Here is a 115,343-nt window from a genome sequence, read left to right on the forward strand (position 1 = left end):
GCGGCGGCTGCGGCCTCGAACCGCTCCAGGAACGGCAGGTCGGTAAACATCATCGATAAATTGGCAGCAAATTTAGGCATGATTCAGCTCCGTAGCTCGGCAATCTCATCATCGGTCAAATAACGAATTGGGCGCTCGCCGAGGGTGAAAATCAGCTTCGCCGCATCTTCCATCTCTTCAGTGTTGTCTGCCGCCGCTCGCAGATCCTTACCCGTGACGACCGGGCCGTGATTGGCCAGTAAGAAAGCGCGGTGGGTCGGTGCCAGTTTGGCCAGATCCTCCGCCAGCCGCAGGTCGCCGGGACGGTAGTAAGGCACTACCGGCACCTTGCCGACCCGCATCACCACATAAGGGGTGAAGGGTTTGATGGCGTTCTTCACATCCAGCCCTTGCAGGCAGGACAAGGCGGTAAGATAAGTACAATGCAGGTGCACCACGGCTTTGCACTCCGGGTTATTCAGATACAGCGCCCGGTGGAAGCTGATCTCTTTTGACGGTTTATCCCCGGACAACCATTCGCCGCTCAGGCTGACCTTCGACAGTCGATCGGCCTGCAGTTCACCCAGACAGGAACCGGTGGGGGTGGCCAGCAGCGTGCCGTCCGCCAACAACAGCGAAAGATTTCCTGCAGAACCGGTGGCGTAGCCGCGCTGGAAGAACGAGGCCCCCAGGCGCACCATTTCCTCACGTGCCTGCTGTTCTGTGGTCAGTGTCATAGGGGGAACTCCGTTTGTGCCCGGGCGAAAAAGTTCTCATCGCCAAAGTTGCCCGATTTGAGGGCCAGTGAAACCGGTTGATCGATGGCCCGCACCCAGGGCACGCCGGGAGAAATGCAGGGACCAATGTGGAAACCGCGAATGCCCAGTGCCTGAGTCACTACGCCAGAGGTCTCGCCGCCGGCAACGATAAAACGATTGAAACCTTGCTGCCGGAGCTGTTCAACCACCCCGGCGAACAGCGACTCTACCGCCTGGCTGGCAGCGGCCATACCGTATTGCTGTTGCGCCTGTCGCAATTTTTCCGGCTCGGCGGTGGCGTACAGCAATGGAGCCAGTGGGCCGTTAGCCTGCTGTTGCACCCAGTCGGTCAGTTCGGTGACGTAAGCCGCGCGGTCGCCATCGTTAAGGCAACGGGCCACGTCGATAGCTTTGGCAGCCGCCTGCTGACGGTATCGCGTCACCTGTTGATTGGTCATGATGGAGCAGGAGCCGGACAACACCACTGCCTTTTCGCCCTGTGGTGCCCCGGCCGCCTGTGGGCTGCCTTGCCCCGGTTGTGCCCATTGACGAGCCAGGCCGATCGCCAGACCGGAGCCCCCGGTCACCAGCTTCATATTTTTTAGTGCTGCACCCTGAGTCAGCAAATGCTGTTCATTCAGCGTATCCAGCACGGCGTACCTTATGCCTTGTTGCGCCAACTGCCGCAGCTTTTCGGCCACCGTTTCGACACCGCGATCCATTTCTGTTGCCGTCACCAGTCCGCAGCGTCCCTGAGCCTGCGCTTCCATCAGCCGCAGCAGGTTACTGTCGGTCATTGGTGTCACCGGGTGGTTGCGCATACCGGATTCTGACAACAACTGATCCAATACGAACAGATAGCCCTGATACACGGTGCGGCCGTTGACCGGCAGTGCCGGAGAGATCACCGTTTGGCTTTCGCCCAATGCATCAAGTAGCGCATCGGTCACCGGGCCGATATTGCCCTGCGCGGTGCTGTCGAAGGTAGAACAATACTTGAAGTAAAATTGCCGACAGCCCTGGCGTTGCAGCCAGGCCAGCGCCTGTAACGACTGTTCAATCGCCTGTGCCGCCGGGCAGGAGCGTGACTTCAGGCTGATGACCACCGCCTGCGCTTCGAGCGGTAGTTCATCCTGCGGCACGCCGTTCAACTGTACCGTCGACAGCCCGTTTTCCACCAAAAAGCTGGCAATGTCGGTGGCCCCGGTAAAATCATCTGCAATAACGCCGAGCAGCATTATGCTTTCTCCTTCTTTTGCGGCAGGTCGATACCGGCGAAGATCTTGATCACCGCGCTGTCGTCCTCTTTACCAAAACCGGCGTTGCTGGCGGCGGTAAACATATTGAAAGCGGTAGAAGCCAGCGGCAGCGGGAAATGCAGCGCTTTGGCGGTATCCGCTACCAGCCCCAGATCCTTCACGAAGATATCAACCGCCGATTTAGGCGCATAGTCCCCGTCGACCACGTGGCGCATGCGGTTCTCGAACATCCATGAGTTACCGGCGGCGTGGGTGACCACATCGTACATCACGTCCAGCGGGATACCGGCGCGGGCGGCCAGCGCCATGGCCTCGGCCCCGGCGGCGATATGCACCCCGGCCAGCAATTGGTGGATGATTTTCACCGTGGCCCCCAGGCCAATCTCTTCGCCAATGCGATAGACCTTGCCGGCAATGGCATCCAGTACCGGCTGCAACTGGCCGAAAGTAGACTCAGCGCCGGAGGCCATCACCGTCATCTGGCCTTCTGCGGCCTTGGCGGCGCCACCGGAAACCGGGGCGTCCAACATGTTCAACCCCAGCGCCAGTAACTGTTGTTCAATCTGTTTGGCATCGGCGGCGGAAATGGTGGAGGACACCATCACCGGCGTGTTTGGCTTCAGCTTCGCTGCCAGGCCGTTCTCACCAAACAGGATCTGTTTCACCTGTGCGGCGTTGACCACCAGCAGTAACAAGGCATCGAGTTCGGCAGCGAAGTCGTCTGCACGGGTGGCCGCTTGTTTTGCTCCGGCCTGTTGCAAGGTGGCCAGCGCCTGCGGATTAAGATCGACGCCGTAAGTGCTCAGTCCGGCATTAATGCACGACTTTGCCGCTCCCATGCCCATCGAACCTAGTCCTACGATGCAAACTGCAAAATCCCCTGGCTGTGTCATGCGGTACCTCGTGTTAATTTTAGTGATAATTTGTTTTGTTGTGTTAAATGTAAGCGCTTATTGGTCTGAAGTCAGCGATCAGTATCACAATTATTAACAGTTGTTGTTTCAGGTTTATATCAGATAAAAGAGCTAAAAATTGGCTTATCTCCCTGTTTTAAAACTATTTAAAATAATGTGTTGATACCATGACCCACCTCACGACCTGAATAAAGGGGACTGTTATCGAACGAAAATTGACGTAAAATCACAATTATTATCACTGCGGTAAAGAGAGGGAACCGTGATACCTGTAGAACGCCATCAGCAAATTTTAGCGCTGGTATCAGAACGTGGGGTGGTCAGCATTGCTGAATTGACCGAACGGCTGGGGGTGTCGCACATGACTATCCGCCGCGATCTGCAAAAGCTCGAAGAGCAGGGGGCGGTACTGGCGGTGTCGGGCGGCGTGCAGTCGGCAGAACGGGTGGCGATCGAGCCTTCTCATCAGGATAAGGAAGGGATGTACAGCCAGCAGAAAGCGGCCATTGGCCAGTTGGCGGCCCGGCAGATCCCTCCTGACAGCTGTGTCTATCTGGATGCGGGCACCACTACGCTGGCGCTGGCCAAGCACATCAGCGATCGCGACGATCTGACGGTGGTCACCAATGATTTCGTGATTGCCGGTTACCTGATTGAACACAGCCAGTGCAAAATCATTCACACCGGCGGTACCGTCTGCCGTGAGAATCGTTCATGCGTGGGTGAAGCCGCAGCGCAGGCGTTGCGTGGGTTGTTTATCGATCTGGCATTTATTTCCGCTTCGTCATGGGGCATGCGCGGGTTGTCGACGCCGAACGAAGACAAGGTGATGGTGAAGAAAGCCATTGTCGACGCCAGCCGCCGCTGCATCTTGCTCAGCGACACCTCTAAATACGGTAAAATCGCTACCTATCTGGCGCTGCCGATAACGGTATTTGACGCGATTATTACCGATGACAATCTGCCCGCCGCCGCGCGCGAGGCGATCTTGCAGGCAGATATCACGCTGATGACGACCGGGGAATGAGAGGCTAAAAACAGAAAACCCCCAGATGGGGGTTATGGCGTATCGTTGGAACGGTAGCGGCTGATGACCCGACCCGGCGTACCGAGGCAACCTCGTTCACGCCATTCCTGACACCTTTGTTCCCACCAGGCATCATGGAAAGCTTGTATGGCCTGCAGGCGCTGTTCTTTAATACTCAGAAAGTCCGAGCTCTGCTCCTGAGATTGATCTAAGACGTTAGATTTCGATGACATATAAACCGTCCTTTATGAATTCCATTTTGTACAAATACTGTACTCTCTGAGCATGTTTTTTCAAGAGTGAATCATAGATTTTGGCCAAGGCGGGTCTTAAAGGTACGCTAAAAACGAGCTTTGCCTGATATTGGGTAACGAAGTCGGTAATAGTTTTACCTATTCCCTCGACGAACAGGCGCTCACGTTCGGAAAATGTATACCCCATGGGGGTATAGGTATCGAATGCAGAGCGTCCTTGCCTGATGGCAAGATTCAGTGCTTTGACGTCATAAAACTCTATGGCATAAGCGTTATCTAAAAAGTCAGGGTCGGTATAAACACGCGTAAACCATGCCCGCATTTCTTGAGTGATATTTTTGAAATCAAGGTAATATTCAGCAGTTTTTTCGTCACTTTTGCTTACTGTTATCTGATATCTGAATTCACCCGCCCGTAGCGAATAACGTTCAGTAACATCAATCTCCATGATAAAATCCTTTTTATTATTACTTTTCCAATAGTTACCTTCCTTTTTAGTGATGAATTATTAACAGCGTCGGAATACATGTACTAGCCGTCAGCGGGAATTCTGCGCAGTGTTGCGCAAAAAACTAAATGCCGCTGAACCAGTTATAGCCCTGATCTTCCCAGTAGCCACCGGGGTTGGTGTCGCTGACAAAAATGGCGGCGATATGTTTGGCATTCTTGAACCCCAGCTTGGTCGGCACCCGTAGCCGCAGCGGGTAGCCGTAATCCGCCGGCAGCGCCTTGCCGCCGAAATCCAGCGCCAGAATCGTCTGTGGATGCAGCGCGGTGGCCATATCGATGCTGGAGTAATAGCGGTCCGCACATTTGAAACCGACATAGCGGGCGTTCAGATCTGCCCCGACATGCTGCAGGAAGTTGCGCAGCGGCACGCCGCCCCACTGGCCGATGGCGCTCCAGCCTTCGATACAGATCAAGCGGGTTATCTGGCTTTCCTGCGGCAGGCGTTGCAGCTGTTCCAGCGTCCAGGGTGCCTTTTTTTCAACTTTGCCAGAGACTTCCAACCGATAGCTGGCGAGATCCACTTCCGGCACGTTGTACTCGGGATAAAACGCATTGAACGGGAACGGATGGGTGATCTGCTCCGGGCGATAGGTCTGTGCCAGCTTTTGACCGTTGAACAGCCAGGCTTGCACCCGATCGTTCCAGCGCGACATGGCCCACAGTACTTTATCCACCTGATCCCCGTCCTGCAGGTTACAGCCGCTCAGCATGGCGATACCGCCCAGCGTCAGGCCGGATCGCAGCATCAGGCGGCGTTGTAAATTGACCAGCTGTTTCTTTTGCGCCGGTTCCAGCGTCGGTGCCGCAGGGCGCTGTTTTTTGTCATTCATGTTTGCCTCCCGCAATCATTGCCCATAGCGTGCGCGGCACGATAATCACCATCAGCAGGTGGATCACCACAAACAAGCCAATGCCGGACATAGCGAAAAAGTGAACGTAACGCGCGGTGTCAAAGCCGCCGAACAGGCTCACCAGCCCTTGCAGTTGCACCGGCTTCCAGATCGCCAGCCCAGAGAGCACCAACAGCAGGCCCAGAGCCAGTACGCCGAGATACATCAGTTTTTGAATGGCGTTATAGCGGCCGTGCTGATGTTTTAGCCGCAGCGTGAGCGCCTGCCAGATATCTCGCCCTAAGCTGCCTGCAGTAAGCGGCAGCAGGTCGCGTCGGAAATGGCCGCTGAACAGGCTCCACAGCAGATAGCACAGTGCATTGCCTGCCAGCAGCCACATTACTGCCAGATGCCAACCAATCGCGCCGCCCAACCAACCGCCGAGCGTAACCTGCGGCGGAAAGCGAAAGCCGAACAGCGGTGAGGCGTTATAGATTTCCCAGCCGCTCATAAACATACAAACCATGGCGAACAGGTTAATCCAATGGGTGATACGGACCGGCCAGCGATGCACCGGCCGTGGCGCGTTGGTTTTCATCACGAACTCCCGAATTACATTGGTGGAACGGTGCCGTTTTTACCGGCAGAAATGCGGGTGGCTACGCGTTCGCCCTTGTCGTCAGTCGCGGAGAACAACACGATGTGCACGCCAGGTTTCAGCAGGCTGCGATCGCCGGGATCGAGCGTGACGATCGGCACATCTTCCGGCACGTTGACGGTTTTCTGCTGGTTACCGTAGGTCACGGTCAGAGTACGGCCGTTGGATTTAACCAGTTTGCCGACGGTGCCGTTGGTCATGGTATCCACCTTGCCGTCGGCAGATTCCCAGGCCGAATGGCCTTCACCGGTGCCGCGCAGGCTGGCGGCAAACACGTGGACTTCCAGCGCCTTCAGGCTGCCGTCCGCTTGCGGTACCGCGGCGGTGCCGATAAAGCTGTCCGGTTTGATGTCATCCAGCGTGCCTTTTGAAACGCTCAGCACCTTGGTCTGGTCGTTGAGTTTTACGCTGATCTTTTCCCCTTTGCGGTCAGTGACCTGCAGGCTGCTGTCGGTCACCTGATCGATAGTGCCGCGCAGGGGAGCAATCACTTTTCCTGGCGTTTGAGCCGCAGCGGCGGCTCCGCTGCACAGCATCAGGGTGGACAGCAGTAAACCGGCAAAACGATGACGGGTAATCATAATGTTCTCCTTTGTTTAGGTTGCCGGTTAAGCATGGTTGAACAATAGGGACAGCACCATGTCCGTTTAATGACATTAATGTCATCAAGCATGTCCGCCGAAACTGCTAGTATTTCCGCAGGTGTAATGAGGTGGCGACAATGCGGATATTGGTAGTTGAAGACGACATCAGCACGGGTGATTACCTGAAGAAAGGGCTGGGGGAAGCCGGGTACAGCGTCGATTTGGCGCGTAACGGCACCGACGGCCTGTTCCTGGCGCTGGAGCAGGGCTACGATGCCATCGTGCTCGACGTGATGCTGCCGGGGTTGGATGGTTGGCAGATCATTGAGGTACTGCGCAAGAAAAGCGACGTGCCTATTTTGTTTCTGACCGCCCGCGACGGGGTACAGGATCGTATTCATGGGCTGGAGCTCGGGGCCGATGATTATCTGATTAAACCGTTTTCCTTCACCGAACTGGTGTTGCGACTGCGCACGCTGCTGCGGCGTGGCACGGTGCGTGAGGCCGACCACTATGCGATTGCCGATCTGCAACTTGACGTCCTGCGCCGCAAAGCGGTACGGCAGGAACAGGTGATCTCGCTGACCAACAAAGAATTCATGTTGTTACATCTGTTGGTGCGCCGGGAAGGGGAGGTATTGTCTCGCACCATGATCGCCTCGCAGGTCTGGGACATGAACTTTGACAGCGATACCAACGTGGTGGATGTGGCGATCAAGCGGCTACGCGCCAAGATTGACCGACCCTTTGACGTCAAGCTGATCCACAGCGTGCGCGGTATCGGCTACGTTTGCGAGCCGCGTTCATGAAGGCCCTGGCTCAACGCTGGCGTGCGCTGTCGTTGACACTGCGCAGTGCCATGCTGTTTGCGCTGGTGGCGGCACTGGTGGTCAGCGGTGCGGGAGGATACCTGTACGGAGCCATGCGTCAGGAGATGACCATCCGCAGCGATTTGCAGGTCACCGGCCGCGTGGAGTATTTCCGCCATTTATTGAGCCAGCGTTTTCCGCTCGACCGGCTGACGGCGAACACCGGCCTGTTCGAAAATATGCTGGGCAATGAACAGGATGTCCTTATTTTTCAGCAACTGGGTCAAAAGCCGTTAATCAACGTTAACCCGTCCCGATTGACCCTGCCGCCAATGACCCCGACGCCGGTGGGCACACCGCAGCGGTTGACTGCGGTACAGGGTGGGCTGACAGAGCAAGGCGTGCCCTTGCGTGCCGTCTCGGCGTTGGTCAGGCTACAGGACGGCAACCTGCTGCAGATCTCGGCGGCCCATGTGATGGTCAATGAACAGAAGATGTTGGCGCGTTATCTTTGGCGAATTGTGGCCGCGGTGGTGGTGGCGTTTGTCCTGATCGCCTTGCTGGGGTATTGGGTGATGCGTCGTGGGCTGCAGCCATTATGGCGTATGGCGGCGCAGGCGGCGGTGATCACGCCGAATACGCTGTCGACTCGCCTGAGTGAGCAGGGCGCGCCGAAGGAGCTACAGCAACTGACTCGTTCATTTAATGCCATGCTCGATCGTCTGAACGATGGCTACCAGCGTCTGACACAGTTTTCCGCCGATTTGGCGCATGAGATCCGCACTCCGGTGGGCGCGCTAATGGGGCAATGCCAGGTGGCTCTCTATCAGTCGCGCAGCGTGGAGGAGTATGAAACCCTGCTGTCGAACAATATGGAGGAGCTGGAGCGCATTTCACGCATGGTGGAAAACATTCTGTTCCTGGCGCGTGCGGGAGAAGGGCAAGCCGTGCTGAACGCCAGCCGGCTTGATGTGGCGCAAGAGCTGCAGCGAGTGGCGGACTATTTCGAAGGTCTGGCAGAAGAGCGCGGTATGACACTGGTTTGCCAGGGGGAAGGGCAACTGTTGGCGGATGCGATGCTGTTCCAGCGTGCATTGAGCAATTTGGTTGCTAATGCGGTGCGTTATGCCGATGAAAATAGCCAGATACAGTTGCAGGTGCTTAGCCAGCCGACGGGGGAGACGGTGATACAGGTGGTTAATCAGGGACCGCCGATTGCCTCGGCGCATCTGGACAAGTTGTTCGACCGTTTTTACCGGGTCGACGCTGCCCGCAGTGCCGGCAGCCATGCCAGCGGTCTGGGGTTGGCGATCGTCCGTGCGATTATGACGCTGCATGGTGGTGTGAGTCGTGCTCACTGTTCCGCAGGGAATCATGCTGTCCGGATCACCTTCAGCCTGACCTTTCCCGCTGCGGATTAATTTAATTACGCTGTTTAAGGCTATTTTTTACGTCAATAATATAGTGACATAGGGTATTATTGACGTAAATGTTATTCGTAACATTTTACTTTCATTTCCTTCCTTATTGCCTCTATAACCCCCGTATCAAGTGATTAACTCTGCTGATGATTACGTCAATTTTGCGCTTTACCCTTTGATTTCTGGTTAAAAACAACACTGTTAAAATTTATGCAATATTATTTATTCATTAAAAATGCTTGCAATAAATGAACGGAAAGGATTTTTAGCTTAAAGGCGGTAATTTACAAAACAAAAAACTAACTTTAAGAACCTTTACATATAAATATATCAATGGTTGTGATGTTTGTATAATCTTTGGTTATGGTTTATGAGAAAAATCTTATATCTAAAATAGTAAGGAAAGAGACATCCATTCTGTGGCGTTAATTGATTTTCATTTCGATTGCTAGCTGAGATTGACCAATTAACCTGATTAAATATTGCTTAATATCCCATTAACATTTAACGCCGGCGATAAATAATCACTAGAGTGACCTTTAAAAAATGAAATATAGATTAAACGACCACATTATTTTTGATGTGGATACGGGTACCCTGAGCCAGACGGAGTTCTCTGATGACCCCATCTCTATTTCCAATCCTTCAAAACGATTACTGCTGCTATTGATTACCCATCATGGTGAGGCCGTTTGCAGGGAAGTGATATTCAAGAAGGTTTGGGATGATTATGGCATGGTTTCAGGCAACAATAATCTTAACCAGTGTGTGAGCAAACTGCGTCGGGTAATTAAAAATCTGGGCATTGAGGAAGAGGTAATCGCTACCGTTCCCAAAGTCGGTTTTATGCTGCGCTATGAAATAGAGGTGGAATCCTGTGACGGTTCGCAGGACAGCTTCACGGACGAAGACATACCCGTGGTTCCGCGAGCCTCAGATCAACCTGAAATAGCCTCATCGCCCGCAGAGCCGCCAGTCACCGGGATGGTCTACGCCGGCTATTCCCGGCGTTGGTGGGCGATAGCCAGCGTAGTCGCGCTGGGGGTGATTATGTTGGTGGTGGCCATTAGCAGCTATCTCACCGGATCGGTTTCCCGGCAGGAAATTTATCTGGGTAAGGCCAACAGCTGCAAGGTTTTCATGTCGATGCCCGGCGCTGCGGCCGCCGCCAGTGCCGGTCTGAGCCGTGACATTCTGGCCTATGCCGCTCCGCAGACAGCAGAGTGCAGCGGTGATGAGTTTTTGTTGGTGGTACGCAGCAACCAGGTGCGCTCGTACATTTCCGGCATTTCCCGGCTATTTTTCCTGCGTTGTCGCATTTTGCGTGAGCACAGGGTCGAAATTTGTTCTGGTCTTGAAAGCGACAAAGCAGCAATTATCAATTAATCGGTGTCAGGATGAACACCACCCCGGGGGAAAGGAATATGCCGCCAATATTATCACCTTGATATTAACCACTTAACTTTCACTGCCTGGCTATTAATGCAGCATTTTTATGGCGCAACATTTATACTTTGCCAACCTGTGATGCTCGACATTTCCGCCTTGATCGCTATTTTTATACCTACTTTTCGGTAATAGATTATGACGAATACCCCTATCAGGGAGACTATTCTTTTTTATGAACCCAATCCCTGGGTGAGAAAAGGATTACGGGCGCTTATTGACCCTGAGCCCACACACTATCAATTTGCCCACAGTATCAGGGAAATAGACGCTGTGCTGAAGGAGAATGAGAAACAAATCCTCATTATGGAGTTATATAATGAAAGTGAGAGTTTGTATGATGTATTACGCTTCATTCTGACCATTAACGATTTCTGGCCGAAGACGCCGCTGATCATATTTACTGAAATCACCAACGCCAGCATATTGGCGATGCTGGCGGCGGAGGCGCATTTATCCCTGGTGGCAAAAGAAGATCCGCTGGATTGTTTGTTCGAGGCCTTTGCCGCTGCCGATACGGGGGTGGGGTATCGCAGTCCGGGTATTCAGACGGCATTGACTCAACCCGTAGAGCCTCTTTCCCGCAGTGAATGGCGCATATTGGCGATGATGATTACCGATACCAATCCGCAACGCATTGCCCGTGTCACGCATCGCAGTTATAAAACGGTGAGTACCCATAAGTTGAATATCATGCGCAAACTTGGCCTTAATCAGGTGGGGTTTATGCGTTTGATTCTGGCTTTTCGCCTCCAGCACCCAGTCTGAAAGTAAGTCGTCGGTCTGTCTTGGCTCCGGGGCAGTCGGCGACGTATTCCCCTTCTCCTCAGATCTTTTATTTATGCCGGGCGCCTCATTCCGGCAGAATTGATTTAAATCAAATTAAACATCCTACAAAAACAATCAGGAAGGTCGTATTTTGATTTGGCGTAACTGAGTGTTTTATATACAGTTACGGCCGCTTTATTTGTCCGTAAAATAATAAGTTTTTTGTCCTTAGAGACGATGCTGTTTGGGATTTTAACCTTAAAATTGGTTTTATAAATATTAATATCAGAATTTAAAACTAAATATTTATCAATTGACAGTTAATGATTCTTTTTTGATCTAATGCGGTTACTCTTCATCTCGTCAAGCAGACTGGCTAAAGCAGGTCACGCTAATGGACGCACAATCATATTCAAAGTTGAAGGGAGTTTTACCATGAAGAAAATTACACTGGCTCTGGCAATCATTTCAGCCTTCGCTGCGGTCAGCACTGCACAAGCCGCCGACGTCACCGCTCAGGCGTTGGCCACCTGGTCTGCTACTGCGAAGAAAGACACCACCAGCAAGCTGGTTGTTACCCCTATTGGCAGCCTGTCCTTCAACTATGCGGAAGGCATCAAGGGTTTTAACAGCCAGAAAGGTCTGTTTGACGTGACCGTGGAAGGGGATGCTACCGCGACCGCATTCAAACTGACTTCCAAACTGGTTTCCAACACCCTGACTCAGCTCGATACCTCAGGTTCCACCCTGAACGTAGGTGTGAACTACAACGGTGAAGCCGTAGAGAAAACCGCTGAAACCACCATGATCGATACCTCTGCCGGTATTCTGGGCGGCAACCTGAGCGCGCTGTCCAACGCTTATAACCAGGCTGTTCGCACCAGCGCACAAGATCAGTTCACCTTCACCATCATTGGTGCCACCTCTGACGGCACTACCGCCGTGACGGATTTCAGCACCTTGCCTGAAGGGATCTGGAGCGGCGATGTGAGCGTTGAATTCAACGCCACCTGGACCGCGTAACTTCCCAGGTTCACCGCTATAAAACAGGGGGGCAACTCCCTGTTGTTTATCGCCACAGAAGCTCGTCATTGGAATGCCACCATGAAACACATCTCTCTCGCCGCTCTCCTGCTGTTATCGCTGTCTCACCCTGTTTTCGCGCTGGATGTCGGTGAGATCAGTTCATTCATGCACAGCGATAGCGCGCGTCTGAGTAAAGAGATCAAGAACACCACCGACAGTGGCCGCCTGGTGAACATCAAAATCGAGCGTATCTCCAGCCCACTGGAATCCGGAGCCGTGGTGCCGATGGGCAGCAAGGACGAAATGTTGCTGTCACCGGCCAGCCTGATATTGCCAGCCAACGCCAGCGATGTGATCCGCTTTTATTACAAAGGTCCCGCTGACGGCCAGGAGCGCTATTACCGCATCGTCTGGTTCGATCAGGCGCTGAGCGACGTAGGGCAAAACTCGGCCAGGCGCAATGCTGTTGCGACCACCTCTGCGCGTATTGGCACCATTTTGGTGGTGGCGCCAAGGCAGGACCAATTCAATTACCAGTTTGCCGACGGACAGATCAAAAACACCGGCAACGCCACTTTCAAGGTGGTGGCCTACGGCAACTGCCGCAGCAAGAAAGACGGCAATGACTGCAAGGAAAACTATTTCGTAATGCCGGGCAAGGCACGTGGTTTCAGCAAAGTGGACGTCAACGACAAGAAAGGTCGCGTGGCGCTATGGCATGGCGACCAGTTTATCCCGGTGAAATAGAGCAGGTTGTCTGCGATGAAACGGAATGCACCACATTAAAGCAAGGAGTGGCATGTGAAGGCTGTGCTGTTGAGAACGCTGCTGGCCAGCGGGGTGATGGCGATCCCTGCGGTGTTGCTACCGGGCCAGACGGTGAACGCTGCCGGGCTGACCCAGATTGACGGTGTGTTAATCCCACAGACCTTCAGCCTGGCGCTGCGCGAAGGCATGAGTATTCCATTACTGCTGCACTTTGAAAAAAATAGCGGCGTAAAAGATGACCGCCGTATTGGTCACGCCTTTTTATACCTGGATAACAATCAGCTGAAAATCCGCCAGATTACGCTGGAAGACGGTGACGATGGTACGCCGCTGACTGCAGAGACCATCAGGCAATTGCAGGCGCTGCAGGAAGCCGGCTTTGACCCGCAGCAGCGCATTGAACTGACGGATGACGCCTGGCTGGCGCTGGATTTCCGCCAGCTTAATTTGCAACTGGTGGTGAAAGAGGCGGCGATGGGAACCCTGTTGCGTGCTCGCTCCAGTGACATCGGCGTTTCCAGCGTGGACGCCATCAGCAGCACGCTGGATTATAACCTCGGGGTTTACGATAACCGCACCCGGGCCAGCGAGGGCAATACCTCCAGCTATTTGTCGCTCAACAGCGTGACAGCCCTGCGTGAGCATCATGTGGAAGTTAACGGTTCCGTCTATGGTATCGGCAGCGGCGATGAGAATGCCACGCTGTATAAGGTGATGTACGAACGTGATTTTGCCGGCCGTCGCTTTGCCGCCGGCATGCTGGACAGTTGGAATCTGCAGTCGCTGGGGCCGGTCACCACCATCAACTCCAGCAAAATTTATGGCCTGTCTTACGGCAACCGCGCCAACTCCACCGTATTTGATAACAGCCAATCGCTGACGCCGATCGTGGCGTTCTTCCCCTCGGCGGGGGAAGTACATTTGTCGCGCGAGGGACGATTGCTGAGTGTGCAGAACTTCGCCATGGGTAACCATGAAGTGGATACCGGCAACTTGCCCTACGGCATTTATGACGTTGAGGTTGAGGTGGTGGTCAACGGTCGGGTGGTGGATAAACGCATGCAGCGGGTAAACAAGTTGTTTAGCCCCAACCGCGGTGCTAATGCACCGCTGGCCTGGCAATTTTGGGGCGGGATGATCCGCATGGACGACTGGCGTGGTGATGATCAACGCCAACGGCAGGCCAAGGATTCTTACCTGATCGGCGCTTCGGCCACCGGTAACCTGCAGACGCTGAACTGGGCGCTTTCCGGTTACTCGTTTGACAGCAACGCGGTGGGCGAAAGCCGTATCAGCGTGCCACTGACCCAATCCATTCAGTTCAACGTGCAGAACATGGCGGCGTCTGACCATTCCTGGAGCCTGGTCAACAGCGTCAGTGCTGCGCTGCCCGGCGGTTTCAGCAGCCTGTGGGTCAACCAGGAAAAAACGGTGATTGGCGACAAGCTGCTGCAAAACGATGCGCACAACCGCGCCATCGGCGGCACGATGAATTTTGGCGCGCTTTGGTCGCCGTTGGGCAGCCTAAGCCTCAGTTACAACGACGATAAAAAGAACAGCAGCCACTATTACAACGCTGATTATTATCAAAATATTTTCACCGGTCGTTTTGGCACGCTTGGCGTGCGTGCCGGCGTTCAGCGTTACAACAACGGTGGCTACAGTTCGAATACCGGTAAATACATCGCACTCGATTTTTCACTGCCGATGGGCAACTGGCTCAGCGCCGGGGTTTCAAACCAGAACGGCTATACCACCGCTAACCTGGCCGCGCGTAAAGATATTCAAGACGGGCCAATCCGTACCCTTGGCGCCAACCTGTCACGGGCGATCTCAGGTGACACCAACGGCGACAACAGTATGAATGGTGGTGCCTACGCGCGCTTTGACACCAAGTATTCCGCCGGTACGGTCAACGTCAGCAGCTCTGCCGACGGTTACGTTAACACCAGCCTGACCGCCAGCGGCAGCGTGGGCTGGCAAGGGCGTGATATTGCGGCCAGCGGCAGAAATGAGGGCAATGCGGGCATCATCTTTAACACCGGCATCGAAAATGACGGCATGCTGACCGCCCGGGTTGATGGCCGGACAGTGCAGCTGACCGGCAATAAAAACTATGTGCCGTTGTCGCCTTACGGCCAGTACGAAGTTGAATTAATGAACAATAAAAACTCGGCGGAAAGCTTCGACATCGTCACCAGGCGCAAGAGCAAGCTGACGCTGTATCCAGGCAACGTGGCGGTGATCACGCCGGAAATTAAACAGATGGTGACGGTGTTTGGCCGCATCAAGGCGGAAGACGGCACGTTGCTGGCTAATGCCTATATCAAAAACCATATCGGCCGCACCCGCACCGATGAGAAAGGTGAATTCATTATGGATGTCGATAAGAAATTCCCGGTGATCGACTTTACCTACAGCGGTAACCAGAGCTGCGAAGTGGGCCTGGATCTGAGCAAAGCGCAGGGGGCGATATGGGTTGGCGACGTGATTTGTACCGGACTGAAAACCTATGCAGGTAACCAGCAGGCAGGAGAAATGGCGAATGAAGGCTAAGTTTACGCTGTTGCTGTTGCTGTTGCTGTTGGCTGCCTTGCCGTTGCGGGCAGCGATAAACGTGACTAACCGGCCGGATGCCGCGATGGTGAAGTTCGTGTTTGTCGAGAATAACGCCGATGACAACTTTTTTGTCACCCCGTCCGGGGCATTGGATCCGCGCATGACCGGCGCCAATAAATGGACCGGGCTGAAATACGGCGGCTCCGGCACCATTTACCAGCAGAGCCTGGGCTATGTGGATAACGGTTACAACACCGGCCTGTCGGCCAACAACCGTTTTGACATGTGGCTGGAAAATGCCCCGATCAAGAACCCGTTCCTCGGGCTGCGCTGCATTAACTGGTATGGCGGCTGTAATATGGATACCAGCCTGATTTTGCCGCAGGCCACCGATGAAAAAGGGTTTTATGGTGCAGTGGTGACCTCGGGTGGTGCTAAATGGATGCACGGCATGATGTCGCCGAGTTTCTATCAGTATTTGAAGCAGATGGCGCCCGGTGACGCGTTCAGCATGCAGATTAATGGTTGCCAGACCGCAGACGTCTACGATGCCAGTAACGGGGGGCGTTGCCAGGATCAGAGCAGGGGTAGCTGGTATAAACGCAACGTGACCCACAGCAAGGCGGCGCATCTGCGCTTTATCAACACCAACGCGGTGTCGGAAGTGTTTGTTAACAGTGACGGCGTGCCGATCATCGGTGAAGGCAATGCCGACTGCAAAAACCAGACTATCGGTTCGCGTTCCGGCATTACCTGCAAAATGGTCAGTTACGATCTGCAGACCGACGGCAGCGTCAGTAACACCTCGATTCATGTGTTCCCGGCGATCAACAATGCGGCGTTAACCTCGGCGACCAACGCCGCCGATTTGCAGTTCAGCCTGGACGGAAACAGCTGGAAAAATACCTCGGGTACCGGCAGTTACTACACTTTTAACCAACTGAAGAGCAGCAATGTGATCTATGTGTTCTTCGCCAGCAACTTTTTCAAACAGATGGTGAAGCTGGGCATCTCCGACAGCGGTACTCGTGACCTGATTAACTTCCGCTTTCAGAACACCACTTCGCCAGAGTCCGGTTGGTATGAGTTTTCCACCTCCAACCAGCTGATTATCAAACCGCGTGATTTCAGTATCAGCATCATTTCTGACGACTACGACAACCAGCCGCACCGTGAGGGCTACGTCGGCCCGGCAGAGCCGTCGCTGGAATTTGGCTATATCGTCACCACCAGCGGCAAGACCGCCGCCGATCAGGTGCGGGTGATGGCTACCGGCCCGACGCAGGCCATCAACGGGATTAATTACTGTATTTTTTCCTCGGCGGATAACCACAGTCAGGTGCCGTTCCCGGCCACGCTCAGTATCACCACCAGCACCAATGGTCAGCAGAGCTATGACGCCGGCTGCGACGGGCAGTGGCATGACATGACTAACGCGTTATGGAGCAGCACGCCGTGGAACGATATTTCCGGCGAGGTCGGGGTGCTGAACAAAACCCGGGTGAAGTTCAGCATTCCGATGAATAACCCGATCTCGCTTAAAACGGTGGACGGTAACGGCTGGTATGGCGACGTCAGTGCCGCCGGGGAGATCCACGTTGAAGCCACCTGGCGCAATATTAACTAGAGGAAACGCCGTGAGAAGCTGGCTGTTGTGGCTACTGTGTCTGCCATTGAGCGCGACGGCGATTAATGTCGGCACTCTGACGTTTGCGATGGATCAGGACCAATCGTTCACCGCCAAGCGGGTGCTGAACAATAACCGCAGCGCACGTATTTATCAGGTGACTTTGCGGGCCATTGACCGGCCGGGGGAGAATGAGGCTCGCAGCCGCCCGGCGGACGGCGAACTGCTGTTTGCCCCACGTCAGCTACAACTGCAGGCCGGGCAGGGCGAATATTACAAGTTCTTCTACCGTGGCCCGCAGGATAACCGTGAGCGTTATTACCGGGTGTCATTTCGCGAAATTCCCACCCGCCTTTTCGACCCGGCGCAGCGTCAAACTACCGGCGTCAATCTGGAGCCGATAGTGGTGATGGACACCATTTTGGTGGTGCGCCCGCGCCAGAGCAATTTCGCCTATCGGCTGGATCCGCAGCGCGGTACCCTCACCAATACCGGCAACACCTACTTTAAATTCCTGCTCAAACCCGGTTGCGACAGCACCGATGAAGAGGGGATCACCGAGTACCTGCGCCCCGGTGATACGCTGACCCATGCCGGTATTCGACTGAAAGGGCAGAAATTTATTATCTATAACGACAAATTTATCAGCGTCGATAAAAGCTGTATTAATTAGCCATAAACCACTAGCGCAGCGGGATCGAAAAGCGGAAACAGGCACCGGTTTGCGGCCGCTCGACCAATTGGATATCGCTGTCGTGCAGCAGCAAGATGCGCCGAACGATCATCAGCCCCAAACCGCTGGCATGACGGCGCGCGCTGCTCAGAATGGAAGGGCGCATGAACAGATCGGCACGCAGCTCCTGTGGAATACCCGGGCCGCTGTCATTGACCTGCACCAGCACCTTGCCTGCCTGTTGCCACAGGCGCACCTCGATCTCGCCGCCCTGCGGTGTGTGGCGGATGGCGTTATCCAGCAGGTTGGTCAGCACCCGTTCAATCATGCTGACGTCGGCAAACACCAGGGGAATACCCGGGGTGATATCCGCCAGCAACCGCTGCTGACGTGCCTCCGCCGCCAATTCAAACTTCTGGAAGACATCCTGCACCAGTTCGCTGAGTGAGAACGGCTCTTTCTGCGGTTTCACCACGCCATATTCCAGCCGCGCCAATTCGAACAGTTCCTGCGCCAATCGACCTACTTTGCGGCTCTGCGCCAAGGCGATCTCCAGATAGCGTTGACGATCGTTTTCGCTCAGGTTGGCGGACTTGACCGACAGCGTTTCCAGATAGCCGTGCAGTGACGTCAGTGGGGTACGCAGGTCGTGCGAGATGTTGGCGATAAATTCGCGGCGTTGCTGATCCTGCTGCGAAAGCGTCTGCCACTGCTCGGCAATACGCTGTGCCATGCTGCGGAATGCCTGCTGCAGTCGACTGACTTCATCGCGACCGCCGCTGTCGGCCGGCAGTGCCGCATAGGCTTGTACCGCCGCGATGCCACCGCTGTCCAGCTCACTGACCTGGCGTGTCAAACGGCGGATAGGTCGGGTCACCCAATAAAATGCAAAACCGCCGGCCACCAGGCTGAACAGCACCATCAGGCCGGATGTCCACAGCGCCATGGAGACCGCGGAGTTATGCAAAGCATGGCTGGTTAATGCGTCGTAATCCTCGCCCAGCAGCACCACATACAGATAGCCTTCAACCTGGCCATTGACCTTCAGCGGCGCGGCGCTGAACACTTTTTTGGCGTCCGGATTCCGTGGATCATCGCCGTAAACCGGCATATTTGCACCGTTGAACAGCGCCTGCAGCGGCTGCAGATCCACTTTCTGGCGTTTCAGATGGCCGGCCGGGGCGGCGTTACCAATGATGTCGCCCTGTTTATCGAGCAGGTACACCTCAACGCTGGGATTCACCGCCATCAGTTGATTAAACAGACTATTGACTGACTCCGCGTTCAGCCCATTTTGCCCTAACAGTGGGTTGCTGTCGGCAATGTGCTGCGCCAGATTACCGGACAGCCGTTGGATCACCCCCTGGCTGTACTGGGTGCTGCTGCGGACCTGCATCCAGCCGGAAATGGCGCAGCTGATTACCATCAACAGGGCGAAGATTAGGGTCAGGCGTTGCGTTAGCGTAAGGTTTTTCATGATTCACTCTTGCGGCGTTGCCGCGAATTTATAGCCCATGCCCCATACGGTGAGGATGCGCTCGGGTTCCGCCGGGTTGATTTCGATCTTGATGCGCAGCCGGTTGATATGAGTATTCACGGTGTGCTCGTAGCCTTCATGCTGATAACCCCACACCTGATTGAGCAGGCTGAGGCGGGAAAACACCTTGCCAGGGTGTTTGGCAAAAAAATACAGCAGGTCGAATTCACGCGGCGTCAGATCGACCGTCTGCTGGTTCAAATGCACTTCACGGGCAATCGGATCTATGGTCAAGCCGTCAAAACTGAGCGTGCCGGCGTCCATCCGCAGGTTACGGCTCATCGCCTCCTGGCGGCGGAACAGCGCCTTGACCCTGGCAACCAGCTCCAGCATTGAAAAAGGCTTGGCGAGGTAGTCGTCAGCGCCCAGCTCCAATCCCAGCACGCGATGTACTTCGCTGGAACGTGCACTGGTGATGATGATCGGCGTGTAGCGCGTCATATTGCGTGCCCGACGGCAGATCTCCAGCCCGTCGATCCCCGGCAACATCAGATCGAGGATCAGCGCGTCCCAGCCGCCCTGTTCCAGCATCGCCATACCCAGATTGCCATCGGCGGCATGGCTGATGTCATAGCCTTCATCGCGCAGATGTAATTGCAGCAGCTCTGCGATATTGCCGTCATCCTCGACGATTAAAATTTTCTTTGGCTTATCCATTCTTCTCACCGCTGATTGCCAGACCTGATTGAAGTCTACACAAGCGACGCAGCCGGAGTTATCACATTTTATTTAACTTTGCGTGAGGTCTTGGGGAACAAATCAGACGGATACTCAACACATCGAAACCGCCACCCTCAGGAGAGTCCCATGGCCATGTCTATTACGCCGGAGAAACCGGTGCTGATCCATCCGCTGTGGCTGCGCCTGACGCATTGGCTGAATGCGCTGGCGATGTTGATCATGGTGGCCAGCGGCTGGCGTATCTATAACGCCTCGCCGTTATTTAACTTCAGCTTTATCAATGAGCTGACATTGGGTGGTTGGTTGGGTGGTGCGCTGCAGTGGCACTTTGCCGGTATGTGGCTGTTTGGCATTAACGGTCTGTGTTATCTGCTGATTAACCTGTTTAGTGGCCGTCTGAAACGCAAGTTCTGGCCGCTCAGCCCGAAAGCCTTGTTGAGTGACCTGCTGGCGGCACTGCGGGGCAAGCTCGGTCACAACGATTTACGCCATTACAACATGGTGCAGCGGGTGGCCTACCTGTTTGTGATGGTGGCTGGGGTGGTGATGGTGCTGTCCGGCCTGGTGCTGTGGAAGTCGGTGCAATTTCCGCTGCTGCGTGAGCTGCTCGGCGGCTATGACGCGGCACGCTATATCCACTTTTTTGCCATGTCGGCGCTGGTGGGGTTTGTGGTGGTGCATCTGGTGATGGTAGCGCTGGTGCCACGCACGCTGTTGGCCATGCTGCGTGGACGTTAAGGAGAGCCCGATGAAAACAGATAAACAGCCGATCAGCCTAAGTGAAGGGCGGGAAATAGTCAGGGAGGCGCAGCAATTGCTGGCACGCCAACTGGAGTCCTCTTCACGCCGTCGTTTCCTGCGCAATGGGCTGACGCTGGGGGGGATTGCGATGCTCACCGGTTGTGACATCAGCGACAACGCCAATGTGGAACAGGCGTTGAACCGCATCTCGCGGTTTAACGATCGGGTACAGGGCTGGCTGTTCAATGCCGACCATCTGGCACCGGTGTACCCCGAATCGATGATCACCCGCCCGTTCCCGTTCAATGCGTTTTATGCCGAGGAACAGGCACCGGATATTAATGGTGACGACTATCGGCTGGAAGTCAGCGGACTGGTGCTGAATAAACACACCTGGACGCTGCCGCAATTGCACAAGATGTCGCAGATCAGCCAGGTGACGCGCCATATCTGCGTTGAAGGCTGGAGTGCGATCGGCAAATGGGGCGGAGTGCCGTTCGCGGAGTTTCTCCAGGCGATCGGCGCGGACCTGAGCGCCAAATATGTCAGCTTCAAATGTGCCGACGATTATTACACCAGTATCGACATGGCCACGGCGCTGCATCCGCAAACCATTCTGGCGCTGACCTACGACGGCCAGATCCTGCCGCGTAAATACGGCTACCCGATGAAGCTGCGCATGCCAACCAAGCTCGGCTACAAGAATCCGAAACACATTCAGGTGATTGAAGTCACCAACCGTTTTCCCGGCGGTTACTGGGAAGATCAAGGTTACAACTGGTTTGGCGGCAGTTAACGACGGCCGCAACTATCCCCCGGCACACAGGTGCTTTTTAAATGAGAGAAGGAAATACCATGAAAAAGTTATTCGCAGTGATGATGTGTAGCGCGTTGATGTTGGGTTCTGTCGCTGCCAATGCGGCAGACAGCATGAGCAAAGACGCGATGAAAAAGGACAACATGGGCCAGATGTCTCATGACGGCATGGCTAAAGATGGCATGAAAAAAGACGCCATGAAGAAAGACTGCATGAGCAAGGATTGCATGAAAAAAGATTCCATGAGTAAAGATGCGATGAAACACGACGGCATGAAGAAAGACAGCATGGCCAAAGACGGCATGAAAAAAGATGAGATGAAAAAAGACAGCATGGGGAAATAAGTGCTGCAGACTCAGGATAGCCTGAAAACCAAAGGCCACGTGATGTGGCCTTTGGTGTTTATTGCACTGATTAACGCTTACATATCCGGGAAGGTCAGGGTATTCCCCGGCGCCTCACGGTGGATGTGCACAAAGTTCAGGTGTTTTTCATACTGATCGAGGATATCGCCGATCACCTGTTCCTTGCTGTAGTCCATCAGGTCATTGCCCTGGGTACCTTCCATCAGGAAGGTTTCCAACCGGTAGTAGTGCGATTTACCGGAGCGGGCGCGATAGGTAAAGCCCGGCACGGAGTAACGCTGTGGCCAGATTTGGTAGGTAAAGTTCTGCTCTTCACCCAAATGCACCAGCAACTCCAGATGGTTTAAACGTTCATCTTCGGTTGGTGGCACCTCACTGAACTCCACTTTGGCACCGCGCAACTCCAGCTCACGCGCCACTTCCTGCATCGCCGGTCGGCAACGGGTATCCATCATTTTCTGCGTGTATTGGGTACCCGGATAATTCATCACCCGTGACAGGCGCTGTTTCCAGTTCAACACGTCATTGCTGGACACCGGCATCGGTGCGGTGGTGTTCAGGGCGCTGGCCTTGCGGTAATCCTCCACCCGCAGCGATTTATACAGCCCGGCCATCACGAAGAAGATCACAAAGCTGAACGGCAGGCCCATGATCACCGTGGTTTTTTGCAGCGCGGGCACGCCGTCGGTCATCAACATACCTATGGTCAGCAGGCCAATCGCTACCGACCAGAAAATACGCAGCCAGTTGGGGGCATCATTATTGATGTCGCTCAGGCGCGAGGTGAAGTTACCCAGCACCAGCGAACCGGAGTCCGCCGAGGTGACGTAAAACAGCAGGCCAGTGATAGTCGCCACCGAAGCGCTGAAGGTAAAGCCCGGGTACTGCGCCAGCAGGCTGTAGAAACCGCGTTCCGGGTACTGCATCACTTCCTGCGCAAAGGCGGCGTTGCCGTGAATAATCTGGTACAGCGCGCTGTTACCGAAGATAGACAGCCACAGCAGGGTAAACACGAAAGGAATAATCAGCGTGCCGACCACAAACTGGCGGATGGTACGCCCGCGTGAAATTCGCGCCAGGAACAGGCCGACAAAGGGTGCCCAGGCTACCCACCAGGCCCAGAAGAACAGGGTCCAGTTGTTCATCCACTCTACCGGACGATCGAAGGCGAAACTGTTAAGTGTCATACCCATAAAGCGGTTGACGTAATCGCCGACGTTGAGCACCAGTGCATTAAGCAGGAACTCGGTATCGCCGAAGAACAGTACGAACAGGATCAGCCCCAGCGCCAGCAGCACGTTGAGCTCGGAAAGAATACGGATGCCCTTGTTGACGCCGGAGGTCACCGAAATGGTGGCCATGATCACCGACAGCAGGATCAGCGCGGCCTGAACCGTCAGGTTTTCCGGTATGTGGAACAGGACTTTCAGCCCGTAGTTCAACTGCACCACGCCAATGCCGAGCGTGGTGGCGATACCGAAGATGGTGCCCAGTACCGCAGCAATATCAACGCTGTGGCCGATCGGGCCGTTGATGCGCTTGCCGAAGATCGGGTACAGCGCCGAACGGATGGTCAGCGGCAGGTTATAGCGGTAGCTGAAGTAGCCAAGAGCGATACCCATCAGCGCATACATCGACCAGCCGGTCAGCCCGTAGTGGAACAGCGTCCAGACCATCGCCTGGCGCGCGGCCTCCAGCGTCTGGCCCTGGCCTTCCGGTGGCATCATATATTGTGTTACCGGTTCGGCGACCGAGAAGAACATCAGATCGATGCCGATACCGGCGGCAAACAGCATCGCTGCCCAGCTCATCAGGCTGAATTCGGGTTTTGACTGCTCGGGCCCGAGCTTGATTGAACCAAAGCGTGAAGCGGCGATAAACACCACAAATACGATGTAAAGGGTGGCGGCCAGCAGGTAGTACCAGCCGAAGGTAGTAGAAACCCAATTCAGGGTGCGGGTGATCCATCGCCCGGAGAAATCGGTAAAAAAGATGGTCATCAGCGAGAAGGCCAGGATCAGCCCCGCCGAGGTGAAGAAAACCACAGGATTAAGGCCATCCTTTTGTGGTTTTGAGGAGGTTTCGCGTGTTGTCATCGTCTTCCTCTGTTTTTTAACAACTGAGTAAAATCGTGCCCACACACCAGCCTGAACGACACGCAGGTGTCGCCCGGAAACAGTGCGGATAAAAACGCCGCGGCAATTGCTGTTCTGCTTGCCAAAAGTTGCCGCTTTGTTTGTTAACGAAACGGGAAATCGTTTCGTGGTGGGAACCGCTTACAGACACTGATTTTGGTCAGATTCGTTAAATACCTCACGAAAATCAGCCAGTTCCACAACCGAAAAGTACATATTTGTAACCAAGCGGTAATAAAATATATGCAATTTTTATTGAACGTTCAATCAAAAAAAAGTTTAATAGTTGTCATGAAGACCAAGTTCAGCAGGCGGAAAGACGGTGAAACCCCGCCGCTGAGACGAGGCCGAAGTCGGTTTTGTGAGAGTCGAATTATGCCAAAGGTAGGAATGCAGCCGATCAGAAGGCAGCAGTTGATAGATGCCACGCTGGCCGCAGTCAATGAAGTTGGAATGCATGACGCCACCATTGCGCAGATAGCGCGACGGGCGGGCGTTTCCAACGGCATTATCAGCCACTATTTCAAGGACAAGAACGGCCTGCTGGAAGCCACAATGCGCTATTTGATTAGCCATTTGGGCGAGGCGGTGAAGCTGCGGTTGCAGGCGTTGAGCGACCACAGCCCGGCATCACGGCTGCAGGCGATCGTCGCCGGTAATTTCGACGACAGTCAGATCAACAGCGCGGCGATGAAAACCTGGTTGGCTTTTTGGGCCAGCAGCCTGCACCAACCGCAGCTTAACCGGCTGCAACAGGTGAACGGTCGTCGTTTGTATTCCAACCTGTGCGCTGAATTTAGCCGCGAACTGCCGAAGGCGCAGGCACGGCTGGCGGCCAAAGGGCTGGCGGCATTGATCGACGGTCTATGGTTACGCAGTGCGTTGCGCGGTGCGGCGTTTAATCAGGCACAGGCGATTGCGCTCACTACCGATTACATTACGTTTCAACTCCGGGGGCACACGCCACCCTGAGGACAACCCAAGGAGAACCTATGTCCCGTTTTGGCTTACAGAAGCTCTATATTAATGGTGCCTATGTAGACAGTACCGATGGAAAAACCTTCAACGCAGTGAACCCGGCGAATGGCGAAGTGCTTGCCGAGATCCAGTCCGCCAGCGCTGAAGACGTCAACCGTGCGGTTGCCAGCGCAGCCAGTGGACAGAAGGTATGGGCGGCGATGACGGCGATGGCACGTTCTCGTATCCTGCGTCGTGCGGTGGATATTCTGCGTGAGCGCAACGACGAACTGGCCGCGCTGGAAACGCTGGATACCGGCAAGGCGATGTCGGAAACCACGGCGGTAGATATTGTCACCGGTGCCGACGTGCTGGAATATTACGCTGGCCTGATCCCGGCGATCGAGGGGCTGCAGATCCCGCTGCGCGATACTTCTTTTGTTTATACCCGCCGCGAGCCGCTGGGCGTGGTAGCCGGTATCGGTGCCTGGAACTACCCGATTCAAATTGCCTTATGGAAGTCTGCGCCAGCGTTGGCTGCGGGCAATGCCATGATCTTCAAACCGAGCGAAGTGACTTCTTTGACGGCGCTGAAGCTGGCCGAGATCTACACTGAAGCCGGCCTGCCGGACGGCGTGTTCAATGTGGTCACCGGCAGTGGTGCAGAAGTCGGTCAGTACCTGACCGATCATCCGGGCATCGCCAAGGTGTCGTTCACCGGCGGCGTGAAAACCGGCAAAAAAGTGATGGCTAACGCCTCCGGCTCGACGCTGAAAGAAGTCACCATGGAACTGGGCGGTAAATCGCCGCTGATCATCTTTGATGACGCCGACCTGGATCGCGCCGCCGATATTGCCATGATGGCCAATTTCTACAGCTCCGGCCAGGTGTGCACCAACGGTACCCGCGTGTTTGTACCGGCAGCGCTGCAGGCGCAATTCGAAGCCAAAATTCTCGAGCGGGTAAACCGCATTCGTCTGGGTGATCCTACCGATCCGCAAACCAATTTTGGCCCGCTGGTCAGCTTCGCGCACATGGAGTCGGTGCTGCGCTTTATCAAAAGCGGTAAGGACAGCGGCGCGCGTCTGCTGTGCGGCGGTGAGCGTGTGACGACCGGTGAATTTGCCAAGGGCGCTTATGTGGCCCCGACGGTATTTACCGATTGCCGTGACGAGATGGAAATCGTGCGTGAAGAGATCTTCGGGCCGGTCATGAGCATCCTCAGCTATCACAGCGAAGAAGAAGTGATACGTCGCGCCAACGATACTACCTTTGGCCTGGCTGCCGGGGTCGTCACTAACGATCTGACCCGCGCCCACCGGGTGATCCATCAGTTGGAAGCCGGCATCTGCTGGATTAACACCTGGGGCGAGTCGGCGGCGGAAATGCCGGTCGGCGGCTACAAACAGTCTGGCGTCGGTCGCGAGAATGGCCTGATGACGCTGGAGCACTACACCCAGATCAAATCAGTGCAGGTCGAGCTGGGCGAATACGCCTCCGTATTTTAACTATCCCCGCTTTTTCTTTCGCCTGGCGCGTTCGCGTCAGGCGCATTGCCTATTAGGAGATAATCGATGGAATACGATTACATCATTATCGGGGCCGGCTCTGCCGGTAACGTATTAGCCACCCGTTTGACCGAAGACGCTGACGTCAGCGTGCTGCTGCTGGAAGCTGGCGGCCCGGACTATCGGATGGATTTTCGCACTCAGATGCCCGCTGCGTTGGCATTCCCGCTGCAGGGGCGCCGTTACAACTGGGCCTATGAAACCGACCCTGAGCCGCACATGGACAACCGTCGCATGGAATGTGGTCGTGGTAAGGGGCTGGGCGGTTCATCGCTAATTAATGGCATGTGCTACATCCGCGGTAACGCGATGGATTTCGATAATTGGGCGAAGGCACCGGGTCTGGAAGACTGGAGCTACCTGGATTGTCTGCCGTATTTCCGCAAGGCGGAAACTCGCGACATCGGCCCGAATGATTTCCACGGCGGCGAGGGTCCGGTCAGCGTGACCACGCCGAAGGCCGGTAATAACGAGTTATTCCACGCGATGGTGGAGGCTGGCGTGCAGGCGGGTTATCCGCGTACCGATGATCTTAATGGTTACCAGCAGGAAGGCTTCGGCCCGATGGATCGCACCGTCACGCCGAAAGGTCGTCGTGCCAGCACCGCCCGTGGTTATCTGGATCAGGCGCGTTCCCGCCCTAATTTGAAAATTGTGACCCATGCGCTGACCGACCGCATCCGTTTCGACGGCAAGCGGGCGGTGGGTGTTGATTACTTGCAGGGTGAGGCCAAGGAGATCACCAGTGCGCGTGCGCGCCGGGAAGTGCTGCTGTGCGCCGGGGCGATCGCGTCACCTCAGATTTTGCAGCGCTCCGGCGTGGGTCCGGCCTCGCTGCTGAACCGTCTGGACATTGAGCTGGTGCACGATCTGCCGGGCGTGGGTGAGAACCTGCAGGACCACCTGGAAATGTACTTACAGTACGCCTGTAAAAAACCGGTTTCGTTATACCCGGCGCTGCAATGGTTTAACCAACCAAAAATTGGCGCGGAATGGCTGTTCAACGGCAGCGGCATTGGCGCCAGCAACCAGTTTGAAGCCGGTGGCTTTATCCGCAGCCGTGAAGAGTTCGCCTGGCCGAACATTCAGTATCATTTCCTGCCGGTGGCGATTAACTACAACGGCAGCAATGCGGTTAAAGAGCACGGTTTTCAGGCTCACGTCGGTTCGATGCGCTCGCCGAGCCGCGGCCGGGTGCAGGTTAAATCCAAAGATCCGCGCCAGCATCCGAGCATACTGTTCAACTACATGGCGACAGAGCAGGACTGGCAAGAGTTCCGCGATGCCATCCGTATCACGCGTGAAATCATGGCGCAGCCAGCGCTGGATGAGTACCGGGGGCGTGAAATCAGTCCTGGGCCGGAAGTCCAGACCGACGAACAGTTGGATGCCTTTGTGCGTGAGCATGCCGAAACCGCCTTCCATCCTTCCTGCTCATGCAAAATGGGCGAAGACGAGATGGCGGTGGTAGATGGGCAGGGCCGGGTGCACGGCATGGAAGGGCTGCGGGTGGTGGATGCTTCAATCATGCCGTTGATCATTACCGGTAATCTGAATGCCACCACCATCATGATCGCCGAGAAAATAGCCGATCGTATCCGCCAGCGTACGCCGCTGCCGCGCAGCACCGCCGAATATTACGTGGCCGGTGACGCCCCGGCGCGCAAGGCGTAACCCACATGTCCTCTCGCCGCTAAGGGGCAGGGCTGCCGTAGCAAGCAACCCCTCTCCAAAGTCCTTCCCTGAGGCGAGGGGACAATCTATCCCCGTCATCTTTCAAGCTGTAAATGTGTCATCCCACTTCAGTAGGGGACAATATATTTGTCCCGCTTAAGCCGGCAGGGCGATCGCCTGATCGAAACTGTTGGGTGTTGCCATGCGCCACATGCGCGCATAGAAATCGCTTTCGATCTCTTGTTTCAGTAGTGCGCCGGGTTCCAGATAGTAGTAGATGTCGGCGTAGACCTTGATTTCCGTTGAGGTAATGCGACGCAGCATATGGTGCGAGGTCAGCTGTTCTGGACGACTGACCCCGGCTGCCGCCAACATTTCCGCCAGCGCTTTTACCGTATTCTGGTGGAAATGATAAACGCGCTCCGCTTTGTTCGGTACCACCAGCGCTTTTTGTCGTAGCGGATCCTGGGTGGCAACACCGGTTGGGCAGTGATTGGTGTGGCAACTCTGTGACTGAATGCAGCCGACGGCGAACATAAAGCCGCGTGCGGAGTTCACCCAATCGGCACCCAGTACCAATACGCTGGCGATGTCGAAGGCGCTGATGATTTTGCCGCTGGCACCGACTTTGACCTTGTCACGCAACCCGCAGCCGACCAGGGTGTTATGCACAAACAGTAATCCTTCGCGTAGCGGCATGCCCATATAGTTGGACAGCTCAAGTGGCGCGGCACCGGTCCCACCTTCCTTACCGTCCACCACGATAAAGTCCGGCAATATTTGGGTTTGCAGCATGGCTTTGACGATGGCGACAAACTCCCATGGGTGGCCGATACACAGCTTGAAACCCACGGGTTTTCCGCCGGAGAGTTCGCGTAGCTGCTGAATGAAGTGCATCATTTCCACCGGGGTGCTGAAGGCACTGTGCGAGGCCGGAGAAATACAGTCGACCCCTTCTGGGACGCCGCGCGTCGCGGCAATTTCCGCATCCACTTTTTTAGCCGGCAGAATGCCGCCATGGCCCGGCTTGGCACCCTGACTGAGTTTGATTTCAATCATTTTGACCTGCGGGTTTTTAGCCTGTTCGGCAAAGCGCTGCGGATCAAAATGGCCGTCGGCGGTACGGCAGCCAAAATAACCACTGCCCAGTTCCCACACCAGGTCACCGCCGTTCTCTCGGTGATAGCGACTAATACTGCCTTCACCGGTGTCGTGGTAGAAATTACCTTTCGCTGCACCCAGGTTGAGAGCACGAATAGCGTTGGCCGACAGGGCGCCGAAACTCATGGCGGAGATGTTGAAAATAGAGGCGGAGTAGGGCTGGCTGCAGCCTGGGCCGCCGATCGCCACGCGAAAACTGGTCGGGTCGGACACCTCCACTGGGCGCATGGAATGGCCGATGCATTCATAGCCGGTTTGATAAACATCCAACTGGGTGCCGAACGGTTTGTCACCCATCTCGTTTTTGGCACGACGATAAACCAGCGTGCGTTGGGTGCGTGAGAACGGGATCTGCGCGTTATCTTCTTCCAATAAATACTGGCGTATTTCCGGGCGGATAAATTCGAAGAAAAAGCGCAGACGGCCGATGATCGGGTAGTTACGGCAGATAGCGTGGCGCTGTTGGGTCAGATCGTAAATACCCAGTGCGCTCAGACCACCAAAAATGATCGTTGGCAGCCAAAACCAGGGCTGGTGCGGCAATAGTGCCAATGACACCAGTGTCAGCAAGAGACTCAACACAAGACAGGTATAACGGCTGAATAAGGATGACTTCATAAAATCTCCTGATGTTTTTTTTGATCCAGACGACATGGCTCACGGGAAATTTCCGTGGCTGGATCCTAACCAACAGGCAGAAGTGTTATGTGGCTGTTACTGCTTTATCGTTCATTGTTACATTATTTTAACGTTGCCAAGGGGAAAGGCCGCCGGGCGGCGGCCTGAAGGTTTACTTGCTGGCGACGAAGATAGTGCTCATGCTGCGCAAACGCAGTTTTTTCATCGCACTGTATTTCTGAGAGAAAATGGTTTTGGGATGAGTGCCGCGCTTTTGGGCAATATGCAGCAGGCTGTCGCCACGCAACAAATTGAAAATAACGTCACTTTCCGCCGGGCTGAGTTCCCGGGTTTTCTGCATTTTTATCCCGCCGGGCTCTTTGCTTTCCAACAGGTTTTGTATTTTTTCCTGTAGCGAATAAAGTGGAATGCGCGTCGAGACCAATTCAACGGAAATCCCCAGGATCGATAATAACTTTACTACGCGCTCGTCGTCATAAAACACCAGCAGGCGTGTTTTTGAGTTGTATTGCTGATGTAAAGACACCAGGCTTTCAATGACGTTGACGCTTTGCTCCAGATTTTGTGAGGTGAAGATCAGGGCGATGTCGTGCTTAATTATTTTCTCCGCCTTGGCTCCGCCGTGCATGAAATCCGAGAACAGTCTGATATCGTACTTACCGTAATGTTTTTTCAGTAATACCGAAAGGCCGACATAGCTGTACTTACACTCACTAATCACAAGGACATTGTTTTTAGACATAATGGCAAACACCCATAATGAGTTAAAAGTATTCAGCTGTAAGAAGCGAGTTCAAATCCTTGATGTCGGATTCCTTCCACAGCTTTCCCTGCAGTGCGTAATATGGCATTTCGTCCAGCCATCTTTTATGTTCGGGAGTTTCTACCCCTTCGATAATCACCTTGTAATGATTAAGGTGAAAAAAACGCAATAAAGCGCGCATTAAACCGTCACCACCGGACTTTTTCATAAAGTCCCACAATAAAAAACGGTCGAGTTTAACGAAGCGGAACTGGCTGTTATACAACGCAGAAAAACCCGCGTAGCCAGAACCAAAATCATCGAGCCAAAATGAATAGCTCTTCAGTGAGGGATCGCCATGGACGCGATCTTTTACCAGTCGGGTTGAGTTCTCACTGATTTCGAAATGAATACAGCGAGTAGCACTGATTCTTTCTGCAAAATGGCTATTGGCCAAAGATCTCAGAGAATGGTCGTCCACATTTAATGTGGCTATCACCTGATTGTCGCGAAACCAGTGGTTATATTTCTCTATCAGACTGACTTGATCTAACAGAATCTCAATCCGAGTGGCGCTATCGGCAGTGCGAAAGAATTGTTCAGGAGAAAAATGCGCATATTCACTATTAAAAGTGAATCGTGACAGGCACTCAACGGCCAGCAATTGTCCAGATTTTGCGAACATAGGCTGGAAAACATAATTAATTCCGTTATTTTGCTCTCTAAAAGAACTGCGCATTCCTCAATCCCTTGATTGATATACAAACGTCTGTTTTATAACGAAAATAAAATAAAATCAGTCTGTTTATAGGTAAATATCTTATTTGATGTAGCCAAGATGAGCAATGCCGCTTACAGACCCTTAAATGCGCAATTTGTCGCGAAGTCTAAACCGCTCAAAATGTAATAAAATGTTAATAAACGGAATAATATGCTGTTAATCAAGCCTTAAGGCAAAATCTCCAACTGCATGCCTTTCTAAATCACAGATTATTCCTATTCGATTGAATCGTCAACATCGATCGATAGGTATTTGTTGATAGTTTATTTCTATCAAGAGGGGGGGTTATGAATGTTTTAAACGATTTAACAATAAGAATACGCTTAGTCTATATTTCGGCGGGTAATGGATTCATCGGGGCTTCATTCCTGACAAGGAGTTGCATCGTTGAATGTACTTAATGGTTGTATTAATTCATCGAGAGTCTAAATATGAAAATCTCTAAACTGTCTGCTGTATTAGCATTGGCTGTAAGCACCGTAGGTATTTCTTCTTTCTCTGCGCAAGCTGCGGACGGTACTATTACTTTTAACGGTAAAGTAACTGACCAAACTTGTACTATCAGCACCCCAGGCGGTAAAGATTTCACCGTAACTCTGCCTACAGTTTCTGCTTCTACTCTGGCAACTCAGAGTTCAACTGCCGGTCGTACGCCATTTGCGATCAACCTGACCCAATGTTCTAAAGGCCAGGTAGCTACTTATTTTGAGCCAGGCGCAACTGTTGATTTCAATACTGGTCGTCTGAATAACCAAGCACAAGCTGACGCTGCAACTAACGTGCAGATTCAACTGTTGGGTAGCAACAACCAGTTCCTGCCTATTCTGGCGGCTGGTGCTAACGGTGCACAGAATAACTCCCAGTGGGTTACTGTTGCTAACGAAGGCGACTCTGCTGACCTGAACTACTATGCAGAATATTATGCAACTAACGCAGCAGGCGCTGGTGATGTGACTTCTAGCGTTCAATACACCATCATTTACCAATAAGTAATATTCTTATTCGGGCGGGTGGTTTATCCCCCCGCCGTTTTTCCCTACCGCAGTGATAAAATAATGAAAAATTCATTTAAAAAATACAGTGTATTGTTGATCGCCATGCTATTCAGTAGCAGCGTTTTTTCCAGTGTCATCATTAACGGTACGCGTATTATTTATCCGGGAAAACAACGGGAAGTTACCGTCCAATTATCAAATAATGGCTCTTCACCGGCATTAATCCAATCCTGGATTGACGAAGGCGATGCGAAAACCACGCCTGAAAACAGCAAAGCGCCATTTATCGTATCTCCGCCAATCAGCCGTGTTGAACCGGCTACGGGTCAGGCACTGCGTGTGTCATTGACGACTACAGCATTGGCACAAGATAAAGAATCCCTGTTCTGGTTGAATGTATTGGAGATCCCTCCAGCACCTACCGGGGCAAGCAGTAATACGCCTGAGAACTTCTTACAGGTGGCTTTCCGCACCCGCGTCAAACTGCTGTATCGTCCGGCCGGTCTGACTGGCGAAGCGAACGATGCGCCTGAAAAATTGCAGTGGCGCTTTAGCAGCGCCGGCGTCAGCGTGAAAAACCCAACACCCTATTACGTGTCGTTTACCGAAATAGATGCCGTCGTCAACCAGAAGAAAGTGTCATTGGCACCGCATGGCGACATGTTAGCGCCAGGTCAGGAAAAAACCCTGTCGTTCTCTGGTGACAGCTCACGTATTGCCGACGTTGCATTTACCACTATTAACGATTTTGGCGGACGTGTGTCCCGTACTAAGAATAAGCAAAAGTAACTCTTGGAAGAGAGCCTCATACCCCAGAGCTTTGGCTATTGGTGGGGTGAGCTTAATTTGGTAAAGGAATGCTTTATATGAAAGAGTTACCTATCTCTGCAGCTATTAAATTGGCGTTATTTAACTGTAAATCAATTTTGTTGTTGTCTGGTAGCGCACTTTGTCTGGTTTCTTCTGGTTTCGTCTGGGCGGAAACCACTGCCGACAACAAGAAACCTGCCGCGCCTGTTGAAGCTTCCTTCAACAGTAATTTTTTAATAGGCGATGCGCAGGGCGTCGATCTCTCGCGTTTCCGTGATGGTAACCCTATTCTGGCGGGTAAATATTCACTAGATATTTATGTTAACGGTGAATGGAAAGGCAAAAAAAGTATCGATTTCAAAAATGTACCGGGAAAAAACAGTGCAGATACCTGTTTTAGCCTGTTGTCGTTGGATGAGTTTGGTGTGGATACCGCCGCGATGAGCAGCGATCCTTCGATTAACACCGAGACATGTAAAAGTCTGGCTCAGTGGGTACCGGAAGCTTATTACCGTTTTGACACCAGCTCATTGCGTATGGATATCAGTATCCCGCAGGCGGCGTTGCGCCGTAGTGCTCGTGGCTATGTCGATCCAAAATTCTGGGATCGTGGTATTACCGCCGGCAGCCTGTCGTATAATTTTAACGCCTTCAATACCCACAGCTCTGCCAACGGCAGCAATTCTGACTCTACCAATGCTTACCTGACGTTGAATGCAGGGCTGAATGTGGCTGGTTGGCAGTTACGCCATGACTCAAACGTTAATTGGCGTTCCAACGAAAGCACTCACTGGCAGAATACCGCGACCTATGCGCAACGAGCCATTCCGGGTGTGCGCGGCATGCTGACGTTGGGCGACAGCTACACCAGCGGCGATTTCTTTGACTCGATTGGTTTTCGCGGCGTGCAAATCGCTACGGATGATCGCATGTTGCCGGACTCTCTGAATGGATATGCGCCGGTTGTGCGCGGGGTGGCTCAAAGTAACGCCTTGGTGGAAATTCGTCAGAATAACCAGTTGATCTATCAGACTACCGTTGCCCCGGGTGAGTTCGTTATCAACGATCTGTATCCTACCGGTTACGGCGGTGATTTAAACGTCACCGTTAATGAGGCCGATGGAAGCAAGCGCCAATTTAGCGTTCCATACGCATCAGTGGCGCAGATGCTCCGCCCAGGTATTCAGCGTTATGCAATGACTGCTGGCCGAGTGCGCGATGATAATTTGAGCAAGGAACCCGACATGTTCCAGGCGACTTATCAGCGCGGGTTTACCAATATTATCACCGGTTACACCGGCGCGATCGCCAGTGATGGTTATGGCGCAGTGTTGTTGGGAAGTGCGGTCGCGACGCCGGTCGGCGCCTTTGCTCTGGACGTGACTCAGTCCAATACCCGTCTGAAGCAAGGTGACCAATCAGGTCAAAGTTATAAGCTCAGCTACAGCAAGTTGATGACGGAAACCAGCACCAACTTCACGATTGCTGCCTATCGCTATTCAACTTCAGGCTATCTCTCTCTGCGAGATGCCGTATTTTCGCGCGACAACGAACGTAAAGGTTTGAGTGCAGATGCGGTTAACCGTCAGCGCAGTGAATACCAACTGACTCTGAATCAGGGGTTGGGCGATAGCTTCGGCTCTTTATACATCACCGGTTCGGTACGTGATTACTGGAACCGTGGCGGCAGTACCAAGCAGTACCAAGTGGGTTATAACAACTATTATGGGCGCGTCACTTACGGCCTTTCCGCTATGCGAACCTCGGATATGTATAACCGTGATGAAACTCGTTATTACCTGACGATGTCGATTCCGTTCAGCGTGGGTTCACAGACCTTGAGCCTGAACAGCTCATTGGGCTATACCGATAATGGTTATGACAGCAGCCGCCTGGGTATTAACGGTTCTACCGGTGAAGACAACAACATTAGCTACAGCGCGACGTTGGCTAACGATCAAACCGGCGGTACCAATAGCAGCGTGAGCGGTGAGTATCGTAGCAGGTTCTCGACGCTTAATGGCTCTTACAGCTACGGCAAAGATTATCGCCAATCGTCGGTTGGAGCTTCGGGCAGCATAGTCGCCCACAGTGGCGGCGTTACCATGACGCCACAACGAGGTCAAACCATGGTGCTGGTAGAGGCACCGGACGCCGCCGGCGCTATTGTGACCAATTCGCCGGGAGTGCGTATTGACGACAACGGTTATGCGGTAGTTCCTTATGTAGCACCATACCGTATGACTAACGTAACGCTCGATCCGAGCGGTATGTCGCGCGACGTGGAGCTGGAGAGCAGCAGCCAGCAGATTGCTCCTTACGCCGGAGCTATTGCCCGACTGGAGTTTAAGACTACCAAAGGGCAGGCACTGATCATTCATGCCCTCGGTCCTGATGGCAGTGCGTTGCCGTTTGGTGCCGAAGTTCTGGATACCCGCAATCAGGTTGTCGGTATTGTCGGTCAGGGCAGTCGTATTTACTTGCGTACCGAAGCGCGCAAAGGTTTGTTGCAGGTTAAGTGGGGCACGCAGCCAACGCAGCAGTGTTCAGTCAGCTACAGTGCCAAAGCGCAGAACAATAATACTGACTACGAAATTATTGAAGCGAGTTGCAAATGATAAAATTAATGCGTGTTCCATCGCTGCATAAAAGGTCAGCGAAATACCTGATGCTGTTCGGGCTGATTATGGTTGGCAGCCAAAGCGCCTATGCCGCCTGTTACGTTAACTCTGGTTACAAGGCTCAGGTGATAAATATGAAGCTTGGGCGTGTGCTGGTAACACCCAGCAGTCAGGTCGGTGATACCTTGACCACCGGTCAGTTCCCGATCAATCAGGTTAGTAATATCGGCAGTTGTTCAAGAGGCGGTAGCTCGATTGGCCGGATTATGCAGGGCAGCCCTACCAATTTTACCAATGTGTGGAGCACCAATATTCCAGGGATCGGTATCCGTTTGTACCGTGAAGCAGGTTCGGTGAGTAACTTTTACCCGCATGATATTAGATTTTCTGGTAATACCAACGTTACCCTTAACGGCGGTTACTTCAAGATCGACATTGTTAAAACTGCCGCGCAGACTGGCACCGGCCAGCTGACCACCGGGCTTTATACCAATTATTATATGGATGGTAGCGGCCCTGGCTTGCCATTGCTGCAATCGATTGTCGACGCCAATAGCCTGACGATCGTGACTTCAACTTGTAATGTCGACAGCGGTTCTAAAAACAAGGTTGTTAACCTGGACTCCGTCACTGCAGCGTCTTTTGGTGGTGTTGGCTCAACTCAGGGCGAGAAGGCGTTTGATATCAACATCAACTGCGTGGGGGGCGTGGGTGAGAATCTGTTGCCTGGCACTGCGGGGCAAGGAATTGTGAATGTGCGTTTTGACTACACACAGGATCCTTCGAATGCACCGGGCGTGATCAAATCAGAAACCGGTGCTAACACAGCATCTGGCGTTGCCGTACAGCTGTTGGCCGGCAATACCACACAGCCGATTAAGAATGGTGATGCGGTCAATGCCGGACGCACTATCCCTAACCAAGCCAATACATTGACCTTGCCTCTGAAGGCTCGTTACTATCGTACTGGCTCAACGATTAAAGGCGGCAATATAAAATCGACTGCCGTTTTTACCATCGAATACAACTAAGTTTGTCGCTATTAAAAAAGCCAATGGGATTAGCCCATTGGCTTTTTGCTTTTCATTTTTCTATTGCTGACCAACCCAGTTGGTGCAAACCCCGTCCAGACATTTCCCCGCATACCACAGATGCACGCCCGGTGACTCGTGGCGATGCCCTTTCAATGGCTCGATCGCCTGCGGGCGCATTTCTGCCACATCCCAGCGCGTGGTGCGGCGATACACCGCCGGCGTTTTACCGAACTGTTTTTTAAACGCGCGTGAAAATGATGGCTGGGAATCAAAGTGGAACTGCAGAGCGATATCGAGAATAGGGCGTGGGCTCGAACGCAACGCCTGTGCCGCCTGCGACAGGCGACGCTCGCGGATATAGCTGCCCAGCGCATGACCAGTGGTACTGCGGAACATCCTTTGCAGATGCCATTTGGAGTAGCCTGACTTTGCCGCTACGTTGTCTAACAGCAACGGTTGATCCAGATGATTTTCAATCCAGTCCAGCAAATCGTGAATGATATTGACGCGATCCATTGTTTAAGTTCTCCCGCAGTACGACATTCAGGTCAGTGTAGGTAAGAGTAATTATCCAAGTTAGTTCTTTGATAATAGGCCGGGGCATCGGGTTACGCAAGTGTTAACTAGGGTGCTAAAGGTGGCTAAAAGTGCTGTTACCGTCGTGGAGAAATGAAAAAGGCCGCACGAGGCGGCCTTGAAGCGAGTGGGAAAAGGGCTATCAGTTGGTTTCCGGCTTCACTTCGATATAGTTCAACTGCAACACGCTGCTGGTATAGCCACGGATCTTGTTGGTCATTTCAATATCGCCGTTCAGCTTGTGGCCGTAGGACGGAATGATCTCTTTCAGTTTGCTCTGCCATTCCGGCGTCGCCACTTTATCTTTGAACACGGTTTCCATCAGGTGCAGCATGATCGGCGCGGCAGTAGATGCACCCGGTGATGCGCCCAGCAGGGCGGAAATGCTGCCATCTTTGGCGCTGACCACTTCGGTACCGAACTGCAGCACGCCGCCTTTGTCATCGTCTTTCTTGATGATCTGCACGCGTTGGCCGGCGGTCCACAGCTTCCAGTCTGCCTGTTTGGCTTCAGGGAAATACTCTTTCAGCGCGGCGAAACGGTCGTCGTCGTTCATCATCAACTGACCCACCAGGTATTTCACCAGGTCGAAGTTATCCAGCCCGACATGCGTCATTGGCATCAGGTTGGAGGTGCTCAGGGAATGCAGCAGATCGAACAGTGAACCGTTTTTCAGGAACTTGCCGGAGAAGGTGGCGAACGGTCCGAACAGCAAGACACGTTTGCCATCCAGCATACGGGTATCCAGGTGCGGAACCGACATCGGCGGTGAACCTACGCTGGCCAGGCCATAAACCTTGGCCAGGTGCTGGTTAGCGATTTCCGGGTTGGTGGTGACCAGGAACTGACCGCCGACCGGGAAGGCGCCATAGCCCTCGGCTTCAGGAATGCCGGATTTCTGCAGCAGTGTCAGAGAGGCACCGCCCGCGCCGATAAACACGAACTTGGCATTAACGCTGGTTTCTTTGCCGTCACGGTTCAGATCGGCCACGGTCACGCGCCAGGTGTTGTCGGCGTTACGTTTGATATCGCGTACTTCATGGCTCAGGTTCAGCTTGAAGTTTGGATTTTTGGTCAGGGTATCCACCAGTTGGTGGGTGATCACGCCAAAGTTCACGTCGGTGCCCAGCGGCATGCGGGTGGCGGCAATTTTTTGCGTTGGATCGCGACCGTCCATCACCAGCGGTGCCCACTGTTTAATCTGGTTGGCGTCTTCAGAGTACTCCATACCACGGAACAGGGTGCTGTGCTGCAGTGCCGCATAGCGTTTGCGCAGGAAGTTGACGTTATCGTCACCCCAGACAAAGCTCATGTGCGGTACGCTATTAATAAAGGATTTTGGATCTTTCAGGACGTTATTTTTAACCTGATAAGACCAGAATTGACGAGAGATTTCAAAAGACTCGTTCACCACCACGGCTTTACTGATATCGATGCTGCCGTCTTCTTTTTCTGGGGTGTAGTTCATTTCGGCGAAGGCTGAGTGACCGGTACCGGCGTTATTCCAGCCGTTGGAACTTTCTTCCGCTACGCCATTCATGCGTTCATACATGTCGATGGACCAGTTTGGCTCCAGCTCGTGCAGATAAGTCCCCAGCGTGGCGCTCATGATGCCACCCCCGATCAGAACCACATCAACGGTCTTATTCTCTTCTGCTGCGGCCTGTTGCGTGACGCCAAACAGGTTCAGACAGAAAATCAGGACGAGTAATTTTCTCATTAATTCAAATCTCTTGTGTGTAAATTCTACTCATTGCAGGTGAAAGAATTTATTGGGAGCTACCCTGGGAATAGGTGAAACTAACCCGCCCGGCAAAGCCGAATAGCAGTGATAATGTCTTTTTGTTAACCATTTTTTTAACGAAAAGTGGATTATTACAGGCTGCCTGGGGACAGATTGTTCAACTCTGGTTACTGAGGGGATATTATTGTTTGCAATATTGTTAAAAACTACTTTTGTAATTAAAAAAAGCGGATTAAAGGCAGGAATAATTCATTTTTATTTATATTCAAATATAACCGCTTTATTAACAGGGTTTAATTGCCGCTGATTTAAACGATATTCAGCTATCACACAATATTTATGGAACAATTGCAAATGACAGCCGGTAACAAAAAGAAAATGGCCGCCGGGCAGGGCAGCCATTAGCCGGTTAACGCGCTTGCCAAACTCCGCTGGGGAGGGTGTCGGCGATGTAAGTACTGAAATCTCGCGGGGCACGCCCGAGACTGCGTTGAACGTCCTCGGTCAGTGAGGCGTTGCGTCCGTCCAACACGGTGCTGAATAGATATTCCAGCAACGTGACCATTTCCGCCGGCAATTGTGCCTCGCGCAGGTATCCGACGTAATCTGCCACCGGCACCTGCTGATAGTGGATCTCACGCCCAGCGGCGGCGGCAATCTCGCCAATAGCCTGTTCAAAGGTCATCAGACGCGGGCCGGTCAATTCATAATGCGTATTGCTGTGGCCGGGTTGGGTGAGGGCGGCAACCGCAACATCGGCAATATCATTCGCATCAATAAAAGGCTCGGGGATCTCGCCCGGTGGCAAATAGACTGCGCCGTTTAGCAATTCATCAAGAATAAAACTCTCGCTGAAGTTTTGCATAAACCAACTGGCGCGCAATATCGTCCAGTCCGCACCACTGAGTTCAACCACTTCTTCCGCCTGACGGGCCTCGTCCTCACCGCGCCCGCTGAGCAGGACTATCTTTTGCACGCCGCCATTTACCGCTTGCCGGCAAAAACGTTCAACGATTTCGGTGGCACCCGGTACTGCCAGGTCGGGTTGAAAGCTGAGATAAAGTTTTTGCACATCCTGTAAGGCCGGTTGCCAGGTGTTGCTGTCTTGCCAGTCGAAGGGGATGGCGGCACCACGATGTCCGGCCCGCACCGCTATGCCAAGCTGTTGCAAACGTGCTGCCACACGGCTGCCGGTTTTTCCGGTAGCGCCTAAAACCAGAATTGGTGAACCCTGTTCGTTGTTGTTCATGATGCCGCTCCAAATGTGAGTATTACTCATGTTTTGTAAATATGATAAACCCTCGTATTATTGTCAAGGCGGTTTTTGTTCAAAGGACGAGACATGATGATTGATAAGCAAAAAAAAACGCCCGCCCTGCGGCGTAAACCCAGCCAGACACGAAGCCGCGAGAAGGTGAAGCTGATCCTGGATTGCGCAACGGCGCTGATAGCCCAGCAGGGCAGTGACGCGATGCGGATGAGTGAAGTGGCGCAAAATGCGGGTATTTCTATTGGGGCGCTGTACCAGTACTTTCCGGATAAAACCGCCATCGTGCGGGTGCTGGCGCAAGGTTATAACCAGGAAGCGCGTGAATGCATCGAACAAGGCTTAATTCAGGTGCAGACGTTACCGCAGTTGATCGAAGCATTTAACTGCCTGATCGACGAATATTACGCCTTGTTTATGGCTGAGCCGGTCATGCGGGATATCTGGGCGGCGACGCAGGCCAACAAAACGCTGCGCGAGGAAGAGGTGGCGGAAAGCCGGTTAAACGGCGCGTTACTGGCGGCGGCAATACGTCGGTTACGGCCGCAGTCAGATCCGGCGGTGGTGGAGAATGCGGCTTTCTTGCTGATGCATTTGGGGGAAGCGACCATGCGGCTGGCGGTCAGTACCGGCCCAGATGAAGGCCGGGAGCTGGTGGCGAGTTATAAGCAAATGGCGGCCAGGATGTTGGTGGATGCCTAGAGGCAGCCTGGTTCACTCTTTATTTTTGCTTGGATCCACAGGATTTATTCAACAGGCTGGGGAATAGTTTTTGCGCCGTTGGGCCATCGGTCATGATGCTAAGCGCGGTCACCTTCAGTTCACTGCGCAGCGTAGCGCTATTCACTGGGATGCCGTTGATCACAGTCACTAATGTTTTGCCGATATTGTTGCCGGTCGTGGTTGCTGACAGCCGTTGTGCCGCCTGCGGTTGCAGTTCGACGTCCAACTGTACGTTGTCGGGATTAACCGGGTCTTTGAGAATGATGTTTAGCTTGCTGAAATCACAGGCAGAATCAAAGCGCATCTGCACCGGGGAGGCGGCCAGGGTAGAGGTCGCAACCAACAGCGAGCCGGAAAGAATAATCAAACGGAGTAACGCCATGAGGAGTCCTTCTCGAAAGCGAAAGTAGTCCTTCAATATAGCAGTTACCCGCTGTTTATAAAGGGTAAAAACGCCATTCATTGCCCTGAGTGCCGGCAATGAATGGCGTTTGGATATTAGGCTGTTAACTTACTTAATCGCCATTGCATCACGCATGGTATAGAACAGATCCGTCTGATCGGTTAGCCCAACCACGTTGGCAGCACGTGGGCCGTAGGCGGCAACCCGCAGTTGAGTGCCGGTATGCCCCTGTGAATCCTCTTCCGAATTGCCGTAGCTGATGGTCATCGGTGCGCCATCTTTGGTGGTCAGCGTTTGTGTCAGGCCAGGGGCCTTGGCATCGGTGGCGATAATCTGGCTCGAGTGGGCGTGGTCTGCGGTAACAATCACCAGGGTGTTACCCTCGGCGCGGGCGAATGCCAACGCTTTCTGTACCGCTTCATCCAGGTCAACAGTTTCACCAAACTGGCCGCACGGGTTGGCCGCATGATCCTGTTTGTCGATCGACGCGCCCTCAATCTGCAGGAAGAAGCCGTTTTGGTTGGTTTTCAACAGGTCGATGGCTTTTTCGGTCATTACCGCCAGCGTCGGGATATCGGCCGTGCGTGCCGGGTTGTTTTCGCAGGTTACCGCCGGTTGGTCGATATTGCCGTGATAAGTGGCTTTCGGCCCCTGCCAACGCACCGGCATATTACCGGCGGCAAACAGCCCGAGCAGCGGTTTTTGCTGGTTTGCCACGCTGACGGCGTTCAGTGCATCGAGGTTTTCGACCCATTGATAACCGAGAGCCGTTGCCTGGTCTTTCAGCGATTTTCCCTGCCATTCGCCACTTTTTGCTAACTGATTAAAGGATTTTGCCCCGCCGCCCAAGGTGACGTCGGCGCGCGCCTTGAGCAACTGCTCGCTGATGGAGCCACGGCCGCCGTTTTCCAGCGCGTTGGTGGCGCATTTTTCACTGGTTTCTTCCGGGCCGTAACATTTACGTGAGGTGACGTGGGAAATCTGTGCTGCTGGCGTGGCGTCCTGTAGCTCGGCGGTAGAGACGTTACCGGTGGCTTTGCCTGCCGCCTTGGCGATTTCCAGCAGCGTCGGTTGGTCTTTACCGTTGACGTCCACACCCAGCGCACCGTTATAGGTTTTTACGCCGCTTGACCATGCGGTCGCCGAGGCGGCAGAGTCAGTCACGTAATTCGGTTTGTGGGTTTTCTTATCCAGTGAGTAATGGGTGTATTGGCCGGTCAGCGGCAGGGCATCGATACCTTTAAAATAGCCGCCCGCGCCTTCGGCGTAGTTGCGCGCCGAGGTGATTTCAGAATCGCCCATGCCGTCGCCGATCAGCAAAATCACGTTTTTGACAGTTTTGTCCGACAGCGAAGCTTGCAACGCGGCGGTCTGATCGCCACTCAGACGTCGTGCGCCACCGGGTTCAACGATGTTGCCACGTGCTGCACGCTCGTAAAGGCCTGCGGTATTGACCGGTGTTTCATCGGCGAAGGCGGCGGAACACAATAACGCGGATAAAACGGCGCCGGCGATCAGGGAAAGGGACTGTTGCATAGGGGGAAAGCTCCTTTTCGAAATGCAAAATTATAATTGGCATCAATTTGTTACGAAGGAGAGTAGTGCAGGGGTGTGACAGTTTTATGACGCTGCCGATGGTGAAAAAGGATAGCCGGGCGGCTATCCCAGGGGATCCATTATTCGCTGCGGGCGGGAATATTCAGGCCGCGTTGTACCGCCGGGCGCGCCAGACCGCGCTCCAGCCATTGCCCCACCAGTGGGAAGCTATCGAACTCTACCAGCTCACGCGCTTCGTAGAAGCCGATCAGATTACGGACCCAACCCAGCAGTGAAATATCGGCAATGGTGTAATCCTGACCCATGATCCAGTCACGGCCTTCAAGCCGGGTTTCCAGCACGCCGAGCAGGCGTTTGGATTCATTCTTATAGCGTTCCAGCGGACGTTTGTCCTCATATTCGCGACCGGCGAATCGGTGGAAGAAGCCGAGCTGGCCAAACATTGGGCCAACCGCCGCCATCTGGAAAAACACCCACTGGATGGTTTCATAACGTAGAGCGGGATCTTGCGGCAGGAACTTACCGCTTTTCTCCGCCAGATACAGCAAGATAGCGCCGGATTCAAACAGCGCCAGTGGTTTACCGCCGGGGCCATTAGGATCGATGATCGATGGGATCTTGCCGTTCGGGTTCAGCGACAGAAACTCCGGCGTCCAGGTTTCGTTCTTGCCGATATCGATCAGGTGCGGTTCATAAGCCAGGCCAATTTCTTCCAGCATAATGGATACTTTTACGCCGTTGGGCGTAGGCAGAGAGTAAAGCTGTAGCCTTTCCGGGTGCTGTGCGGGCCAGCGTTTGACGATCGGGAATTGGGTTTGGCTGAGCATGAAGAATCCTCGGGTTGACGGTTTGCCTATTGAGTATTGCAGCAAAACTAACGCGGCGCAGGGTTAAAGCGTGAGACCAAAATGTGCTGTCAGCGCTTTTTTACCGGTGGCGGTGAGCTGCAGTTCACGAGTTTCAAGCTGACGGCGGATCCAGCCGCGATCGATAAAAACGTTGAGCACCGCGGCACCCAGAGCGCCGCCAAGGTGAGCCTTGCGTTCGCTCCAGTCCAGACAGCCACAGGCGAAGCGCCGCCGTGAAAGCGCCGCCGAACAGTCGATGCCCAGCCGGGTTAAGGCAGTGCGGCCAGCGTCCGTTAACCGGTAGTCTTCATCCCCCTCCAGCCAGGCTACTTGATGCAACCTGTCATGCAATTTTACCGCGACTTCTCCGGCCATATGGTCATAACAGGTGCGGGCGAATTGCAATGAGGTTGGGGTAGTGCTTTTTACTACCGGCCTTTCGACGCCGGCCAGCGCCATCAATGTTTCCAGCGCGGCGGCCACCGCCGGCCCGGTCAGGCGGAAATAGCGATAGCGGCCCTGTTTGACGCAGACAATCAGCCGTTGTTCCTGCAGGCGTGCCAGGTGCCCGCTGGCGGTAGAGGCTGCGACGTCCACCGCCGCGCTCAGTTCGGTTGCGGTATAGGCACGGCCATCCATCAGCAGGCACAGCATGCGCGCCCGGCTGCAGTCGGCAATGGCGGCGGTCAGTGCCGCCAGACGATCTTCAATATCGATGTTATTCATACTTCGAGATTAGACGAAGTATGGCTGCCAGGCTAGCGCTAGGATGGGTTTTCACACTGGTTCGGTTCAACGGAGAACACTATGACAGTTTGTCCCTATTCCCGTGCGCTTGCTGCCGTGACTTCTGATGATCCGCTTGCTGACTATATGCCGATGGTGCCGATGGCATTTCAAGCGGACTTGCAGAGTTGGGTAGCCGTTTCTCCTGTGGTGGTGCGGGAGGTTTTGCACAATATTGACTTTGGGGTACGTCCTGCAACTGAACCTGTCCCCGCGGCCTTATTGAACACGCCAGCACAGCCCATTTTCGGTGCTCTGGTACGAATGCAGGAGGGTGAACAACAGCTCAGGCTCAAAGAGGCCATTCTGCAGACGTTAACTGCCTTTAACCCAAACCGGGTCCGGCAAACCGCATTAAGCGTGGCGCGAGAGTTAATGCCTTCCATGCAGGACGCAAAGCAGATCACCCGCTTTAACTATGCCCTGCCAGTGTGCGTTATTGCTGCACTGCTGGGTGTCCCTGCGGATGAGTGGTCGGAGTTAGTCGATGACATTCTGGCTTTTTCCCGCTGCATTGCTCCGGGGGGTAGTGAGCAACAGGTAGAGCGGGGGATCCAGGCTGTGGAGCGTTTAACGGCACGCCTGGAAGGTTGTCGTGGCCCGTTATGGCTGAGTTTGCAGCATTCATGTGCGATACAAGGCTTCGATCGTCAGGTGGTAATGGCCAATGCCATTGGCTTGATGTTTCAGGCTTGTGAAGGGACTGCCGGCCTGATCGGGCAGGCGTTGTTATTGATGCGCAACCACCAGGGAAGTGCGCAGGAACTGATTGAAACAGTCTTGTCCGACACACCCTCGATTCAGAACACCCGCCGCTTTGCTTTGCGGGATACGCAGGTTGCCGGCTACCCGGTGTTGGCTGGGCAGAGCGTCCTGGTGTTGTTGTGCACGGGGGATGAAAGTTTTGCTTTCGGTGAGGGGGCGCATCGCTGTCCGGGCGCGGACTGGGCGAAGATGATCGCGCGTTGTGGTATCGAGCATTTATCCGCCTTGGGTATTGATCTGCAACTGCTGAACAATGTGCGCTGGCGGGCTTCGCAAAACGCGCGCGTGCCTGAATTTACCGCTGACAGGAGCTTATTATGATCGCCGTTATTTTTGAACTGCAGGCCGCCGACGGCCAGCGCGAAACCTATCTTGATTTGGCGGCTGAGCTGAAGCCGTTGCTGGCGGAGATTGACGGGTTTATTTCCATTGAGCGCTTCCAAAGCCTGGCCGATCCACAGCGGTTGCTGTCGCTTTCTTTTTGGCGTGATGAAGCGGCGGTGCAGCAATGGCGCAATATCGAAAAGCACCGTGCTGCGCAGACGCGTGGCCGTCATGGCGTGCTGGCGCAGTATCGCCTGCGTGTGGCGGAAGTGGTACGCGACTACGGGCTGGATCAGCGGGAACAGGCACCGCAGGACAGCCGTGGTTATCACGTCGATTGACAACTCTTGGGGTTTATCTTATTGATATCTGATGAACAGAAATCGTTTTTCATTCGTGCAGATTATTATCACCATTCATAGAGTGGTGGGATAGCGCGTCTGTTTTAAGCGAAAACCCGCCAGTCAGGCGGGTTTAGCACTCCCTCCTGTTGGCAACATCCCCTGGAGGAACCCATGAAAAATCATCTCCCTACCGTGTTGCATTTGATGTGCGGTAAAGCCGGTTCAGGCAAATCGACGTTAGCGCACAGCCTTGCGCAGCAACCTCAAACGCTGTTGCTGGTTGAAGATAGCTGGCTGAAAACGCTGTATGGACAACAGATGGCGACTTTGCAGGATTATGTTCACTACTCAGCCCGGCTACGCGAGGCGTTGAGTGAGCATGTTGTGCAACTGCTGGGTCATGGCCTGTCTGTGGTGCTGGATTTTCCGATGAATACGCCGGACCGGCGGCTGTGGGCACGACAATTAGCCGAGTTGGCTGGCGTTGGCCACTGCCTGCATTTTATCGATGTCAGTGATGCATTATGTAAAAGCCGGATAAAACTCAGAAATGAGCAAGGCGACCATCCCTTTACGCTAAGCGAGGAGGCTTTCGATCTGCTCACTCAGTACTTTGTCGTCCCTACTGAAGAGGAGCGTTTGACCATTGTCCGGTATGCCTGAGTATCCGGAATAAGGCAGGCCCTGATTCGGGCGCTGCCTCATTATTTGTCATTTGTCGATTAGAAAGGCTTGGTTGGCAGGTATTTACCGTCGAGGGTGATCACCGCACGTTCGCCACCGTCTGGATCCGGCACTTTTTTGATATCCAGTTTGAAGTTAATCGCGCTGATGATGCCGTCGCCAAACTGCTCATGCACCAGGGCTTTCAGCGTGGAGCCGTAGATTTGCACCATTTCGTAGAAGCGATAAATGGTCGGGTCGGTCGGTACGCCGCCGGGAATGCTGCCGCGTAGCGGAATGGTTTGCAGCAGGCGAATGGCGTCTTCGTCCAGATCCAGTTTTGCTGCCACCACACGGGCGGCTTGCTCCGGCAGCGGATGCTGGCCCAGCAGGGCGGCGGTGACGAACGCCAGGCTTAGCCCGGTGCCCTGGTTAATCGCTTCGAAGGTCAGGTTTTTGCGGATCTTGGCCATCATAATGGTGTCGGTCAGGGTTTCGCGTGGGGATGAGTAGTGCAGTGACTGGGTCATATTGTTTCCTTAAGGAATGAAATTAAAAACGGGCTACGGCAGGGGTTGCCGTAACTTCAGGATTCGTGGCCAGCGGAATAAAACGACGGGTTTCGCCATCCAGCGCTTCAATGCCGCCGCTGGCGATGTCATAAACCCAACCGTGTAGTTTCAATCGCCCTTGTTCAAGCGCCACTGCTACGGAAGGGTGAGTTTTGATATTGGTTAACTGTGCGATGACGTTCTCGCGCACCATCGAACTGACCCGCCCGGCCTCGGTGGCATGCTGATAAGCCTGATTGACCGCCTTGGCTGAATCGGCATAGCGCAGCCAGTTAGCCACGGTGGGCATATGTTCCAGGCACTGGCAGGTGGCGATGGCGGTCATCGCGCCGCAGTCGGAATGCCCGCAAATCACGATATCTTCAACCCCGAGCGCGGCGACGGCATATTCCACCGACGCGGATACGCCACCGGGTTCCGGGCCGAACGAAGGCACGATATTGCCGGCATTGCGGATCACAAACAGATCGCCCGGTTCACGCTGGGTAATCAGTTCCGGGACCAGGCGGCTGTCGGAACAGGAGATAAACAGGGTTCGAGGGTTCTGCTGGGTAGCCAGCCGCTGGAACAAGGCCGTACGCTCGACAAACGCCTCGCGCTGGAACTTCAGAAAACCTTCGATAACTTCTTTCATACTGCCTCCATCTGGTTGCTGTTAAGCGATGGATGCATCATGCGCCGCTCTGGCTATAGGGTCTAAGACCCATTTATAATGGTAGCCATAGGAATTACCAATAATAGAGGCGTTATGCTGCTGCGACATATCCGTTATTTTCTGGCCGTTGCCGAACAGGGCAACTTCACCCGTGCTGCCGAAGCGCTGCACGTCTCGCAGCCAACGCTGTCGCAGCAAATCAAACAGCTGGAGGAAACGCTGGGCACACCGCTGTTTGATCGTAGTGGCCGAACGGTGCGGCTGACCGACGCCGGTGTTGCCTGGATGCGCTATGCCCAACTGGCACTGCAGGATCTGGATGCCGGTGCGCGGGCAATCCATGACGTGGCAACGCTGGAGCGTGGCAACCTGCGGTTGGCGATGACGCCGACCTTTACCGCCTATCTGGTGGGCCCGGTGATTGATGCCTTTTATCGGCGTTATCCGGGGGTAACCTTGAGTATTCACGAGATGACACAGGACAGGATTGAGGCGCTGTTGGCGGAGGATCGGTTGGATCTGGGTATTGCTTTCGGTCAGGCGCAGTTGACGGATATCGAGGCCGAGGATTTGTTTCGCGAGTCGCTGAATATGGTGGTGGGCAGCAATCACCCTTTGGCCCAACGGTTTGAACCCTTGACGGCGCAGGCGTTTGAGCAACAGCCGCTGGCGCTGTTGAGTGAGGATTTTGCCACTCGTCAGTTTATCGACGACTATTGCCGGCAGCAGGGGATCCGGCCACGGGTCGTGGTGGAGGCCAATGCGATTGGTGCCATCATTGAGATGGTACGCCGTGGCTCGCTTGCCACGGTGCTGCCGGCGGCGATTACCCAGGCAAATCCGCAGTTGCGAGTGGTGCCACTTGTCGCCGCCATGCCCGCGCGCCGGGCGGTATTGCTACAGCGTAAAGATGCCTATCGCAGCGCAGCGTCACGGGCGCTTGTAGAGGTTTTGCATCAGCAGGACTGGACATCGGCACATTCCAACCCGGTATAAAACCGGTTGAATAGGGAGACTTTTATGAAAATGATTTTTCGCGTTGTGACTTTGCTGGTTGTTTCTTTCTGTTCCCTCAACGCTTATGCCGCTGAACAAAGCAGTGAAGAGACAGAGAATGTTTTATCCAGGGTTAACAATTTCTCTTTGGGAATGAATGGGTTTGTTGGCATTGGCAGCGTTGGCGAAACCGAGTTAATAAAAATCCTAACCTACCAGGATGCGGGGGCCGTTTTCTTGCGTATTGCCAATAACCCGCAGGCAACGCCAGAAGCTAAACTTTATGCTGCCTGTGGTTTAAAAAAGCTAAATAACAACGATGGCGAACCCAGGTTTACCCAAGAGTGGGATAAAGAAGTTTCGGTATTGAAAGGGGATGTTTTAAGGAAAGAAAAGTTTAAAGATATCTATTTCAGTATCTTAAAACATGGGTGCTGGTGATTTCGTTATCGCAGAAAGCACATTGGCAGAGGATCCCCCGCAAGATGGATAATACCTGGTTGGTGGTATCCGGTTTTGTCACCTAATTGTGGCGCTTTGCAGGCAAGGCTCCTGCTGCCAGCGGTGGCTCAGAAATTCGACCAACGCCCGCGCCGCCGGCCCCACTGGCCCCGGTGGATAAACGGAATAAACCCCTGTCTCTCTGCCCGTCCATTGCGGCAACACCTGCACTAACTGTCCCAAACTGATGGCGTCGGCCATGGTAGCTGCGGAATGAAACGCGATACCTTGTCCATCGAGACAAAACTGTTTAATTGCATCACCGTTGTCTGCTTGCATCCTGCCCTTGGGGCGAAAAAGGGTTTCACCTTCAGGGCCAAACAGGCGCCAATTCTCACCGTCGTGGCTCGCGGTAGAAACCAGACACTCGTGCCGTTGCAACTCCTTCAGGGTTTCCGGTATACCCTGCTGCTGCAGGTAGTTCGGCGCGGCGACAAGAATACGGCGATTATTGAGCAACTTGCGTGCTACAAGGCTCGAATCTGGCAGGCGGCCGATACGGATTGCAACGGCTACGTGTTCCGCGACTATGTCGACATAACGGTCAGTCATCAGCAGGTCTATCCGTAATTTGGGATACTGCATTATAAAGGCTGACAGGTGTGGCGCGACGTGAAGGCGACCAAAGGACAGAGAAGTACTAACCCGCAGTGTTCCTCGAGGCTGGTTTTGCTCATCGCGCATACGTTCATAAGCTATGTGCAATTGATCAAGTGCGGCGCTGCAATCTGTGAAGTAACGCTGGCCGGCATCGGTCAGCGACATGGCCCGAGTGGTGCGATTGATCAACAGCATATCAACCTGCAGCTCAAGTTTTTTGACCAGGCGACTAATCGCCGAAGGGGTCATATTGAGCCTTTGTGCCGCCTTGGCGAAGCTTTGGTGTTCCGCCACGGTGACAAAGACTTTCACCAGATGCAGGGAAGGTTCTTCCATTCGTTCTCCTGAGGAATGAATATCTGAAATTAGCGGCTATTATCATCCAGATTGACGATGGTTAGAATGCGTTTTTCTCGGGAGAATTCTATGGACCTCAACAGTAAAGCCACCATTTTTGCCAATTTACACCGCCAGCCACATCCGTTGCGTCTACCCAATGCCTGGGATGCCGGCAGTGCATTGTTGATTGAAAGCCTCGGTGCGGCGGCGATCGCGACTACCAGCGCCGGTGTTGCCTGGTCACTTGGCTACCGCGACGGGGATCAGTTGCCGTTGGAACCCCACCTGGCGAGCATAGCGGCGATAGCCCGGGTGATTAAAGTGCCGCTCAGTGTCGACATTGAAGGCGGCTATGCCACGCATGAACATAGCTTCGAAAATGTAGTAGCCCGCTTTATTGATGTTGGTGCGGTTGGCATCAATATTCAGGATGGCGCAGGCTCTCCACAAATATTGTGCGAAAAAATTAATCAGGCGCGTAGTGTGGCGGAACGCTTGGGCGTCAAACTGTACATTAATGCCCGCACGGATGTTTATGCGCGTAATCTGACCTCTGCCGCCAAGCGGATGGATGAGACGCTGGTGCGAGCAAAACTTTATCGCGACGCCGGAGCCGACGGCCTGTTCGTACTGGGGGTGACAGATCCGGATGCGATCCGTCAGATTGCCGGCAATACCGATCTGTTACTCAACGTAATCACCTGGCCTGGTCTTCTGCCCGCCGACAGGCTGGCTGAACTTGGCGTGCGGCGAGTGAGTGTTGGTTCATGGATTCCGCAAACGCTGTGGGCAAGCACTATCAAATTAGCCGCGGGCTTTCTGGCTGACGGCAACTCAGAGCCGTTATTCACCGATGCGGCATCTTATGCGGATATCAACGGCCATTTTCCTGATTAACCCGCTTGTCTGTCGGGTGGGGCTACCGCATCCGACCGTTCTGGCAAACAATCTGCTTGCCTGGCATCCACCACCACCGCACCACTGCTCAAATTGTCACCAAAACTTCCCGCGATCTCTTATCCCCGTTATGGCATAATGCGCGCCAAATCACATTCCTAATGATATGAAGAGCGAGCGCTGTGTTAAGCACTAACAACATTACAGTGTTGTTCCATATGTAAAATTAAATAAAAAACTCATTATTTATATTTTAATTATTCTATCATTATTCAATTGGAAGGGGTTCTGTACATGTTGAATTCTTCCAGAATAGATGGTATTAAGAATACATGTAATAATTATTCAATAAACATTGAAGGGTTAAATGGAAAAGGAAAATATTGATTTTTTATTTAAAGAAAAATTGAGGGATTGTCAGATTTCAAGTATAGACATAGCATTAAAATACCTTAATACATATGAAAAAACAGATGAAGGTATTAGAAAAAAACCTTCAAAGGCTTGCTTGCTGAGTTTACCTACTGGGGCTGGGAAATCAGGTGTGATAACGATCGTTACTCACCGAGCAAAACAGAAAAGAATTCTTGTGCTTTGCCACAGAAGTGCAGTAAGAAACCAACTTTTTAATGATATTAATGGTGGTTTTTATGAAAAAATTGGTGTGGGTAAGGATCCTCGTTTAACTAATAAAAAAGCATATAAAAATATAAATAATATAAAAAGAGATGGGGTTTTTGTTACTACATTTCAAACCGTTCAAAGATTGAATGAAGAGCAATTAAAGGAGTTACAGAGCAATATTGACTTAGTCATTGTTGATGAGGGGCATTCTGAGCCATCTTTGGTATGGAGAGAGCTAGTTAGAGGTATATCAGCTCATCGAATTGTAGTCACGGCTACACCTTATAGAAATGATCTCTTTCAGTTTGATATAAATGAGAAGTACAGTTATATCTATACGTTTGGACAAGCAACTAGGAATGGGGTGATTTCTTGCCCTGAATTTAAAACTGAAAATAAAGATCAATTAAAAAATATAATAAATGGTTTTTTAAAAAAACACCCTGACACTGTATGTATAGTGAAGTGCAAATATCAAAGCGATGTTAGTTATTATTATGATTTTCTTAAAAACGACTTTGAAACATTAGCTTTACATGATGGGTTTAAGAAAAGCACAGAGGAAAATAAAAAAGAGTTTGTACCCTCAGATATTAAAAGCTCGAAATACAAAGTGATCATACATCAAAGGAAAATTGATGAAGGTGTTGATATCCCTCAAGCAAAGTTGTTGATTCTAACATATGAAGTAAGCAGCGGAAGAGAATTAGTTCAAACAGTAGGGAGGGTTGTTCGGGTTTATAATAATGTAGACCCAATCGTATATGAGTTAAACACATCATCAAATTCTAGGTTGTGGGATAATTATTTAAATTTTGACAGCACTCTGCAAGATAGAAATGGACAAGAGAGATTTCTTGGATCGTTGAATACAAGTTTGTTAATTGAGCGGTACTTATCCGAGTTCCCCGATGCAAGCTATTATGGTAATAGATTTATTAGAAAGTTCAACTTGACTGATTTCGACCCGAGTAAATCGTTAGTAATCCCATCTGCTTCAGTTTGCTTCTATAAAACGCATGAGGATTTTTCGTTATCAGATTTAGCCGATAATATTTATTGGTCATTACACCATGATGGAGAGCTTGTTAAAGAGGCTTATCAATACAACGATAGTTTATATGTTATCTGTTCAGTTGCATTTAATCGCTCACGTTTCTTAGTAGATGAGTTTTTCTTTGAACCTACCCTTGAAGTTGTGGTAATAAAAAAGCTAAATGGAAAGCTGGTTGCCATATTTGATAGTAGAAACAAGAAATATCAAAAAAATAATAATACGAAATTGGAAAGGCCTATACGACTTGAAGATCTCTTAAAGGTATCATCTGGAGCTATAAAAACTATTCCTAGGGAAGTTAGTAGTCGTTCAATAACGACAGCCAAGAGGAGACCAGAAGCAATATTGCTTAAAGGACGTAATCTTGATGAATTGTCAAATACACAAACAAACAGTAGTTATGCGCTAAGCACGTTGAGATTAGACAATTATGATGTGAATGATAAGAAGGTTGGTAGCTATTATCTAGGTATGGGAAATGGAAGGATATCAGACCAGCTTAGGTCTGATTTTACGTTAGAGAGTTTTGATGAGTGGTTATCAGAGATTGATGGTGTAATTGCAGGTAATAAATCAAATATTAAAGGGGTAATCAGTTCATTTGCAATGCCTATACAAGAGATCCCTGATGAGAATATATCATCAATAGTTTTCGATTTTAGCGATTTAGAAGCAGATGTGAAAGTCTTAATTGATGGCAAAGATTTTTTTATTGAAAAGACATTTTTATACTTTAAGTATGATGATGGATTTTTATTTGATCCTATGAGTGAAAAAATCAAAATAGAAAAAAGAAATGACAATCCATTTTACAGTTTTATTTGTGATTTTGATATCGAAGTTCTAAAAGGAGACAACAAAGTAGATGTGAACGATTTCCTTTATGAGCATACGTATAAGGTTTTGTATTCTGATGGGAAGTCTTTTAGTGATGGTGAGTTTTATAGTTTTAGATTACCTTCAGATGATGGCTTCACGCTTGAAGATGCAAATCTAAATAAAGTTATAATCTCAATTCCAGAATTATTAAAAGAAGGAATGACAGAAAAAGGGAAGGAGAAGTTCCAAGGATTTGACGGGAAAAGTTTCTCCAAGGACTCTATATTTTATTTAGTTGATAAGCTAAAAGGATATGCTGACCCTAGCTTGCCGTACATAGAATATGGACCATTCAGAGAGTATACAAATAATATTGACTTAATGATATGTACAGATATGGGAACAGAACCAGCTGATTTTATAATAAGCTCACCAAGTAAACTTATATTTGTCCATGCAAAATGTGGTAACAGTGCTAAAAGGCCTGAATCATCAGCAGGTGCTATTGCAGAGGTCGGTGGACAAGCTATTAAAAATATTGAAATGATGATATCTACAAATGCTGACCTGCTACCTGGTAATGTCACTGAACTACAGAAAGAATGGCCCAGTAAAGGTAAAGCTACTGTTAATGATCGCATACGAGTATATGAATCTAAGATATTTGATAGCAACGGAGATGCAGCTGTCAGGGAGAGCACACTGGCGAGTTTGTGGGATGTTGTTTCGGAAAGAAGGAAGTCACCATTAGTTGATAAAGAAATCTGGATGGTAATTGGGAATGCTTTTTGCAAAGAGCATTTTGTAAAAGAAATGGCAAAGGGAAATAATGCTGCTGATGAAAGTTTACAGGCATATCAATTATTACAAAGTTATGTATCTACCGCTTATTCTAATGATGTTGATATAAAGGTGTTTGTGTCTAAAAATAAAGAACAATAACATAACAATATTATGTTTCCATGTCTGCTTATTTACTTTGACATGATGATGTATAGTGTGCTAATTTCACTTCTAATAAGGTGGTTATTCATTAATAATAAAAATATTATTATTGATCTTGGTTGTTATGTGATCTGGGAATATTTAAGTAAGCTCAGGCTGGGCTGTTTGTAGAATAATAATTCTTAGAGAAATAAATAAATCAAAACTTTTTGTTTTTGTGTAAATTGCCAGCAGTAGCTGGCAATTTATCTTTGTGATTTTATTTCGTTAGTGCTTTCTCTCTAATCTTGGATGTGAACTCTCTGCTCCGAATAGCATCCTTATTGGAAATTCTATTTTCGCTTAGTACTTTTGATATTACTTTGCATGAGTCATCAAATAATGGCTTGTAAAGGTCTTTTGTATTAAAGGTATTTATTATCTCATCCGTGTTTTTTTTGTTTTTATTTAGCATTAAATATACCAAAAATGCAATGTGGTACTTGAAGTCTTTATATTTTTGCTGGACGGATTTCCTCTTAAAAAGAATCTCAAGTCTATTAACGATAAGGGAGGATATATAGTATAAGTTTAAATTTCCTGATGTCGTTATGAATAATTTATCTTTGTTGCTTTCTAATATCTCACCAAAATATCTGTGTGTGCTCTGTGGTTGTTCTAATACTAGTGATACATATGACTTTATTTGTGATGCCAGAGTTATGACCTGGTATGCTTTGACTTTTGGATTGCCAAGATACTCTTTAGATCTACGCTCATAATAAATGGGAGGGATTAGATTCGACGATTTGGCTTTATAAAATTCCTCCAAGTCCTTATGGAATGGTTTCAGTGATTCAAATGCTTCATCTTTAACTTCTGTCTGCCTATTAGTGGCTCTTATAATATTGTTAATTACATCCTGATGATTTGTTTCAATTATCTTTATAATGATATGTATGCTAGAGGATAGACTTTCTTTATTCTCAAATAATACATGGCTAGATTGGCATCCATTGACTATTTGGAAATCTGTTAGCTTTAGTTTTGGGCCGACTTTGTCAACTTTTTTTGCAATTATAGTAATCCCATTGTTTAGTAGTGGAAGCAAAAACTTGTTATTTTCTGATTTTAGCGTTTTTGCTATCTCTTGGTTTACTTTATTTTTTCCTTGATAGTCTCGAACATTATCGTAAAATAGACCTTTTTATAAATTCCCGTCATTATTAGTTATCAGTTTTATATAATCTACCACAGGAATACTACCAATAAATGATTGTCTAATATTCAAGTGTTCTGGTATTTCAGGTAAAGGTACATTATTGTTGAATGGAATCTCCTTTACCGACTTACGGCTTAACTCCCTATAGTTTGATTTTAATCTTTCGGCATCATAAAATTCTATATCAGCTGTATTTTTGAATAATCCTCTTTCATCTATCTCTTTTAGCTCCCTGTTGACTTTTCCAACTATTGCTTCTGGTTCGTTCCATTCACCTGTGGTTACGAAATATAGTTTAAGTGCAGGAGGTTCATCAAAGTCAATAGAGTGTTGATATATTATTTCTTTAAGTTTCCTTATTTTTTTTATTTGTTCATTCTCTGGAATAGAAGGGTTTTGATCGAATAAAATTTTCACTCCCGTTATAAAGTTTAATATTTGATCTCCTTTGAATTTTGGTGAGTTCTTAGATTGTATTAGAGCAAATGTTACATCTAGAGTACCATTTTTATTCCTTAAAAATTCAATCTCTTCTTCATTAGTTATTATTCTTCCATTTACAATAATGGCAGCTCCATCTATAGCCAAATCATTGGTACCTCCTGTTGCCAAATCCTCAACTTCCAAGTCTCGAGGATATAGCTTTGATACTATATTGAAATTAACGAATCTCTCAAATTGCTCGTCTTCTGGGAGTTCTTCGTAATTGTTTTGTGTGGAAAAGTCAGTTAAGAAACTTTTTAAAATATCATCTCTCATTATTTTATCTCCTTAGTATAAAACATTAAAATTAGGTATTGGTATTATATATCATCTATGCGTATCAATTTTCAATAAAAATATATACAACAAGTAGAAGGATTACCACAAGAGGAAACATAATACAGTAGTTCACAAAACTAGAAAGTAATAAGTAGTGCTGGAAATAATTAATTATAAGTCTGCTAGTTGTTTTCTTTTGTTATTTTAACGTTGAGAATTTATAGGGAAAATATTATATAAAATCATATGCATTGCGAAAATACGATGTTGTTGAGTAACATAACAATACTTAAAGATGATTACTTATTGGGTATTGAATAGCATTAACGTTGCCACCGGACTATCAAAGCCTGCTGCTATCAGACCAATCACCTCTAATGTGGGATTCCTAACCCCACGCTCAATCCCACTTATATAAGTGCGATCTATCTCACATTTATCAGCGAATTCTTCTTGCGACCAACCACGCTCTTTGCGCAGTTCTCGAACACGTTTGCCAAATTTGATTTGAAGTTCATTTTTCATCTAACAAGCATCATGTTTTGTTGCTTATCAGACCACGGACTATGAGTCACATTTTATTTGTGTTGATGTGACTCATAGTCATCAATAAATTGTACGAAAAACAGTCTTTTTGTTAATATTCATGATGTTAGTTATTTTAGGGGCGTATGATAATGAAGAAATGCATGTTGCCGCTTTTAATGGCACTCCCAGCTACAGTTTCGGCATGGGTTCCGGCAGACCCATTCAAGTACCCTGATGAGTATACAACCCCTTATCACCAGAATGAGCGGAACAAAGCTACTCCATACGAGATGGTTCTTTTCTATAACAACAGCGCGGATCGATTCTCAATAGCATTTCGCGGTTTGAGAAGTGATGAACTTATCCGGTTCTCGAGTGGAGCTGATCTGAGTCATGTTGAAATTTCCGAGTGCAAGAGAGGAATGGTGGGTTGCTTAGAGTACGGTTCAGGGTTGCCTGACCTGGTATTTAAAACTTAGGGTTGAAAATTTTTTATTTAGTATGTGTCAGAGCTTTCTCTTATGTGTTAGATGGTAATATACGTCAGTATTATGTGTTGGATGTCTGAGGAATAGTTCAGGTAATTAATCATATTGTTTTTAATTTATTGTTTTTTTATAAATAAATCCAATTCATATTGTTTTTTTGAATGGTTTTTTGCGAGTTTTTTATCTGAATTTATTTAATGGATATAAGATTTCCTTACCAGAAAATGGTTGTAACTATATGTAAAATATAAATTTACATCCATGCTTTAATTTTTTAAAATTAAAGTAACCAGTTCGTTTATAAAATAATTTCTTTACAATGAGCTAGTTGATATGGTTATGTTTTACATATTATAGATAGTTTTCGAACAGAGGATGAGCTGATGAAAAAAGTTTATGTCAGTTGTTGCTTTTTTTTTACTTTGCTATGCTCTCTTTATGGTTACACATCTGAAATGAATTATTCTTCTATAGCAAATGATTTATCCAAGGTAAGTTACTTTTCCGTAGGGATGAATGGGTTTATTGGTAAGTATAGTAAAGGAGAGAATGATGTAAGAGATATTCTTAAAAGCAAGAATGCAACAGAGATTTTTTTGACAATAGCTAATAACCCAGAGGCGACGTCAGAAAGCAAACTTTATGTGGCCTGTGGATTAAAACAACTAGGTAAAATAAATAATAAGGACGTCAAGTCCATTTTTGAAAAAGAGTTGGGTAACAATGTTTCGACATTGAAAGCTGACATTTTAAGAAGGGAAAAATTTAAAGATATATATTTTGGTATTTTAAAACATGGATGCTTGTGAGTATATTTATTTTCCTAATTTATTGATAAGTATATTAAAAGGATATGCTCATGAAAGAAATAAAATTTAACGAGTTACACTTGATTTCTGGGGGTATGAATCTCGATGGCCACAGAGAGTCAGGAAATATAATTGACCAGAGAGGGCGAGATATGGGGACGTACATAGATGCTAACGGAAGATGTTGGGCTCCAGGTACATCTTCAATTGATATGTATCCTAATGGCGGTGGGACATCTTGGGGAAGTGGCCCATGGCAACCTTCAAGCGGGGGTAGTTTCTCTCTGGAGGATATCTTGATTATTGGCTGGAATAGATTCCAAAGAGACGTTTGGGGCCACTGATGTAGGTGGGCGTTAGAATGATATATAAAGCTAACTATCTTCATAAGGTAGTTAGCTATACAAGTCTCACGCTCACTGATCAAATGACAGGTTTGCATCACGTTGAACCTTTGATTTAGAAATGTTGGCTAATAGCATGATCCACCACTAGCGCACCATTGCTCAAATTGTCACCGAAACTTCCCGCGATCTCTTATCCCCGTTATGGCATAATGCGCGCCAAATCACATTCCTAATGATATGAAGAGCGAGCGCTGTGTTAAGCACTAACAACATTACTATGCAGTTTGGCAGTAAGCCGCTGTTTGAAAACATCTCTGTTAAATTTGGTGGCGGTAACCGCTATGGTTTGATCGGGGCTAACGGCTGCGGCAAATCCACCTTTATGAAAATCCTGGGCGGCGACCTGGCATCGAGCGGCGGCAACGTGTTCCTCGATCCGAACGAGCGTCTGGGTAAACTGCGTCAGGATCAGTTCGCTTTTGAGCAATACAGCGTGCTGGACACCGTCATCATGGGCCACCATGAGCTGTGGGCAGTGAAGGAAGAGCGTGACCGTATTTACGCTATGGCCGAAATGAGCGAAGAAGACGGCTATAAAGTGGCCGATCTGGAAGTCGCTTACGGCGAGATGGACGGTTACACCGCCGAAGCACGTGCCGGCGAGCTGCTGCTCGGCGTAGGCATCCCGGTTGAACAGCATTATGGTCCGATGAGCGAAATCGCACCGGGCTTCAAACTGCGCGTGTTGCTGGCGCAGGCGCTGTTCTCCGATCCAGAAATCCTGTTGCTCGACGAACCAACCAACAACCTGGACATCGATACCATTCGCTGGCTGGAGCAGGTGCTGAACGAGCGTAACAGCACCATGGTTATCATTTCGCACGACCGTCACTTCCTGAACATGGTGTGTACACACATGGCGGATCTGGACTACGGCGAACTGCGCGTGTATCCCGGCAACTATGACGAATACATGACGGCGGCAACCCAGTCGCGTGAACGTCTGATGGCGGATAACGCCAAGAAAAAGGCACAGATTAACGAACTGCAGTCGTTCGTTAGCCGCTTTAGCGCCAACGCCTCCAAATCCAAACAGGCGACTTCACGTGCCCGCCAGATCGACAAGATCCAGCTGGAAGAAGTGAAGGCTTCAAGCCGTCAGAACCCGTTCATCCGTTTCGACCAGGACAAAAAACTGTTCCGTAACGCGCTGGAAGTGGAAGCACTGACCAAAGGCTTCGACAACGGCCCGTTGTTCAGCAAACTCAACCTGATGGTTGAAGTGGGCGAGAAAGTCGCGGTACTGGGCCCGAACGGTGTTGGTAAGTCGACCCTGCTGAAAGCGCTGGTTGGCGATGCTCAACCGGACAGCGGCAGCGTGAAATGGTCTGAAAACGCCAAAATCGGTTACTACGCTCAGGATCACGAATACGAATTCGATGACACCCTGACGGTATTCGACTGGATGAGCCAGTGGAAGCAGGAAAAAGACGACGAGCAGGCCGTTCGCAGCGTGCTGGGTCGTTTGCTGTTCAGCCAGGACGACATCAAGAAGAAAGTGAAGGTGTTGTCAGGGGGTGAGAAGGGCCGCATGTTATTCGGCAAGCTGATGATGCAGCGTCCTAACATCCTGATTATGGATGAACCAACCAACCACCTGGATATGGAATCCATCGAGTCGCTGAACATGGCGTTGGAAATGTATGAAGGCACCCTGATCTTCGTTTCCCACGACCGTGAGTTCGTTAGCTCGCTGGCGACCCGCGTACTGGAAATGACACCGACCAAGGTGATCGACTTTACCGGCAACTACGAAGACTATCTGCGTAGCCAGGGTATCGTCTAACTCTCTGGTAGGGGCGCGTTATACGCGCCCGCAAAAATAACCAGTGATAATCGAAGGCGGGAGCACTCCCGCCTTTTTTGTGTCTGTTATTCCCCGCCACACACCTCGCACTGCGGATTTTTCGGCAGCTTCATTTCACGAAATTGCATCGTCATGGCATCAAACATCAGCAGTTTACCGGTGAGTGGCTGGCCGTATTGCGTCAGCAGTTTGATGGCCTCCATGGCTTGCAAGGTGCCGATGGTGCCCACCAGCGGGGCCATTACACCGGCTTCGACACAGGTCAGGGCGTTATCGCCGAATAACCGACTCAGGCAACGGTAGCAAGGTTCATCAGGCTGGTAGGTGAAAACGCTCAGCTGCCCCTCCATACGGATCGCCGCGCCGGACACCAGCGGTTTACGCTGCGCATGGCACAGGCGATTCAGCAGGTCGCGCGTTGCTACGTTGTCGGTACAGTCCAGCACCAGATCGCAGGCGGCAATCTGTGCCGCCATCTGAGAGTCGTCCAACTGCCCGTCAACGGCGTCAATGTGGATATGCGGATTGATGGCGCTCAGTTCGATACGCGCCGATTCCACTTTCGCCATGCCAATACGCGCGTCGCGGTGCAGGATCTGGCGTTGCAGGTTGGAGAGCGAAACGGTGTCGAAATCAACCAGCGTCAGGTGACCGACGCCCGCCGCAGCCAAATAGGGCGCGGCGGCGCAACCCAATCCGCCGAGGCCGACAATCAGTACCCGTGCGGCCTTCAGCTTTTCCTGGCCGTCGAAGTCGAAGCCGCGCAGGATAATCTGGCGGTTGTAGCGCAGCGCTTCGGCATCGGTTAATTCCGGCAGCATGCTCAGCTCCTCAGCAGGGCGTTGAAGGGCTCAATGTCCACCATTTCGCCCGTCGCCACTGAGCCACGATCGCGCTCCAGCACGATAAAGCAGTTGCCCTGGCTGAACGAGCTGAAGACGTGCGAGCCCTGATGACCGGTGCTGCTCACTTCCAACTCACCCTGGGCGTTGCTGGTAAATACGCCGCGCTGGAAATCGAGACGGCCCGGCGCTTTCTTCAAGGGGGTTAATGCGCGTGCTTGCAGACGCGGTGGCAACTGCCAGTCGCTGTGACCGGCCAGCTTTGCCAACAGCGGTTGCACCAGTTGGTAGAAGGTCAGGGCGGCGGAAACCGGGTTGCCCGGCAGGCCGCAGAACCAGGCGTGTTTCAGCTTGCCGAAGGCAAAAGGCTTACCCGGTTTGATCGCCAGCTTCCAGAAGCTGACTTCGCCCAGTTCGTCCAGCATCTGCTTGGTGTAGTCGGCTTCACCGACCGAGACGCCACCGCTGCTGATTACCACGTCGGCCTGACTGTCCGCCTGTTCGAAGGCGGCACGCAGCGCTTCTTGATTGTCGCGGATAATGCCCAGATCGATCACCTCGCAGCCCAGCTGTTCCAGCATCAGGCGCACCGCAAAGCGGTTGGTATCGTAGATTTGACCTGCCTGCAGCGGTTGACCGACCGGTTGTAACTCGTCGCCGGTGGAGAACACCGCGACTTTCAGTTTGCGCATCACCTGGACTTCGGCGACGCCGAGCGAGGCCAGCAACGGCAACTGTGCCGCGCCAAACCTGACGCCAGCGGGTAACACCCCGGCACCCAGGCGAATATCTTCCCCCGCCAGACGGATATTTTGCCCGGCTTGCACTTCGGCCGTGAAGCGTACTCCGGCATCACTCACCTCGGCCTGTTCCTGCATGATCACCGCTTCGGCGCCGACAGGGATAGGGGCGCCGGTCATGATGCGCACGCAGGTGTTGGCTGGCCAGTCACCATTGAATGGCGCACCGGCAAAGGCTTTGCCCGCCACGGGCAGCGGGGCATTGGCCTGCAAGTCGGCGAGGCGCACGGCGTAACCGTCCATCGCCGAATTGGCAAACGGGGGCACGTCAATAGGGGAAATCACCGCTGCGGCTGTAATACGGCCGGCGGCGGCGGTCAGGGCAATGGATTCGGTCTGCTGCAGGGGAGAGAGCTGGCTGAGCATCTTCTCCAGCGCCTGCTCCAGGGAAATGAGATCGGAAGTATGGCAATGATCCATTGAGAGAACTCCGTAATCAGGGTGCGCGAAATTTTCGGCAAAGTGGGGGTATTATGAAGGATGCTATGCTGAAGTAAACAACAGGAGACCGTGATGCACAGACAGGTATTAGACTTCTGGTTCGACGAGATCGAACCGGCAATGTGGTTCAAAAAGGATGATGAATTTGATCGCCTGCTGCATACCCGCTTTGGCCAGATTTGGCAGGCCGCCGCTGCCGGTGAACTGGCGCACTGGCGAGAAACCATTGAGGGACGATTGGCGGAGGTGATTGTGCTCGATCAGTTCAGCCGCAATCTGTTCCGTGGCACGCCCGGTTCATTTGCCAGCGACTGTATGGCGCTGGTGTTGGCGCAGGAAGCGGTGCGCAGCGGGCAGTGTGAACAGCTCAGCCGGGAACAGCGGGGTTTTCTCTATCTGCCGTTTATGCACTCGGAGTCGGCGCTGATCCATCAGCAGGCGCTGGCGTTGTATACCGAACTGGATAATGGCGATCAGCTGGAGTTTGAATTGCGACATAAAGCCATTATTGACCGTTTTGGCCGTTACCCGCACCGTAATGCGATATTAGGCCGCATCTCAACCCCGGAAGAAGAAGCATTTCTGTTGCTGCCGGGCTCCGGGTTCTAAATATTATCATCTGCGTTCAGCCTGCTGAAAAACAGCAGGTTGAACCTGTGACAGCTTAATATACAGAGATATCGGTTATTTCTCCGGATAATAGTTGTCTATCCGCCCAGTGCTTTTACCAAAAATCCCAACCGTTATTTACGGTGTTTTCGCTCTATTCTAACTGACTGTTTTTATTCCATTAAGCTATTTCAATGTGCGAAATAATCTAAGCGAACTACGCTAAATGCTGAGTAGTGACTTAATGCTTTACATAGAATGTCGGGCTAAATATAGTCGGGAAAAGAAAAAATAATTAATTATCAGCCCGGGAACGGTGTGGGGTTGGCAGGTTTAACACAGGGTGTCAGGCAAATGAGCAAACCAGTGATTGCCATTCACGGCGGTGCGGGCGCAATTACCCGTACGGCGCTGAGTGCTGAAAAAGAACAAGAGTATATTCAGGCGTTATCCGGCATTGTCGCCGCAGGTCAGCAGATCCTCGCCCAGGGTGGCAGCGCATTGGATGCGGTGACTGAAGCGGTGCGGTTGCTGGAAGAGTGCCCGTTATTCAATGCCGGTAAAGGCTCGGTGTTCACTCATCAGGGTACCCATGAACTGGATGCCTGCGTGATGGACGGACGCACCTGTGATGCCGGTGCCGTTGCGGGTGTCAGCCGGATACGCAATCCGATACTGGCTGCGCGTGCGGTGTTGGAAAACAGCCAGCATGTGCTGTTCGCCGGCGAGGGCGCCGAAAGGTTTGCCACTGCCCACGGCCTGGAAATGGTCGCCCCTGACTTCTTCTTTACCCAATCACGTTTTGACCAACTGCACCGCGCTCAGGCGGAGCTGGGACGAGTGTTGCTCGATCACGACGGTGCTGAGCCGATCGACCCCGACAGTAAGTTTGGCACCGTGGGTGCGGTGGCGTTGGACGCCCTGGGCAATTTGGCGGCGGCGACCTCGACCGGTGGCATGACCAACAAACAGGCCGGTCGGGTCGGCGATACGCCGATAATCGGCGCCGGCTGTTACGCCAATAATGCCACGGTGGCGGTCTCCAGCACCGGCACCGGTGAAATATTCATGCGCGGCGTGGCGGCCTATGACGTTTCCGCGTTGATGGAATACGCCGGTCTCAGCCTGCAGCAGGCCAGCGACCGGGTAGTGATGGAAAAACTGCTGGCGATGGGCGGTAGCGGCGGGATGATCGCCATCGACAGCCAGGGTAACGTGGCGCTGCCTTTTAACAGTGAAGGGATGTACCGCGGGTTTGGTTATGTCGGCGATGCGCCGTCCGTAGGGATTTATCGCTAACCGATCACCAGGAGGGTGCATGACCGATACCTTGATGCCGCCCACGGCCGACGCTGGGCTATGGTTGCCGCCACAACGCGTACTTTCAGTACGCGATCTCAGTATTCAGTTTCATCAACAGGGTGACACCCTGGATGCGGTGCGCAACCTGTCATTCGATGTCGATCGCGGTGAAACGCTGGCGATCGTCGGCGAATCCGGCTCGGGCAAATCCGTCACCTCGCTGGCCTTGATGCGGCTGGTGGAACAGGGCGGTGGCAATATCGTCAGCGGTGCCATGCCCTTCCGTCGGCGCAACGGTGAGGTGCTTGATTTGGCCCGTGCCCGCCAGGGGACGCTGCGGACGGTACGCGGTGCCGATATGGCGATGATTTTTCAGGAGCCCATGACCTCACTGAATCCGGTATTCCCGGTGGGTGAGCAGATCGCCGAATCCCTGCGTCTGCATCAGGCGATGGATCATCGGGCTGCCAAACAAGCCGCCTTGCAGATGCTCGATCTGGTCCGCATTCCCGAAGCCAAAGACGTGCTTAACCGCTACCCGCATCAACTTTCTGGCGGCATGCGCCAGCGAGTGATGATCGCCATGGCGCTGTCTTGTAAACCGGCATTATTGATTGCCGACGAACCGACCACCGCGCTGGATGTCACTATTCAGGCGCAGATCCTGCAGCTCATCCGCGTGCTGCAGCAGGAAATGCAGATGGGGGTCATTTTCATCACCCACGACATGGGCGTGGTGGCGGAGATTGCCGACCGGGTCCTGGTGATGCGTCAGGGGGAACGGGTGGAGCAGGGACCGGTGCGCGAGCTGTTTGCCGCACCGCAACAGCCCTACACCCAGGCCTTGTTGGCAGCGGTACCGAAGCTGGGTTCGATGGCACAACAAGATTTTCCGGCCAAATTTCCGTTGCCGAACGGGGCGGACAATGGCGGCCCACAGGATACCGTGCCGCCCGGTGCGGCGCCGATCCTGCGGGTGGAGAATTTGGTGACGCGCTTTGATCTGCGCAGCGGCATTCTGAACCGGGTCACCCGCCGGGTACACGCGGTGGAAAACGTCAGTTTCGATCTCTACCCCGGTGAAACCCTGGGGCTGGTGGGGGAGTCCGGCTGCGGCAAGTCCACCACCGGCCGATCCTTGCTGAAGCTGGTGGACAGTCAGCGCGGCACCATTACCTTTGACGGTCGCCAGATCAATCAGTTGAAAGGCCCGGCGTTGCAGCATCTGCGGCGGGATATCCAGTTTATCTTCCAGGATCCTTATGCCTCGCTCGATCCGCGTCTGACCGTCGGCTTCTCGATTATGGAACCGCTGCTGGTGCATAACGTGGCACGCGGCAAGGCCGCACAAGAACGGGTCGATTGGCTGCTGGAGCGCGTCGGATTGAAACCTGAACACGCACGTCGCTACCCGCATGAGTTCTCTGGCGGGCAACGACAGCGAGTCTGCATTGCGCGCGCGCTGGCACTCAACCCAAAAGTGGTGATCGCCGATGAATCGGTATCGGCGCTCGATGTGTCGATTCAGGCGCAGATCGTCAACCTGTTGCTCGATTTACAGCGTGAGTTTGGCATTGCCTTTCTGTTTATCTCACATGATATGGCGGTGGTGGAGCGTATCAGCCATCGCGTTGCGGTGATGTACCTCGGGCAGATTGTCGAGATTGGCCCGCGCCGTGCGGTGTTTAATAACCCGCAGCACGCCTACACCCGCAAGCTGATGGCAGCAGTACCGGTGGCCGATCCGGCCCATGCTCACCAACGCCAGCCGCTGCTGGTCGATGAAATTCCCAGCCCGATCCGCGCGCTGGGCGATGAACCCGTTACCGCACCGCTGGTGCAGGTTGGCCCCGGGCACTTTGTTGCCCGTCATCCGATCGCCGGTGCCTTTTAATGACCTCAGGAGATGCAAGCACCATGAAGCACACATTCAAACGTAAGGCATTAGCGGCCGTCGTGCTGTTGGCGGCGGTGGGCGCAGGCCCGGCCTGGGCGGCGAAAGATGCGGTGATCGCCGTTGCGTCCAATTTCACCACGCTTGACCCGTATGACGCCAACGACACGCTGTCGCAGGCGGTGGCCAAATCCTTCTATCAGGGCCTGTTCGGCTTTGACAAGGACATGAAGCTGGTAAACGTGCTGGCGGACAGCTACGAGGTGAGCCCAGACGGCCTGACTTACACCGTCAAGCTGCATCCGGGAGTGAAATTCCATGACGGCAGCGAATTTAACGCCGAAGCGGTGAAGGTTAACCTGGATCGTGCCAGCAACCCGGACAACCACCTCAAGCGTTACAACCTGTTCAAGATGATCGACAAAACCGAAGTGGTGGATGCTACAACGGTCAAGATCGTGCTGAAAGCGCCATTCTCGGCGTTTATCAATAACCTGGCGCACCCGGCGGCGGTGATCATTTCCCCGGCGGCGCTGAAGCAGTATGGCAAAGAGATTGGTTTCCATCCGGTCGGTACCGGCCCTTACCAGTTCGTGACCTGGAACCAGACCGATTTCGTCAAGGTGAAGAAGTTTGACGGTTACTGGAAGCCGGGGCTGCCGAAACTCGACAGCATCACCTGGCGGCCGATCGTGGATAACAATACCCGCGCGGCGATGTTGCAGACCGGCGAAGCGACCTTTGCTTTCCCGATCCCTTATGAGCAGGCCAAGGTGCTGGAAGGCAATGCCAAACTCGATCTGGTGGCGGCCCCTTCGATCCTGCAACGCTACATCAGCCTGAACGTCACCCAGAAGCCGTTTGATAATCTGAAAGTGCGGCAGGCGCTGAACTATGCCATCAACAAAGATGCGCTGATCAAGGTGGCGTTCTCCGGCTACGCGGTACCGGCAGAAGGTCCGGTGCCGCCGGCGATAGACTTTGCTACCCGTTATAAGCCATGGCCATACGATCCGGCCAAGGCGCGCGAACTGCTGAAGGAAGCAGGCTACCCGAACGGCTTCACCACCACCCTGTGGTCGTCGCATAACCACAGCACCGCGCAGAAAGTCCTGCAGTTTGCCCAGCAGCAGTTGGCGCAGGTAGGGGTAAAAGTGACGGTGACGGCGATGGATGCCGGTCAACGTGCGGCACAGGTGGAAAGCGTTGGGGTGAAAGACACCGGCGTGCGGATGTTCTATACCGGCTGGTCTGCGTCAACCGGTGAGGCGGATTGGGCGCTGTCGCCGCTGTTCTCTACCCAGGCGGCACCACCCAAGCAGTTCAACACCGCGTTCTACAGTAACCCACAGGTGGACCAGGATCTGACCGGTGCGCTGGCGACCACCGATCGCGGCGAGAAGCAAAAACTGTACAAGGACGCGCAGGATCGCATCTGGGCTGATGCGCCGTGGATCTTCCTGGCGACCGAGCGTTTGCTGTCGGCCAACAACAAACAGTTGAGTGGTTTCTATGTAATGCCGGATACCTCGTTCAACTTTGATAATGCCGATCTTAAATAAGGCGCCAATCCCCGCTCTCATTGAGGGCGGGGTGAGGGGACTCACCCGAGATGCTTAATTATTTTCTGAAACGACTGCTGGGGTTGATCCCGACGCTGCTGATTGTCGCGGTGCTGGTGTTTCTGTTCGTCCATATGTTGCCCGGCGATCCGGCACGGCTGGCGGCAGGGCCGGAGGCCGACGAGGCGGTGGTGCAACTGGTTCGTAAGGATCTGGGGCTCGACAAGCCGCTGCCACAGCAGTTCGTGCACTTTTTTGTCAATGCGCTGCAGGGGGATTTTGGCACCTCAATGGTCTCCAAACGCCCGGTAAGCGAAGAGATTGGCTCGCGCTTTCTGCCGACCCTGTGGCTGACCCTGACCAGCATGCTGTGGGCGACGATCTTCGGTATGGGCATCGGTATGGTGTCTGCCGTCTGGCGTAACCGCTGGCCGGACCGCCTCGGCATGACGTTGGCGGTTTCCGGCATCTCATTCCCCGCTTTTGCGCTTGGCATGCTGTTGATGCAGGTGTTCTCCGTCAACCTTGGCTGGTTGCCTACGGTGGGGGCCGACAGCTGGCGGCACTATATTCTGCCCTCGATCACGCTGGGAGCGGCGGTGGCAGCGGTAATGGCGCGTTTTACCCGCGCTTCGTTCGTCGAAGTGTTGCAGGAAGACTACATGCGTACCGCGCGCGCCAAGGGCGTACGGGAAACCATGGTGGTGGTGAAACACGGCCTGCGTAACGCGATGATCCCGGTCGTCACCATGATGGGATTGCAGTTTGGCTTTTTGCTCGGCGGCTCGATCGTGGTGGAGAAGGTGTTCAATTGGCCAGGGCTAGGCAGGCTGCTGGTCGACTCGGTGGAGATGCGTGACTACCCGGTGATCCAGGCCGAAGTCTTGCTGTTCTCACTGGAGTTCATTCTGATTAACCTGTTGGTGGACCTGCTGTATGCGGCAATTAACCCGGCGATACGCTACAAATGAGGACGCTGGATGATTAAGTATTGGCGACGCAACGCCGCACTGAAGGCTATGCCGACGATCAACCCTAACGCGGTTCGCACGCCCTGGCATGAGTTCTGGCGGCGGTTCCGCCAACAACGCGTGGCCCTGGTCGCCGGGCTGTTGGTGCTGTTGCTGGTGGCCGCCGCGCTGTTGGCACCTTATCTGGTGCCGTTTGATGCGGAAAACTACTTTGATTATGACCGTCTGAACGAGGGGCCTTCGCTGGTGCACTGGCTGGGTGTGGATTCGCTTGGCCGGGATATTTTCAGCCGCATTCTTATGGGGACCCGCATTTCATTGGCCGCCGGGGTGTTCTCGGTGCTGGTCGGCGGGCTGATCGGCACGCTGTTGGGGCTGCTGGCCGGTTATTACGAAGGCTGGTGGGATCGTATCACCATGCGAATCTGTGACGTGCTGTTCGCCTTTCCCGGCATCTTGCTGGCGATTGGCGTGGTGGCGATTATGGGCAGCGGTATGTCCAACGTGATCATCGCGGTCGCGATTTTCAGCATCCCGGCTTTTGCCCGGCTGGTGCGCGGCAATACGCTGGTATTGAAGCACCTGACTTATATCGAGTCGGCGCGCAGCATCGGTGCGTCCGACTGGACCATCATCCTGCGGCATATTCTGCCGGGGACGATTTCGTCGATTGTGGTGTATTTTACCATGCGTATCGGCACCTCGATCATCACCGCCGCCAGCCTGTCATTCCTCGGTCTGGGCGCACAACCCCCGACGCCGGAGTGGGGCGCGATGCTCAATGAGGCGCGGGCAGATATGGTGATTGCACCGCACGTGGCGATCTTCCCCAGCCTGGCGATATTTATCACCGTACTGGCGTTCAACCTGCTGGGCGACGGGCTGCGTGACGCGCTGGATCCGAAATTAAAGGGATAGAATAAAGTTAAATTAATAGCGGTTAATATACGGGATATTAATCGCTTAATTAACCGTAACACTTTAACGTATTAGGTAATTCCACCGAATACGTTTACCTAATCATTGTGTTAGTCATATTATTATAATCAATGGTTATTTTTGTTTTATTTTCAATGGGGTGGTGTTACCTTGTTTTTCTTAGTGTTCTTATGATTTTTTTACATGGATGTGTAAATGAAATACTGCATTATTATAGCCCTGTGGATATTTATTTCATTCTCTTTAATCGAGTATTCATCACTGCTAATTATGAAGCCTTGTAATAGTTATGTGGATGTTGCAATCGCGGTGATTACAGTGATCGGCACCAAAGCCTTATTAACCTGGTTTGAAGATGTTTATTATTGGTTCACTGGCCGAGAGCGTTAACCGTGTGTGTTATAGGGAAGAATAACCACTTGCGATATTTACAATCGCAAGTGGTTACGGCTTATCAGCGGAACAGGTGTTCGGCGTGACGCGTGGAGCACATTTGAATGGGCTAACACCGCTCCCTGGTGTTACTATCCGTTCAATAAGCCGTGTTGCTTGCACGAAGGCTATTGTGGGAGGTACTGATGCCAGTAAAACAACGAACGACGCAAAGCGTTACCATGACGGTAGAACGCAGCTTGTTGAGCCGTGCACGTGAGGCGGGTATTAACCTCAGTGCTACGCTGAACGCTGCTTTGGATGCCGAATTGCGTCAGCATGAGATGAGAAAATGGAAGGAAGATAACCGAGAGGCTATTGAGGCTCTGAACCGTTTTCATGATGAACATGGCTGTTTCAGTGACGAATACAGGACGTTTTAGCGATGCAATTTACGGTATATGCAAATACAGGGAAAAGTACTGTTTACCCGCTGCTGCTTGATGTGACGAGCGATATCATCGGGCAATTAAATCGTCGAGTCGTGATCCCGTTATTGCCCATTGAAAAATACCCAGGTAGCACTCGCCCGGAACGTTTGGTCCCATTGGTCAGGCTGGTGGATGACAATGAGTACGCCGTTATGACTCATGAGATGGCCAGTATCCCCGTTCGTACCTTGGGCGCTGAATTTTGCGATGCTACCCAATACCGAACCGAGGTCAAAGCCGCAATAGATTTTCTTCTCGACGGTATTTGATTAAATCCGGGCGGGGTAACCGCCCAGATTTTTCGATCAGCGGAACAGATGTTCGGCGTGGAAGCGCAGGTGGTCTTCGATAAAGCTGGCGATGGTGAAGTAGCTGTGGTCATAACCCGGCTGAATGCGCAGGGTTAGCGGCCAGTCGCGCTGGCGGGCCAGTTCGGCCAGCTTCGCCGGTTGCAGTTGATCCGCCAGGAACTGATCGTCATCACCCTGATCCACCAGCACCGGCATTTTTTCCGCGCCGTTGGCCAGCAGGTGGCAACTGTCATATTGCAGCCATTGGCTTTCGTCGTTACCCAAATAGGCGGCGAAGGCTTTACGCCCCCATGGCACCTGACAGGGGTTAACGATGGGCGCGAACGCCGACACCGAACGGAAACGCTGCGGATTGCGGAATGCCATCACCAGTGCGCCGTGGCCGCCCATTGAGTGACCGAAGATCGACTGACGATCGCTGACACTGAAATGCTGATGGATCAACGCCGGTAACTCATCGCTGATGTAGTCGTACATGCGAAAGTGCTTGTCCCAGGGGGCCTGGGTGGCATTCAAGTAGAAGCCGGCCCCCTGACCCAGGTCGTAACCTTCATCATTGGGCACATCGTCGCCACGCGGGCTGGTGTCAGCCATCACCAGCACCAGCCCCAGCTCGGCGGCGATACGCTGCGCACCGGCCTTCAGCGTGAAGTTTTCATCATTGCAGGTCAGCCCCGACAGCCAGTACAGCACCGGCGGCGGGTTATCATCGCGCGGTGGCGGCAGATAGATGCTGAAAGTCATGTTGCAATTCAGGCTCTGCGCCGCGTGGCGATAACGCTGTTGCCAGCCGCCGAACATACGGTGCTCTTCGAGAAGTTCTAATGACAAGGTCATCTCTGCCTCCTGGCTTATTTTTTGTCGAAGTGAATAACGGAACGGATGGATTTGCCTTCGTGCATCAAATCGAACGCTTCGTTAATCTGCTCCAGCCCCATGGTGTGGGTAATAAAGTCATTCAGCGCAAACTCGCCGTCCATATAACGCTGGACGATGCCTGGCAGTTGCGAACGGCCCTTCACGCCGCCGAAAGCGGAACCACGCCACACACGGCCGGTCACCAGTTGGAACGGACGGGTAGAAATCTCCTGACCGGCACCGGCTACGCCGATAATCACCGATTCGCCCCAGCCTTTGTGACAGCACTCCAGCGCCGAACGCATCACGTTGACGTTGCCGATACATTCGAAGGAGAAATCAACGCCGCCGTCGGTCAGTTCGACGATCACGTCCTGAATCGGCTTATCGTAGTCTTTCGGGTTGATCAGGTCGGTTGCGCCCAGTTTGCGTGCCAGGTCGAACTTGCTGGTGTTGATATCGATGCCGATGATGCGGCCTGCGCCTGCCATCTGTGCGCCGATGATCGCCGACAGGCCGATGCCGCCGAGGCCGAAGATGGCCACGGTATCGCCTTTCTGCACTTTGGCGGTGTTGATTACCGCACCCATGCCGGTGGTAACGCCACAACCCAGCAGGCAGACTTCTTCCAGCGGCGCTTCTTTACTGATTTTCGCCAGTGAGATTTCCGGTACCACGGTGTATTCGGAGAAGGTGGAAGTGCCCATGTAGTGGAAAATAGGCTGGCCATCTTTGTAGAAGCGGGTGGTGCCGTCCGGCATAAGTCCCTTGCCCTGGGTCGCGCGGATTGCCTGACACAGGTTGGTTTTGCCGGATTTACAGAATTTGCATTCGCCACATTCCGGGGTGTACAGCGGGATCACGTGATCGCCGACTTCCACGCTGGTCACGCCTTCACCAATGGCTTCCACCACGCCACCGCCTTCATGGCCGAGGATCGCCGGGAACACGCCTTCCGGATCGGCACCGGATAGGGTGTAGGCATCGGTGTGGCAGACGCCGGTGGCGACGATCCGCACCAGCACTTCACCTTTTTGCGGTGGCATTAAATCGACTTCTTCAATTTTCAGCGGCTGGTTCGGGCCCCAGGCAACGGCGGCACGGGTTTTGATCATTTCCATCATAGTCTCCAGTGGTCTATTTTTTAATCAGGCTATGTCGATAGCATCTGGTAAATCACAGGCAGTATTTTCAACCGCGAGGGTTTCCGCCTGTTCAATAATCAATTCTTTCAGGGCACGCACGTTCGGGCCAAAGGCATCCCGCCGCCAAAGCAGCCAGGTGGCGGTTTGGGCGATGTCGTCCGGCAGGGTATGCACTTTCACGCGCTCATGGCCTGGCAGCAGGCTAAGCACCGAATGCGGGATCATCGCCAGCCCGGCACCGCTGGCGACACAGGCCAGCATGGCGTGGTAGGACTGAATTTCCATCACCTGACCCGGCAGCACGCCTTCGCGCTTGAACCAGGATTCCAGCCGCAGGCGATAAGAACAACTGGCGCGGAAGGCAAACAGCGTTTCGCCCTTGGCGTCTTTGGCGCTATGGATCGGCAGGTGATCGAGGCAGGAGATCACTACCATATGCTCGGGGAAGGCGATGCAGCCGTTGAGTTCGTCATATTGCACCGGCCCGTCGACCAGCGCCGCTGCCAGCGTACCGGCGCGCACCCGTTCGGTGATCTCGCCGGAGGTACCGGTGGTCAGCGACAGCGACACCTGTGAGAAGCGCTGGTGATAGGTTGCCAGTAAAGTGGGTAAGCGGGTGGCGGCGGTGCTTTCCATCGAGCCGATAGCGAAGTTGCCTGCCGGCTCACCGGCATGGGTGATGCTCATGGCTTCTTCGCTCAGCGCCAGAATACGGTTGGCATAGCAGAGAAAGTTATGGCCCATTGGCGAAAGGCGCAGGCGCTGTTTTTCGCGAATGAACAGATCGGTGCCCAGTTCCTGTTCAAGCTGACGCAGGCGGGTGGTCAGGTTAGAGGGTACGCGGTGCAGTTGCTCGGCAGCACGGGCAACGGAGCCGGTTTCGGCGACGCTACAGAACATGCGGAGCTGGGTCAGATCCATTATCTTCTCTTTTCGTGATGAACTTGGTGAGTATTATTCAGTTTTTGTGAGTGTAATACTGCGGCATGATACTGGCAACTTTCTTTTAACAGTCTGGAAACTCTACATGGCCTTAAGAATTGCCCTGAGCGGCTTTATTGCGTTGATCGTAGCCATGGGGATTGGCCGCTTCGCCTTTACCCCGCAGGTGCCGCTGATGATTGCTGAGCACCAGTTTACCCTGACCGGTGCCGGGCTGGTGGCGGCCATCAACTACCTGGGCTACCTGTGCGGTGCTTATGACGCGATGCGGGCCAGTCGGCATGTCGAGCGTCGGCTGTGGCTGGGCGTGTGGGGCGCGGTCATCTTGACGTTGCTTTCTGCCTGGGTGCAGGGCGAATGGTGGCACGGTGCCGTGCGTTTCCTGATTGGCTGGGCCAGCGGCTGGGCGATGGTGCTGGTGGCGGCCTGGACCAATGAGCGGCTGGCACATTATGGCCGTCCGGCTCTCAGTGCGGCGGTCTTCGCGGGGCCGGGGGCCGGGATTTTTATCAGCGGTATGCTGGCGGTTGGCATTCACAGCCTGGCGCTGACGGCGTCTCAGGCCTGGCTGGTGTACGGCGTGCTGGCGCTGGTATTGATTGGTGCAATCAGCATTAACCTGCCGAAGGCCGGTGAATTACATCGTCCGGATGTGGCTCCGGAGCCACTGCTGCTGACCCCGGCGCTGAAGCGGCTGGTGTGGAGCTACAGCCTGGCGGGCTTTGGCTATATTCTGCCGGCCACCTTTTTGTCGCAAATGGCCGCCGCACGTTTTCCCGGCAGCGTGTTCGCGCAATTTGTCTGGCCGATCTTCGGTGGGGCGGCGGTACTGGGGATTGTTATCGGTATCCTGACCCGCCACAAGCTGACCACCCAAACCCGTCTGGCCATTACCCTGTGGGTACAGGCGTTAGGAGTCTTGAGCGCGGAAATCGTGCCGGGGGTGGCCGGACTGGCGCTGGGAGCATTGTTGACCGGTGGTGGTTTCCTCAGCGTGGTGCAGTTGTCGATCCAGCACGGCAGGGAACTGGCACCCAAGCATGCGCGCTATATGGCGGGATTGTTGACTACGGGTTATGCCATAGGTCAGTTGGTTGGCCCTACGCTGTCGGCGCTGTCAACGGCCCTGACCCATAGGTTGGAACCGGCGTTATATGTTGCTGTGGCTGGCCTGATTGTCGCCGGACTGTTGGTGGTGAATACGCCAGCGCGTGAGTTGGCACGAAAACCGACGCCGTTGTGATTAAATTCCGTACAAAAAACGTGGAATAGCCGCAGCGGGCCTGATTGTGCTAAATGCGAATATTTCACCTGTTGATGAAGCACAATCACTGGATAATCCCCTCACTCTCATCTAGAGTGGGGTCAAAATCTTGACCGGGTTCACGTTATTAATGACGGAAACTTCTGTCGTCAGGAGAGTATGCAATTCGCCCGTCTGCTCGGTAAAGCAGCCGGAGGGGTGAGTTCCAGTCCGTTGGAGAGATGAAATGACATCATTAAGTAAAGAAGCTGTACTGGTTCACGCGGCGCTCGAAGAGCGTGGCCTGGAAACCCCGTTGCGTGGTGAAGTGCTGGATCGCGAGACGCGCAAGCGCCGTATTAAAGAGCACATGACGGAAATCATGCAACTGCTTAATCTCGATCTGTCCGACGATAGCCTGGCGGAAACCCCACACCGTATCGCCAAAATGTATGTTGATGAGATTTTCTCTGGTCTGGACTACGCCAACTTCCCAAAAATCACCGTCATCGAAAACAAGATGAAGGTGGATGAAATGGTGACGGTGCGCGACATTACCCTGACCAGTACCTGTGAGCACCACTTCGTCACCATCGATGGCAAGGCGACCGTGGCCTATATCCCGAAAGATGCGGTAATCGGCCTGTCGAAGATCAACCGTATCGTGCAGTTCTTCTCCCAGCGCCCACAGGTGCAGGAGCGTTTGACTCAGCAGATCCTGGTGGCATTACAAACTCTGCTGGGCACCAATAACGTGGCGGTATCTATCGATGCGGTCCATTATTGTGTTAAGGCGCGCGGTATCCGCGACGCGACCAGCGCAACCACCACCACCTCGCTGGGTGGGCTGTTCAAGTCCAGCCAGAACACTCGCCAGGAATTCCTGCGAGCGGTGCGACATCACCAGGGGTGATGTGTGAGTGATAAAAAAACAGGCGCCTGCGGGCGCCTTTTTAATGACCGGAATACAGCGGTAAAATAATGAACAACACTTCGACCACGCCGCTGCCGCGCATCGCCACTCTGGACTGTGTGCGCGGTATTGCCATTCTTGGCATTCTACTGCTGAATATCAGCGCCTTTGGTCTGCCGAAGGCGGCCTACCTGAATCCGGCCTATCTGGGGCTGCCGTCGTCGCGCGATGCCTGGACCTGGGCGCTGTTGGATATTTTCGCTCAGGCCAAGTTCCTGGCGATGTTTGCGCTGTTGTTTGGTGCAGGTTTGCAGATGTTGCTGCGTCGCGGCAAAGGCTGGATACGCGCGCGGCTGTCGTGGCTGGTGCTGTTTGGTCTGGCACACGCCATTTTCCTCTGGGACGGTGACATCCTGCTGGCTTACGGTCTGATCGGGTTGGTGTGCTGGCGAATGATCCGCGAAGCCAAAGAAACCTATCAACTGTTGAAAACCGGCGTGGTGCTATACCTGATCGGTGTCGGGGTCCTGCTGTTACTGGGCTTTATGTCGCACGGTGAACCGGGTGGTTTCTGGCAGCCCGGGGTGGCGGAACTGCAGTATGAAAAATTCTGGAAGCTGCAGGGCGGTATGGAGGCCTGGCGTAGCCGTACCGATCTGCTCTCCTCCAGCCTGTTGGCGATTGGCGCGCAATACGGTTGGGAGTTGGCGGGGCTGATGCTGTTTGGTGCCGGACTGATGCGCAGCGGTTGGCTGCGTGGCACCTATTCGCCGGGTTATTACCGCCGTCAGGCCGCCTGGCTGATACCGCTTTCATTGCTGATCCAACTGCCGGCAGTGGCGTTGCAATGGCATCTTCACTGGGACTACCGCTGGAGTGGCTTTTTATTGCAGGTGCCGCGCGAACTGGGTGCACCGCTGCAGGCCATGGGCTATCTGGCGCTGTGCTACGGTTTCTGGCCGACGCTGTCGCGCCTGCGCATCGGGCATTGGCTGACGCAGGTCGGGCGTATGGCGCTGAGCAATTATCTGCTGCAAACGCTGATCTGCACCACGCTGTTCTACCGCTTCGGCCTGTACCAACAGTTTGACCGCCTGCAGCTGTTGGCGTTTGTTCCACTGGTCTGGTTGGCTAACCTGTTGTTTTCTAACCTGTGGCTGCGTTATTTCACCCAGGGGCCAGTGGAATGGCTGTGGCGAAAATTGACCCATCTGGCCGCCGGCAAGCCGGAGCCCAGGGCGCTGAATTGAGATCTGGCGCAGGTAGGTTAAAAAAATGTATGTAAACGTTTTCTTTCCTGTGACGTAATTCACGCAGAGGAGGATGACAAACGGGGTAGGATAGCGCCACTGTCAACTACCCCGACCTCAGGATCTTTCATGGCCTCCTCTGTTCACCCAACCACCATTCGCGACGTGGCGAAGCGTGCGGGCGTGTCCGTAGCGACCGTCTCCCGCGTGCTGAATCACAGCGCCATGACCAGTAAAGAGACGCGTGAACAGGTGCTTAAGGCGGTGGCTGAACTGGGTTATCGGCCCAATGCCAATGCGCAGGCGCTGGCCACGCAGAGCAGCGATACCCTCGGGGTGGTGGTGATGGATGTCTCCGATCCCTTCTTTGGTGCGCTGGTGAAAGCGGTAGACACCGTGGCGCAGCAACACCACAAATATCTGCTGATCGGCAACAGTTATCACCAGGCGGATAAAGAGCGTCACGCCATCGAGGTGCTGATTCGCCAGCGCTGTAATGCCTTGATTGTTCATGCTAAAACGTTGTGTGATGCCGAGCTGATGACCTTTCTCGATCAGGTACCGGGCATGGTGTTGATCAACCGTATTATTGCCGGCTATGAGCACCGCTGCGTCGGTCTGGACAACGTCAGCGGCGCGGAGATGGCGATGCGCTTGCTGTTGTCGCAAGGTCATCAGCGTATCGGCTATCTGGGCTCCAATCACCCGATCGAAGACGGGCCGCTGCGCCAGCAGGGTTACTCGCAGGCCATGGGCGCTGCAGGGCTGATCACGCCGGACAACTGGCGCGCCTACGGTTCGCCGGACCTGCAGGGCGGGGAAGCGGCCATGGTCGAGTTACTCGGCCGTAACCTGCATTTGAGCGCGGTGTTTGCCTACAATGACGCCATGGCCGCCGGTGCCATGGCGGTGCTGAAAGAAAACGGTATCACAGTACCGCAACATTTCTCGCTGGTGGGGTTCGATGATATCCCCATCGCACGCTATACCAGCCCCAAGCTCACCACGGTGCGCTACCCCATTGTTACCATGGCGACGCTGGCTACCGAGCTGGCCCTGCTGGGTGCGGCAGGCCGGCTGGAGCCACAGGCCCGTCATTTGTTTATGCCTACCCTGGTACGTCGCCATTCTGTGGCGCCGTGGCAAAGTGAGGCAGCGGTCACTCTCTGAACATTTAATCTTGTGTAACCGTTTTCAATCTGTGAGAAAATTCACAGATTATTAACATCGCGCCGTCTATGCTCTAGGCGTTTTCCAGCGCAAAGGCACTTGCCGCTGCTGTTTTTTACCTCGCGCTGGCACCACCTTTTTCAGGAATAACATGATTCACGGATGACAGGGAAACTGCCAGGCCCGGTTGTGCACTCACCACCGGTTACCTTTGGCCTAATACCGAGCAAGACCCTACATAAACCGGAGACACACAATGAATAAGAAGGTTTTCACCCTGGCCGCGACGGCCGCAGCCATGATGTTTGGCGCCGCAGCACATGCAGACACCCGTATTGGCGTCACAATTTATAAATATGACGACAACTTTATGTCGGTGGTACGCAAGGCAATCGAGAAAGACGCCAAGGCCTCTCCGGACGTTACCCTGCTGATGAATGACTCGCAGAATGACCAATCCAAACAAAACGATCAGATCGACGTGCTGATCGCCAAGGGCGTTAAAGCGCTGGCGATCAACCTGGTTGATCCGGCCGCCGCTCCGGTGATTATCGATAAGGCGCGCGGAAACGATATCCCGATCGTGTTCTACAACAAAGAGCCTTCCCGCAAAGCGCTGGACAGCTATGACAAAGCCTATTACGTAGGGACCGACTCCAAAGAGTCAGGGGTGATCCAGGGCCAACTGATCGAGAAACACTGGAAGGCTAACCCGAACTGGGATCTGAACAAAGATGGCCAGATCCAGTACGTGCTGCTGAAAGGCGAGCCAGGTCACCCGGATGCCGAAGCGCGCACCACCTATGTGGTGAAAACGCTGAACGACAACGGCATCAAGACTCAGGCGCTGCAGATGGATACCGCGATGTGGGATACCGCTCAGGCCAAAGACAAGATGGATGCCTGGTTGTCTGGCCCTAACGCCAACAAAATTGAAGTGGTGATCGCCAACAACGATGCGATGGCGATGGGTGCGGTTGAAGCGCTGAAAGCGCATAACAAAACCAGCATTCCGGTATTCGGTGTCGATGCGCTGCCAGAAGCTTTGGCGATGGTGAAGTCCGGCGCGATGGCGGGAACGGTGCTGAACGATGCTGACAATCAGGCTAAAGCCACCTTCGAACTGGCGAAAAACCTGGCTGCGGGCAAACCGGCTGCCGACGGCACCAAATATAAGATTGAAAATAAAGTGGTCCGTATTCCTTACGTTGGCGTAGATAAAGACAACCTGTCTCAGTTTGTGAAATAAGCGCTGAGATAACCCACAATGACCCCGCCCACGGCCGCCAACACCAGGAAAGCCGTGGGTGGGGGAATTTACGATATTAAAAGACCGATAAGCCAGGTGTATTTATGGCCGACAGCCCACGCGAATTTCTGCTGGAAATGACTGATATCAGTAAGTCGTTTCCCGGCGTCAAGGCATTGGATAATGTGAATCTGCGCGTTCGTCCGCACTCCATTCATGCATTAATGGGGGAGAACGGCGCGGGCAAATCGACATTATTAAAATGCCTGTTTGGCATTTATAAAAAAGATGCCGGCAGTATTATTTTTCAGGGCCAGGAAATTGATTTCAAAAGCTCTAAAGAGGCGCTGGAACACGGCGTTTCAATGGTGCATCAGGAATTGAATCTGGTGTTGCAGCGCACCGTGATGGACAACATGTGGTTGGGACGTTATCCGACCAAGGGCATGTTTGTCGATCAGGACAAGATGTTGAAGGACACCCAGGCGATATTCGACGAGCTGGATATTGATATTAACCCACGGGATAAAGTGGGCACGTTATCGGTATCGCAAATGCAGATGATCGAAATTGCCAAGGCATTCTCCTACGACGCCAAGATTGTGATCATGGATGAGCCGACCTCTTCGCTGACGGAAAAAGAGGTGAATCATCTGTTCACCATTATCCGTAAGCTGAAAGAGCGCGGTTGCGGCATCGTCTATATCTCGCACAAGATGGAAGAGATCTTCCAATTGTGCGACGAGATCACCATCCTGCGTGACGGTCAGTGGATCGCCACCCAGCCGCTGGAAGGGCTGGATATGGACAAGATCATTTCGATGATGGTGGGGCGTTCGCTCAGCCAGCGTTTCCCCGATCGGCAGAATACGCCGGGCGAGGTGATCCTGGAGGTGAAGGGCCTGACCTCATTACGCCAGCCTTCGATTCGCGATATTTCCTTCGATCTGCATCAGGGGGAGATCCTCGGTATTGCCGGGCTGGTGGGCGCCAAGCGCACCGACATCCTGGAGACGCTGTTCGGCATCCGCGAAAAAGTGGCGGGCACCATCAAGCTGCACGGCAAGGCGATCAATAACCACAGCGCCAATGAAGCGATTAACCACGGTTTTGCCCTGGTGACGGAGGAGCGCCGTTCCACCGGGATTTACGCTTATCTGGACGTCGGTTTTAACTCGCTGATCTCCAACATCCGTAACTATAAAAACAAAATCGGCCTGCTGGATAACGCCCGCATGAAAAGCGATACCCAATGGGTGATCGACGCCATGCGGGTCAAGACGCCGGGTCATCATACCAATATCGGTTCGCTGTCCGGCGGTAACCAGCAGAAGGTGATCATCGGTCGTTGGCTGTTGACCCAACCGGAAATATTAATGCTGGATGAACCGACGCGTGGCATTGACGTTGGCGCCAAATTCGAAATTTATCAGTTGATGACCGAACTGGCGAAGAAGGGCAAGGGGATCATTATTGTCTCGTCTGAAATGCCGGAGCTTTTGGGAATTACCGACAGAATACTGGTGATGAGTAATGGTCAGGTTGCGGGCATCGTTAACACCAAACAGACCTCGCAAAATGAAATTTTACGTCTCGCATCCCTGCACCTTTAAGGATCAGAATTATGAACGCGCTGAATAAGAAAACTTTGTTCACCTATTTCAAGGAAGGTGGCATTTACGTAGTGTTGCTGGTGCTGCTGGCAATTATTATTATCCAGGATCCGACTTTCCTCAGCTTAATGAACCTGAGTAACATTCTGACTCAGTCTTCAGTACGCATTATTATTGCACTGGGTGTGGCGGGGCTGATTGTTACCCAGGGGACTGACCTGTCCGCCGGGCGTCAGGTGGGGTTGGCCGCGGTGATCGCCGCGACGCTGTTGCAGTCGATGGACAACGTCAACAAGGTGTTTCCGCATATGGAAACCTGGTCGATCCCGCTGGTGATCCTGCTGGTGTGTGCCGTGGGTGCGGTGATTGGTCTGGTGAACGGGTTGATCATCGCCTACCTGAACGTGACGCCGTTTATTACCACTTTGGGTACCATGATTATCGTGTACGGCATTAACTCGCTGTATTACGACTCTGTTGGCGCATCCCCAGTGGCGGGGTTTGATCCCAAGTTCTCCACCTTTGCTCAGGGGTTCCTGCGCTTTGGCGACTTTAAGCTGTCGTACATTACCTTCTACGCCATCATTGCGATTATTTTCGTCTGGATCCTGTGGAATAAAACCCGCTTCGGCAAAAATATCTTCGCCATCGGTGGTAACCCTGAGGCAGCCAAGGTTTCCGGCGTCAATGTGCCGTTGAACCTGATCATGATTTATGCGCTGTCTGGTGTGTTCTATGCCTTCGGCGGTTTGCTGGAAGCGGGGCGTATCGGCAGTGCCACCAACAACCTCGGCTTTATGTATGAGCTGGATGCTATTGCGGCCTGTGTGGTGGGCGGAGTGTCCTTTGCCGGCGGGGTAGGTACGGTGCTGGGGGTGGTGACCGGGGTGATCATCTTCACCGTCATCAACTACGGCCTGACCTACATTGGCGTTAACCCTTACTGGCAGTACATCATCAAGGGCGGCATCATTATCTTCGCGGTAGCGTTGGATTCACTGAAGTACGCCAAGAAGAAGTAAGTCTTCGCTACAATGGGAACGGTCAGCAAATGCTGGCCGTTTTTGTTTTTAGTGAGGGGGGAATTAAGGCTGTTTGGTTTTCTGTTTTTCCGCCGCCAGCTTGTGCTCCAACTCGAGCAATTGTTCCGGTGATACTGCCGGATAACCCTGGGCATCTTCCGGGATGGTGTGCATGGAGGAAATTGGGATCAGCGGGCCGAGGAAGCGCGGTTCACGTTTGAGGATATACAAGTCGGTCAGTGCACCAAGGCGGGCGAAGATCTCACGCACACGTACTGTCATCATATCTTTTGGTGACGGTACCGCGTAGCACTGCGCCTGGATCCCCATATGCAACGCGATAAACAGCGCGCGCTCACAGTGGAAGCGTTGGGTGATAATAATAAAGTCATTGGTATCGAACACTTTACGGGTGCGCACGATCGAATCCAGGGTGCGGAATCCGGCGTAATCCAGCACGATATCGCTGGGCGCTACACCTGCGGCGATCAAATCGCGGCGCATGGTCATAGGTTCGTTGTAGCTTTGCTGGGCATTGTCACCGCTCAGCAGCAGATATTTCACCTTGCCGCTGTTATAGGCGTTGATCGCGCCCTGAATACGGTAGCGGTAATATTGGTTGATCACGCCGGTACGGTAATATTTGGCGGTACCCAGTACCACGCCGACCTGGCGATGGGGCAGCCCTTGCAGTTCATCATAGACGAAAGGCGCCGTTTTCCAGCTGATCCAGCGATCGAGCGCGAGAGCCGAGAGCATCAGCAGTGCAATAATGACGAACAGGCTGATTATCAGGCGTTTCCACATGTTATTGCCTTACGCGCACAGGGGCCAAAAAAGATGGCTCAAGGCTACTTTACCTGACTGGTTGAAGCAAGCCTGTCCCCGCCTCTGGCACGCATTGCGCCGCATTTTTAGGCGGTTTTGCCAATAAAAAAGGCCCGGCGAGCCGGACCTGATTATCTTATCTGCACAAATCAGAATGAGGTGCGCTTGTAGCTGCGGTATTGCGGCCGCCAGAAGTTGTGTTCGATGGCTTTTGACAGCGCTTCTTCAGAGGTGACTACCGCCATTCCCTGCAACTGAGCCGCTTTGCCTACTTCCATCGCGATGCATTTTGACACGCCTTGAATATCGTCGATATCCGGCAACAGTGCGCCATGCCCGTCGGTGGCCAGCGGGGAACATTCGGCCAACGCACGGCTGGCGGCCATCAGCATTGCGTCCGTGACTCGGGTCGCGCCGGAGGCCAACACACCCAGACCAATACCCGGGAAGATATAGGAGTTGTTGCACTGGGCAATCGGGATCTGCTGATCTTTATAGTGCACCGGTGCGAACGGGCTGCCGGTAGCGACCAGCGCAGCGCCTTCGGTCCAGTTGATGATGTCTTCCGGACGGGCTTCCACGCGTGAAGTCGGGTTGGACAACGGCATCACGATTGGGCGCGGACAATGCTTGTGCATTTCGCGGATCAGTTCTTCGGTGAACAAGCCCGGCTGGCCGGAAACGCCGATCAAAATGCTTGGCTTGGCGTTACGTACCACGTCCAGCAGCGAGATGGCATCGCTGGACGTCTGCCATGCGCTCAGGTTTTCGCTCTTCTGCACCAGCTTGCTCTGGAAATCGAGCAGGTTAGGCAGTTTGTCGGTCAGCAGACCAAAACGGTCGACCATGAACACGCGGGCGCGCGCTTCATCTTCGCTAAGACCTTCGGATTTCATCTGCGCGATAATTTGCTCGGCAATGCCGCAACCGGCGGAACCGGCTCCCAGGAAGGTGACGGTTTGATCGCGCAATTGGCTGCCGGCAGCGCGGCTGGCGGCAATCAGGCTGCCCAGCGTGACCGCGGCGGTGCCCTGAATATCGTCGTTGAAGCAGCAGATTTCATCACGGTAGCGGTTCAGCAGTGGGGTCGCGTTATTCTGAGCGAAATCTTCAAACTGCAGCAGCACGTTCGGCCAGCGGCGTTTCACCGCCTGGATAAATTCTTCAACGAAAGCGTGGTATTCATCACCTGAAATACGCGGATGACGCCAGCCCATGTACAGCGGATCGTTCAGGCGCTGTGGGTTATTGGTACCCACGTCCAGCACCACCGGTAAGGTATAGGCCGGGCTGATGCCCCCGCAGGCGGTATACAGCGACAGTTTACCGATAGGAATGCCCATGCCGCCAATGCCCTGATCGCCCAGGCCGAGAATACGTTCACCGTCGGTGACGACAATCACCTTAACGTTTTGCTTGGTGGCGTTTTGCAGCATGTCGTCAATGCGATCGCGGTTAGGGTAAGAGATAAACAGCCCACGCGCCCGGCGATAAATATCAGAGAAGTGCTCACAAGCTTCACCCACCGTTGGCGTGTAGATGATCGGCATCATTTCGCTCAGGTGTGAGTCCAGCAGACGGTAGAACAGAGTTTCGTTGGTGTCCTGGATGTTACGCAGGTAGATGTGCTTATCGCTGTCGTTTTTAAAATCCTGATACTGGCGATAGGCGCGTTCCGCCTGCTCCTCGATGGTTTCCACCGCATCGGGCAGTAAGCCTTGCAGGTTGAAATGGCTGCGCTCATCCTCGGTGAAGGCACTGCCTTTGTTCAGCAGCGGGAATTCCAGCAGGATCGGGCCAGCATAAGGGATGTAGAGAGGGCGTTTGCTTTCGTATTCAAGTTCCATGGCTTTTGCTCTTCAACTTATCGGATAACTTTATAAGGGTGATCCTAAAAGATCGGGGAAATATGTACAGCAATTGTTATCGGATCATGAGGTAAATTGGCGTAATTATCGACGATCAAGTCCTAATTTAACTAAAGAAAGTGTTTTAAGACGTGAATGCCATTGTAATCGGCTTGCGGGGCTGTTAACAGCGGTGCCGGGCGGCACCGCCAGGGTCAGGATCAGAAAGTAATGCGGCTGACATTTTGGCAACCCAGGGCAGCCAGGGTGGCACGGGTCGCGTCCCATTGGGTGAGGATGGCGCTTTCGGGTTCGGCCAGTACCGCGCGGCTCACTTTTTGGCAGTCGCCGCCGGAGACGTTCATCAGGATCAGCGCGGCTTGCAGCGGTGGCAGACTCGGGTTGAAAGCGGCGTTTTCCGCATAGCGGCCGGTGTAAATGGTGCCGTCCTCGGCTTCCAGCGCGACGCCGCTGTGGGCATTGCTGTAGGGAGCGTGACTCTGATTGGCGGCAGCCAGTGCTGCCTGTTCCAGTTCGTCAGTCAGGGCCAGTTGGAAGCCGTGATCGACCCGATCCATCAGCAGCGTGGCGATATCCAGGTCTTTCGGGCCGAAGGCATCCGGCAGATAATCGCCAAGCGTTGCCGGCTCACGACCGGGCAGACGGATTTTCAGATCGCTACCGCTGTTCAGTTCATTCATAAACTGGCGGCAGTGGCCGCAAGGTGTGTAGTTAACGGTGATGGAAACCAGAGCGGGTTCGCCACGCAGCCAGGCATGGGTAACCGCACACTGTTCTGCATGAATGGTTTGTTGCATCGGCGCGCCGCTGAACTCCATGTTGGCGCCAAAATACAGATTACCGCTCTGCCCGCGGGCAATGGCACCGACGTAAAACTGGGAGATCGGGGCTAACGAGCAGGCTGCCGCCAGTGGCAGCAGAGCGAATGCCAGAGCATCATCATCCAGCCCGCAGCGTTGCTTAATCGCCTCCACCTGTTCTGCTTTGAGCATGGCCGGGAAATCAGGCGCATCCATATAAGACAGCAGGACGGATTGCAATGAGGCAGGCAGTTCGCCGAAAGCGGTTTGAAAACGCGGGTGCATAGAAACTCTCTCTACAGGTTAACGGGATAACATTCTAGGCAGCCCTGCGTGAATAAAGTGTGATGCAAATCTCTTTATTGATGAAATCAATGCAATGAAAGCCATAATTGCGAGATGTCTCGCAAGTTTTAGACCCTTTAGCCGAACAAATGCAGCAATACCGGAAACAAAAAGGGTGCCAGCAATGAGGTAATGATGCCGCAAATCACCAGCGCCAACGAGCCGAATGCACCTTCCTGAAAGTCCATTTCCGCGCAGCGTGCGGTGCCCAGCGCATGCGATGCCGTGCCCATTGCCAGTCCACGCGCCGAGCGGGTGGTGATCTTCAATATTTTAAACAGCGTATGCCCGAATACTGCGCCGAGAATACCGACGAAAATCACGCAGACGGCGCTGATCGCCGGGATACCACCGAGCGACTCCGCGACCGCCATGGCGATGGGCGTGGTGACCGACTTCGGCATGATGGACGCGGCAATTTCCGGCGTGGCACCCATCCACAAAGCAATGGCGCCGCCGCTGATCATGGCGGTCATGCTGCCGATAAAACAGACGGCGATAATGGACTTCCAGCGCGCACGGATTTGATGCAGTTGCTCATACAGCGGATAGGCCAGCGCCACCACGGCCGGTTGCAACAGGTCGTTAAGGATTTTGCTGCCCTGAAAGTAGCGCTCATAAGGGATGCCGGTCAGTAACAGCAGGGGAATGATCACCGCCATCGATACCAGCAACGGGTTCAGCAGTGGCATATTCAGCCACTGTGCCAGCTTACGCGCTGCAAAGTAGACCGCCAGCGACAGCGGCAATGACCACCAGATTTCATGGATCATTTTTCGCCCTCCGCCGCATCCGGTTTGCCAACGATGCGGCGCTCCCGGTGGAAATAATGTGAGGTATAGCCCACCACCACCAGCACCATCAGAGTGCTGACAATGCAGGAGACCACCAGTGGGCCGAGGTGATCGAGGATCTGGTCGTAGTATTTCATCACGCCAACGCCGATGGGTACGAACAACAGCACCATATAACGGATCAGCAGATGGCAGCCGGGTTTAACCCATTTGGCCGGCATAATTTGCGTGGAGAGCAGGGCGAACAGCAGCAACATGCCGATAATGCTGCCGGGAATCGCGATCGGCAGCAGTGCCGCGATAGCATTGCCGACAAACAAGCAAAAGTAGATAAGGACGATTGCCCTCAGGTATTTCCAGCACAGTGTGAGCACGTTGGCCATAACTTAATCCCGTTTAACTGACGCATTCATCATACAATTAAACTGTGACCTTCGCCACAAATCACACCATGAATTCTCTCTATGGCTTTCATGCCTGTCAGGCAGGTTGACAGCCGCAGTTAAGCCCGGTGCGCCTTTATTCTGTAGTGATAATGTCGGCACTGCGCGGCTGTTTTTGCGCCAGGCGATGGCCGAGGAAAAAGAATAACAGGCTGAACAACGCGGCGGCAATCAACATCAGGAACATCATGTGTGGGGCGGCGTAGCTAAGAATAAAACCGCAGAGTACCGGGTTGATGGCACCGCCCAGTGCGCTGAGGTTTTGTACCCCGTAGTAGCTGCCTTTTAGATGCTGTGGCGCGATAAAGTCGATAAACATGTATTCCACCGGGATCACAATAATCTCGCCCAGGGTAAATATGGCCATCGCCGCGATCCACAGCCAAAGCGATTGCCCGGCCAGACTAAACCCGATCAGCCCGAGAATGAAAAACAGCGTGCCCAACACCAGCCAGCGCAGCATGTTTTCCTGACGCATGCCGCGGCTCAGCAGGTACTGCAGGGCAATGACGATACAGGCATTGACGATCATCACCGCCCCAATGACCTGATAGGCGAACTCTGCGTTGGAAACGAGGATCAGGTATTGCGACAAATAGCCGGTGAACTGGCCGAAAACGACCGCCCCGAGCGTACTGCCGAGGGTAAAGTAAATCAGCCGGCGATCGTTACGCAGGATGGCCAGCGTCTGGCGGAAATCGGGCGCTGCGATCGGCGCGAGCTCGGTCGCTCCAGGTGATGCCGTGCCTTGCCGGCGCAGGCCAAAACTCAGCGCCGTCACGGTGAGCAAGGCCAGCCCCCCGGAGAGATAAAACGGTAATAACGGATTCAAGCCTGCCACCATCACGCCCAATGATGAGCCCACCGCCCAGCCAACGTTCACCAGCGTGTAATTAATCGAAAAGGCCTTGATGCGCTGGGCAACCGGCAGCCAGTCGGCAAAGCAGGCCTTGATGGTGATGCCCAGTACTGAATAGGCGGTATGCAGGATCGCCAATACCACGATGATACCGCCCGGTCTCGGGATCCACGGGATAGCGAAAAAACTCAGGGCGAACAGCAGAATAGAAATCAGGATCAACGTGTTTTTGTTGAACTTGTCGACTAAATAACCGCCGTACAGGCTGGCGAAAATGCCAATTGCCAGGCTAGCGCCCAGAATAATGCCGACGCTTTTCGGCAGCAGGTGGAAATGCCCGGTGAGATAGATGGTAATGAACGGCAGCGTGACGCCACGGCCAATGGTCAGTACCAGCGAACTGGCCAGCAATGCGTTAATCAGCGGTGGGAATCCCTTCATGTCAGACCTGTTTATGCATACAGTAATTAAACCCGTATGGATAAGATAGCTTATTTGGGCCGATTTTGTCGTTGTCGCAATGAATGAAAGTTAATAAAAAGGGCCGAGCAAGCTCGACCCTGATGCAGTAAAAAACAGGTGTTATTTCACCTGCATGCCTGGCTGTGCACCGCTGTCCGGGCTGAGCAGGAAGATCTCTTTTCCGCCTGGGCCGGCAGCCATCACCATGCCTTCAGAGATACCGAAGCGCATTTTGCGTGGTGCAAGGTTGGCGACCATGATGGTCAGGCGACCTTCAAGCGCTTTCGGGTCCGGATAAGCGGAACGAATACCGGAGAAGATCTGACGTGTTTCACCGCCAAGATCCAACTGCAGCTTCAGCAGCTTGTCCGAGCCTTCAACAAAGTCGGCGCTGGCGATCAGCGCAATACGCATATCAACCTTGGCGAAATCATCAAAGGTGATGGTGTCCTGAATCGGATCGTCCGCCAGTGGGCCAGTGACTACTTTCGCCGCCGCCATGTCTTCTTTCGAGGCGCTGACCATTTCATTAACCTTGTCCAGATCGATACGGTTGAACAGGGCTTTGAACGGGTTGACCTGATGGCCCAGTAACGGTTGCTGGATGCTGTCCCAGCTCAGCTCACAGTTAAGGAAAGCCTCGGTGCGTTCAGTCAGCGATGGCATTACCGGTTTCAGGTAAGTCATCAGTACACGGAACAGATTGATGCCCATTGAACAGATGGCTTGCAAATCAGCATCACGGCCTTCTTGCTTGGCCACTACCCACGGTGCCTGCTCATCCACATAGCGGTTTGCCAGATCGGCCAGCGCCATGATTTCGCGGATTGCCCGACCGGACTCGCGGCTGGCATAGGCATCGGCGATGCTTTGTGCTGCGTCAACGAAGGTTTGGTACAGCGCAGGATCGGCCAGTTTGTCGGCCAGTTGCCCCCCAAAACGCTTGTTGATAAAGCCGGCATTGCGCGAAGCCAGGTTAACCACCTTGTTCACGATGTCGGCGTTCACCCGCTGCACGAAATCTTCCAGATTCAGGTCGATATCGTCAATGCGTGAAGACAGTTTGGCGGCGTAGTAGTAACGCAGGCAGTCGGCATCCAGGTGTTGCAGATAGGTGCCCGCCTTGATAAAGGTGCCACGAGATTTGGACATCTTGGCGCCGTTCACCGTCACGTAGCCGTGTACGAACAGGTTTGTCGGCTTGCGGAAGTTACTGCCTTCCAGCATTGCCGGCCAGAACAGGCTGTGGAAATAAACGATGTCTTTGCCGATAAAGTGATACAGCTCGGTGGTGGAGTCTTTGCGCCAGAACTCGTCAAAGTCCAGATCGCCGCGTTTGTCGCATAGGTTTTTAAATGACCCCATGTAGCCAATTGGCGCATCGAGCCAGACGTAGAAGTATTTGCCTGGGGCATCCGGGATTTCAAAGCCGAAGTACGGCGCATCGCGGGAAATATCCCACTGTTGCAGACCGGACTCAAACCACTCCTGCATTTTGTTCGCCACTTGCTCTTGCAGCGCACCGGAGCGGGTCCAGGCCTGCAGCATTGCGCTGAACGACGGCAGATCAAAGAAGAAGTGCTCGGAGTCACGCAGCACCGGCGTCGCACCGGAAACCACAGATTTGGGATCGATCAGCTCGGTCGGGCTGTAGGTCGCACCACAGACTTCGCAGTTGTCGCCGTATTGATCCGGCGATTTGCATTTCGGGCAGGTGCCTTTGACGAAGCGGTCAGGCAGGAACATGCCTTTTTCCGGATCGTACAGCTGAGAAATTGTCCGGTTCTTGATAAAACCGTTTTCTTTCAGGCGACCGTAAATCAGGTTCGACAGTTCACGGTTCTCATCGCTATGGGTTGAATGATAGTTATCATAGCTGATGCCAAAACCGGCGAAATCCTGTTGGTGCTCCTGGCTCATTTCCGCAATCATTTCTTCCGGCTTGATGCCCAACTGCTGAGCTTTCAGCATGATCGGCGTGCCGTGCGCGTCGTCCGCACAAATGAAATGAACCTCGTGGCCGCGCATTCGTTGGTAACGAACCCAGATGTCTGCCTGGATGTGCTCGAGCATGTGGCCGAGATGGATGGAACCATTTGCGTACGGCAGCGCGCACGTCACCAATAATTTTTTCGCGACTTGAGGCATAGTGAGAACTTGGTTTCTGTAATGAATAAAAGGGTCTTCGATGTTACCCGATCGCGCTCGCCACGGCTAGGGCGGTTTCTTTATACAGACATGCGCCGAGCGGCCCGCAGTTCTGATATGCTTAGCGGGAAGCTATCCATTCAAAATCAAGGAGCCGGGATGAGCACAAAATCCCCCGAGCAGACCAACCCCGAAGTTCTGCGTGCCCTGGTGACCGGTGTACTGGCCGCCTTTGAACACCCGACGTTAAAAAATAATCTGACCGCGCTGAAAGCGATCCACCATTGCGCGCTGTTGGACCATGTGTTGCACATTGAATTGACCATGCCATTCGCCTGGCAGAGTGGTTTTGAAGAACTGAAAGATACCGTCAGTGCAGAACTGTTGCGCGTGACCGGTGCTGAGGCGATCGACTGGAAATTGAAGCATGACATTACCACTCTGAAACGGGCCAACGATCAGGCCGGCATCAAGGGTGTGCGTAATATTATTGCTATCAGTTCCGGTAAGGGTGGGGTGGGCAAATCCACTACGGCCGTTAACCTGGCGCTGGCGCTGGTCGCTGAAGGTGCCAAGGTCGGTATTTTGGATGCTGACATCTACGGCCCGTCGATCCCGAATATGTTGGGTACCGAGAATGAACGCCCAACCTCGCCGGACGGCCAGCACATGGCGCCAATCGTGGCGCACGGTCTGGCGACCAATTCTATTGGTTATCTGGTGACCGACGACAACGCCATGGTGTGGCGCGGCCCAATGGCCAGCAAGGCGTTAATGCAACTGTTGCAGGATACGCTGTGGCCGGATCTGGACTACCTGGTACTGGATATGCCGCCGGGCACCGGTGATATTCAGTTGACGCTGTCGCAGAACATTCCGGTTACCGGGGCGTTGGTGGTTACTACGCCGCAGGATATCGCGTTACTCGATGCTGCCAAGGGCATCGTGATGTTCGAAAAGGTTCACGTGCCGGTATTGGGCATCGTGGAAAACATGAGTGTGCACATTTGCAGTAACTGCGGTCACCATGAGCCTATTTTCGGCACCGGCGGGGCTGAGAAGCTGGTGAAGAAATATCACAGTCGCCTGCTGGGGCAACTGCCGCTGCACATTTCGCTGCGCGAGGATTTGGATCGTGGCGAGCCGACGGTGATTAGTCGCCCGGACAGCGAATTTGCTGAGTTGTATCGTCAGCTTGCCGGTCGCGTTGCCGCGCAGATGTATTGGCAGGGTGAAGCTATTCCGACGGAAATTTCTTTCCGCGCGCTGTAATCGCCCTCGGCTAAAAAACAAAACCCCGGACAAGTTCCGGGGTTTTGTTTATGGAGCAACGGACAGCTTATGCAAATCCGCTCGGGTATAGGGGCGTTCAATATGCGCCAGGGCGGTGGCGATATGTTCCAGCAACCCCTGCGTCGGGGCCGGCTGCCGATTGCCCATTAGCATGAGGGGTAACGCCAGCGCACAGACGATTTGCAGCCAGGAAAGTTGTGGACGAGCTTTACCCCGTTGGAGCCACAGGAACAGCGTGCTGGCCAGATAGCCCAGAATCAGCCCGCTAACCACTTCCGAAGGCGAATGTACCTGAATGGCCAGCCGTGATAACCCGATGGTCAGTGGCAATACCAAGCCGACTACCAGTGCCATGCTGCGAACCGCATGTGAGAAACGTCCGGTGAGAGCCCAAAGGAATGCCGGCCAGATACTGGCTGCCAGCGCTGAGTGTCCACTAAAACCGGTGAAGTCATAGCTTTCGATGCCGATGCCCCAGCCCATAAAGGCCAGTTTTGAGGCACAGACCACACCGCCGGCACAGCCGAAAATCAGCGCCCATTGCCAACCGGTGGTTCGGGTGGCTCGTGGCAAGACTAATACGACGAAAAGAATTAATGAGCAGGGTAGCAGCAACATGCTGTCGCCAAAAAATGTCAGAAAATACCAGTCCAGCACGTCGGTCTCCGGTGAAATATGCATCCCAATTGTCAGGATTATCATCAAGCCATCGAGTTTACCCCGGCACGCTGCATTGCCCTAGACGCAATAGTCTTAAAACCGCGAAGCGCTGGTTATGGTGAAATAACCTGAGATAGCGGCCCGGCGGCGATAATATAGGCTGGCGCTATGGCTGCTAACTCCCTATAATTGTCGCGTTTTAGTTCCCCCCCTTCACACTACGAAATCAGGTCTTCAATTTTATGACTGACAAGCCGCATCAGTGCGTCATTATTGGTATAGCTGGCGCATCTGCCTCCGGAAAAAGCCTTATCGCCAGTACGTTATATCGTGAACTTCGCGATCAGGTCGGCGATGAACATATCGGCGTTATTCCTGAAGACAGTTACTACAAAGACCAGACTCACTTGACCATGGAAGAACGCGTCAAGACAAACTATGACCACCCGAGTGCCATGGACCACAACCTGCTGTTTCAGCATCTGCAAATGTTGAAATCAGGCAAGGCGATAGAGTTACCCTTGTACAGTTACACCGAGCACACACGGAAGAAAGAGACCATTCACCTGGAACCGAAAAAGGTGATTATTCTTGAAGGGATCCTGCTATTGACGGATATCCGTCTGCGTCAGGAAATGAACTTCTCGATCTTTGTCGATACGCCATTGGACATTTGCCTGATGCGCCGCATGAAGCGCGATGTGAATGAGCGTGGCCGCTCGATGGATTCGGTAATGGCGCAATACCAGAAAACCGTCCGCCCGATGTTCCTGCAGTTTATCGATCCTTCCAAACAATACGCCGACATTATCGTCCCACGCGGTGGCAAAAACCGCATTGCGATCGACATTCTGAAAGCCAAAATCAGCCAGTTCTTTGAATAATGCCGTTCAATGGCCGGAAAGTTGGTGTTTCCGGCCGGCGGGCAACTTTTTACGCTGCGACGTAGACCTTTCGCCCGTTGTGTGGCAATTTTTGTTTTAGTGACACGCCTTGATGGAGATAAATAATGAGACTGTGCGACCGTGATATAGAAGCCTGGCTGGATTGTGAAAAACTGGTGATTTCACCGCGTCCGCCGATTGAGCGTATTAACGGGGCCACGGTGGATGTCCGTTTAGGCAATCAGTTCCGCGTGTTTCGTGGCCACACCGCTGCGTTTATCGATCTGAGCGGGCCAAAAGATGAGGTCAGCGCGGCGCTGGACCGTGTGATGAGTGATGAAATCGTTTTGCCGGAAGGGGAGGCCTTTTTCCTGCACCCCGGCGAACTGGCGCTGGCGGTCACGCTGGAGTCGGTCACGCTGCCAAACGATCTGGTCGGTTGGCTGGACGGTCGTTCTTCTCTGGCACGTCTGGGCCTGATGGTTCACGTTACCGCGCACCGTATCGATCCTGGTTGGCAGGGCCGAATTGTCCTGGAGTTCTATAATTCAGGTAAGCTGCCATTGGCGTTGCGCCCGGGCATGCTGATCGGCGCACTGAGTTTTGAACCTCTGTCCGGGCCGGCAGCACGTCCTTACAATAGCCGGCAGGATGCAAAATACCGCGATCAGCAGGGCGCAGTCGCCAGCCGAATCGACAAGGACTAACAGCGCTGGAAGCACGGTCGGTGTGGCGCTGACAAGAGGATGGCATGAGAAGATTTCTGACGACTTTGGTGATTTTACTGGTGGTGCTGGTGGCGGGGATGTCTGCGCTGGTGTTGTTGGTCAATCCGAATGATTTTCGTGCCTACATGGTCACGAAGGTTGAACAAAAGAGTGGTTATCATCTGACGCTGGATGGCGATCTGCGTTGGCATATCTGGCCACAGCTCAGCATTCTGTCCGGCCGCATGACGCTGACTGCCCCCGGGGCGAAAGCACCGGTGGTGAGTGCAGACAATATGCGCCTTGATGTCAAACTGCTGCCACTGCTGTCACATCAATTGTTTGTGAAACAGGTGATGCTGAAAAATGCTGTCATCCGCCTTACCCCTGACAGTGAAGAACAAAACCAACCGGACGCGCCTATCGCGCCGGCAGGTCACTCTGAAGAGTCGATAGACACGCCGTGGAAATTTGACATCGATAATCTGCGGGTGGTGGACAGTCTGTTGATTTGGCAGCGCGCCAATAACGAACAGATTAACGTTCGCGATATTAACCTCACCTTGCAACAGAATGCCAAACGCCAGGCACAAATGGAGCTTTCCAGCCGGGTGAATCGCAATCAACGCGATCTGACTTTCAGCATGGCCGCAGATATCGATCTGCAACAATATCCGCGACGAATTGCCGCTAATGTCACCCAGTTCAGTTACCAACTGGAAGGCGCGGACATACTGGCCGGGGGGATTAAAGGCGACGGCAGTGCTCAGGTGGTGTATCAACAAACCCCGCAGCAAGTCGCGCTAAGCCAACTGAGCCTGAGTGCCAATGACAGCACCTTTATCGGTGGTGCCAGCGTCAAGTTCGGTGAGATACCAGCCTATAAACTTGACCTGACATCTGCCGCGGTAAATTTTGATGCCTTCACTGGCTGGCAGTCCAGTAGTTCCCAGGTGCCGCAAGCACAGAACATGACTTCTTCACCGGTCATTGCCAGCCAAATGGATGATCCGCAGCAAAATCTTGAGGTGTTGCGAGAATTTAACGCTCAACTTAATTTGAACGTGGATCAATTAATCTATCGCGGCATGGATATTACCCACCTTTCTACGCAAGCGGAAAACCTCCAGGGGTTGTTAACGTTGCATTCGCTTGCCGGGCAAGTAGCGGGCGGTGACTTCGCTTTACCTGGCTCCCTCGACGCGCGGGGTAAACGCCCGGTAATTTCCATGCAGCCGGTGGTGAAGCAGGTTGAACTTGGCACCGTTCTGAAGGCGTTCGATATGCCGCAAATCATGACCGGTAAGTTCAGTATGCAAGGGGATTTAACCGGCGATCGTCTTACATCACAGTCTTTTGAGCATCGCTGGCAGGGTACGGCTCAACTGGCGATGCAGGACGCACAACTTCATGGTTTGAATATTCAGCAGTTGATTCAGCAGGCGGTGGCGCGTAATGACAGTAGCGTGCGCGGACAGGACGATTACCAGCGTTATACCGAGGTGAAACAGTTGTCGGCCAAAGCCAGTCTGAACCATGGCACGATAAAAATCACCGAGCTGGGTGCCGACTCTCCTTTGTTGAACCTGAACGGAAGCGGCACGGTGGATATGCCGGGCAAACAGTGCGATGTGGCACTGAACGTCCGCGTCACTGGCGGTTGGAAAGGGCGCGACGATTTGATCGAGGAGTTGCAGAAAACGCCAATCCCGCTGCGGGTTTATGGCCCATGGAACCAGCTTAACTATCAATTGCAGGTCGATCAGGTCTTGCGTAAGACGCTGCAGAACCGGGCGAAGGATGCGCTGAACAAGTGGGCCGATAAAAACAAGGATTCGCGCGAAGGTCAGGACCTTAAGAAGCTGCTTGATAAACTTTAATTACGGATTGTGCGGGCCGGTCCGCGGCCCGCATGCTCTGTAAACCCTGCCAGAGTATTTCCCTTTCCCAATAATTTCCTCCCGTAACTTTGACGGATATCATGACGTCTTTGTCAGACATTGTGCAGAGTGTGCGCAGTTAAGCGATTTATACGCTTCGGCACGGTCAAAAACGATAATGATAAGTTGAGGGAATATGATAGAGCTTCTGATTGGGGCTGCCGTTGCGGCGGGTGTTGGCCGTTACATCATCAAGGGTTACTCCGCTACCGGCGTATTGATGGTAGGTGGCCTATTGCTGTTGGCCATCAGTGCCCTGATGGGCAAAAGCCTGTTACCTGCCAGCGCCACATCTACCGGATGGCGCGCGACCGACATCATTGAGTACGTCAAAATTCTGCTGATGAGCCGCGGTGGCGATCTTGGCATGATGATCATGATGCTGTGCGGGTTTGCGGCTTATATGACGCACATTGGCGCCAATGATGTGGTAGTGAAACTGGCCTCCCGTCCACTGCAGATGATTAACTCCCCGTATCTTCTGATGGTGGCAGCCTATTTTGTTGCCTGCCTGATGTCATTGGCGGTCTCATCTGCCACCGGCCTGGGCGTATTACTGATGGCTACGCTATTCCCATTGATGGTCAACGTGGGTATCAGCCGCGGTGCGGCGGCAGCGATCTGCGCTTCGCCGGCGGCGATTATTCTGGCACCGACCTCGGGGGATGTGGTGCTGGCGGCCAAGGCGGCGGAAATGCCGTTGGTTGATTTTGCCTTTAAAACCACCTTGCCAATTTCGATTGCGGCGATTGTGTGCATGGCGGTTGCGCATTTCTTCTGGCAGCGCTATCTCGACAAGAAGGCCAACGAACAGCATCACATTATGGATGTGAGTGAAATTACCACTCATGCCCCGGGGTTCTATGCCGTACTGCCTTTCACGCCAATTCTTGGGGTGCTGGTGTTTGATGGCAAATGGGGACCGGAACTGCATATCATCACCGTGTTGGTAGGCTGCATGTTGTTGGCGGCGGTGATTGAATTCTTGCGCAGTTTCAGCGCCAAACAGGTATTTAGCGGTCTGGAGGTTGCTTATCGCGGCATGGCGGACGCCTTTGCCAGCGTGGTGATGCTGTTGGTAGCCGCCGGCGTATTCGCCCAGGGGCTGAGCACCGTTGGTTTTATCAGCGGGCTGATCAGCCTGGCGCAGTCGTTTGGCACCGGCGGCATTATCATGATGCTGGTATTGGTGGTGATTACCATGCTGGCAGCAATGACTACCGGTTCAGGCAATGCGCCGTTCTATGCTTTCGTTGAGCTCATTCCTAAACTGGCGGCACAGATGGGGGTTAACCCGGCTTATTTGGTGATCCCAATGCTGCAGGCTTCAAACCTGGGGCGTACTTTGTCACCGGTTTCTGGTGTGGTGGTTGCGGTGTCCGGCATGGCGAAAATCTCACCGTTTGAAGTGGTAAAACGCACTTCGGTACCGGTGATTGTTGGGTTGATCGTGGTGATTGTGGCGACGGAACTGCTGGTTCCCCAGCATTTGTAATGGCGGCCGGGCGATGATGCCCGGCCCCGATTTAAACCTCGTAGTCTGGTTCTGGAACCAACAGCGGGGTGATTTTTACCTTCAAAATACGGTGGCTACTGACTTCTAGCGGTTCAAACAGGTAGTCACCGATCCGCAATTGTTCGCCTTCCTGAGGAATGCGTTGGCTGTGCTCCATCAGCAAGCCGGCCAACGTATGGTATTCACGCTTTTCTTCCAGCGGTAACGGCAAGTACAGAACCAAATCTTCCAGCGGCATATAGCCGTTGGCTGTCCAGCTTCCGTCATCATTTTGTACGATGTCATGCCGGGCATCGATTTCCTCACCAGCTTCCGGCAGGTTGCCGGCGATGGTTTCCATCACATCGGTTAGCGTGACGATCCCTTCAACCGAGCCGAATTCGTCTACCACGAAGGCAAAATGCGTCTGTGCCTGACGAAATTGCTCCAGTGCACTCAACAGAGTTAACTGCTCGGGGAAAATCAGCGGCTGCAGCACCAACGCGCGTAAATCGAGAGGAGCCTGGGTCAGCTGCTGTTTCAGAACGTCTATGGTATGGATGACACCGAGCGGTTCATCGCTGGCGCTGTTTTCTACCACTACAATGCGCGTATGTTGATTTCTTTCCAGCAATTGGGTCAGCTTTTCCTGCGGATCATTCAACTCGAGATATTCCACATCATGGCGGGAGGTCATGATGCTGCTCACCGTACGCTGCGCCATGCCTAACACGCGCTCTATCATATGGCGTTCTTGCTGGTTGAAAATCTCGCCGCTTTCATTGGTGCTATCGGCTAACAGGTTGGCGGAATGACTGTCAACCTCTGCTTCTTCATGTTTGCCACTCAGCATGCGTAGTACTGCTTCTGCCGTGCGCTCGCGCAGTGGTCGTACTGTTGACAGGAAACGACGGCGATTGAATTGCGACAGCTGGTTCAAAGCTTCAATCATCACTGAGAAACCAATGGCGGCGTACAGATAACCTTTCGGGATGTGGTAGCCAAAGCCTTCGGCAACCAGACTGAAACCGATCATCAACAGGAAACTAAGACACAGGATGACAATCGTAGGGTGGGCATTGACGAAGCGCGTCAGCGGCTTGCTGGCCAGCAACATCAACCCGATAGCAATACAAACCGCAAGCATCATTACTGCCAGGTGATCGACCATGCCGACGGCGGTGATCACCGAGTCGAGTGAAAAGACCGCATCCAGTACCACGATTTGCGCCACGACTGGCCAGAAACGGGCACCTTTTCGCTGACCCTGTTGTTCTTCGTCCTTCCCCTCCAGCCGCTCATTCAGCTCCATGGTGGCTTTGAACAGCAGGAAGACCCCACCAACCAGCATTATAAGATCGCGGCCGCTGAAGGGGTGTCCACCGGCAGAAAACAGGGGCTGAGTGAGTGTTGCCAGCCATGAGATGGAGGCCAATAACGCCAGACGCATCAGCAACGCCAGCAATAAACCCACAACTCTGGCTTTATCTCTTTGATTTTTTGGTAGTTTTTCCGCCAGGATGGCGATAAAGATAAGGTTGTCTATACCCAGAACGATTTCCAGCACGACCAGAGTGGCCAGGCCGGCCCAAATTGTTGGATCTGCGATCCATTCCATACGCCCAATTTCACCTGTAAGTTCGACGGCTTATCCCGCAAGCGAATGATGGGTGCTGGGCCGGGAAAATTCAACTTTAAAACAGGGGGCATATCTACGGCATACGAAAGCCAAGCAAAAATCATGCATAAAAAATCATCTCTGCAAAGTGCGTTCAGAATGCGTTATCTCATGGAATGGGGGATTTTCTGAAAAAGTAAGTCTATCAACAGAACAGGAGGATAACTGCCTGCTGATAAAAGCATCGGCAATATAATTTTAAAAATCAATCCGTTATAGTTCATTTCTACTGCTACACTTTGTTCAGTCCAGCCTTGTGGGTAGTCTTATTCTGAAAAGGGTACCCAATAGGTATCTTAGGCTTGTATCGATAAGGCAATAGTATAAGAATCTTAGCCACATAAACATTTACAAGTATCATCGTTTGGTTATAAGGGTGTATTTTTTTGTTTTTTCTGTGATCTAGCTATCGCTTAGCAAAAGAGTATGGCCCTCAGTTTACATTCCAATGCGATTGGAACCCGCAGCTGCGGCATGAAGAACGATGACAGTGCATTGGTAGCTGAAAGCCAGGGGCGGTAGCGTGCCTGAACCGGTTCGCTCCGGCTTCATAAGCTTCTTGTGAAAAGCTTAGTTCGGCTACGTTAAAATTATTATTGTGGATGACAAAATGCAAAAGAGACTGAAGGCTGTAATTCCCGTAGCTGGCCTGGGAACCCGTATGTTACCCGCTACAAAAGCCATTCCTAAAGAAATGTTGCCGGTGGTCGATAAACCACTGATTCAATACATCGTTAATGAATGTGTAGCTGCTGGAATTAAAGATATCGTTCTGGTAACCCACTCATCCAAAAATGCGATTGAGAACCACTTTGATACCTCTTTTGAACTGGAGGCTGTTTTAGAATCACGTGTTAAGCGCCAGTTACTGGAGGAAGTGCAGACCATCTGCCCAGCAGATGTAACTGTGATGCAAGTGCGTCAGGGCCAGGCTAAAGGTCTGGGCCATGCGGTGTTATGTGCCAAACCTATGGTAGGCGATAATCCATTTATCGTTCTGCTGCCAGACGTGTTGTTGGATGACTCTACTGCTGATTTGCGTAAAGAAAACCTGGCTAAAATGATTCAGCGTTTCACCGATACTGGCTTTAGCCAAATCATGGTGGAACCGGTACCGGAACAAGACGTCTCGAAATACGGTGTTGTCGACTGTGGTGGGGCTGCGTTATCCGCCGGTGAGAGTACCCCGATGACTGCGGTGGTTGAAAAACCAGCCCGCGAAGATGCACCTTCAAATCTGGCGGTAGTCGGTCGTTATGTCCTGTCTGCTGATATTTGGCCGCTGCTGGAAAAAACCTTACCGGGTGCCGGTGATGAAATTCAATTGACCGATGCTATTGCTGCCCTGATGGGGCAAGAAACCGTTGAGGCTTTCCATATGAGCGGAAAATCGCATGACTGCGGTGATAAACTGGGCTATATGAAGGCATTCGTACAGTACGGCCTGCGTCATGCGTCCGAAGGCGAAGACTTTACCCAGTGGTTGAAACAGACCCTGAACAGCAAGTAAGAGTTGCGGCTGAAAAGACGATCACAAGTAATAAGAGGATTACCATGACCAAGTTAAAAGCTGTCATTCCTGTTGCAGGCCTGGGTATGCGTATGCTGCCTGCAACCAAGGCTATTCCCAAGGAAATGTTGCCGATCGTAGATAGGCCGTTAATTCAATATATTGTTAATGAGTGCGTCGCTGCAGGGATCAAAGAGATTATCCTGGTGACGCATTCTTCGAAGAATGCGATCGAAAACCATTTTGATACTTCATTCGAGTTGGAAGCGATGCTCGAAGCGCGCGTTAAGCGCCAGTTGCTTGATGAAGTGCAGTCTATTTGCCCCAAGGGCGTGACATTGATGCATATTCGCCAGGGGCAGCCAAAAGGTTTGGGGCATGCAGTACTTTGCGCCAAACCCCTGGTGGGTGATTCACCCTTTGTAGTTTTGTTACCGGATGTCTTGCTTGACGACGCAAAAGCCGACCTGAAGAAAGACAACCTTCCGCATATGATTACTCGCTTTGAACAAAGTGGATTGAGTCAGGTGCTGGTTCAGGCGGCTGATGAGCATGTTTTACACGACTACTCGGTGGTTGAATGTGAAGCCAACAAGTTGCAGCCTGGTGAAAGCTCACGTATGACTTCTATTATCGAAAAACCAGGCCATGAAGTTCCGTTGAAATCTAATTATTCCGCAGTAGGACGCTATGTTCTTTCTGCGGATATTTGGCCGATTTTGGAAAAAACTGAGCCGGGTGTGTGGGGGCGAATTCAACTAACAGACGCCATCGCCGAGTTGTTGAAACATAAACCGGTTGAAGCGACAGAACTGGTGGGGGAATCGTTCAACTGCGGCGAGAAAATGGGGTATCTGCGGGCGTTTGTCACTTACGGCTTACGCCACCCTACGCAAGGTAAAGCGTTTCGCGAATGGGCTGAAACGTTGGTGTTCTGATCTAGCTCAATTATTCTGGGGGGCGAGCGTAAAAATGCGATATTTCATTATGCTGGCCACTCGATTTCACACAAAATGTTTTTATATTAGTATCGTATAGCTTGTGGAATAATGCGGCAGTCAAGTGATAGGTTGTAACAACCTTACGACAAGACCAAATTCTGAAAGAACCTACTCGTTGTGATTCAACAGATATAAGCAGTCATTGATATCAAAAATGATACGACTTTGACTACCACAGAGTTGCGCTTTTGTAATAAGCCATATTAATTCTTTTAACTTCAACAATGGCTTAACGCTTTGATTTTTCAGCAATCTGTGAAGGGTATCTCTTTGGGTGTGGACTCCTCAATATGGGAACAGAACAACGCAATTTGGTAAGGTTACGAACATGCAGCCAGGTAGGCTAGCTTGGTAGCTTTGCGGATACATTTACTTTGAAAGTGATGATAACTCGATGGCAAAACGACAATTGAAAATGATATCGATATTGGTATCAATTAGTATAATCAGTGGCTGTACGGTTATTCCTGGTACTCATCTATCCACGTCAGGAAAAGATGTTGTTAAACAAGAGGATAGCGATTTCGATATTGATTCGTTGGTCAATGTCTATCCGATGACTCCTAAGTTGCTAGATAGATTACGTATAGCTAAGGTTGTCGCCCAACCTAACCATCAGCTTGATGCTTCGTTACGTACTTATGAGTACCGTATTGGTGTAGGCGATGTACTCAATGTGACGGTCTGGGATCATCCGGAGTTGACGACGCCGGCCGGGCAATATCGCAGTGCAAGCGACACGGGCAACTGGGTACACTCTGATGGCAGCATTTTTTATCCCTACATAGGCAAAGTGAATGTAGTTGGTAAAACAGTGACGCAGATCCGCGATCAGATATCTAATCGTTTAGCTCAATATATTGAAAGCCCGCAGGTTGATGTCAGCATAGCTGCTTTCCGTTCACAAAAGGCTTATATCACAGGGGAAGTGAGCAAGTCTGGGCAGCAAGCGATCACCAATGTGCCGTTAACGGTGATGGATGCAATCAATGCTGCTGGCGGTTTAACCGAACAAGCTGATTGGCGTAATATTGTCCTGACTCATAATGGAAAAGAACAGCTCATTTCACTTCAAAAGTTGATGCAAAACGGCGATTTGACCCAAAACCGTCTACTGTATCCTGGCGATATTCTCTATGTCCCACGGAATGATGAACTGAAGATCTTTGTCATGGGTGAAGTGAAAGCCCCTGCGACTCTCAAGATGGACCGCAGTGGTATGACATTGACTGAAGCGCTGGGCAATGCTCAAGGCCTGACTCAAAGTACAGCCGATGCCACAGGGGTATTTGTTATTCGCCCATTGCATGGTACTGAAGGTAGTAAGCTTGCGAATATATATCAGTTAAATATGGCGGATGCGACAGCATTAGTCATGGGAGCCGAGTTCAAGCTACAACCTTATGATATTGTTTATGTAACAGCAGCACCGATTGCACGTTGGAACCGTTTGATCTCGCAACTGGCACCAACAATTGCTAGCTTCAATGATTTGACTGAAGGTTCGCTGCGTATACGTAACTGGCCATAGGAATGAATATGTTTGACTCAATTCTGGTTGTTTGCGTCGGGAATATTTGTCGATCACCAACAGCAGAAAGGTTGTTGATTAAATATTTGCCAGAGAAAAAAATAGCCTCTGCGGGGATTTCCGCTTTGGCAGGGCATAAAGCGGATAGCAGTGCTTGCTCCATAGCAGAGAAAAATCATTTAAGCCTGGAAGGGCATGTCGGCAGACAGCTGACCAAGGAAATGTGTCGACAGTACTCTCTCATTTTGGTGATGGAAAAAGGACATATTGATGCTGTTTGCCAATTAGTGCCTGAAGTTCGTGGGAAGACCATGCTTCTGGGCCATTGGTTAGGGCAGAAAGAGATTCCGGATCCTTATCGAAAAAGTACTGAGGCATTTGAATTTGTCTACCGCCTTATTGATGAAGCTGCCCAGAAATGGGCGCAGGCACTAAATCGTTAACCAGAGATCATAATGACTGATAATACTAAAGCAGGCTTATCTACGGCCAACGATAATGATGAGATTGATTTAAATCGTCTTTTAGGAGTTTTACTTGACCATCGATGGTTAATAACCGGGGTGATCACGCTGTTTGCAGTGGTAGGGATTATTTACTCTATTTTCTCCACCCCTGTTTATCAAGCCGATGCCATGGTGCAAGTAGAGCAGAATGCCGGTAATTCCATCCTCAGCGATTTTTCTCAAATGTTGCCGTCAGGCCAACCGGGTTCGGCAACTGAAATTGAACTTATTTCCTCACGAATGGTGATAGGAAAAACAGTAGATGATCTGAATCTTGATATTGCTGTTAATCAGGATTATTTCCCTATGTTCGGCCGAGGTTGGGAAAGATTAAGTGGCAAAGAGCCAAGTGAAATTTCAATTAATCGTCTAAGGGTTCCAGACTATATGGTTGAGAAACCTTTAGAACTGAAAGCCCTGACGGGAAAGCAGTATTCTTTGAGCTATGACGGTAACGAGATTTTAAAAGGTACTGTTGGCGTCCTGGCTGAAGGAAAAGATATCCAAATATTTGTTTCTGATTTAAAAGCAGAACCAGGAACTACTTTTCAGGTGGTTAAACGGTTAAAGCTTAATGTTATCAATGACTTGCTAAAAAATCTAACGGTTGAAGATAAAGGCAAGGATACGGGCGTTCTGGCTTTGGGTCTGACAGGTGAAAACCAAATACGTATCCATGAGGTTTTAGACAGCATAACCAAAAATTACCTGTTACAAAACGTTGAGCGTAAGTCTGAAGAGGCGGGGAAAAGTTTAAGTTTCCTCAAAGAACAAATTCCAGATGTTCGTGCAAAGCTAGATGCATCGGAAGATTTGCTGAATAAATATCGTCAAAAGAATGATTCGGTAGATCTTTCATTAGAAACCAAAGCGGTTTTGGATTCTATTGTTTCCGTTGAAACGCAACTGAATGAATCAACGTTTAAAGAAGCAGAAGTTTCCAAGCTTTATACTAAACAGCATCCAGCCTATCGCGCTTTGCTTGAGAAAAGACAGACATTAGAAGATGAGAGAAGTAAATTAAATAAGCGCATTGCGACAATGCCGAAGACTCAGCAGGAAATTTTACGTTTGACCCGCGATGTTCAGGTAGAGCAAGAAATTTTCATGCAACTTTTGAATAAAGAGCAAGAGTTAAGCGTGACGAAAGCGAGCACGGTTGGCAATGTACGTATCATTGACCCGGCGTTGACTCAAATTAACCCCGTACAGCCTCGTAAAACATTGATAGTACTTTTGGCTGTCTTTGCGGGAGGAATACTTTCGGTTGGTTTTGTTCTGCTGAAAACCATGCTGCATAAAGGGATCGATAATCCTGAAGCTCTGGAGGAGCATGGTATAAATGTTTATGCCAGTATTCCTTTGTCTGAATGGCAGCAGAAGAAAGATATTGAGATGGCTAATAAACGTGGGAGAAAAATATCCTCTACGGACTCGATCTCCTTACTTGCTATAGGTAACCCGGCGGACCTAGCGATTGAAGCTATCCGTAGCCTACGTACAAGCCTACATTTCGCCATGATGGAAGCAAATAACAATGTATTAATGATCTCGGGTGCGAGTCCAAACATTGGTAAAACGTTTGTCAGTATTAACCTGGCGGCAGTTATTGCTCAGACCGGTCAGCGCGTATTAGTCATTGATGCGGATATGCGCAAAGGCTACTCTCATGTTTTAGTAGGCACTGAGTGGACCAATGGTCTGTCTGATTTCCTTTCAGGAAAAATCACACAAGAGCAGGCTATTCATCATACGAAAATTGAAGGGATGGATTTCATTCCTCGTGGGCAATTACCGCCGAACCCTTCAGAGTTGTTGATGCATTCACGTTTGGCCGATTTACTCAACTGGGCTGGCAGGAAATACGATTTGATTCTTATCGATACGCCACCAGTATTGGCTGTTACAGACGCATCTATCATTGGACGATTGGCCGGTACTTCGCTTATGGTCGCGCGCTTTGGCATGAATACAGTTAAAGAGGTTGATTTCAGTATTCGTCGGTTTGATCAGAATGGAATCAATATCAAAGGTGTTATTTTGAATGCCGTAGAAAAAAGGGCCAGTAATTATTATGGTGGCTACGGATACTACCAGTATAGTTATACGAGTGATAAAAAGTAGTAGTGTAAAGTTCGGGGTGAAAGTTACCAGGTATTACCTGGTAACTTTACTTTCAGACATTAAAAAGAAGTAGTAGACAATGACCCATTCATTAAAAGAGAGAGCCGTATCGGGGATGATATGGAGCATTATCGAACGTTTTCTAGTTCAGGGAGTACAGTTCGGTATTAGTATAGTCTTAGCTCGTATTATATCCCCTTCAGACTTTGGCCTAATCGGCATGGTTGCCGTATTTATCGTTTTATCTGACATAATAATTAATAGTGGGTTCACTCAAGCACTAATACAGAAAAAAGATAGAACGCAGACGGATTACTCAACCGTATTCTACTTTAACTTATTTATAAGCATTGTTTTATATGGGGTCATCTACTTTATCGCCCCTTTTGTTGCAGATTTTTATAGCGCTCCTCCATTAGTTCACATAATTCGTATTTTGGGTGTCAGCATAATAATAAAATCATTATGTTTGGTGCAAACCACTAAATTGGCAATAGATCTTAATTTTAAGTTAAGAACAAAGATAAATTTTTTATCTGTGATTATTAGTGGTTCAATTGCACTGTACCTTGCTAATCACGGCTATGGTGCAATGGCACTTGTATATCAAACTTTAATAAACTCTGTATGTGTCACTATTTTTATGGCGCTGTTATTAAGATGGCGCCCGAATTTTGAGTTCTCATTTGACTCATTAAATCGTCTTTTCGGTTTTGGCTCTAAACTTCTACTTGCAAGCTTTGTGCGGACTATTGTAGACAATTGTTATGCTATTTTAATTGGACGCTTCTTCTCAAGTAAGGAAGTCGGTTATTACACGCAAGGGAGAAATATTCCCGATCTTATCTCAGTGAATTTATTTAATATATTGCAAGGCGTATTGTTTCCCATATTATCTTCTACTCAAGATGATACAGAACGTCTGATACGAATCTACAAAAAAAGTCTTGATATGACGGCATTTATCGTAATGCCTGCGATGGTGGGCTTTATCTTCTTGGCCGAACCCTTTGTACATTTTTTCCTGACTGACAAGTGGTTGCCGGCAGTAGTGGTAATTCAGTGGATTTGTTTATCGCGTATGATCATTCCTATAAGTGCTCTAAATTGCAGTCTGATTAATGCGGTAGGGCGATCTGATACTTACCTGAAAGTCGATTTAAGCAAATTACCTATTACCGTCGGTGCATTATTGATTACTGCCCCCTTCGGTTTGACAGCCGTAGTCGTCGGTAATTTTATCGTTTCTCTTATTTGTTTCTTCATTAATGCTTACTATCCTGGTAAGTGGTACGGTCATGGAGCATGGCAACAGATTAAAAGCATGCTTCCAATGATGTCAGCGACTTTGGTCATGTCTGCGGCACTGTGGTTTATACGGATAGATAATGGCATTTATGAAATAATGGTAAAAGTAGCTGTTGGTGCGGTTGTTTATTATTTTTCCAGCATGCTGTTAAAAATCGACTCTTGCTATGAAATTAATAAAATTATTCTTTCGAAAATAAAGAAAAATAAAGCATGACAAAGTATCGCCTAAAAACAAATATATTTAAGGAAGGGTAATGAAGACGGTTTTGATTATAAATGAAATTTGTTCAGATAATATAGGCGATCATGCAATTAATGAAGGCTTGACTGAACTGGTCAGAGTTTCAGGGTTTCAGTCGAAAAGTTATGGTTTTGACGCTGAAGTAAAGAGTGCTGTACCCAATATTAAAAACGAAAAAATAACGCCAAAAGTCTTTTTAAGAAAGGCTAAAAATCTTATTTTCAATCGAGTGCAAATCCTAAAATATTTACGCTGGTATTTACATAATAGAAAGAGAATAAAAAGGACATCACAAAGTGATGCAGCATTGCTGATGATTGGTGGTGGCCAATTAATCCAGAGCGGAGGAACGTTCCCCATTGCGATGTATACTTGGGCGAAATATGCCAGAGCATCGAACAAACCTTACGTTATCTTGGGTGTTGGCTGTGCTGAGAAGTTTAGCTACATCGATAAGCTGTTATATAAGTATGCTCTTGGTAAAGCTAATGGTGTTTACGTACGGGAAAAACGCTCAATTGATAAATTAAAAATTTTTTTTGATATCACACCGAGCTACATACCTGATCTCGCATTTGCACTTTATGGAAAGAAAAAAAGTGTAGAAAAAAATAGTGTTATAATTGGTGCAACTGCCTACTATGTCTATTTGAAAAATATAAAAGAGTTACACCAAACTGATTTTAAGAGTCAAGATGATTATGTGAGTGATTGGCGTGAAGTGGTAGAAAAAGAAATAAAAGAGTCGGAAAACAAAATTGTACTTGTTTCAACCACTGTTGAAGATGCTGAGCTAAATAAATTGATTTACCGCGATGTTATGCATAAAAACCCAGGTGCCAATGTTGAACTGTGTGAGGCAGTACCAACATTACCGATTTATCTGAATTATTTGAATGCCTCTCATAAAGTCTATTCAGGACGGATGCATTCGTTGATCCTTGGGAAAATATTATCCAACGAGCTCGAACCATGGTTAATTTCTAAGAAAATTGAGTATTTCATGGATGAGTATGGTTCTCGCAGTGTTACTGAAATTAATAATGAACTCGTAGACGTATTTTCAAAAATCATCAAGCAATTCGACTAAGGAGAGAATTTTGCTTTTATTTGATCTGACGGCAACGCAACCATCGCCAGAGTCTAAATTTCATGGTGGTTCTGAATATGCTAAGCAAATATTCTTTTCAAGTATCGAAAAGGGTTATAAAAACTTTAGTTGTGTTTATGATAAAAATAAAGAGATTGACAAGAAAATAAATAAAGTTTGCGAAGAAAATAATATCGAAATGATTGCGGTAGAAAGTGATCATGACTTGATTGCATTGGTTAATTCTAATCGCTTCTCAACCTTTTATTCGGCTTTACCCTATCATCTTAATGATATAGATACGAGTAATGTAAAATTTATAATGACAGTGCATGGCTTACGTGAAATTGAGTGTAGCTATGATTCTGTACAGTGGCATTATCGAGATGGACTGACTTCAAAACTAAAATTGCTGGTTAAGCGGACGCTCTTTCGGAATAAAGAATGGGAAACGTATTATGAACGCTTTAGCCGGTTGTTAAATAAGAAAAAAATAAAAATTATTACTGTCTCTGAGCACAGTAAATACTCAATGCTATGCTTTTATCCAGCATTGAATGAAGAAGATATCTACGTGTCTCCAGCACCTTGTCCTTTCGGTCAAGAAAACCCGCAATTATCTAAAGAATATAATCATCTATCGCAATATTCCCGGCAGTTCTTCCTATTGGTTAGTGCAAATCGTTGGATGAAGAATAATTATCGTGCAATAAAAGCACTTGATAAATTTTACAGTAAGAACACCAGTTGTGAGTTAAAAACTATAGTGTTGGGTAAGAAAGACCCACATCCAGGAATCAAAAACATTGATAAATTTATTTTTATTGACTATGTAGATTATGAATCTTTGGATTGGTTCTATAAAAATGCTTATGCGTTCATCTACCCTAGCCTCAATGAAGGTTATGGTTATCCGCCACTACAAGCTATGCATTATGGCACTCCAGTGATTGCGGCTGCAGTTTCAAGTATTCCGGAAGTCTGCAAAGATAATGTTATTTATTTTAACCCTTTAAATATAAACGAAATTGAAAACAGAGTTTCTCAACTTTATCATAATGAAAGTTTGTATCAGAGGTTGTCATCCTCAGGGCAGAATTATGCAATCAAGGTAAGTAAACTTCAGAATGAAAAGTGGGATAAACTCCTGGATGTTATTTTCAAAAGTAATGAAAACTGATTTATTAGTCGAGGGAACTGTGAAAAAAATTCTTTTTATTATGCCTATTCTTGGACGATCCGGTGCAGATAGAGTTATTTTTACATTATTAAATAATATAGACAGGTCATTATTTGAACCGTATTTGCTTCTTTATAAAAATGATGAAAGGAAAAATACGCTCGTCAAAGAGTTGAAGTCAGATGTTGTCGTCGAATATCTGAATGTTACAGGTAGGGCACGTTATTCACTTCCGAAAATTTTGACTGGTATTAGGCGAACTTGCAAAAAATTCGACATCAATACGATCTTCATCAGTTCGGGAACCTCTAATGCCACGCTGTCGCCTTTTTTATTCTTCTTTGGGAGGGGTATAAAAAAAATTGCGCGAGAATCTAATTTACCTAGTCTTTTTGAAAAAAATATTGTCGCTAATTTTTTATATAAAAAAACATATAAAAATTACGATCTTATTGTGGCCCAAAGTGATGATATGAAACGTGATTTAATCTACAAAATGCAATTGCCAGAAAAAAAAATAATAAAAATAAATAACCCTCTAGACTATAAAAGAATAAAATTACTGGCCGCAGAACAACCTGAAATAGTATTACCTCCAGGTAAAATTAATTTTCTGACAATCGGACGTTTAACTCATCAAAAAGGATATGACCTGTTGCTGAAGGCATTTTCAGAATTAAATAAAGAAAATTATCATTTGACGATAATTGGTGAGGGTGAGGATAAGGAGTTACTATATGATTTATGTCATGATCTGGCACTTACACAGTATGTGACATTTGTTGACTCGATTGAAAACCCATATGCGATTATGCGTCAGGCCGATGTTTTCATATCAAGCTCGCGTTGGGAAGGATATCCTAATGTAGTTATAGAATCATTAGCATGTGGTATTCCCGTAATTGCTAATGATTACCCTGGTGGAATAAAAGAGATTATATCTGATAAAAATGGTGTAATTTGTAATATATCGAAAGAATTACCACATGCTATCGCGAAAGTGAGAAAGATCGAATGTTTTGAGTTTGATGAAACATTGATTAATGATATTTTTTCTCGTTATGAAAAAATTCTATAAATAAAAATTACGAATGAATTTTTATGTATATATTATATTTTAGAAGGTAAGTTCATGGAGATGACGGCAAAGAAAATATTTACATTTGTTTTATTGGCCTATTTAACAGTCATATCCTTTAATGGTGTCGTCACTGTATTAGCCTATAGTACCACACGCTTGTTACTACTTTATAAAGATTTTTTCTCAGCAGTGTGTTTGGTTTTCATGTTTTTTGTATGCTACGCTTATCGTTTTAAGGTAAGTAAGCAATCGATATTATTGATTTTGGCATTTATGTGCTTTTTACTTTATGCCATATTTTATATGTTTTATACATTGAATATAGGTAGGTTTGATGTTTTCCGTGTATTAGTACAGTTTCGCGTCGAGTTTTTTACTTTTTCAGCTTTATTGATTTCAGCAGCATTAGTTATGTTGGATACGGAAGGTAAGAAAAACGTTCTTGATAAAATAATTAAATTTTATATCTTCTTCTGTGTAATAAATGCAATTATGGCTATTGTTCAATCCTTCTCTGCTGGAATGATATATGCTTTTGCCGGTTATGAGCCAGGGCCTGAGTTCACAAGTTTTGGTAAAAGTTATGGTTTATCCCTCAAAACAACAACAGGCTTCTTCCGGGCAATAGGTTTCCTCACTGGACCTTTTAATCTCAGTGAGTATCTTTTTTTTGGCATGACCTTGCAGGGATTTGTTTCCAAAAACAGGAGAAAGATATTCATACTTACGATATATGCAGCCATCATTTGCTCGACATCGAAAACAGCAATAATAATGTCTACTATATATTTCGGCTATTTATTAATTCGTCCATTGTTCGGGGTCAGACAAAGTACATTTCTTGTTACCATACTGATGTTCTTCCTTTTCGTTATTTTCTATATTTCAATAACTAGTAACGCTATTTACGATATCTTTTCTTCAAAAGATAATACATTTGCTTATAATAGCATTTATTTGAGAATGTATTTTATACAGCAAGTTCTTCAGGATAACTCTTTCTCAGATCTTTTTGGCGTTGGGTATGGTGTAAATGGTAACGCGGTAGTGGGGTCTAACAACGATGCAGCTGTTCCCCTAGATAGTATATATATATACATACTGTCGAATTATGGATATTTTGGAATAATCATGAGTATCATTCTTATATTATTCATAGTTCTATTTATCTATAGTAAATGTAAGTCTTCGTTCCCGCATGACGTCTATTTATATTGGCTGATATCACTTTCATTGAACTATGGTTATAACAATCCAATGACGAATTATCCAGGGTATATATTTCCGATAATCATCACTGCGTTGTTTTTCTCTCTTGGAGCCAAATATAAATCACTGAATAACGGTGGGGGAATATGATTTACATTAACGCAAGATTTCTAACGCAAGATGTGACGGGTGTGCAACGATTTGCTGAACAAATCTGCATAGAATTAGTGGCATTAAGAGATGACGTTGTTCTCTTGGCCCCTAAAGATATAAAACGATCTTCACTACCGGCTGGTTTTAATATTCAAACTATCGGCGAGAAAAGCGGTCATTTCTGGGAGCAGGTTGAGTTACCAAAATATTTAAGATCAATTGGTTCGCCTGTGTTAGTGAACTTGTGTAGTACTGCCCCTGTTTTTTATAAAAACCAAATAGTGACACATCATGATGTTACCTATAAGCGATATAAGAAAAGCTTCTCATTAAAATTCAGAATACTTTACTCATTACTCATACCTATGATGCTAAAGAGCAGTAAGGCATTGATTACAGTAAGTGAGTTCTCGAAATCAGAGATACTGCAGTATTTTAAGTATGACCCTAAAAAAATACACATTATTTATAATGCTGTCGGAAATGAGTTTGTTAATTCTTCTAAAGAGAGTGACAAGCTAGATAAGTATTTTTTGGCTGTGTCATCGCCCAACTTTCATAAAAATTTTCATGGTATGCTCGAAGCTTATAGTTTATATAGAAGCAAGCATGGTGGTGATATCAAGTTAAAGGTTATTGGGAAATCGGCATCCAGTTTCGCGACACAGGATTTTTCTAAAAATGCGCAGGATGGAGATGTTACTTTCTTAGGCCGAGTTGATGACAATGAGTTGATAACGCTTTACCAAAATGCTACGGCATTTGTATTTCCTTCTTTTTATGAAGGATTTGGTATTCCACCTCTAGAAGCCCAGGCATGTGGATGCCCAGTGATTTCATCAAACAAAGCTTCTATGCCTGAGGTTTTGCGTAACAGCGTTCTTTATTTTGATCCATATAATGTTGCCGAAATTGCGAATACGATGGAGAAGATCATTTCTGATTCAGCTCTGAGAGATACTTTGATGATTGCAGGGCTTGAGAATGTGAAAAGTTACTCTTGGAAGTCTTCTGCAGAGAAAGTCAATGCCATAATCGAAACTACTACATCATCGAGGGCCTAAAAAATCATGAAGGTTCTTCATGCAGCAGAAACGATTAAAGGGGGAGTAGCAACTGTTATGCGTCAGATCGCTCTGGCGAGTGTTGCAAGTTCTGAAATTACTGAACTCCATTGCCTTGTCCCTGAGAATCAAAAGAGTGAAATTAAAGTTTTACCGTCCGAAAATGTAGTTACTTTCAAAAGGACTGGACGAAATATTGGTTCTTTTCTGTCGTTTATACATCGTTTTATCTCTAACATTATTAAGCATAAACCTGATTTAATTCACCTTCATAGTACTTTTTCCGGTGTTCTTGGACGTTTGGTCTTAATCGTGCTCTATCCAATTTACCGCCCGAAGGTTATTTATTGCCCCCATGCTTTTTCATTTTTAATGGAGGGTAATAAATTAAAAAAATTAGTCTATAAAAGTATTGAGTATGCGTTGCTCCCTATCACCGATGCGGTAATCTGTGTGAGTAAGTTTGAACGGAATGCCGCAATAGAGAACGGTTTAAATGGGAAAAAGCTCCACGTCGTTTATAACGGAGTTCCTATAGTCGATGTGAATGCAGCGCTTACCAATCCTTATGAAGAAAATGTTATTAATTTATTGTTTGTAGGGCGTTTCGACTACCAGAAAGGTTTCGATATTCTCTCATCGATGATTGAGAAACTGAAGGGGCAACCCTATCACTTGACTGTTGTCGGTGGTGCTGTTCATGGTGAGGATGTTTATCCAGACTTGCCACAAACTACTTATACCGGATGGTTATCTTCTGATGATATTAGCCCCTATTTCCGCTATGCGGACGTGTTGATTGTTCCAAGTCGCTGGGAAGGTTTTGCGATGGTTTCGCTTGAGGCCATGAGCTACGGCATACCTGTGGTATCAAGCAATTGTACATCGTTTCCTGAAATGGTTTTTCCTGGTGTAAATGGCTATATGTTCAACTTATCGTCTCCGGAAACATTGCCAGAAATAGTTGAGGGTCAATCAAAAGATGATTGGGCTTTAATGGGGGTTAATGCCCGAACTATTTTCATGGATAAATTTATATCTGAGAGAATGGTGGAAGGAACATT

103 protein-coding genes and 1 pseudogene (2 of these 104 running past the window's edge) are annotated in these 115,343 nt (G+C 51.2%); 62 read left to right on the forward strand and 42 right to left on the reverse strand.

What is annotated here, in order from left to right; genetic code table 11:
- The 4 genes in view from QOT07_RS07550 to ltnD are tightly spaced (at most 3 nt apart) and all read right to left on the reverse strand, a layout consistent with a single transcriptional unit that may run on beyond the window.
- On the reverse strand, positions 1–80 hold the 5' portion of the coding sequence (locus QOT07_RS07550; protein ID WP_283602834.1) for an HPr family phosphocarrier protein. 697 nt of this gene lie to the left of the window's left edge; the window shows 80 of its 777 coding nt (coding positions 1–80); the start codon lies at positions 78–80; its stop codon lies off the left edge, out of view.
- A 3-nt stretch (positions 81–83) separates the two neighbouring features.
- A complete protein-coding gene (otnC, locus tag QOT07_RS07555) occupies positions 84–716 on the reverse strand; it encodes a 3-oxo-tetronate 4-phosphate decarboxylase (protein ID WP_099064054.1) in 633 nt (210 codons plus the stop codon).
- On the reverse strand, positions 713–1,975 hold the full coding sequence (gene otnK / locus QOT07_RS07560) for a 3-oxo-tetronate kinase (protein WP_283602835.1): 1,263 nt from the start codon (positions 1,973–1,975) through the stop codon (positions 713–715). Before otnK ends, otnC begins: the two co-directional genes overlap by 4 nt.
- The gene (gene ltnD / locus QOT07_RS07565) at positions 1,975–2,889 is read right to left on the reverse strand and encodes an L-threonate dehydrogenase (RefSeq protein ID WP_283602836.1); all 915 of its coding nucleotides are present in this window, start codon (positions 2,887–2,889) and stop codon (positions 1,975–1,977) included. The genes otnK and ltnD overlap by 1 nt, the downstream gene beginning before the upstream one ends.
- A gap of 283 nt (positions 2,890–3,172) precedes the next feature.
- Between ltnD and ygbI the strand changes: the two genes are divergently transcribed.
- A complete protein-coding gene (gene ygbI, locus QOT07_RS07570; protein ID WP_112348217.1) occupies positions 3,173–3,937 on the forward strand; it encodes a DNA-binding transcriptional repressor YgbI in 765 nt (254 codons plus the stop codon).
- Between the two features lie 32 nt (positions 3,938–3,969).
- Here ygbI and QOT07_RS07575 read toward each other — a convergent pair whose 3' ends face one another.
- The 5 genes from QOT07_RS07575 to QOT07_RS07595 all read right to left on the reverse strand — a co-directional run bounded on the left by QOT07_RS07575 (position 3,970) and on the right by QOT07_RS07595 (position 6,770).
- Positions 3,970–4,170, reverse strand: a complete 201-nt coding sequence (locus QOT07_RS07575) for a hypothetical protein (RefSeq protein WP_129935463.1) — start codon at positions 4,168–4,170, stop codon at positions 3,970–3,972.
- Positions 4,154–4,639 (reverse strand): hypothetical protein, encoded by a 486-nt coding sequence (locus QOT07_RS07580; protein ID WP_283602838.1) that lies wholly within the window; start codon positions 4,637–4,639, stop codon positions 4,154–4,156. The genes QOT07_RS07575 and QOT07_RS07580 overlap by 17 nt, the downstream gene beginning before the upstream one ends.
- A gap of 124 nt (positions 4,640–4,763) precedes the next feature.
- Positions 4,764–5,531, reverse strand: coding sequence for a molybdopterin-dependent oxidoreductase (locus QOT07_RS07585; RefSeq protein ID WP_099064058.1), 768 nt, complete (start codon positions 5,529–5,531; stop codon positions 4,764–4,766).
- Positions 5,524–6,129 (reverse strand): cytochrome b/b6 domain-containing protein, encoded by a 606-nt coding sequence (locus QOT07_RS07590; RefSeq protein WP_283602839.1) that lies wholly within the window; start codon positions 6,127–6,129, stop codon positions 5,524–5,526. The genes QOT07_RS07585 and QOT07_RS07590 overlap by 8 nt, the downstream gene beginning before the upstream one ends.
- Before the next feature lie 14 nt (positions 6,130–6,143).
- Complete coding sequence (locus tag QOT07_RS07595; protein WP_099064060.1) at positions 6,144–6,770, reverse strand: hypothetical protein; 627 nt, start codon at positions 6,768–6,770, stop codon at positions 6,144–6,146.
- Positions 6,771–6,910: 140 nt separating this feature from the next.
- Here QOT07_RS07595 and QOT07_RS07600 point away from each other — a divergent pair, with 140 nt between their 5' ends.
- From QOT07_RS07600 to QOT07_RS07640, 9 genes are all read left to right on the forward strand, one after another.
- Entirely contained in the window at positions 6,911–7,582 is a 672-nt protein-coding gene (locus QOT07_RS07600; protein WP_099064061.1) for a heavy metal response regulator transcription factor, read from the forward strand.
- Positions 7,579–9,003, forward strand: a complete 1,425-nt coding sequence (locus QOT07_RS07605) for a heavy metal sensor histidine kinase (protein WP_283602840.1) — start codon at positions 7,579–7,581, stop codon at positions 9,001–9,003. Before QOT07_RS07600 ends, QOT07_RS07605 begins: the two co-directional genes overlap by 4 nt.
- Before the next feature lie 546 nt (positions 9,004–9,549).
- Positions 9,550–10,389: a winged helix-turn-helix domain-containing protein gene (locus QOT07_RS07610; RefSeq protein WP_099064063.1), complete on the forward strand. Its 840-nt coding sequence runs from the start codon at positions 9,550–9,552 to the stop codon at positions 10,387–10,389.
- A 198-nt stretch (positions 10,390–10,587) separates the two neighbouring features.
- Positions 10,588–11,217 (forward strand): helix-turn-helix transcriptional regulator, encoded by a 630-nt coding sequence (locus QOT07_RS07615; protein WP_283602841.1) that lies wholly within the window; start codon positions 10,588–10,590, stop codon positions 11,215–11,217.
- 435 nt (positions 11,218–11,652) lie between these two features.
- Positions 11,653–12,240 (forward strand): common pilus major fimbrillin subunit EcpA, encoded by a 588-nt coding sequence (gene ecpA / locus QOT07_RS07620; protein ID WP_085115879.1) that lies wholly within the window; start codon positions 11,653–11,655, stop codon positions 12,238–12,240.
- 81 nt (positions 12,241–12,321) lie between these two features.
- Positions 12,322–12,990, forward strand: coding sequence for an EcpB family pilus assembly chaperone (locus QOT07_RS07625; protein WP_112348225.1), 669 nt, complete (start codon positions 12,322–12,324; stop codon positions 12,988–12,990).
- A 54-nt stretch (positions 12,991–13,044) separates the two neighbouring features.
- Positions 13,045–15,567 carry a CS1-pili formation C-terminal domain-containing protein gene (locus tag QOT07_RS07630; protein ID WP_283602842.1) on the forward strand — a complete coding sequence of 841 codons (2,523 nt, stop codon included), beginning with the start codon at positions 13,045–13,047 and terminating at the stop codon, positions 15,565–15,567.
- Entirely contained in the window at positions 15,557–17,197 is a 1,641-nt protein-coding gene (gene ecpD / locus QOT07_RS07635; RefSeq protein ID WP_283602843.1) for a fimbrial adhesin EcpD, read from the forward strand. Before QOT07_RS07630 ends, ecpD begins: the two co-directional genes overlap by 11 nt.
- A 10-nt stretch (positions 17,198–17,207) precedes the next feature.
- Positions 17,208–17,870 (forward strand): fimbria/pilus periplasmic chaperone, encoded by a 663-nt coding sequence (locus QOT07_RS07640; protein WP_099064068.1) that lies wholly within the window; start codon positions 17,208–17,210, stop codon positions 17,868–17,870.
- 10 nt (positions 17,871–17,880) lie between these two features.
- Here the strand turns inward: QOT07_RS07640 and QOT07_RS07645 are convergent, their stop codons facing one another.
- Positions 17,881–19,347, reverse strand: a complete 1,467-nt coding sequence (locus tag QOT07_RS07645; protein WP_261415648.1) for a sensor histidine kinase — start codon at positions 19,345–19,347, stop codon at positions 17,881–17,883.
- 3 nt (positions 19,348–19,350) lie between these two features.
- A complete protein-coding gene (locus QOT07_RS07650) occupies positions 19,351–20,064 on the reverse strand; it encodes a response regulator transcription factor (protein ID WP_283602844.1) in 714 nt (237 codons plus the stop codon).
- Positions 20,065–20,214: 150 nt separating this feature from the next.
- Between QOT07_RS07650 and QOT07_RS07655 the strand changes: the two genes are divergently transcribed.
- Genes QOT07_RS07655 through QOT07_RS07665 form a run of 3 tightly spaced genes read left to right on the forward strand, consistent with a single transcriptional unit; the run spans position 20,215 to position 21,990 of the window.
- The gene (locus tag QOT07_RS07655) at positions 20,215–20,826 is read left to right on the forward strand and encodes a cytochrome b/b6 domain-containing protein (protein ID WP_099064071.1); all 612 of its coding nucleotides are present in this window, start codon (positions 20,215–20,217) and stop codon (positions 20,824–20,826) included.
- Positions 20,827–20,836: 10 nt separating this feature from the next.
- Positions 20,837–21,625: a molybdopterin-dependent oxidoreductase gene (locus tag QOT07_RS07660; RefSeq protein ID WP_283602845.1), complete on the forward strand. Its 789-nt coding sequence runs from the start codon at positions 20,837–20,839 to the stop codon at positions 21,623–21,625.
- A gap of 59 nt (positions 21,626–21,684) precedes the next feature.
- The gene (locus QOT07_RS07665) at positions 21,685–21,990 is read left to right on the forward strand and encodes a pentapeptide MXKDX repeat protein (protein ID WP_129935437.1); all 306 of its coding nucleotides are present in this window, start codon (positions 21,685–21,687) and stop codon (positions 21,988–21,990) included.
- A gap of 77 nt (positions 21,991–22,067) precedes the next feature.
- Here QOT07_RS07665 and QOT07_RS07670 read toward each other — a convergent pair whose 3' ends face one another.
- A complete protein-coding gene (locus QOT07_RS07670) occupies positions 22,068–24,107 on the reverse strand; it encodes a choline transporter (RefSeq protein WP_099064074.1) in 2,040 nt (679 codons plus the stop codon).
- Between the two features lie 414 nt (positions 24,108–24,521).
- Between QOT07_RS07670 and betI the strand changes: the two genes are divergently transcribed.
- From betI to betA, 3 genes are all read left to right on the forward strand, one after another.
- Positions 24,522–25,118 (forward strand): transcriptional regulator BetI, encoded by a 597-nt coding sequence (gene betI, locus QOT07_RS07675; protein WP_112348233.1) that lies wholly within the window; start codon positions 24,522–24,524, stop codon positions 25,116–25,118.
- Positions 25,119–25,138: 20 nt separating this feature from the next.
- Complete coding sequence (betB, locus tag QOT07_RS07680) at positions 25,139–26,611, forward strand: betaine-aldehyde dehydrogenase (protein WP_283602846.1); 1,473 nt, start codon at positions 25,139–25,141, stop codon at positions 26,609–26,611.
- Between the two features lie 66 nt (positions 26,612–26,677).
- On the forward strand, positions 26,678–28,345 hold the full coding sequence (betA, locus tag QOT07_RS07685; protein ID WP_112348235.1) for a choline dehydrogenase: 1,668 nt from the start codon (positions 26,678–26,680) through the stop codon (positions 28,343–28,345).
- Positions 28,346–28,501: 156 nt separating this feature from the next.
- Here betA and QOT07_RS07690 read toward each other — a convergent pair whose 3' ends face one another.
- The 3 genes from QOT07_RS07690 to QOT07_RS07700 all read right to left on the reverse strand — a co-directional run bounded on the left by QOT07_RS07690 (position 28,502) and on the right by QOT07_RS07700 (position 31,626).
- Positions 28,502–30,124: an FMN-binding glutamate synthase family protein gene (locus QOT07_RS07690; protein WP_207975774.1), complete on the reverse strand. Its 1,623-nt coding sequence runs from the start codon at positions 30,122–30,124 to the stop codon at positions 28,502–28,504.
- Positions 30,125–30,296: 172 nt separating this feature from the next.
- Positions 30,297–30,887 (reverse strand): LuxR family transcriptional regulator, encoded by a 591-nt coding sequence (locus tag QOT07_RS07695; protein ID WP_061807054.1) that lies wholly within the window; start codon positions 30,885–30,887, stop codon positions 30,297–30,299.
- Between the two features lie 22 nt (positions 30,888–30,909).
- A complete protein-coding gene (locus tag QOT07_RS07700) occupies positions 30,910–31,626 on the reverse strand; it encodes an EAL domain-containing protein (RefSeq protein WP_207975772.1) in 717 nt (238 codons plus the stop codon).
- A 473-nt stretch (positions 31,627–32,099) separates the two neighbouring features.
- Here QOT07_RS07700 and QOT07_RS07705 point away from each other — a divergent pair, with 473 nt between their 5' ends.
- From QOT07_RS07705 to QOT07_RS07720, 4 genes are all read left to right on the forward strand, one after another.
- The gene (locus QOT07_RS07705; protein ID WP_129935433.1) at positions 32,100–32,657 is read left to right on the forward strand and encodes a fimbrial protein; all 558 of its coding nucleotides are present in this window, start codon (positions 32,100–32,102) and stop codon (positions 32,655–32,657) included.
- A 66-nt stretch (positions 32,658–32,723) separates the two neighbouring features.
- Positions 32,724–33,452 carry a fimbrial biogenesis chaperone gene (locus tag QOT07_RS07710; RefSeq protein WP_261415652.1) on the forward strand — a complete coding sequence of 243 codons (729 nt, stop codon included), beginning with the start codon at positions 32,724–32,726 and terminating at the stop codon, positions 33,450–33,452.
- Between the two features lie 77 nt (positions 33,453–33,529).
- Positions 33,530–36,091, forward strand: coding sequence for a fimbria/pilus outer membrane usher protein (locus QOT07_RS07715; protein WP_261415653.1), 2,562 nt, complete (start codon positions 33,530–33,532; stop codon positions 36,089–36,091).
- 8 nt (positions 36,092–36,099) lie between these two features.
- Positions 36,100–37,125, forward strand: a complete 1,026-nt coding sequence (locus QOT07_RS07720; RefSeq protein ID WP_283602847.1) for a fimbrial protein — start codon at positions 36,100–36,102, stop codon at positions 37,123–37,125.
- 60 nt (positions 37,126–37,185) lie between these two features.
- Here QOT07_RS07720 and QOT07_RS07725 read toward each other — a convergent pair whose 3' ends face one another.
- From QOT07_RS07725 to QOT07_RS07735, 3 genes are all read right to left on the reverse strand, one after another.
- On the reverse strand, positions 37,186–37,644 hold the full coding sequence (locus tag QOT07_RS07725) for a helix-turn-helix domain-containing protein (RefSeq protein WP_129935425.1): 459 nt from the start codon (positions 37,642–37,644) through the stop codon (positions 37,186–37,188).
- Positions 37,645–37,846: 202 nt separating this feature from the next.
- Positions 37,847–39,424 (reverse strand): malate dehydrogenase (quinone), encoded by a 1,578-nt coding sequence (gene mqo / locus QOT07_RS07730; protein ID WP_099064084.1) that lies wholly within the window; start codon positions 39,422–39,424, stop codon positions 37,847–37,849.
- A gap of 433 nt (positions 39,425–39,857) precedes the next feature.
- On the reverse strand, positions 39,858–40,697 hold the full coding sequence (locus tag QOT07_RS07735) for an NmrA family NAD(P)-binding protein (RefSeq protein ID WP_261415656.1): 840 nt from the start codon (positions 40,695–40,697) through the stop codon (positions 39,858–39,860).
- A 93-nt stretch (positions 40,698–40,790) separates the two neighbouring features.
- On the opposite strand from QOT07_RS07735, the gene QOT07_RS07740 reads away from it, so the two are divergent.
- Complete coding sequence (locus QOT07_RS07740; protein WP_283602848.1) at positions 40,791–41,417, forward strand: TetR/AcrR family transcriptional regulator; 627 nt, start codon at positions 40,791–40,793, stop codon at positions 41,415–41,417.
- A 19-nt stretch (positions 41,418–41,436) separates the two neighbouring features.
- Here QOT07_RS07740 and QOT07_RS07745 read toward each other — a convergent pair whose 3' ends face one another.
- The 4 genes from QOT07_RS07745 to QOT07_RS07760 all read right to left on the reverse strand — a co-directional run bounded on the left by QOT07_RS07745 (position 41,437) and on the right by QOT07_RS07760 (position 44,972).
- A complete protein-coding gene (locus QOT07_RS07745; protein WP_283602849.1) occupies positions 41,437–41,820 on the reverse strand; it encodes a hypothetical protein in 384 nt (127 codons plus the stop codon).
- Between the two features lie 129 nt (positions 41,821–41,949).
- Positions 41,950–43,377 (reverse strand): alkaline phosphatase, encoded by a 1,428-nt coding sequence (phoA, locus tag QOT07_RS07750; protein ID WP_283602850.1) that lies wholly within the window; start codon positions 43,375–43,377, stop codon positions 41,950–41,952.
- 140 nt (positions 43,378–43,517) lie between these two features.
- Positions 43,518–44,225 (reverse strand): glutathione S-transferase N-terminal domain-containing protein, encoded by a 708-nt coding sequence (locus tag QOT07_RS07755; RefSeq protein ID WP_207975763.1) that lies wholly within the window; start codon positions 44,223–44,225, stop codon positions 43,518–43,520.
- Between the two features lie 63 nt (positions 44,226–44,288).
- Positions 44,289–44,972 (reverse strand): ArsR/SmtB family transcription factor, encoded by a 684-nt coding sequence (locus QOT07_RS07760; RefSeq protein WP_283602851.1) that lies wholly within the window; start codon positions 44,970–44,972, stop codon positions 44,289–44,291.
- Between the two features lie 81 nt (positions 44,973–45,053).
- Here QOT07_RS07760 and QOT07_RS07765 point away from each other — a divergent pair, with 81 nt between their 5' ends.
- From QOT07_RS07765 to QOT07_RS07775, 3 genes are all read left to right on the forward strand, one after another.
- Positions 45,054–46,118, forward strand: a complete 1,065-nt coding sequence (locus QOT07_RS07765; protein ID WP_283602852.1) for a cytochrome P450 family protein — start codon at positions 45,054–45,056, stop codon at positions 46,116–46,118.
- Complete coding sequence (locus tag QOT07_RS07770; protein WP_085115906.1) at positions 46,115–46,462, forward strand: antibiotic biosynthesis monooxygenase family protein; 348 nt, start codon at positions 46,115–46,117, stop codon at positions 46,460–46,462. The genes QOT07_RS07765 and QOT07_RS07770 overlap by 4 nt, the downstream gene beginning before the upstream one ends.
- A gap of 174 nt (positions 46,463–46,636) precedes the next feature.
- Positions 46,637–47,128 carry a P-loop nucleotide/nucleoside kinase family protein gene (locus QOT07_RS07775; RefSeq protein ID WP_207975759.1) on the forward strand — a complete coding sequence of 164 codons (492 nt, stop codon included), beginning with the start codon at positions 46,637–46,639 and terminating at the stop codon, positions 47,126–47,128.
- 59 nt (positions 47,129–47,187) lie between these two features.
- On the opposite strand, the gene cynS is transcribed toward QOT07_RS07775, so the two are convergent.
- The gene (cynS, locus tag QOT07_RS07780; RefSeq protein ID WP_099064092.1) at positions 47,188–47,658 is read right to left on the reverse strand and encodes a cyanase; all 471 of its coding nucleotides are present in this window, start codon (positions 47,656–47,658) and stop codon (positions 47,188–47,190) included.
- A gap of 22 nt (positions 47,659–47,680) precedes the next feature.
- Positions 47,681–48,334 (reverse strand): carbonic anhydrase, encoded by a 654-nt coding sequence (locus QOT07_RS07785; protein WP_099064093.1) that lies wholly within the window; start codon positions 48,332–48,334, stop codon positions 47,681–47,683.
- A gap of 114 nt (positions 48,335–48,448) precedes the next feature.
- On the opposite strand from QOT07_RS07785, the gene cynR reads away from it, so the two are divergent.
- Positions 48,449–49,351 (forward strand): transcriptional regulator CynR, encoded by a 903-nt coding sequence (gene cynR / locus QOT07_RS07790; protein WP_261427031.1) that lies wholly within the window; start codon positions 48,449–48,451, stop codon positions 49,349–49,351.
- 24 nt (positions 49,352–49,375) lie between these two features.
- Complete coding sequence (mchS3, locus tag QOT07_RS07795; protein ID WP_099064095.1) at positions 49,376–49,792, forward strand: MchS3 family protein; 417 nt, start codon at positions 49,376–49,378, stop codon at positions 49,790–49,792.
- A gap of 78 nt (positions 49,793–49,870) precedes the next feature.
- On the opposite strand, the gene QOT07_RS07800 is transcribed toward mchS3 (QOT07_RS07795), so the two are convergent.
- Positions 49,871–50,788, reverse strand: a complete 918-nt coding sequence (locus QOT07_RS07800; protein WP_283602853.1) for a LysR family transcriptional regulator — start codon at positions 50,786–50,788, stop codon at positions 49,871–49,873.
- Between the two features lie 90 nt (positions 50,789–50,878).
- Here QOT07_RS07800 and QOT07_RS07805 point away from each other — a divergent pair, with 90 nt between their 5' ends.
- Positions 50,879–51,688 carry an isocitrate lyase/PEP mutase family protein gene (locus QOT07_RS07805; protein WP_283602854.1) on the forward strand — a complete coding sequence of 270 codons (810 nt, stop codon included), beginning with the start codon at positions 50,879–50,881 and terminating at the stop codon, positions 51,686–51,688.
- A 367-nt stretch (positions 51,689–52,055) separates the two neighbouring features.
- Entirely contained in the window at positions 52,056–55,130 is a 3,075-nt protein-coding gene (locus tag QOT07_RS07810) for a DEAD/DEAH box helicase (protein WP_283602855.1), read from the forward strand.
- A 262-nt stretch (positions 55,131–55,392) separates the two neighbouring features.
- Here QOT07_RS07810 and QOT07_RS07815 read toward each other — a convergent pair.
- The 3 genes and pseudogenes from QOT07_RS07815 to QOT07_RS07825 all read right to left on the reverse strand — a co-directional run.
- Positions 55,393–56,298: pseudogene (locus tag QOT07_RS07815) on the reverse strand (AIPR family protein); the annotation flags it as partial.
- Between the two features lie 21 nt (positions 56,299–56,319).
- On the reverse strand, positions 56,320–57,093 hold the full coding sequence (locus tag QOT07_RS07820; RefSeq protein WP_283602856.1) for a hypothetical protein: 774 nt from the start codon (positions 57,091–57,093) through the stop codon (positions 56,320–56,322).
- A gap of 306 nt (positions 57,094–57,399) precedes the next feature.
- Positions 57,400–57,621 carry a helix-turn-helix domain-containing protein gene (locus QOT07_RS07825; RefSeq protein WP_283602857.1) on the reverse strand — a complete coding sequence of 74 codons (222 nt, stop codon included), beginning with the start codon at positions 57,619–57,621 and terminating at the stop codon, positions 57,400–57,402.
- Between the two features lie 874 nt (positions 57,622–58,495).
- On the opposite strand from QOT07_RS07825, the gene mchS3 (QOT07_RS07830) reads away from it, so the two are divergent.
- Positions 58,496–58,921 (forward strand): MchS3 family protein, encoded by a 426-nt coding sequence (gene mchS3, locus QOT07_RS07830; protein ID WP_283602858.1) that lies wholly within the window; start codon positions 58,496–58,498, stop codon positions 58,919–58,921.
- Between the two features lie 600 nt (positions 58,922–59,521).
- Positions 59,522–61,114: an ABC-F family ATPase gene (locus QOT07_RS07835; protein ID WP_099064096.1), complete on the forward strand. Its 1,593-nt coding sequence runs from the start codon at positions 59,522–59,524 to the stop codon at positions 61,112–61,114.
- An 86-nt stretch (positions 61,115–61,200) separates the two neighbouring features.
- Here the strand turns inward: QOT07_RS07835 and moeB are convergent, their stop codons facing one another.
- The gene (moeB, locus tag QOT07_RS07840) at positions 61,201–61,956 is read right to left on the reverse strand and encodes a molybdopterin-synthase adenylyltransferase MoeB (RefSeq protein WP_283602859.1); all 756 of its coding nucleotides are present in this window, start codon (positions 61,954–61,956) and stop codon (positions 61,201–61,203) included.
- A gap of 2 nt (positions 61,957–61,958) precedes the next feature.
- Positions 61,959–63,197 carry a molybdopterin molybdotransferase MoeA gene (gene moeA, locus QOT07_RS07845; protein WP_283602860.1) on the reverse strand — a complete coding sequence of 413 codons (1,239 nt, stop codon included), beginning with the start codon at positions 63,195–63,197 and terminating at the stop codon, positions 61,959–61,961.
- Between the two features lie 93 nt (positions 63,198–63,290).
- On the opposite strand from moeA, the gene QOT07_RS07850 reads away from it, so the two are divergent.
- The 8 genes from QOT07_RS07850 to QOT07_RS07885 all read left to right on the forward strand — a co-directional run bounded on the left by QOT07_RS07850 (position 63,291) and on the right by QOT07_RS07885 (position 71,627).
- Positions 63,291–63,827 carry a DUF924 family protein gene (locus tag QOT07_RS07850; RefSeq protein ID WP_283602861.1) on the forward strand — a complete coding sequence of 179 codons (537 nt, stop codon included), beginning with the start codon at positions 63,291–63,293 and terminating at the stop codon, positions 63,825–63,827.
- A gap of 354 nt (positions 63,828–64,181) precedes the next feature.
- Entirely contained in the window at positions 64,182–65,126 is a 945-nt protein-coding gene (locus QOT07_RS07855) for an isoaspartyl peptidase/L-asparaginase family protein (RefSeq protein ID WP_283602862.1), read from the forward strand.
- Positions 65,127–65,145: 19 nt separating this feature from the next.
- The gene (locus tag QOT07_RS07860) at positions 65,146–67,023 is read left to right on the forward strand and encodes a dipeptide ABC transporter ATP-binding protein (RefSeq protein WP_283602863.1); all 1,878 of its coding nucleotides are present in this window, start codon (positions 65,146–65,148) and stop codon (positions 67,021–67,023) included.
- A 23-nt stretch (positions 67,024–67,046) separates the two neighbouring features.
- Positions 67,047–68,585 (forward strand): glutathione ABC transporter substrate-binding protein GsiB, encoded by a 1,539-nt coding sequence (gene gsiB, locus QOT07_RS07865; protein WP_099064102.1) that lies wholly within the window; start codon positions 67,047–67,049, stop codon positions 68,583–68,585.
- A gap of 50 nt (positions 68,586–68,635) precedes the next feature.
- On the forward strand, positions 68,636–69,556 hold the full coding sequence (gsiC, locus tag QOT07_RS07870) for a glutathione ABC transporter permease GsiC (RefSeq protein WP_085115922.1): 921 nt from the start codon (positions 68,636–68,638) through the stop codon (positions 69,554–69,556).
- Positions 69,557–69,565: 9 nt separating this feature from the next.
- Positions 69,566–70,474, forward strand: coding sequence for a glutathione ABC transporter permease GsiD (gene gsiD, locus QOT07_RS07875; RefSeq protein ID WP_262261034.1), 909 nt, complete (start codon positions 69,566–69,568; stop codon positions 70,472–70,474).
- 599 nt (positions 70,475–71,073) lie between these two features.
- The gene (locus QOT07_RS07880; protein WP_012005987.1) at positions 71,074–71,310 is read left to right on the forward strand and encodes a type II toxin-antitoxin system CcdA family antitoxin; all 237 of its coding nucleotides are present in this window, start codon (positions 71,074–71,076) and stop codon (positions 71,308–71,310) included.
- Positions 71,311–71,312: 2 nt separating this feature from the next.
- Entirely contained in the window at positions 71,313–71,627 is a 315-nt protein-coding gene (locus QOT07_RS07885) for a CcdB family protein (RefSeq protein WP_099064106.1), read from the forward strand.
- Positions 71,628–71,663: 36 nt separating this feature from the next.
- Here QOT07_RS07885 and fghA read toward each other — a convergent pair whose 3' ends face one another.
- The 3 genes from fghA to ptrR are packed head-to-tail and all read right to left on the reverse strand — an operon-like array spanning position 71,664 to position 74,593.
- Entirely contained in the window at positions 71,664–72,506 is an 843-nt protein-coding gene (gene fghA, locus QOT07_RS07890; protein ID WP_099064107.1) for an S-formylglutathione hydrolase, read from the reverse strand.
- 14 nt (positions 72,507–72,520) lie between these two features.
- Positions 72,521–73,648, reverse strand: coding sequence for an S-(hydroxymethyl)glutathione dehydrogenase/class III alcohol dehydrogenase (locus QOT07_RS07895; RefSeq protein ID WP_198404463.1), 1,128 nt, complete (start codon positions 73,646–73,648; stop codon positions 72,521–72,523).
- Between the two features lie 27 nt (positions 73,649–73,675).
- A complete protein-coding gene (ptrR, locus tag QOT07_RS07900; RefSeq protein ID WP_283602864.1) occupies positions 73,676–74,593 on the reverse strand; it encodes a putrescine utilization regulator PtrR in 918 nt (305 codons plus the stop codon).
- A gap of 106 nt (positions 74,594–74,699) precedes the next feature.
- Here ptrR and QOT07_RS07905 point away from each other — a divergent pair, with 106 nt between their 5' ends.
- From QOT07_RS07905 to mglC, 7 genes are all read left to right on the forward strand, one after another.
- Positions 74,700–75,857: a YbfB/YjiJ family MFS transporter gene (locus QOT07_RS07905; protein ID WP_219015746.1), complete on the forward strand. Its 1,158-nt coding sequence runs from the start codon at positions 74,700–74,702 to the stop codon at positions 75,855–75,857.
- Between the two features lie 247 nt (positions 75,858–76,104).
- Positions 76,105–76,770, forward strand: coding sequence for a GTP cyclohydrolase I FolE (gene folE / locus QOT07_RS07910; protein ID WP_012005993.1), 666 nt, complete (start codon positions 76,105–76,107; stop codon positions 76,768–76,770).
- A 68-nt stretch (positions 76,771–76,838) separates the two neighbouring features.
- On the forward strand, positions 76,839–78,020 hold the full coding sequence (gene yeiB, locus QOT07_RS07915; protein WP_275881038.1) for a DUF418 domain-containing protein YeiB: 1,182 nt from the start codon (positions 76,839–76,841) through the stop codon (positions 78,018–78,020).
- 129 nt (positions 78,021–78,149) lie between these two features.
- Entirely contained in the window at positions 78,150–79,190 is a 1,041-nt protein-coding gene (gene galS, locus QOT07_RS07920; protein ID WP_283602865.1) for an HTH-type transcriptional regulator GalS, read from the forward strand.
- Positions 79,191–79,446: 256 nt separating this feature from the next.
- Positions 79,447–80,439, forward strand: a complete 993-nt coding sequence (gene mglB, locus QOT07_RS07925) for a galactose/glucose ABC transporter substrate-binding protein MglB (RefSeq protein ID WP_099064112.1) — start codon at positions 79,447–79,449, stop codon at positions 80,437–80,439.
- A gap of 104 nt (positions 80,440–80,543) precedes the next feature.
- Complete coding sequence (gene mglA / locus QOT07_RS07930) at positions 80,544–82,052, forward strand: galactose/methyl galactoside ABC transporter ATP-binding protein MglA (RefSeq protein WP_085115932.1); 1,509 nt, start codon at positions 80,544–80,546, stop codon at positions 82,050–82,052.
- An 11-nt stretch (positions 82,053–82,063) separates the two neighbouring features.
- Positions 82,064–83,074 (forward strand): galactose/methyl galactoside ABC transporter permease MglC, encoded by a 1,011-nt coding sequence (gene mglC, locus QOT07_RS07935; RefSeq protein WP_012005998.1) that lies wholly within the window; start codon positions 82,064–82,066, stop codon positions 83,072–83,074.
- 63 nt (positions 83,075–83,137) lie between these two features.
- On the opposite strand, the gene sanA is transcribed toward mglC, so the two are convergent.
- From sanA to metG, 7 genes are all read right to left on the reverse strand, one after another.
- Positions 83,138–83,881, reverse strand: a complete 744-nt coding sequence (gene sanA / locus QOT07_RS07940; RefSeq protein ID WP_283602867.1) for an outer membrane permeability protein SanA — start codon at positions 83,879–83,881, stop codon at positions 83,138–83,140.
- 170 nt (positions 83,882–84,051) lie between these two features.
- Positions 84,052–85,749: an NAD-dependent malic enzyme gene (locus QOT07_RS07945; protein ID WP_099064113.1), complete on the reverse strand. Its 1,698-nt coding sequence runs from the start codon at positions 85,747–85,749 to the stop codon at positions 84,052–84,054.
- Between the two features lie 221 nt (positions 85,750–85,970).
- Complete coding sequence (gene cdd / locus QOT07_RS07950; protein ID WP_099064114.1) at positions 85,971–86,855, reverse strand: cytidine deaminase; 885 nt, start codon at positions 86,853–86,855, stop codon at positions 85,971–85,973.
- A gap of 137 nt (positions 86,856–86,992) precedes the next feature.
- Positions 86,993–87,688: a CidB/LrgB family autolysis modulator gene (locus QOT07_RS07955; RefSeq protein WP_207975741.1), complete on the reverse strand. Its 696-nt coding sequence runs from the start codon at positions 87,686–87,688 to the stop codon at positions 86,993–86,995.
- On the reverse strand, positions 87,685–88,092 hold the full coding sequence (locus QOT07_RS07960) for a CidA/LrgA family protein (RefSeq protein ID WP_099064116.1): 408 nt from the start codon (positions 88,090–88,092) through the stop codon (positions 87,685–87,687). The genes QOT07_RS07955 and QOT07_RS07960 overlap by 4 nt, the downstream gene beginning before the upstream one ends.
- Before the next feature lie 136 nt (positions 88,093–88,228).
- A complete protein-coding gene (locus QOT07_RS07965) occupies positions 88,229–89,452 on the reverse strand; it encodes an MFS transporter (RefSeq protein ID WP_219015747.1) in 1,224 nt (407 codons plus the stop codon).
- A gap of 141 nt (positions 89,453–89,593) precedes the next feature.
- Entirely contained in the window at positions 89,594–91,621 is a 2,028-nt protein-coding gene (gene metG, locus QOT07_RS07970; protein ID WP_261415673.1) for a methionine--tRNA ligase, read from the reverse strand.
- 159 nt (positions 91,622–91,780) lie between these two features.
- On the opposite strand from metG, the gene apbC reads away from it, so the two are divergent.
- Positions 91,781–92,893 carry an iron-sulfur cluster carrier protein ApbC gene (gene apbC, locus QOT07_RS07975; protein ID WP_099064119.1) on the forward strand — a complete coding sequence of 371 codons (1,113 nt, stop codon included), beginning with the start codon at positions 91,781–91,783 and terminating at the stop codon, positions 92,891–92,893.
- Positions 92,894–92,941: 48 nt separating this feature from the next.
- On the opposite strand, the gene QOT07_RS07980 is transcribed toward apbC, so the two are convergent.
- Entirely contained in the window at positions 92,942–93,571 is a 630-nt protein-coding gene (locus QOT07_RS07980; RefSeq protein WP_283604321.1) for a phosphatase PAP2 family protein, read from the reverse strand.
- A 245-nt stretch (positions 93,572–93,816) separates the two neighbouring features.
- Between QOT07_RS07980 and udk the strand changes: the two genes are divergently transcribed.
- The 4 genes from udk to dcuC all read left to right on the forward strand — a co-directional run bounded on the left by udk (position 93,817) and on the right by dcuC (position 98,600).
- Complete coding sequence (gene udk / locus QOT07_RS07985) at positions 93,817–94,458, forward strand: uridine kinase (protein ID WP_012006009.1); 642 nt, start codon at positions 93,817–93,819, stop codon at positions 94,456–94,458.
- A gap of 125 nt (positions 94,459–94,583) precedes the next feature.
- Complete coding sequence (gene dcd, locus QOT07_RS07990) at positions 94,584–95,165, forward strand: dCTP deaminase (protein ID WP_012006010.1); 582 nt, start codon at positions 94,584–94,586, stop codon at positions 95,163–95,165.
- 44 nt (positions 95,166–95,209) lie between these two features.
- Positions 95,210–97,045, forward strand: coding sequence for an outer membrane assembly protein AsmA (asmA, locus tag QOT07_RS07995; protein ID WP_283602868.1), 1,836 nt, complete (start codon positions 95,210–95,212; stop codon positions 97,043–97,045).
- A 196-nt stretch (positions 97,046–97,241) separates the two neighbouring features.
- Positions 97,242–98,600 (forward strand): anaerobic C4-dicarboxylate transporter DcuC, encoded by a 1,359-nt coding sequence (dcuC, locus tag QOT07_RS08000; protein ID WP_283602869.1) that lies wholly within the window; start codon positions 97,242–97,244, stop codon positions 98,598–98,600.
- A 31-nt stretch (positions 98,601–98,631) separates the two neighbouring features.
- On the opposite strand, the gene QOT07_RS08005 is transcribed toward dcuC, so the two are convergent.
- On the reverse strand, positions 98,632–100,218 hold the full coding sequence (locus tag QOT07_RS08005; RefSeq protein ID WP_283602871.1) for a TerC family protein: 1,587 nt from the start codon (positions 100,216–100,218) through the stop codon (positions 98,632–98,634).
- A 670-nt stretch (positions 100,219–100,888) separates the two neighbouring features.
- On the opposite strand from QOT07_RS08005, the gene galU reads away from it, so the two are divergent.
- From galU to QOT07_RS08065, 12 genes are all read left to right on the forward strand, one after another.
- Positions 100,889–101,788, forward strand: a complete 900-nt coding sequence (galU, locus tag QOT07_RS08010) for a UTP--glucose-1-phosphate uridylyltransferase GalU (protein ID WP_261415676.1) — start codon at positions 100,889–100,891, stop codon at positions 101,786–101,788.
- A 44-nt stretch (positions 101,789–101,832) separates the two neighbouring features.
- Positions 101,833–102,726 carry a sugar phosphate nucleotidyltransferase gene (locus tag QOT07_RS08015; RefSeq protein ID WP_261427016.1) on the forward strand — a complete coding sequence of 298 codons (894 nt, stop codon included), beginning with the start codon at positions 101,833–101,835 and terminating at the stop codon, positions 102,724–102,726.
- Positions 102,727–103,183: 457 nt separating this feature from the next.
- A complete protein-coding gene (locus QOT07_RS08020; protein ID WP_261427015.1) occupies positions 103,184–104,320 on the forward strand; it encodes a polysaccharide export protein in 1,137 nt (378 codons plus the stop codon).
- 8 nt (positions 104,321–104,328) lie between these two features.
- Entirely contained in the window at positions 104,329–104,763 is a 435-nt protein-coding gene (locus QOT07_RS08025) for an arsenate reductase/protein-tyrosine-phosphatase family protein (RefSeq protein ID WP_261427014.1), read from the forward strand.
- Between the two features lie 12 nt (positions 104,764–104,775).
- Entirely contained in the window at positions 104,776–106,950 is a 2,175-nt protein-coding gene (gene wzc / locus QOT07_RS08030) for a tyrosine-protein kinase Wzc (RefSeq protein WP_283602873.1), read from the forward strand.
- 79 nt (positions 106,951–107,029) lie between these two features.
- Entirely contained in the window at positions 107,030–108,475 is a 1,446-nt protein-coding gene (locus tag QOT07_RS08035) for a lipopolysaccharide biosynthesis protein (RefSeq protein ID WP_283602874.1), read from the forward strand.
- Positions 108,476–108,515: 40 nt separating this feature from the next.
- Entirely contained in the window at positions 108,516–109,592 is a 1,077-nt protein-coding gene (locus QOT07_RS08040) for a polysaccharide pyruvyl transferase family protein (RefSeq protein WP_261427011.1), read from the forward strand.
- 10 nt (positions 109,593–109,602) lie between these two features.
- Positions 109,603–110,772, forward strand: a complete 1,170-nt coding sequence (locus tag QOT07_RS08045) for a glycosyltransferase (RefSeq protein WP_283602875.1) — start codon at positions 109,603–109,605, stop codon at positions 110,770–110,772.
- Positions 110,762–111,850 (forward strand): glycosyltransferase, encoded by a 1,089-nt coding sequence (locus QOT07_RS08050; RefSeq protein WP_283602876.1) that lies wholly within the window; start codon positions 110,762–110,764, stop codon positions 111,848–111,850. Before QOT07_RS08045 ends, QOT07_RS08050 begins: the two co-directional genes overlap by 11 nt.
- Positions 111,851–111,904: 54 nt before the next feature.
- Positions 111,905–113,212 (forward strand): hypothetical protein, encoded by a 1,308-nt coding sequence (locus QOT07_RS08055; protein ID WP_283602877.1) that lies wholly within the window; start codon positions 111,905–111,907, stop codon positions 113,210–113,212.
- Positions 113,209–114,279: a glycosyltransferase family 4 protein gene (locus QOT07_RS08060; RefSeq protein WP_261427004.1), complete on the forward strand. Its 1,071-nt coding sequence runs from the start codon at positions 113,209–113,211 to the stop codon at positions 114,277–114,279. The genes QOT07_RS08055 and QOT07_RS08060 overlap by 4 nt, the downstream gene beginning before the upstream one ends.
- Positions 114,280–114,285: 6 nt before the next feature.
- Positions 114,286–115,343: the 5' portion of a glycosyltransferase gene (locus tag QOT07_RS08065; RefSeq protein WP_283602878.1), read on the forward strand. It continues 28 nt past the right edge of the window; only the first 1,058 of its 1,086 coding nucleotides appear in the window; it begins with the start codon at positions 114,286–114,288; the stop codon falls past the right edge of the window.

This window comes from Serratia proteamaculans (assembly GCF_949794035.1).
Lineage (GTDB): Bacteria > Pseudomonadota > Gammaproteobacteria > Enterobacterales > Enterobacteriaceae > Serratia > Serratia proteamaculans.

What these genes read in the sequence shown, in the direction of transcription:
- moeB (WP_283602859.1), bottom strand. Translation starts at nt 61,956, where the DNA reads ATGCTGCCGGAATTAACCGATGCCGAAGCGCTGCGCTACAACCGCCAG.
- QOT07_RS07880 (WP_012005987.1), top strand. Translation starts at nt 71,074, where the DNA reads ATGCCAGTAAAACAACGAACGACGCAAAGCGTTACCATGACGGTAGAA.
- phoA (WP_283602850.1), bottom strand. Translation starts at nt 43,377, where the DNA reads ATGCAACAGTCCCTTTCCCTGATCGCCGGCGCCGTTTTATCCGCGTTA.
- QOT07_RS07855 (WP_283602862.1), top strand. Translation starts at nt 64,182, where the DNA reads ATGAGCAAACCAGTGATTGCCATTCACGGCGGTGCGGGCGCAATTACC.
- QOT07_RS07615 (WP_283602841.1), top strand. Translation starts at nt 10,588, where the DNA reads ATGACGAATACCCCTATCAGGGAGACTATTCTTTTTTATGAACCCAAT.
- otnC (WP_099064054.1), bottom strand. Translation starts at nt 716, where the DNA reads ATGACACTGACCACAGAACAGCAGGCACGTGAGGAAATGGTGCGCCTG.
- QOT07_RS08005 (WP_283602871.1), bottom strand. Translation starts at nt 100,218, where the DNA reads ATGGAATGGATCGCAGATCCAACAATTTGGGCCGGCCTGGCCACTCTG.
- QOT07_RS07850 (WP_283602861.1), top strand. Translation starts at nt 63,291, where the DNA reads ATGCACAGACAGGTATTAGACTTCTGGTTCGACGAGATCGAACCGGCA.
- QOT07_RS07770 (WP_085115906.1), top strand. Translation starts at nt 46,115, where the DNA reads ATGATCGCCGTTATTTTTGAACTGCAGGCCGCCGACGGCCAGCGCGAA.
- otnK (WP_283602835.1), bottom strand. Translation starts at nt 1,975, where the DNA reads ATGCTGCTCGGCGTTATTGCAGATGATTTTACCGGGGCCACCGACATT.
- QOT07_RS08020 (WP_261427015.1), top strand. Translation starts at nt 103,184, where the DNA reads ATGGCAAAACGACAATTGAAAATGATATCGATATTGGTATCAATTAGT.
- ecpA (WP_085115879.1), top strand. Translation starts at nt 11,653, where the DNA reads ATGAAGAAAATTACACTGGCTCTGGCAATCATTTCAGCCTTCGCTGCG.
- mglB (WP_099064112.1), top strand. Translation starts at nt 79,447, where the DNA reads ATGAATAAGAAGGTTTTCACCCTGGCCGCGACGGCCGCAGCCATGATG.
- mglC (WP_012005998.1), top strand. Translation starts at nt 82,064, where the DNA reads ATGAACGCGCTGAATAAGAAAACTTTGTTCACCTATTTCAAGGAAGGT.
- ptrR (WP_283602864.1), bottom strand. Translation starts at nt 74,593, where the DNA reads ATGGATCTGACCCAGCTCCGCATGTTCTGTAGCGTCGCCGAAACCGGC.
- QOT07_RS07810 (WP_283602855.1), top strand. Translation starts at nt 52,056, where the DNA reads ATGGAAAAGGAAAATATTGATTTTTTATTTAAAGAAAAATTGAGGGAT.
- wzc (WP_283602873.1), top strand. Translation starts at nt 104,776, where the DNA reads ATGACTGATAATACTAAAGCAGGCTTATCTACGGCCAACGATAATGAT.
- QOT07_RS07860 (WP_283602863.1), top strand. Translation starts at nt 65,146, where the DNA reads ATGACCGATACCTTGATGCCGCCCACGGCCGACGCTGGGCTATGGTTG.
- QOT07_RS07905 (WP_219015746.1), top strand. Translation starts at nt 74,700, where the DNA reads ATGGCCTTAAGAATTGCCCTGAGCGGCTTTATTGCGTTGATCGTAGCC.
- QOT07_RS07665 (WP_129935437.1), top strand. Translation starts at nt 21,685, where the DNA reads ATGAAAAAGTTATTCGCAGTGATGATGTGTAGCGCGTTGATGTTGGGT.
- QOT07_RS07760 (WP_283602851.1), bottom strand. Translation starts at nt 44,972, where the DNA reads ATGAATAACATCGATATTGAAGATCGTCTGGCGGCACTGACCGCCGCC.
- yeiB (WP_275881038.1), top strand. Translation starts at nt 76,839, where the DNA reads ATGAACAACACTTCGACCACGCCGCTGCCGCGCATCGCCACTCTGGAC.
- QOT07_RS08040 (WP_261427011.1), top strand. Translation starts at nt 108,516, where the DNA reads ATGAAGACGGTTTTGATTATAAATGAAATTTGTTCAGATAATATAGGC.
- QOT07_RS07775 (WP_207975759.1), top strand. Translation starts at nt 46,637, where the DNA reads ATGAAAAATCATCTCCCTACCGTGTTGCATTTGATGTGCGGTAAAGCC.
- QOT07_RS07625 (WP_112348225.1), top strand. Translation starts at nt 12,322, where the DNA reads ATGAAACACATCTCTCTCGCCGCTCTCCTGCTGTTATCGCTGTCTCAC.
- QOT07_RS07650 (WP_283602844.1), bottom strand. Translation starts at nt 20,064, where the DNA reads ATGGATAAGCCAAAGAAAATTTTAATCGTCGAGGATGACGGCAATATC.
- QOT07_RS07695 (WP_061807054.1), bottom strand. Translation starts at nt 30,887, where the DNA reads ATGTCTAAAAACAATGTCCTTGTGATTAGTGAGTGTAAGTACAGCTAT.
- ecpD (WP_283602843.1), top strand. Translation starts at nt 15,557, where the DNA reads ATGAAGGCTAAGTTTACGCTGTTGCTGTTGCTGTTGCTGTTGGCTGCC.
- QOT07_RS07655 (WP_099064071.1), top strand. Translation starts at nt 20,215, where the DNA reads ATGGCCATGTCTATTACGCCGGAGAAACCGGTGCTGATCCATCCGCTG.
- galS (WP_283602865.1), top strand. Translation starts at nt 78,150, where the DNA reads ATGGCCTCCTCTGTTCACCCAACCACCATTCGCGACGTGGCGAAGCGT.
- QOT07_RS08055 (WP_283602877.1), top strand. Translation starts at nt 111,905, where the DNA reads ATGGAGATGACGGCAAAGAAAATATTTACATTTGTTTTATTGGCCTAT.
- mglA (WP_085115932.1), top strand. Translation starts at nt 80,544, where the DNA reads ATGGCCGACAGCCCACGCGAATTTCTGCTGGAAATGACTGATATCAGT.
- QOT07_RS07710 (WP_261415652.1), top strand. Translation starts at nt 32,724, where the DNA reads ATGAAAAATTCATTTAAAAAATACAGTGTATTGTTGATCGCCATGCTA.
- dcd (WP_012006010.1), top strand. Translation starts at nt 94,584, where the DNA reads ATGAGACTGTGCGACCGTGATATAGAAGCCTGGCTGGATTGTGAAAAA.
- apbC (WP_099064119.1), top strand. Translation starts at nt 91,781, where the DNA reads ATGAGCACAAAATCCCCCGAGCAGACCAACCCCGAAGTTCTGCGTGCC.
- QOT07_RS07735 (WP_261415656.1), bottom strand. Translation starts at nt 40,697, where the DNA reads ATGAACAACAACGAACAGGGTTCACCAATTCTGGTTTTAGGCGCTACC.
- QOT07_RS07885 (WP_099064106.1), top strand. Translation starts at nt 71,313, where the DNA reads ATGCAATTTACGGTATATGCAAATACAGGGAAAAGTACTGTTTACCCG.
- QOT07_RS07660 (WP_283602845.1), top strand. Translation starts at nt 20,837, where the DNA reads ATGAAAACAGATAAACAGCCGATCAGCCTAAGTGAAGGGCGGGAAATA.
- QOT07_RS07580 (WP_283602838.1), bottom strand. Translation starts at nt 4,639, where the DNA reads ATGGAGATTGATGTTACTGAACGTTATTCGCTACGGGCGGGTGAATTC.
- folE (WP_012005993.1), top strand. Translation starts at nt 76,105, where the DNA reads ATGACATCATTAAGTAAAGAAGCTGTACTGGTTCACGCGGCGCTCGAA.
- QOT07_RS07765 (WP_283602852.1), top strand. Translation starts at nt 45,054, where the DNA reads ATGACAGTTTGTCCCTATTCCCGTGCGCTTGCTGCCGTGACTTCTGAT.
- mchS3 (WP_099064095.1), top strand. Translation starts at nt 49,376, where the DNA reads ATGAAAATGATTTTTCGCGTTGTGACTTTGCTGGTTGTTTCTTTCTGT.
- QOT07_RS07605 (WP_283602840.1), top strand. Translation starts at nt 7,579, where the DNA reads ATGAAGGCCCTGGCTCAACGCTGGCGTGCGCTGTCGTTGACACTGCGC.
- cynR (WP_261427031.1), top strand. Translation starts at nt 48,449, where the DNA reads ATGCTGCTGCGACATATCCGTTATTTTCTGGCCGTTGCCGAACAGGGC.
- QOT07_RS07805 (WP_283602854.1), top strand. Translation starts at nt 50,879, where the DNA reads ATGGACCTCAACAGTAAAGCCACCATTTTTGCCAATTTACACCGCCAG.
- QOT07_RS07600 (WP_099064061.1), top strand. Translation starts at nt 6,911, where the DNA reads ATGCGGATATTGGTAGTTGAAGACGACATCAGCACGGGTGATTACCTG.
- QOT07_RS07825 (WP_283602857.1), bottom strand. Translation starts at nt 57,621, where the DNA reads ATGAAAAATGAACTTCAAATCAAATTTGGCAAACGTGTTCGAGAACTG.
- ltnD (WP_283602836.1), bottom strand. Translation starts at nt 2,889, where the DNA reads ATGACACAGCCAGGGGATTTTGCAGTTTGCATCGTAGGACTAGGTTCG.
- asmA (WP_283602868.1), top strand. Translation starts at nt 95,210, where the DNA reads ATGAGAAGATTTCTGACGACTTTGGTGATTTTACTGGTGGTGCTGGTG.
- mqo (WP_099064084.1), bottom strand. Translation starts at nt 39,424, where the DNA reads ATGAGAAAATTACTCGTCCTGATTTTCTGTCTGAACCTGTTTGGCGTC.
- QOT07_RS08015 (WP_261427016.1), top strand. Translation starts at nt 101,833, where the DNA reads ATGACCAAGTTAAAAGCTGTCATTCCTGTTGCAGGCCTGGGTATGCGT.
- QOT07_RS08060 (WP_261427004.1), top strand. Translation starts at nt 113,209, where the DNA reads ATGATTTACATTAACGCAAGATTTCTAACGCAAGATGTGACGGGTGTG.
- QOT07_RS07965 (WP_219015747.1), bottom strand. Translation starts at nt 89,452, where the DNA reads ATGAAGGGATTCCCACCGCTGATTAACGCATTGCTGGCCAGTTCGCTG.
- gsiB (WP_099064102.1), top strand. Translation starts at nt 67,047, where the DNA reads ATGAAGCACACATTCAAACGTAAGGCATTAGCGGCCGTCGTGCTGTTG.
- QOT07_RS08035 (WP_283602874.1), top strand. Translation starts at nt 107,030, where the DNA reads ATGACCCATTCATTAAAAGAGAGAGCCGTATCGGGGATGATATGGAGC.
- cdd (WP_099064114.1), bottom strand. Translation starts at nt 86,855, where the DNA reads ATGCACCCGCGTTTTCAAACCGCTTTCGGCGAACTGCCTGCCTCATTG.
- sanA (WP_283602867.1), bottom strand. Translation starts at nt 83,881, where the DNA reads ATGTGGAAACGCCTGATAATCAGCCTGTTCGTCATTATTGCACTGCTG.
- udk (WP_012006009.1), top strand. Translation starts at nt 93,817, where the DNA reads ATGACTGACAAGCCGCATCAGTGCGTCATTATTGGTATAGCTGGCGCA.
- QOT07_RS07715 (WP_261415653.1), top strand. Translation starts at nt 33,530, where the DNA reads ATGAAAGAGTTACCTATCTCTGCAGCTATTAAATTGGCGTTATTTAAC.
- QOT07_RS07575 (WP_129935463.1), bottom strand. Translation starts at nt 4,170, where the DNA reads ATGTCATCGAAATCTAACGTCTTAGATCAATCTCAGGAGCAGAGCTCG.
- QOT07_RS07895 (WP_198404463.1), bottom strand. Translation starts at nt 73,648, where the DNA reads ATGGAAATGATCAAAACCCGTGCCGCCGTTGCCTGGGGCCCGAACCAG.
- QOT07_RS07590 (WP_283602839.1), bottom strand. Translation starts at nt 6,129, where the DNA reads ATGAAAACCAACGCGCCACGGCCGGTGCATCGCTGGCCGGTCCGTATC.
- gsiD (WP_262261034.1), top strand. Translation starts at nt 69,566, where the DNA reads ATGATTAAGTATTGGCGACGCAACGCCGCACTGAAGGCTATGCCGACG.
- QOT07_RS07955 (WP_207975741.1), bottom strand. Translation starts at nt 87,688, where the DNA reads ATGATCCATGAAATCTGGTGGTCATTGCCGCTGTCGCTGGCGGTCTAC.
- galU (WP_261415676.1), top strand. Translation starts at nt 100,889, where the DNA reads ATGCAAAAGAGACTGAAGGCTGTAATTCCCGTAGCTGGCCTGGGAACC.
- QOT07_RS07755 (WP_207975763.1), bottom strand. Translation starts at nt 44,225, where the DNA reads ATGCTCAGCCAAACCCAATTCCCGATCGTCAAACGCTGGCCCGCACAG.
- QOT07_RS08050 (WP_283602876.1), top strand. Translation starts at nt 110,762, where the DNA reads ATGAAAACTGATTTATTAGTCGAGGGAACTGTGAAAAAAATTCTTTTT.
- QOT07_RS07725 (WP_129935425.1), bottom strand. Translation starts at nt 37,644, where the DNA reads ATGGATCGCGTCAATATCATTCACGATTTGCTGGACTGGATTGAAAAT.
- QOT07_RS07645 (WP_261415648.1), bottom strand. Translation starts at nt 19,347, where the DNA reads ATGAAAAACCTTACGCTAACGCAACGCCTGACCCTAATCTTCGCCCTG.
- QOT07_RS07585 (WP_099064058.1), bottom strand. Translation starts at nt 5,531, where the DNA reads ATGAATGACAAAAAACAGCGCCCTGCGGCACCGACGCTGGAACCGGCG.
- moeA (WP_283602860.1), bottom strand. Translation starts at nt 63,197, where the DNA reads ATGGATCATTGCCATACTTCCGATCTCATTTCCCTGGAGCAGGCGCTG.
- QOT07_RS07610 (WP_099064063.1), top strand. Translation starts at nt 9,550, where the DNA reads ATGAAATATAGATTAAACGACCACATTATTTTTGATGTGGATACGGGT.
- QOT07_RS07740 (WP_283602848.1), top strand. Translation starts at nt 40,791, where the DNA reads ATGATGATTGATAAGCAAAAAAAAACGCCCGCCCTGCGGCGTAAACCC.
- metG (WP_261415673.1), bottom strand. Translation starts at nt 91,621, where the DNA reads ATGCCTCAAGTCGCGAAAAAATTATTGGTGACGTGCGCGCTGCCGTAC.
- QOT07_RS07595 (WP_099064060.1), bottom strand. Translation starts at nt 6,770, where the DNA reads ATGATTACCCGTCATCGTTTTGCCGGTTTACTGCTGTCCACCCTGATG.
- QOT07_RS07785 (WP_099064093.1), bottom strand. Translation starts at nt 48,334, where the DNA reads ATGAAAGAAGTTATCGAAGGTTTTCTGAAGTTCCAGCGCGAGGCGTTT.
- QOT07_RS07945 (WP_099064113.1), bottom strand. Translation starts at nt 85,749, where the DNA reads ATGGAACTTGAATACGAAAGCAAACGCCCTCTCTACATCCCTTATGCT.
- QOT07_RS07745 (WP_283602849.1), bottom strand. Translation starts at nt 41,820, where the DNA reads ATGGCGTTACTCCGTTTGATTATTCTTTCCGGCTCGCTGTTGGTTGCG.
- betI (WP_112348233.1), top strand. Translation starts at nt 24,522, where the DNA reads ATGCCAAAGGTAGGAATGCAGCCGATCAGAAGGCAGCAGTTGATAGAT.
- fghA (WP_099064107.1), bottom strand. Translation starts at nt 72,506, where the DNA reads ATGACCTTGTCATTAGAACTTCTCGAAGAGCACCGTATGTTCGGCGGC.
- QOT07_RS07800 (WP_283602853.1), bottom strand. Translation starts at nt 50,788, where the DNA reads ATGGAAGAACCTTCCCTGCATCTGGTGAAAGTCTTTGTCACCGTGGCG.
- QOT07_RS07700 (WP_207975772.1), bottom strand. Translation starts at nt 31,626, where the DNA reads ATGCGCAGTTCTTTTAGAGAGCAAAATAACGGAATTAATTATGTTTTC.
- QOT07_RS07960 (WP_099064116.1), bottom strand. Translation starts at nt 88,092, where the DNA reads ATGGCCAACGTGCTCACACTGTGCTGGAAATACCTGAGGGCAATCGTC.
- betB (WP_283602846.1), top strand. Translation starts at nt 25,139, where the DNA reads ATGTCCCGTTTTGGCTTACAGAAGCTCTATATTAATGGTGCCTATGTA.
- dcuC (WP_283602869.1), top strand. Translation starts at nt 97,242, where the DNA reads ATGATAGAGCTTCTGATTGGGGCTGCCGTTGCGGCGGGTGTTGGCCGT.
- betA (WP_112348235.1), top strand. Translation starts at nt 26,678, where the DNA reads ATGGAATACGATTACATCATTATCGGGGCCGGCTCTGCCGGTAACGTA.
- QOT07_RS07670 (WP_099064074.1), bottom strand. Translation starts at nt 24,107, where the DNA reads ATGACAACACGCGAAACCTCCTCAAAACCACAAAAGGATGGCCTTAAT.
- QOT07_RS07820 (WP_283602856.1), bottom strand. Translation starts at nt 57,093, where the DNA reads ATGAGAGATGATATTTTAAAAAGTTTCTTAACTGACTTTTCCACACAA.
- cynS (WP_099064092.1), bottom strand. Translation starts at nt 47,658, where the DNA reads ATGACCCAGTCACTGCACTACTCATCCCCACGCGAAACCCTGACCGAC.
- mchS3 (WP_283602858.1), top strand. Translation starts at nt 58,496, where the DNA reads ATGAAAAAAGTTTATGTCAGTTGTTGCTTTTTTTTTACTTTGCTATGC.
- QOT07_RS07705 (WP_129935433.1), top strand. Translation starts at nt 32,100, where the DNA reads ATGAAAATCTCTAAACTGTCTGCTGTATTAGCATTGGCTGTAAGCACC.
- gsiC (WP_085115922.1), top strand. Translation starts at nt 68,636, where the DNA reads ATGCTTAATTATTTTCTGAAACGACTGCTGGGGTTGATCCCGACGCTG.
- QOT07_RS07720 (WP_283602847.1), top strand. Translation starts at nt 36,100, where the DNA reads ATGCGTGTTCCATCGCTGCATAAAAGGTCAGCGAAATACCTGATGCTG.
- QOT07_RS08025 (WP_261427014.1), top strand. Translation starts at nt 104,329, where the DNA reads ATGTTTGACTCAATTCTGGTTGTTTGCGTCGGGAATATTTGTCGATCA.
- QOT07_RS07690 (WP_207975774.1), bottom strand. Translation starts at nt 30,124, where the DNA reads ATGAAGTCATCCTTATTCAGCCGTTATACCTGTCTTGTGTTGAGTCTC.